The 115343-nt window shown below is 71.1% G+C and carries 82 protein-coding genes and 15 tRNA genes (2 of these 97 only partly in view); 51 read left to right on the top strand and 46 right to left on the bottom strand.

From position 1 onward, the window contains the following. Positions 1-442: the 5' portion of a hypothetical protein gene (locus tag WMF22_RS30640; RefSeq protein WP_437293545.1), read on the bottom strand. It extends 158 nt beyond the left edge of the window; 442 of the gene's 600 nt are visible here — the first part of the coding sequence; the start codon lies at positions 440-442; the stop codon falls past the left edge of the window. Between the two features lie 50 nt (positions 443-492). Between WMF22_RS30640 and WMF22_RS30635 the strand changes: the two genes are divergently transcribed. The 3 genes from WMF22_RS30635 (at position 493) to WMF22_RS30625 (ending at position 4414) form a co-directional block, all read left to right on the top strand. After that, positions 493-2154 (top strand): Ppx/GppA phosphatase family protein, encoded by a 1662-nt coding sequence (locus tag WMF22_RS30635; protein ID WP_437293544.1) that lies wholly within the window; start codon positions 493-495, stop codon positions 2152-2154. Between the two features lie 214 nt (positions 2155-2368). Further along, positions 2369-3847: a hypothetical protein gene (locus tag WMF22_RS30630; protein WP_438032078.1), complete on the top strand. Its 1479-nt coding sequence runs from the start codon at positions 2369-2371 to the stop codon at positions 3845-3847. Between the two features lie 153 nt (positions 3848-4000). After that, a complete protein-coding gene (locus WMF22_RS30625; RefSeq protein WP_437293542.1) occupies positions 4001-4414 on the top strand; it encodes a hypothetical protein in 414 nt (137 codons plus the stop codon). A gap of 49 nt (positions 4415-4463) precedes the next feature. Here WMF22_RS30625 and WMF22_RS30620 read toward each other — a convergent pair whose 3' ends face one another. After that, positions 4464-6182, bottom strand: a complete 1719-nt coding sequence (locus tag WMF22_RS30620) for an NAD-dependent malic enzyme (protein WP_438037295.1) — start codon at positions 6180-6182, stop codon at positions 4464-4466. Positions 6183-6397: 215 nt separating this feature from the next. Here WMF22_RS30620 and WMF22_RS30615 point away from each other — a divergent pair, with 215 nt between their 5' ends. The 21 genes from WMF22_RS30615 to WMF22_RS30515 all read left to right on the top strand — a co-directional run bounded on the left by WMF22_RS30615 (position 6398) and on the right by WMF22_RS30515 (position 16787). After that, positions 6398-7465, top strand: a complete 1068-nt coding sequence (locus WMF22_RS30615) for a protoporphyrinogen/coproporphyrinogen oxidase (protein WP_437293541.1) — start codon at positions 6398-6400, stop codon at positions 7463-7465. Between the two features lie 149 nt (positions 7466-7614). Beyond that, the gene (locus WMF22_RS30610; protein WP_438032077.1) at positions 7615-8856 is read left to right on the top strand and encodes a tetratricopeptide repeat protein; all 1242 of its coding nucleotides are present in this window, start codon (positions 7615-7617) and stop codon (positions 8854-8856) included. A gap of 133 nt (positions 8857-8989) precedes the next feature. Beyond that, positions 8990-9397: a hypothetical protein gene (locus WMF22_RS30605; RefSeq protein ID WP_438032076.1), complete on the top strand. Its 408-nt coding sequence runs from the start codon at positions 8990-8992 to the stop codon at positions 9395-9397. Positions 9398-9839: 442 nt separating this feature from the next. Further along, a tRNA-Lys gene (locus WMF22_RS30600) sits at positions 9840-9913 on the top strand. 100 nt (positions 9914-10013) lie between these two features. After that, positions 10014-10085, top strand: a tRNA-Asn gene (locus WMF22_RS30595). Between the two features lie 98 nt (positions 10086-10183). Then, positions 10184-10256, top strand: a tRNA-Pro gene (locus WMF22_RS30590). A gap of 12 nt (positions 10257-10268) precedes the next feature. Next, positions 10269-10343, top strand: a tRNA-His gene (locus tag WMF22_RS30585). A 99-nt stretch (positions 10344-10442) separates the two neighbouring features. Continuing rightward, entirely contained in the window at positions 10443-12122 is a 1680-nt protein-coding gene (locus WMF22_RS30580; protein WP_437293537.1) for a TROVE domain-containing protein, read from the top strand. Between the two features lie 184 nt (positions 12123-12306). After that, a tRNA-Arg gene (locus tag WMF22_RS30575) sits at positions 12307-12378 on the top strand. A 75-nt stretch (positions 12379-12453) separates the two neighbouring features. Continuing rightward, positions 12454-12577 (top strand) — tRNA-OTHER (locus tag WMF22_RS30570). A gap of 7 nt (positions 12578-12584) precedes the next feature. Then, positions 12585-12656: transfer RNA gene (locus WMF22_RS30565), tRNA-Asp, on the top strand. 4 nt (positions 12657-12660) lie between these two features. Then, positions 12661-12730 (top strand) — tRNA-Trp (locus WMF22_RS30560). A 134-nt stretch (positions 12731-12864) separates the two neighbouring features. Then, positions 12865-12936 (top strand) — tRNA-Ala (locus tag WMF22_RS30555). Between the two features lie 182 nt (positions 12937-13118). Then, positions 13119-13189 (top strand) — tRNA-Gly (locus tag WMF22_RS30550). 99 nt (positions 13190-13288) lie between these two features. Continuing rightward, positions 13289-13362: transfer RNA gene (locus WMF22_RS30545), tRNA-Glu, on the top strand. Positions 13363-13448: 86 nt separating this feature from the next. After that, positions 13449-13522 (top strand) — tRNA-Pro (locus WMF22_RS30540). Positions 13523-13567: 45 nt separating this feature from the next. Further along, positions 13568-13641: transfer RNA gene (locus tag WMF22_RS30535), tRNA-Pro, on the top strand. Positions 13642-13656: 15 nt separating this feature from the next. Then, positions 13657-13738, top strand: a tRNA-Leu gene (locus WMF22_RS30530). Positions 13739-13742: 4 nt separating this feature from the next. Beyond that, positions 13743-13815, top strand: a tRNA-Leu gene (locus WMF22_RS30525). A 93-nt stretch (positions 13816-13908) separates the two neighbouring features. Further along, positions 13909-14394 (top strand): HNH endonuclease, encoded by a 486-nt coding sequence (locus WMF22_RS30520; protein WP_437989825.1) that lies wholly within the window; start codon positions 13909-13911, stop codon positions 14392-14394. A gap of 113 nt (positions 14395-14507) precedes the next feature. Then, a complete protein-coding gene (locus tag WMF22_RS30515) occupies positions 14508-16787 on the top strand; it encodes a protein kinase domain-containing protein (RefSeq protein WP_438032075.1) in 2280 nt (759 codons plus the stop codon). A 69-nt stretch (positions 16788-16856) separates the two neighbouring features. Here the strand turns inward: WMF22_RS30515 and WMF22_RS30510 are convergent, their stop codons facing one another. The 4 genes from WMF22_RS30510 to WMF22_RS30495 all read right to left on the bottom strand — a co-directional run bounded on the left by WMF22_RS30510 (position 16857) and on the right by WMF22_RS30495 (position 22438). Further along, the gene (locus WMF22_RS30510) at positions 16857-17432 is read right to left on the bottom strand and encodes an HPF/RaiA family ribosome-associated protein (protein ID WP_437293535.1); all 576 of its coding nucleotides are present in this window, start codon (positions 17430-17432) and stop codon (positions 16857-16859) included. 736 nt (positions 17433-18168) lie between these two features. Next, on the bottom strand, positions 18169-19227 hold the full coding sequence (locus WMF22_RS30505) for a hypothetical protein (protein WP_438032074.1): 1059 nt from the start codon (positions 19225-19227) through the stop codon (positions 18169-18171). A gap of 54 nt (positions 19228-19281) precedes the next feature. Continuing rightward, positions 19282-20895, bottom strand: coding sequence for a DUF4215 domain-containing protein (locus tag WMF22_RS30500; protein WP_438032073.1), 1614 nt, complete (start codon positions 20893-20895; stop codon positions 19282-19284). Positions 20896-21217: 322 nt separating this feature from the next. Further along, the gene (locus tag WMF22_RS30495; RefSeq protein ID WP_438032072.1) at positions 21218-22438 is read right to left on the bottom strand and encodes a formylglycine-generating enzyme family protein; all 1221 of its coding nucleotides are present in this window, start codon (positions 22436-22438) and stop codon (positions 21218-21220) included. A gap of 77 nt (positions 22439-22515) precedes the next feature. Here WMF22_RS30495 and WMF22_RS30490 point away from each other — a divergent pair, with 77 nt between their 5' ends. Beyond that, positions 22516-22710: a hypothetical protein gene (locus WMF22_RS30490; RefSeq protein WP_438032071.1), complete on the top strand. Its 195-nt coding sequence runs from the start codon at positions 22516-22518 to the stop codon at positions 22708-22710. A gap of 191 nt (positions 22711-22901) precedes the next feature. On the opposite strand, the gene WMF22_RS30485 is transcribed toward WMF22_RS30490, so the two are convergent. From WMF22_RS30485 to WMF22_RS30475, 3 genes are all read right to left on the bottom strand, one after another. Beyond that, entirely contained in the window at positions 22902-23966 is a 1065-nt protein-coding gene (locus WMF22_RS30485) for a hypothetical protein (protein ID WP_438032070.1), read from the bottom strand. 230 nt (positions 23967-24196) lie between these two features. Then, positions 24197-25795 carry a protein kinase domain-containing protein gene (locus WMF22_RS30480; protein ID WP_437293530.1) on the bottom strand — a complete coding sequence of 533 codons (1599 nt, stop codon included), beginning with the start codon at positions 25793-25795 and terminating at the stop codon, positions 24197-24199. 269 nt (positions 25796-26064) lie between these two features. Continuing rightward, positions 26065-27381 (bottom strand): formylglycine-generating enzyme family protein, encoded by a 1317-nt coding sequence (locus WMF22_RS30475; RefSeq protein ID WP_438032069.1) that lies wholly within the window; start codon positions 27379-27381, stop codon positions 26065-26067. Positions 27382-27504: 123 nt separating this feature from the next. On the opposite strand from WMF22_RS30475, the gene WMF22_RS30470 reads away from it, so the two are divergent. Beyond that, a complete protein-coding gene (locus WMF22_RS30470) occupies positions 27505-27960 on the top strand; it encodes a DUF4351 domain-containing protein (RefSeq protein WP_438032068.1) in 456 nt (151 codons plus the stop codon). 288 nt (positions 27961-28248) lie between these two features. Here WMF22_RS30470 and WMF22_RS30465 read toward each other — a convergent pair whose 3' ends face one another. The 7 genes from WMF22_RS30465 to urtA all read right to left on the bottom strand — a co-directional run bounded on the left by WMF22_RS30465 (position 28249) and on the right by urtA (position 36846). Next, positions 28249-29424, bottom strand: coding sequence for a formylglycine-generating enzyme family protein (locus WMF22_RS30465; RefSeq protein WP_438032067.1), 1176 nt, complete (start codon positions 29422-29424; stop codon positions 28249-28251). 814 nt (positions 29425-30238) lie between these two features. Then, the gene (locus WMF22_RS30460; RefSeq protein ID WP_438032066.1) at positions 30239-31540 is read right to left on the bottom strand and encodes a formylglycine-generating enzyme family protein; all 1302 of its coding nucleotides are present in this window, start codon (positions 31538-31540) and stop codon (positions 30239-30241) included. A gap of 217 nt (positions 31541-31757) precedes the next feature. Then, positions 31758-32459 (bottom strand): urea ABC transporter ATP-binding subunit UrtE, encoded by a 702-nt coding sequence (urtE, locus tag WMF22_RS30455; RefSeq protein ID WP_438032065.1) that lies wholly within the window; start codon positions 32457-32459, stop codon positions 31758-31760. Positions 32460-32463: 4 nt separating this feature from the next. After that, complete coding sequence (gene urtD, locus WMF22_RS30450) at positions 32464-33291, bottom strand: urea ABC transporter ATP-binding protein UrtD (protein ID WP_438032064.1); 828 nt, start codon at positions 33289-33291, stop codon at positions 32464-32466. A gap of 81 nt (positions 33292-33372) precedes the next feature. Next, the gene (gene urtC / locus WMF22_RS30445) at positions 33373-34506 is read right to left on the bottom strand and encodes an urea ABC transporter permease subunit UrtC (protein ID WP_438032063.1); all 1134 of its coding nucleotides are present in this window, start codon (positions 34504-34506) and stop codon (positions 33373-33375) included. Between the two features lie 14 nt (positions 34507-34520). Next, the gene (gene urtB / locus WMF22_RS30440) at positions 34521-35417 is read right to left on the bottom strand and encodes an urea ABC transporter permease subunit UrtB (protein WP_438032062.1); all 897 of its coding nucleotides are present in this window, start codon (positions 35415-35417) and stop codon (positions 34521-34523) included. 127 nt (positions 35418-35544) lie between these two features. After that, a complete protein-coding gene (urtA, locus tag WMF22_RS30435) occupies positions 35545-36846 on the bottom strand; it encodes an urea ABC transporter substrate-binding protein (RefSeq protein WP_438032061.1) in 1302 nt (433 codons plus the stop codon). 677 nt (positions 36847-37523) lie between these two features. Here urtA and WMF22_RS30430 point away from each other — a divergent pair. Together WMF22_RS30430 and WMF22_RS30425 are read left to right on the top strand one after the other, a co-directional pair. Beyond that, positions 37524-38294: a hypothetical protein gene (locus tag WMF22_RS30430; protein ID WP_438032060.1), complete on the top strand. Its 771-nt coding sequence runs from the start codon at positions 37524-37526 to the stop codon at positions 38292-38294. Positions 38295-38786: 492 nt separating this feature from the next. Then, positions 38787-39323, top strand: a complete 537-nt coding sequence (locus tag WMF22_RS30425; RefSeq protein ID WP_438032059.1) for a hypothetical protein — start codon at positions 38787-38789, stop codon at positions 39321-39323. 205 nt (positions 39324-39528) lie between these two features. Here WMF22_RS30425 and WMF22_RS30420 read toward each other — a convergent pair whose 3' ends face one another. From WMF22_RS30420 to WMF22_RS30410, 3 genes are read right to left on the bottom strand one after another with little or no spacing between them, the layout of a single operon-like run. Further along, positions 39529-41334 carry a hypothetical protein gene (locus tag WMF22_RS30420; RefSeq protein WP_438032058.1) on the bottom strand — a complete coding sequence of 602 codons (1806 nt, stop codon included), beginning with the start codon at positions 41332-41334 and terminating at the stop codon, positions 39529-39531. A 1-nt stretch (position 41335) separates the two neighbouring features. Then, on the bottom strand, positions 41336-42622 hold the full coding sequence (locus tag WMF22_RS30415; RefSeq protein WP_438032057.1) for a tetratricopeptide repeat protein: 1287 nt from the start codon (positions 42620-42622) through the stop codon (positions 41336-41338). 5 nt (positions 42623-42627) lie between these two features. Beyond that, positions 42628-44277 (bottom strand): protein kinase domain-containing protein, encoded by a 1650-nt coding sequence (locus WMF22_RS30410; protein ID WP_438032056.1) that lies wholly within the window; start codon positions 44275-44277, stop codon positions 42628-42630. Positions 44278-44604: 327 nt separating this feature from the next. Here WMF22_RS30410 and WMF22_RS30405 point away from each other — a divergent pair, with 327 nt between their 5' ends. The 6 genes from WMF22_RS30405 (at position 44605) to WMF22_RS30380 (ending at position 55524) form a co-directional block, all read left to right on the top strand. Next, a complete protein-coding gene (locus WMF22_RS30405) occupies positions 44605-45540 on the top strand; it encodes an ATP-binding cassette domain-containing protein (protein ID WP_438032055.1) in 936 nt (311 codons plus the stop codon). Beyond that, complete coding sequence (locus WMF22_RS30400; RefSeq protein ID WP_437293513.1) at positions 45540-46598, top strand: ABC transporter permease; 1059 nt, start codon at positions 45540-45542, stop codon at positions 46596-46598. Before WMF22_RS30405 ends, WMF22_RS30400 begins: the two co-directional genes overlap by 1 nt. Positions 46599-46828: 230 nt before the next feature. Beyond that, entirely contained in the window at positions 46829-49696 is a 2868-nt protein-coding gene (locus tag WMF22_RS30395) for an ATP-binding protein (RefSeq protein WP_438032054.1), read from the top strand. Positions 49697-49786: 90 nt separating this feature from the next. Continuing rightward, entirely contained in the window at positions 49787-50854 is a 1068-nt protein-coding gene (locus tag WMF22_RS30390; RefSeq protein WP_438032053.1) for a response regulator, read from the top strand. 254 nt (positions 50855-51108) lie between these two features. Further along, positions 51109-53874 (top strand): beta-propeller fold lactonase family protein, encoded by a 2766-nt coding sequence (locus tag WMF22_RS30385; RefSeq protein ID WP_438032052.1) that lies wholly within the window; start codon positions 51109-51111, stop codon positions 53872-53874. Between the two features lie 291 nt (positions 53875-54165). Next, a complete protein-coding gene (locus tag WMF22_RS30380; protein WP_438032051.1) occupies positions 54166-55524 on the top strand; it encodes an LLM class flavin-dependent oxidoreductase in 1359 nt (452 codons plus the stop codon). A 51-nt stretch (positions 55525-55575) separates the two neighbouring features. Here WMF22_RS30380 and WMF22_RS30375 read toward each other — a convergent pair whose 3' ends face one another. The 3 genes from WMF22_RS30375 to istA all read right to left on the bottom strand — a co-directional run bounded on the left by WMF22_RS30375 (position 55576) and on the right by istA (position 59399). Beyond that, the gene (locus tag WMF22_RS30375) at positions 55576-55746 is read right to left on the bottom strand and encodes a hypothetical protein (RefSeq protein ID WP_437293508.1); all 171 of its coding nucleotides are present in this window, start codon (positions 55744-55746) and stop codon (positions 55576-55578) included. Between the two features lie 1245 nt (positions 55747-56991). Beyond that, a complete protein-coding gene (locus tag WMF22_RS30370) occupies positions 56992-57813 on the bottom strand; it encodes an ATP-binding protein (RefSeq protein WP_437296943.1) in 822 nt (273 codons plus the stop codon). Beyond that, positions 57813-59399, bottom strand: a complete 1587-nt coding sequence (gene istA / locus WMF22_RS30365) for an IS21 family transposase (RefSeq protein ID WP_438032050.1) — start codon at positions 59397-59399, stop codon at positions 57813-57815. The genes WMF22_RS30370 and istA overlap by 1 nt, the downstream gene beginning before the upstream one ends. Before the next feature lie 218 nt (positions 59400-59617). On the opposite strand from istA, the gene WMF22_RS30360 reads away from it, so the two are divergent. Continuing rightward, entirely contained in the window at positions 59618-61156 is a 1539-nt protein-coding gene (locus tag WMF22_RS30360; RefSeq protein ID WP_438032049.1) for a hypothetical protein, read from the top strand. Positions 61157-61396: 240 nt separating this feature from the next. Here the strand turns inward: WMF22_RS30360 and WMF22_RS30355 are convergent, their stop codons facing one another. Further along, a complete protein-coding gene (locus tag WMF22_RS30355) occupies positions 61397-62056 on the bottom strand; it encodes a TetR family transcriptional regulator (protein WP_438032048.1) in 660 nt (219 codons plus the stop codon). 47 nt (positions 62057-62103) lie between these two features. On the opposite strand from WMF22_RS30355, the gene WMF22_RS30350 reads away from it, so the two are divergent. Together WMF22_RS30350 and WMF22_RS30345 are read left to right on the top strand one after the other, a co-directional pair. Then, on the top strand, positions 62104-62985 hold the full coding sequence (locus tag WMF22_RS30350; protein ID WP_438032047.1) for a CPBP family intramembrane glutamic endopeptidase: 882 nt from the start codon (positions 62104-62106) through the stop codon (positions 62983-62985). Positions 62986-63124: 139 nt separating this feature from the next. Beyond that, positions 63125-64828 carry an AAA family ATPase gene (locus tag WMF22_RS30345; RefSeq protein WP_438032046.1) on the top strand — a complete coding sequence of 568 codons (1704 nt, stop codon included), beginning with the start codon at positions 63125-63127 and terminating at the stop codon, positions 64826-64828. 54 nt (positions 64829-64882) lie between these two features. Here WMF22_RS30345 and lysA read toward each other — a convergent pair whose 3' ends face one another. The 4 genes from lysA to WMF22_RS30325 all read right to left on the bottom strand — a co-directional run bounded on the left by lysA (position 64883) and on the right by WMF22_RS30325 (position 69002). After that, positions 64883-66187 (bottom strand): diaminopimelate decarboxylase, encoded by a 1305-nt coding sequence (gene lysA / locus WMF22_RS30340; protein WP_438032045.1) that lies wholly within the window; start codon positions 66185-66187, stop codon positions 64883-64885. Between the two features lie 206 nt (positions 66188-66393). Continuing rightward, a complete protein-coding gene (locus WMF22_RS30335; protein WP_438032044.1) occupies positions 66394-67950 on the bottom strand; it encodes a phospholipase D-like domain-containing protein in 1557 nt (518 codons plus the stop codon). Between the two features lie 13 nt (positions 67951-67963). Next, positions 67964-68185, bottom strand: a complete 222-nt coding sequence (locus WMF22_RS30330; RefSeq protein WP_012238184.1) for a hypothetical protein — start codon at positions 68183-68185, stop codon at positions 67964-67966. 274 nt (positions 68186-68459) lie between these two features. Beyond that, positions 68460-69002, bottom strand: coding sequence for a hypothetical protein (locus WMF22_RS30325; RefSeq protein WP_438032043.1), 543 nt, complete (start codon positions 69000-69002; stop codon positions 68460-68462). 127 nt (positions 69003-69129) lie between these two features. Here WMF22_RS30325 and WMF22_RS30320 point away from each other — a divergent pair, with 127 nt between their 5' ends. Further along, the gene (locus WMF22_RS30320) at positions 69130-69507 is read left to right on the top strand and encodes a hypothetical protein (RefSeq protein ID WP_438032042.1); all 378 of its coding nucleotides are present in this window, start codon (positions 69130-69132) and stop codon (positions 69505-69507) included. Between the two features lie 271 nt (positions 69508-69778). Here WMF22_RS30320 and WMF22_RS30315 read toward each other — a convergent pair whose 3' ends face one another. Next, entirely contained in the window at positions 69779-70561 is a 783-nt protein-coding gene (locus WMF22_RS30315; RefSeq protein WP_438032041.1) for a hypothetical protein, read from the bottom strand. A gap of 388 nt (positions 70562-70949) precedes the next feature. Between WMF22_RS30315 and WMF22_RS30310 the strand changes: the two genes are divergently transcribed. Further along, complete coding sequence (locus WMF22_RS30310) at positions 70950-71222, top strand: hypothetical protein (protein WP_438032040.1); 273 nt, start codon at positions 70950-70952, stop codon at positions 71220-71222. Here WMF22_RS30310 and WMF22_RS30305 read toward each other — a convergent pair. Both WMF22_RS30305 and WMF22_RS30300 read right to left on the bottom strand, forming a co-directional pair. Further along, positions 71180-72376 (bottom strand): glycoside hydrolase family 11 protein, encoded by a 1197-nt coding sequence (locus WMF22_RS30305; RefSeq protein WP_438032039.1) that lies wholly within the window; start codon positions 72374-72376, stop codon positions 71180-71182. The two genes, WMF22_RS30310 and WMF22_RS30305, sit on opposite strands and share 43 nt — an antisense overlap. A gap of 859 nt (positions 72377-73235) precedes the next feature. After that, positions 73236-74603: a sigma-54 interaction domain-containing protein gene (locus tag WMF22_RS30300; protein WP_438032038.1), complete on the bottom strand. Its 1368-nt coding sequence runs from the start codon at positions 74601-74603 to the stop codon at positions 73236-73238. 187 nt (positions 74604-74790) lie between these two features. On the opposite strand from WMF22_RS30300, the gene WMF22_RS30295 reads away from it, so the two are divergent. After that, positions 74791-75132 carry a 4Fe-4S dicluster domain-containing protein gene (locus WMF22_RS30295; RefSeq protein ID WP_437293495.1) on the top strand — a complete coding sequence of 114 codons (342 nt, stop codon included), beginning with the start codon at positions 74791-74793 and terminating at the stop codon, positions 75130-75132. Positions 75133-75202: 70 nt separating this feature from the next. Then, positions 75203-75883, top strand: a complete 681-nt coding sequence (locus WMF22_RS30290; RefSeq protein WP_437293494.1) for a hypothetical protein — start codon at positions 75203-75205, stop codon at positions 75881-75883. Here WMF22_RS30290 and WMF22_RS30285 read toward each other — a convergent pair. Continuing rightward, on the bottom strand, positions 75880-76356 hold the full coding sequence (locus WMF22_RS30285) for a helix-turn-helix domain-containing protein (protein ID WP_437293493.1): 477 nt from the start codon (positions 76354-76356) through the stop codon (positions 75880-75882). The two genes, WMF22_RS30290 and WMF22_RS30285, sit on opposite strands and share 4 nt — an antisense overlap. Positions 76357-76751: 395 nt before the next feature. On the opposite strand from WMF22_RS30285, the gene WMF22_RS30280 reads away from it, so the two are divergent. Beyond that, positions 76752-79007, top strand: coding sequence for a DUF2169 domain-containing protein (locus WMF22_RS30280; RefSeq protein ID WP_438032037.1), 2256 nt, complete (start codon positions 76752-76754; stop codon positions 79005-79007). Positions 79008-79077: 70 nt separating this feature from the next. Here the strand turns inward: WMF22_RS30280 and WMF22_RS30275 are convergent, their stop codons facing one another. Continuing rightward, complete coding sequence (locus tag WMF22_RS30275) at positions 79078-79785, bottom strand: hypothetical protein (RefSeq protein ID WP_438032036.1); 708 nt, start codon at positions 79783-79785, stop codon at positions 79078-79080. 70 nt (positions 79786-79855) lie between these two features. On the opposite strand from WMF22_RS30275, the gene WMF22_RS30270 reads away from it, so the two are divergent. Continuing rightward, complete coding sequence (locus tag WMF22_RS30270) at positions 79856-81043, top strand: DUF2169 domain-containing protein (RefSeq protein ID WP_438032035.1); 1188 nt, start codon at positions 79856-79858, stop codon at positions 81041-81043. A 27-nt stretch (positions 81044-81070) separates the two neighbouring features. Here the strand turns inward: WMF22_RS30270 and WMF22_RS30265 are convergent, their stop codons facing one another. The 4 genes from WMF22_RS30265 to WMF22_RS30250 are packed head-to-tail and all read right to left on the bottom strand — an operon-like array spanning position 81071 to position 89116. After that, positions 81071-81385 (bottom strand): hypothetical protein, encoded by a 315-nt coding sequence (locus tag WMF22_RS30265; RefSeq protein WP_437293489.1) that lies wholly within the window; start codon positions 81383-81385, stop codon positions 81071-81073. 2 nt (positions 81386-81387) lie between these two features. Further along, complete coding sequence (locus WMF22_RS30260; protein ID WP_438032034.1) at positions 81388-85551, bottom strand: DUF6531 domain-containing protein; 4164 nt, start codon at positions 85549-85551, stop codon at positions 81388-81390. A gap of 13 nt (positions 85552-85564) precedes the next feature. Next, positions 85565-86563, bottom strand: a complete 999-nt coding sequence (locus WMF22_RS30255; RefSeq protein WP_438032033.1) for a DUF2169 domain-containing protein — start codon at positions 86561-86563, stop codon at positions 85565-85567. Between the two features lie 6 nt (positions 86564-86569). Further along, complete coding sequence (locus WMF22_RS30250) at positions 86570-89116, bottom strand: type VI secretion system Vgr family protein (protein ID WP_438032032.1); 2547 nt, start codon at positions 89114-89116, stop codon at positions 86570-86572. 784 nt (positions 89117-89900) lie between these two features. Between WMF22_RS30250 and WMF22_RS30245 the strand changes: the two genes are divergently transcribed. Further along, positions 89901-90575: an FMN-binding negative transcriptional regulator gene (locus WMF22_RS30245; RefSeq protein ID WP_438032031.1), complete on the top strand. Its 675-nt coding sequence runs from the start codon at positions 89901-89903 to the stop codon at positions 90573-90575. Positions 90576-90628: 53 nt separating this feature from the next. Beyond that, positions 90629-90934 (top strand): hypothetical protein, encoded by a 306-nt coding sequence (locus WMF22_RS30240; protein WP_438032030.1) that lies wholly within the window; start codon positions 90629-90631, stop codon positions 90932-90934. 264 nt (positions 90935-91198) lie between these two features. On the opposite strand, the gene WMF22_RS30235 is transcribed toward WMF22_RS30240, so the two are convergent. The 4 genes from WMF22_RS30235 to WMF22_RS30220 form a co-directional block, all read right to left on the bottom strand. After that, positions 91199-92380: a DUF3556 domain-containing protein gene (locus WMF22_RS30235; RefSeq protein ID WP_438032029.1), complete on the bottom strand. Its 1182-nt coding sequence runs from the start codon at positions 92378-92380 to the stop codon at positions 91199-91201. A 184-nt stretch (positions 92381-92564) separates the two neighbouring features. Continuing rightward, positions 92565-92732, bottom strand: coding sequence for a hypothetical protein (locus tag WMF22_RS30230; protein ID WP_437293482.1), 168 nt, complete (start codon positions 92730-92732; stop codon positions 92565-92567). Positions 92733-92939: 207 nt separating this feature from the next. Next, complete coding sequence (locus WMF22_RS30225) at positions 92940-93104, bottom strand: hypothetical protein (RefSeq protein WP_437293481.1); 165 nt, start codon at positions 93102-93104, stop codon at positions 92940-92942. A 78-nt stretch (positions 93105-93182) separates the two neighbouring features. Next, on the bottom strand, positions 93183-94673 hold the full coding sequence (locus WMF22_RS30220; protein WP_437293480.1) for a serine/threonine-protein kinase: 1491 nt from the start codon (positions 94671-94673) through the stop codon (positions 93183-93185). A gap of 137 nt (positions 94674-94810) precedes the next feature. On the opposite strand from WMF22_RS30220, the gene WMF22_RS30215 reads away from it, so the two are divergent. From WMF22_RS30215 to WMF22_RS30200, 4 genes are all read left to right on the top strand, one after another. Next, entirely contained in the window at positions 94811-98806 is a 3996-nt protein-coding gene (locus WMF22_RS30215) for a serine/threonine-protein kinase (RefSeq protein WP_438032028.1), read from the top strand. Positions 98807-99000: 194 nt separating this feature from the next. Then, positions 99001-99876, top strand: coding sequence for a hypothetical protein (locus tag WMF22_RS30210; RefSeq protein WP_438032027.1), 876 nt, complete (start codon positions 99001-99003; stop codon positions 99874-99876). A 219-nt stretch (positions 99877-100095) separates the two neighbouring features. Next, a complete protein-coding gene (locus tag WMF22_RS30205) occupies positions 100096-101682 on the top strand; it encodes an SNF2-related protein (RefSeq protein WP_437293477.1) in 1587 nt (528 codons plus the stop codon). A 245-nt stretch (positions 101683-101927) separates the two neighbouring features. Then, positions 101928-102842, top strand: a complete 915-nt coding sequence (locus WMF22_RS30200; RefSeq protein WP_438032026.1) for a hypothetical protein — start codon at positions 101928-101930, stop codon at positions 102840-102842. A gap of 129 nt (positions 102843-102971) precedes the next feature. On the opposite strand, the gene WMF22_RS30195 is transcribed toward WMF22_RS30200, so the two are convergent. The 3 genes from WMF22_RS30195 to WMF22_RS30185 form a co-directional block, all read right to left on the bottom strand. Continuing rightward, entirely contained in the window at positions 102972-104351 is a 1380-nt protein-coding gene (locus WMF22_RS30195; RefSeq protein ID WP_437293475.1) for a cytochrome P450, read from the bottom strand. A 67-nt stretch (positions 104352-104418) separates the two neighbouring features. Then, positions 104419-105885 carry a hypothetical protein gene (locus WMF22_RS30190; RefSeq protein ID WP_438032025.1) on the bottom strand — a complete coding sequence of 489 codons (1467 nt, stop codon included), beginning with the start codon at positions 105883-105885 and terminating at the stop codon, positions 104419-104421. Positions 105886-106110: 225 nt separating this feature from the next. After that, complete coding sequence (locus WMF22_RS30185; protein ID WP_437293473.1) at positions 106111-106677, bottom strand: hypothetical protein; 567 nt, start codon at positions 106675-106677, stop codon at positions 106111-106113. Between the two features lie 281 nt (positions 106678-106958). On the opposite strand from WMF22_RS30185, the gene WMF22_RS30180 reads away from it, so the two are divergent. Then, on the top strand, positions 106959-107606 hold the full coding sequence (locus WMF22_RS30180) for a hypothetical protein (protein WP_438032024.1): 648 nt from the start codon (positions 106959-106961) through the stop codon (positions 107604-107606). Between the two features lie 267 nt (positions 107607-107873). After that, entirely contained in the window at positions 107874-111956 is a 4083-nt protein-coding gene (locus tag WMF22_RS30175) for a protein kinase domain-containing protein (RefSeq protein ID WP_438032023.1), read from the top strand. Between the two features lie 18 nt (positions 111957-111974). Here WMF22_RS30175 and WMF22_RS30170 read toward each other — a convergent pair whose 3' ends face one another. From WMF22_RS30170 to WMF22_RS30160, 3 genes are all read right to left on the bottom strand, one after another. Next, positions 111975-113405, bottom strand: a complete 1431-nt coding sequence (locus WMF22_RS30170; protein WP_438032022.1) for a B12-binding domain-containing radical SAM protein — start codon at positions 113403-113405, stop codon at positions 111975-111977. 231 nt (positions 113406-113636) lie between these two features. After that, positions 113637-114959 (bottom strand): restriction endonuclease subunit S, encoded by a 1323-nt coding sequence (locus WMF22_RS30165; protein ID WP_438032021.1) that lies wholly within the window; start codon positions 114957-114959, stop codon positions 113637-113639. Then, positions 114956-115343, bottom strand: the final stretch of a protein-coding gene (locus WMF22_RS30160) for an N-6 DNA methylase (protein WP_437293469.1). The gene runs 1076 nt beyond the window's last position; only the last 388 of its 1464 coding nucleotides appear in the window; its start codon lies off the right edge, out of view; its stop codon occupies positions 114956-114958. The genes WMF22_RS30165 and WMF22_RS30160 overlap by 4 nt, the downstream gene beginning before the upstream one ends.

Raw genomic sequence — 115343 nt, 5'->3', positions numbered from 1 at the left:
CCGGCCCGCCGCGGACGATGCGCAGCTTCTCGTCCCGGCCGTTCGGCGGCGGGATCGCGGCGCCGAGCGCCTGGGCGTCCTCCTCGGTCACGTAGACGACGCCGTACGCGCGGCTCTGCACGCCGACATCGACGCGCACCTTCTGCCCGCTGGTCAGCTCGACCTCGCGCCCGCGCGCCGGCTGCGCGCCCTCGTGCGCCATCGCCCGGCGGATCACCTCGATCGCCCTGCGCTCGTCGAGGGCGCGCAGCGGGTTCGGCGCGCGCGCCTCGCCGCCGCTGCACGCCGAAAGCGCGAGCGCCGCGGTCGCGATCCCCAGCGCGAGGCCGACGAGACGGCGCGCGTCCCGAGCCTGCCCGGGCGCGAGCGCGCGCGCTGAAGGCCGATGCTGAAGGGGGCCGAGATGGGGAGCCCCCGAGCCTGGATGAAGCTTCCTCGACATGAGCGGCATGAGAGTAGCCAACCGCCCGGAGCTTCGCTACTTCTCCCGACATGGCGCGGCTCGCGGCGATCGACATCGGATCCAACGCCATCCGGCTTCGCATCGTCGACGTCGATCCTCCGGCGCTCGGGGCGTTCGGGGCCGGCCGGGATCCGGCGCTCGCCGGGGCCGCGACCGGCGCGCCCGACGCGCCGCGCTTCCACCCGTTCCGCGATGTCCATGCGGATCGCGCGTCGGTGCGTCTCGGGCACGACGTGTTCACGAAGGGCCGGCTCGAGTCGGGGGTCATCGGCGCCGCCTGCGAGGCGCTCCGGCGCTTCCGCACGGCGATGGATGCGGCCAAGGTCGACCGCTACCGCGCCGTGGCGACGAGCGCCGCGCGCGAGGCCCAGAACGGCGACCTCTTCGTCGAGCGCGCCGCGCGCGAGGCCGGCGTCCACATCGAGGTCATCGAGGGGATCGAGGAGGCGCGCCTCGTCCAGCTCGCCGTCCGCGAGCGCGTCGCGCTCGGCGAGCGGACAGCGCTCCTCGTCGACATCGGCGGCGGCTCCACCGAGCTCACGCTGCTCCGCGGCCGCGGGGCCGTCTTCTCGCGCTCGCTCCCCGTGGGGACGGTGCGCATGGTCGAGGCCTTCCTCGAGGATCGCCGCCCGGTCGACGCGGGGCACCGGCGGCTCGTCGAGGAGTACGTCGATCGCGTCATGGTCGAGGCCACGCGCGAGATCGTGGAGCTGCTCGGCGAGGGGTCGGGCTCGGGGGTCGATCTGCTCGTCGGCACGGGCGGCAACATCGAGACGCTCGCGGAGCTCTGCCCCGCGCCGGCCGGGTCCGCGGAGGGGCGGGCGATCGACGTCGGCGCGATGTCCCGCCTGCTCGACGAGATGGCGTCGAAGACGCCCGAGGAGCGCGCGCAGATCTACGGCCTGCGCCCGGACCGCGCCGACACCATCGTCCCCGCGGCGACGATCCTGGGCCGCGTCGCCCGGGCGTTCGCGCAGCGGGTCATCGTCGCTCCCGGGGTCGGGCTCAAGGAGGGCGTGCTCGTCGATCTCGCCCACGCCCACTTCCTCGGCCCCGACTTCCGCGGAGAGGCCGCCGCGGTCAGCGACGCCTGCGTCCGCCTCGGCCGCCGCTACCACTTCGACGAGAAGCACGGCGCGCTCGTGGCCCGCTTCGCCGAGCGGCTGTTCGACGACCTCGCGCCGCGCCATCGCCTCGGCCAGCGCGACCGGATCCTCCTGCGCGCGGCGGCCCTGCTCCACGACATCGGCGACTTCGTCCGCTACGAGGGGCACCACAAGCACAGCTATTACGTGATCGTCCACAGCGACCTCATGGGCCTGACCCCGGAGGAGCGCGCGATCGTCGCGAACATCGCGCGCTACCACAGGAAGTCGCCGCCCAGCATGGACCACGACAACTTCCGCGCGCTCTCGCGCGACGCGCGCGCCAAGGTGAAGTCCATGGCGTCGATCCTCCGCGTCGCCGACGCGCTCGATCGCGAGCACCGGGCCAAGGTCGCGGAGGTGAGCGGCCGCATCGAGGGCGACACGCTGGTGATCGAGGTGCAGGGCGCGGAGGACCGGGCGCTCGAGGAGTGGACGGTCGTCGCGAAGGCGGGGATGCTGCGCGACGCGCTCGGCCTCGATGTGCGGATGGTCGACGCCACGCCGAGATCGCGCCCGCCTCCGGCCGCGAGCGCGGGCGGATGACGCGAGGCACCGCCGCGCTTGCGCCGGCTGACGCGAGGCGCCGCCGCGAGCGCGGGCAGGGTCGACGCCTGAAAAAGGCGCCCTGGCCTTTGCGTGGAGCCCTGCGGGCCACCATGAAGCTCTGCACGGGGGAGGTCCTGCCCCCGTGGACGAGCGCGGCGATGCCGTACCGACGGGCGCGGCTGCGCCGCCGCGGAACAGGGGCGAGCGACCGTTGACGCTGAAATCTCCGAAGCTGATGGAGGCCCGCCGCGCCGCCGGCATCCTGAGGTCCGCACTGCGCGGGCACACGGGCGATCTGACGCTCGCCGACGCGTCGGCGAAGAGCGGCCTGCCGCTGCGCTACGCGGAGAGCGGCCTGCACCTGCTCGTCAGCGAGCACCGCGGGCACCTCAAGGCGACGTCCGAAGGTGAGCTGCTCTTCCGCTTCCCGTACGGCTTCACCAAGCCGTGGGAGACCCGCACGCGCCTCACGCGCGCGCTCCAGGCCGTCCTCCGGGCCGCCGCCGGCGTGGCTCGCTTCCTCGTGCGGGCGTGGATCGCGATCGTGCTGATCGCGTACGTCGTGATCTTCGTCGGGATCCTGATCGCCCAGCTGTTCGCCCGCTCGAGCAGCGGCTCGCGCGACCACGACGGCGTCCCCGGATCGTTCGCCGGCTACTTCCTCTTTCGGCTGGTCCTCGACGCGATCTTCTGGACGTTCCACCCGTTCTCGCCGTTCGTGTGGACGTCCGAGCCGGCGTGGTCCTCGTCGCACGGCCGCCGCGGGGCGCTCGGGCAGCGGCGCGACGAGACGCCCTTCTACGAGAAGGTGAACCGGTTCTTCTTCGGCCCGACGCCGGAGCCTCGCGATCCGCTCGAGACCGAGAAGCTCATCCTGGCCGAAATTCGCGCGCAGCGGGGCCGGATCGGGCTCGCCGACGTGATGCGCGTGACGGGGCTCTCGCGCGACGAGGCGGATCCGCGGATGGCGCGGCTGATGCTCGACTACGACGGCACGGTCGACGTGTCGGAGGAGGGGGGCATCGTCTACCGATTCGAGGCGATCCGGCGGACGGCGGCGGAGGCGCCGGCGCGGGCGCCCGCGCCGGTCTGGGCGAAGCGCGAGGAGCTGCCTCCGCTGACGGGGAACGGGCCGGGGATGAACGCGCTCATCGTGGCGCTCAACGGGTTCAACCTGCTGATGAGCCTCTACGCGCTCGGGGCCCACCTTACGCTGGACAACCTCGGGCTCCTGGCGCGGGGCGTCCCGATGGCGGAGCTGCCCGCCACGGGGACGGCGGTCGCGCTAGGGGTGGTGCCGCTCGTCTTCTCGCTCGCGCTCTTCGCGCTGCCGCTCGGCCGGGCGCTCCTGCGCCCGCTGAAGCAGCGGAGGCTCGCCCGGCGGAACGGCCGGCGGGCCGTGCTTCGGGCGATCCTTACCCGCGTCGGCGCGCGGCAGGGCCGGGAGCCGATCACGGAGGCGGTGCTCCAGCGGGCGTGGCAGGAGGCGGCGGGGGAGCCGCCGCGTTCAGAGGAGATCACCCGCGAGGTGGTCGCCCTCGGGGGCGACGTCGACCTCGAGGCGGGCGAGGGGATCCGGTACCGCTTTCCCGATCTGGAGACCGAGGCGAAGGCCCTCGAGGCCGATCGGGAGGCGGCCTCCGAGGAAGAGGCGCGCGCCGGGAAGGTGATCTTCTCGTCCGACGCATGAGCGCCGTCGCAGACGGTTTTTTCTGTGGTGCTTGATGAGGGCGCTGACAAAAACCGTCGATGACGTGTGCATGCGCACGGAGCTGCACCGCACGGAACCGCCGTTCATTGACGCGCTCTGGTCTGGACGTCTACGTTAGGGTGAATTTCGCTCATGTACTCCGTTGACAACAGGGCCGGTCGTCTCATCGAGGTGAGGCTCGCATCACCGCTCCCGACTGGCGAGGTCGACGCGTGCATCGCCCGGATCCAGGGCGTCGTGACCCAGAACCGGCATGGCGCTGTTGTGTGCATCGAGCTGCTCCAGGTCGACGTGCTCGCGCCCGAGAGCGCGGAGAAGTTCCTGGAGATGATGCGGGTCCAGAACGCCACGGTGCACCGGACGGCCTACCTGCTGCCGGTGTCGAACGCGATCCTGGGGCTCCAGGTCGAGCGCCTCATCCGTGACGCGCACAACTCGAGCCGAAAGGCGTTTCGCGACACCACCTCGCTCGAGGCCTGGCTCGTCCCGGTGATGACGATGGTGGAGGCGCAGCAGCTCCGGAAGTTCCTGTCCCAGCTCGGCTGAGGTGGCGCCGCCCGCGGCGCGCGCCGCGGGCGCCCCGCCGCGCCAGGCGCTAGCCGCGGACGAACGGCAGGTACTTCGGCTGCCAGAACCGCGCCTTCACGTAGGCCTCGACGTTCCCGGGGTCGACCTTCTTGCTCCTCGCGACGCCGTCCTCGAACGCCGCGCGGATGACCGCGATGGCGACGCGCGTGGAGACCTCCTGGAGCTCCTCCACGGGCGGGTAGATGAGCCCCTTGTCGAGGTGCTTCTCCGCCGTGTAGTCGACGAGCGCATACGCCGCCGCGAGCACCATGCCGTCCGTGATCTCGCGCGCGTCGGACAGGATGGAGCCGAACCCGAGCCCCGGGAAGATGAAGGCGTTGTTCCCCTGGCCGATGGGGATGGTCTTGCCGTCGAGCTCCACGGGCGGGAACGGGCTGCCTGTCGCGACGAGCGCGCGGCCCTCGGTCAGGGCGAGGATCTCCTCGGGGAGCGCCTCGCAGGCGCTCGTCGGGTTGGAGAGGGCGAAGATGACCGGCCGCGGGGTGTTGGCGGCCATGGCCTCGATCACGGGCTCGCTGAACGAGCGCGGCTGCCCGGACAGCCCGAGGAGCACGGTCGCGCGCGTGTTCTCGAGGGTCTCGAGCAGCGTCGGCACGGCTCCGGCCTTCTTCCATGCGGCGATCTTCGCCGGATCCTGCGCGAACTTGCGCTTGTACTCCTCCATCGGGCGGTCCTTCGCGAGGAGGCCCTTGGAGTCGAGGACGAAGATGCGGGCGAGCGCCTCGTCCTCGGTGAGCCCCTCGCGGAGCATCCCCTGGCAGATGGCCCAGGCGACGCCGACGCCGCCGGCGCCCGCGCCGTGGATGACCACCGATTGGTCCCTGAGCCGCTCGCCGCGCAGCCGGCACGCGGCGACGACGCCCGCGAGGGTGACCGCCCCTGTCCCCTGGATATCGTCGTTGAAGGAGGGGATCACCTTCCGGTACCGATCCAGCACGGAGAAGGCGGCCTCCTTGGAGAGGTCCTCCCACTGGATGACGGCGCGGGGGCAGCTGCTCTTCACGGCGTCGACGAACCTGTCGAAGAAGTCGAAGTAGGCGTCGCCGCGCAGGCGGCGCTGGCGAACACCGAGGTAGAACGGGTCCTCGATGAGATCGGTCCGGTCGGTCCCCACGTCGAGGACCACGGGCATCGTGTGGAACGGGCTCACGCCGCCGCCCGCGGTGTAGAGCGCGAGCTTGCCGATCGGGATGGCGAGCCCGCCGTAACCCTGGTCGCCGATGCCGAGGATCGCGGAGGAGTCGGTCGCCACGATCATGCGCACGTCCTCCCACGGGAAGCTCGCGAGCACGCGCTCGGCGCGATCGATGTTCACGGGGGAGAACGAGACGCCGCGCGCGCTCTGATAGAGGAAGTTGAACTGCTGCACGGCCTCGCCCACGGTCGGCGTGTAGACGATGGGCAGCATCTCGCCGAGGTGGCGATTGAGCAGCGCATAGTAGAGGATCTCGTTGCGCTCCTGGAGCGCCCGCAGATACTGATACTTGGCGATCGGCGTCGGCTCGCGGCGAAACCCGCCATAGACGCGGGCGAGCTGCTGATCCATGGTGTTGACCTGCGGCGGGAGCAGCCCGTCGAGCCCGAGGTTCACGCGCTCTTCCGGCGTGAAGGCCGTCCCCTTGTTGGTCATGACGAGCCTGAGGAGGGCGATTCCGTCGAAGTACACCTCCATGTACTCGCGGCCATAGGCGTCTCTCTTGACGTCGAAATACTTTGAGATCCTCACCATGGAGGCATTCTAAACCGACGCGCGCGCGCCGGCGAGCGATCCTTGAGCGCTGAGCGCGCGAGCGGGCGAACTCGGGTGGTTCCCGGTCGGTGACCCGGTCGGTGAATGGAGTGTTTCTGACAGGGGTATCGCCGGCGGGCGAACCCGGGCGGATCCTGCTCGCCGGATGCAGTGCTTCTCACATTGTTATCGCCCCGTGGTATAGAGGCGCGATGCGACGCATTGCCGTCATTGGAGGCGGTCTGGCCGGGTGCATCGTTGCGTTCCGGCGAGCGACGGCGGGCGACCAGGTGACGCTCGTCGAGGCGGCTCCGCGGGTCGGCGGGCAGCTCTGGACGGAGCGGGCCTCGGGCTTCGTCGTCGAGCTCGGCGCCGAGGGGTTCATCGCGCGGAGCGAGGCAGTCCCTGGGCTGGCGAGCGCGCTCGGCATCGCCGGCGATCTCGTCGGTCAGGAGACGCACCGGTCGTTCGGCTTCGACGGCGTCGCGCTGCGGGAGCTCGCGCCGGGCGAGGCGGCGGAGTTCCTCGGCTTCCAGGTGCCGCGCGACGAGCTCGGCAAGGGGATCCGGACCTTCCGCCTCGGGATGGCGCAGCTGACCGAGACGCTCGCGCTCGCGATCGCCGGGCGCGTCGAGCTGCGCACCTCCGCAGCGGTCGCCTCGCTCGCGAAGGGGGCCGGCGGCTTCCGCCTCGCGCTCGCCGGAGGGGCCGAGATCGACGCCGACGCGGTCGTCCTCGCCACCCACGCCGCCGGCGCGGCCGCGCTGCTCGGCGACGCGGGGCGGGCGCTCCGCGACGCCGAGACGCTCTCCAGCGTGACGGTCTCGCTTTCGTACCCGCGCGCCGCGATCGAGCACCCGCTCGACGGCACCGGCTTCGTCGTCGCCGCGGGGCACCAGGCGCACGGCTTCCGCGCGTGCACGTTCACGACCTCGAAGTTCGCCGAGCGCGCCCCCGCCGGCCACGTCACGCTTCGCCTCTTCTTCCGCCCGGATCCGGCGGACCTCGAGCAGATGGGCGACGACGCCTGGACGGCGCGCGCCGAGGCCTCGCTCGCGCGCGTGCTGCGCGTGCACGGGCCCTCCGAGCGCGCGTGGGTCTCGCGCTGGTCGAGCGCGCTCCCGGTCTCCACCCCCGCTCACGCGGCGCGGGTCCGGGAGGTCGAGCAGGCGCTCGCCGGCAGCGGCGTGCTCCTCGCCGGATCGGCGTTCCACGGCTCCGGGATCGACGCCGCCGTGCGCTCCGCCGAGGCGGCCGCGGAGCGCGTCGAGGCCCTGTAGAGCGCCGTCGCGCTCGGGTGCGACCGCGCACGAGAGGCGACCCGTCCTCCCGAATGCGCGCAGGCTGCGCCGACTCGGCGCGAGCAGCGCGGCCTGCCAGCGTCGATCTGCGGTGACAGGCTCGACCCGGGCGGGCGACGATGCGCACCATGACCACGGAAATCACCGGCCACCGCCGCGCGCGCGATGTCCACGGGCGCCTCGCGCTCGGCGTCATCGCGGCGTGTGTCGCCGCGGGCTGCCGTGACCAGCCGCCGCGGCCGACCGCCGAGAGCGCGCCGCCCGTCGCGGCGAGCTCACCTGCCGCCGTCGCGTCGGAGAGCAGCGCTGCGCCGCCCGCGTCGCCGGCGCCGCCGGCCCCGCCCGCGCCGAGCGCGCGCCCGCTCACCGAGAAGGAGAAGCAGGCCCTTGCCACGTACAAGGCCGCGCTGGCGAGAGGCCGGCTCGCGACCAAGAAGAAGGACTATGCGGCGGCCATCCAGGCGTTCTCCGAGGCGATCGCCGCGGACCCGAGCGACGCGCGGGCGCTCGCGGAGCGAGGCTTCGCGCACCTGACCGGGGGCGACAGCAACGCGGCGGACAGCGATTTCGACGCGGCGCTCGCGGGCGCTGGCGATCCCGAGCTCCGCTCCCAGATCTGGTACAACCTCGGGCTCCTGCGCGACAGGGCGGGTGACGCCGAGGGGGCCCGGGTCGCTTACGCCAACGCGCACCTGCTCAAGCCCTCGGCGGCGACGCGCGGCAAGCTCGCCGGCAGATCGACGTGCACCGTGGAGGTCCGCAAGGCCGACCTCGAGGGCGCCGAGCTCGTGAAGGGGTGGACCGAGCTCCTCGCGCGGATCGGCGCCGCCGAGCAGGCGCCCGGCGAGGCGACGAGCGAGGCCGCGGCGCGAGAGCGCCTGTGCAGGCCCGACTCGAGATGGGCGGACAGCCCGTGCGCCGGCGATCCGCCGTGGGTCTTCCCTCGCGACTACATGATGTACGTGCACCACACGAACCATGTGGTCTTCCCCCGCAAGCCGGACGGGTTCCTGGTCGTGAACGGCGGTCATTCGGGGGGCTGGCCCGCGCACTGCCATGGGACACGCAGCGTGAGCGGCTCGGTCGAGGGGGGGCTGCTCGTGCTGGAGAGCTCTTTCAACGGCGCTGGTGCGGTCTATGACGGAGAGGTCGATGACGAGATGCGCTGTCGGGACGGCGCGAGCTACCGCGAGCGGACGTTCTATGACGCGCGCACCGGCCGGGCGATCGTGGCGCTGCGCTGGCCGGATGGGGGCGAGGCCGTCGTGAAGGTGCAGGGCGGTCAGCTGGTCGTCTCTGGCGGCGGATGCGACGAGCGAGTCCGGCTCGATGCCAGCGTCAGCGTCGACGTCGACGCTGGCACGAAATAGGCCACGAGGTGCGCTGCGCGCGGTCGCCTGCTGCCGTCGCCCCTGGCTCAGGGGGCCTGAGCGCCGTCGCGGGTCGCGCCTGACGCCCGCGGCATATCAGGTCCAGGGCGGGCGCCGGCAAAGGGAAGATGGTGTGGCTCTTCGATTGCACCGACCGCGCTCGGACCGGCGAGCGCCGAGGGAGCGCGCCAATGTTGAAGGCGATGAAGGCGATGAAGGCGATGAAGGCGATGAAGGCGATGAAGGCGATGAAGGCGATGAAGGTGATGAAGGCGGCGAAAAAAGAATCGACTCGAGGAACTTTTCTGTTGCGCAGCCCGTCCAAGGGGAGTACTTAATCCGAACACGAGGATTCGCCATGTTCAGCCGCCGCGACAACCTGCAGATCGTTACCATCCTGTCCAAATCGGGAACGCCCGATGCGGCCATGGCATGGGACCGCCTGCTGGGCGGTGGTGGTGAACATTTGGCGCATAATCCAGGCTACCCTTGCGGCCTCCGTCCGTCGCGGAAGCTCGGTAACCCGGAGAATAGCGCCTAGAGGCAGCCAAGCACGCGTCGATCGACGACGTTCGCGAAGGCCGCCTCGGGAAACCCAGGCGGCCTTCGGCGTTCTGGGGGGCTTGTGGGCTGTCGGCTCGTTGCGGCTATCGGCCCGCTCGTGGGCTTTCGATCTGCCGTGGGATGTCGGCCTGCTGGAGGGCTGGAGATCTGTTGTGGGCTTTCGGCCTGCTGTGGATCGTCGGCTGCCGTCGAGTCGAGTAGATGAGTTGTCTTGCGCGCAGCGCGCGACGTCGTCGCGCGCTGCGGTGGGGGAGTTGCGCCCGGAGAAAGGAGGCGCGGCAGAGAATGCGTTGGGAGCATTCGATTCGAGGATGAGCGCCGCGGCGCGCGTTCACGGCGCCGGGTAATGCTTTCGTGGAATGGTCGACGTGGTTTGGCTTGCTGACACGGCAGGCCATGCGGAGGTGTGCCCTCCGCGCGGACCCGTAGCTCAGCTGGATAGAGCAGCCGCCTCTTAAGCGGACGGTTGGAGGTTCGATTCCTCTCGGGTCCACCTGTCCTCGTCCCCGCCGGCGCAGCCGCGCCGGCGGTGGGGACACCTGATCTGTGACAATCCAGGATGATGTAGATGGAGGCGCGCTGCGCCTCCATGTTCCGGTGTAGCTCAATGGTAGAGCGCCCGCCTGTTAAGCGGGTGGTTGGAGGTTCGATTCCTCCCGCCGGAGCCGCGCCCCCATTGCGGGAGGCAGGCCCGCCTCGTTCACGCGAGGCGCCGGCTCGCCGCCGGCCGGGGCGCGTCGGCGCCTCGTTCGAGCGGGCGCTGCGGGATGTAGCCTAGTGGAAAGGCGCCTCATCTGGGGTGAGGAGATCCGCCGGTTCGATTCCGGCCATCCCGACGATGGTTTGCGTGGGTGTTTCTCTTCTGGTGAAGAGGGCAGGTTGTGACCCTGCGGAGGCGGGTTCGATCCCCGTACACCCACCCAGGACGGGTCGAACGTGCTCGGTTATCTTTGGGAGATCAACCCGAGCGCGCTCTTTTATCCGTCCTCTTTTGCCCGGAGGCCCGGGCCGGAGGTGGTGTGATGGCCGATTATCTGAAGCACTTCGCCGCGCTGGTCACCCCGCAGCGGCAGAAGGCCCGCGCCGATCAGGCGAAGAACAGCGCCGGCGGCTTCGCCTTCGCCCTCGACGAGTGGGCGAGGCTCGACCGCTGGCTGATCCTCGGCGCCGAGGGGGGGACCTACTACGCGACCGAGCGGAAGCTCACGGTGGAGAACGCCCGCGCCGTCGAGGCGTGCCTCGCCGCGGACGGGCCCCGCGCCGTGCAGCGCATCGTCGACATCAGCGGCTCGGGGCGAGCGCCGAAGAACGCGCCCGCGATCTTCGCGCTCGCGATCGCCGCCGCCGACGCGAAGATCGAGACCCGGCAGGCCGCGCTCGCGGCCTTGCCCGAGGTGTGCCGCACGGGGACGGATCTCTTCCACTTCGTCCGCGATGTGCGGGGGTTCCGCAAGTGGGGGCGCGGGCTCCGGTCCGCCGTCGCCGCCTGGTACAACCACAAGCCCGTCGACAGGGTCGCGTACCAGGCGATGAAGTACCAGCAGCGCGACGGCTTCAGCCACCGCGATCTTTTGCGGCTCGCGCACCCTGTCGCGCCGACCCCGCAGCACGACGCCCTTTACCGCTGGATCGTCGGCGGCATCGAGGCGCTCGGCAAGGAGTCGGCGCGCGGCAAGGCGCTGCCCATGACCGATCTGCCGGACGCGGTGCGCGCGTTCGAGTCGCTCCGCGCGGCGACGAACCGCAAGCAGGTCACCGCGCTGATCAGGCAGCATCGCTTCACGCACGAGATGCTCCTGACCGAGTGGAAGAACGACCCCGCGGTCTGGGAGGCGCTGCTCGAGCACATGCCTCAGACAGCGCTCCTCCGGAACCTGGGGAAGATGACCGCGATCGGCCTGCTCTCGCCGATGAGCGACGCGTCCCGCAGGGTGGCGCGACAGCTCACCGACGCTGGGCGCCTGCGCGCGGCCCGGGTCCACCCCATCGCCGTGCTCTCGGCCCTCAAGGTCTATGAGCAGGGCCACGGCGAGCGCGCTCGCCGGCGCGCCAACGCGCTCTCGTGGACCCCGGTCCGCGAGGTCGTCGACGCGCTGAACGAGGCGTTTTACCTCGCGTTCCGGGCGGTCGAGCCGACGGGGAAGAAGCACCTTTTGGCGCTCGACATCTCCGGATCCATGACCAGCGGCTCCATCGCCGGCGTCCCCGGCTTGACGCCGCGCGTGGCGAGCGCAGCGATGGCCATGGCGACGGCGAGGATCGAGCGCGAGTACGGCGTCGTCGGCTTCTCGGCGGCGTCGGGCGGTTACGGCGGCAAGTGGGGTGGGGGCGTCTCCGGCCTCATGCCGCTGTCGATATCGCCGGAGCAGCGCCTCGACGACGTGCTGCGCGCGGTGAATGGCCTGCCCTTCGGCGGCACTGACTGCGCGTTGCCGATGATCTGGGCGAAGCGGAACCGGGTAGAGGTCGATGCGTTCGTCATCTACACGGACAACGAGACCTGGGCGGGCGGCGTTCACCCGTTCCAGGCGCTCAGGGAATACAGGCAGGCGATGGGCCGACCGGCCCGGCTGATCGTCGTCGGCATGACGTCGACCGGCTTCTCGATCGCCGATCCCACGGACCCCGGCATGCTCGATGTCGTGGGGTTCGACGGGGCGGCCCCCCAGGTGATGGCGGATTTCACCCGGGGTGTCTCGTGACAGGCAGCGTGACGGACGGGCTCCGCCGGCCCGTCCGTCAGGCGAGGGCGCCTCACGAGCGCCCTCCTCTTGCGGGACGCCGCCATGATGGATGGCACCTGTCCTTCACCCTTTGCCCGGGATCTCCCGGGCCTCAGAGGGACAGTTCTCGTGGTTCGACTCCAGCGTCCCGCTCTCAGCAACAGCCCCCGAGCCCGAATGGATAGGGGCCGGCCTACGAAGCCGGTCGATGCGGGTTCGAGTCCCGCCGGGGGCGCCGGGATCCCCTCTCCGTCGCCCGCTCTCTCGCCCGATCCGGGCCGAAGGACGACGGTTCTCGGATCCCGACCATGCCGCCGTAGCTCAGCCTGGTAGAGCACCTGACATTCCGCTCTCCACCATTTGCCCGATCCGGGCCGAAGGAGGACGGTTACCCGTTAATCTGGATGACGCGGGTTCGAATCCCGTCGGCGGCGCTGGTTTGCCCTCGTATGCATCTGGTGAGGCAGCCTGATTGTCGATCAGGTGAGGGGAGTTCGATCCTCCTCGGGGGCGCCTCGGGGTGTGCGTCATGGAGACGGCGGAGCCTCCAAAACTCCTGCGAGAAGGTTCGATTCCTTCACGCCCCGCCGCAAAAAAAAGGAGCGCGATGAACCCAATAAAAACGATGAGTGATCGTCCAACGGGCGAGGAGGTAAAGGACGTGGGGAGACAAGGAGATGGATGTTCGATGATGAAGATCTGACGCCAGAACACCTGGCTCGGGGTGATAGTTCAACCGGGAGAACACTGCCTTCGCACGGCAGGGATCGAGGTTCGACCCCTCGTCGCTCCACCGGACGGGCCAATGTTCGTGGGTTACCATGCCGCTTGGCTGTTCCCCCTTGGGGCCTCCCCACGGCGCCCTTTGCGCGTTCGTTCGTCTCGTTGCCGAGGCGGGCCGCCGTCCGGCGGCCGCACGCGATGTGCGGGCGCGCGGCGCCCGGCGGCCCGCCTCCTTTTTCTTTCGATGAACCCGCGGTGGTAGCTCAACGGTAGAGCGCGAGCGTGCCAGGCTCGCGACGGGAGTTCGATTCTCCTCCACCGCTCCTGTCAGGGGCCGCCCCTCGCGGCGCTCTGCGCCAGCGACATCGCGGCGCCGGGGCCGCAGGTCGGCGCTCCTGAACATGTGCTTATCGTGTGTCCCTGTCCCCATCTCGCTAGAGGCTCAGGCGGCCGGATTTTCGCTCCGGAGGCGCGGGTTCGAATCCCGCTGGGGACACCGGGCCGCTCCGCTCGCCAGCGTGCTCCTTTGGGCGCCCGCGCCCGAGCGGGCGAGCCTGCCAATTCCATCTTGATGAGAACTTTCTGGGTGTGGCTCAACCTGGTAGAGCACCGGCTTCGGGAGCCGGGGACTGGGGGTTCGAATCCCCCCACCCAGACCGCGGAGGGGCGACTGCTCCGCCGCGACGCGCGACGAAGACCCTCTGGGTGTGGCTCAACCTGGTAGAGCACCGGCTCGGGGAGCCGGGGGCTGGGGGTTCGAATCCCCCCACCCAGACCGCGTCGCGCGGACGTCACCGTGACGGAACGGCATACGTGGCAGGCTGAGATCCTGCGCCCTTCGGGGTATGTGGGTTCGAGTCCCACCGGTGACACCCTGCCCGGGTGGCGAAACGGCAAACGCTGCTGGCTTAGACCCAGCCATCTGGGGGTTCGACTCCCTCCCCGGGCACCGATTGCGTCTAACCTGGAGTGACGTCATGAAGAGAAAGAGACGATAGAGAGGTGGGCCATGACCGCGCAGACGCTGCTTTTGACGCCATGGATGGTGCCCCATAAGGTCATCCCCTGGCAGACCGCCGTCACGATGAGCTTCCTGGGCAAGGTGGAGGTCATCGAGGTGTACGACGACGTCATCCGGTCGCCGTCGCTCTCCATCAAGGCGCCCGCGGTGGTGCGGCTGAAGCGGCCGACGCTGGGGATGAAGCGCGGCGTGAAGTTCTCGCGGCTCAACGTCCTCCTGCGCGACGGCTTCCGCTGCCAGTACTGCGGCGTGCAGAAGGTGGCCCGTGAGCTCAACTACGATCACGTCATCCCGCGTGTGCAGGGTGGCAAGACCGTCTGGGACAACATCGTCGCTTCCTGCTACGCGTGCAACTCGGCGAAGCGGGGGCGTACCCCGGAGCAGGCCGGCATGAAGCTGCTCCGCGCCCCCGTGAAGCCGAAGTGGCTGCCGCCTGCGCCCGTCATGGGCCTGAGCGAGCGGCGCATCCCGGAGGTGTGGGCAGGCTACTGCGCGAGCTCGGGGTGAGCCGAGCCCCTCGCGCCGGCGCGCCCGCGGCCCGTCGTGCAGACGGCGGGTCGGGCGCGCCGGCGCGCGTCGGGGCTTCCGCCGGCGGCCGCGCGGGTGCAGGATGTCCAGGCATGGAGACGCGTCAGGCCGAAGGCCGCGCGGAGGACGAGGACGCGCCGTTCCCCGCGATCCTGCGGGGCTGGCTCATCGAGGGAGAGCTCGGCCGCGGCGGGATGGGGCGCGTCTTCCGGGCGCGGCACCCGAAGACGCGGGCGCGGGCGGCGATCAAGGTGCTGCTCGGCGACTACGCCCGCCGGCCGGACGTCGTGGCGCGCTTCCGGCAGGAGGCGATCGCCGTCAACATCATCAACCACCCCGGCATCGTCCGTGTCTTCGACTCCGGTGAGCTCGAGGACGGCTCGCCCTACATCGTGATGGAGTACCTGGACGGGCGGGGGCTGCGCGACTGGGTGCAGGCCGTGCCGGCCGCGGATCGGCCGCGGCAGGTCGTGCGGCTCGGCTACCAGATCGCGTCGGCCATGGCCGCGGCCCACGCGTCCAAGGTCGTCCACCGCGATCTGAAGCCGGAGAACATCATGGTGATCGACGACGAGCTCGCCCCCGGGGGCAGCCGCGTCAAGATCCTCGATTTCGGCATCGCGAAGGTCCTCTGGGGCGGCCTCCCCGAGGTGCTGGAGCTGGACGCGAGGGGCTCCCTCGCGCCCGCGTCCGTGCCCACGCTCCGCACGGAGCTCTCCGCGCCGACGGCGCCGACGGTGGGGATGGCGCCCGACCCCGAGAGCGCCGCCGGGTGGGCGGGGATCGCGAGCGGCCCTGCGAGCGACGCGCGCACGACGGCGGAGAGCGAAGAGAGCACGACGGCGGAGAGCGAAGAGAGCACGACGGCGGAGAGCGAAGAGAGCACGACGGCGGAGAGCGAAGAGAGCACGACGGCGGAGAGCGACCCGCGCGAGGACGACGCGCTCCGGAGCCTTCCTCGGGTGAGCCTCGAGAGGCCTGCGATCCAGTTCCTCCCCGCGCCGGTCGAGATCCCGCCCGGGGTGGTCTCTTCTGCTGCGGGGCGCGTGTCCATCGAGCCCGCGTCGAGCGGCGGGGGCGCGGGACAGCCCACGATGCCGTTCACGCAGGAAGGCGCGTGGGGCCTCGGGACGAGGAGCTACATGGCGCCGGAGCAGGAGCGCCACTCCGGGAGCGTCGACGTCAAGGCGGACGTCTACTCCCTCGGCGTCATCCTTTACGAGCTGCTCGAGGGGCAGACGCCCGACGCGCCGCGCGGCGCGTGGCCGCCCCCGATGAGCGCCGCCACGCCGCCCGATCTCGTCGCCCTCGTCCACCGGGTGCTGTCGTTCGACCCCGACGCGCGGCCGCGCATGGCGGAGGTGGCGACGGCGCTGCACCGGCTCGGCCGGGCGAAGAAGGAGCTCGACGAGGCGCTCTCGAGGTGGGTCGCGAGCGGCAGGGCGCCGAGGCTCCTGCCGCGCGGCAAGGCGCTGCACGAGCTGTCCGCGTGGGCCCGGGACATCGACGACCTCTCGGGCCTGGAGCGCAGCTTCCTCGACGCGGCCCTCGGCGCGGAGGCGCGCCGCGAGCGGCTCACGCGGGTGCTCCTTGCGCTCGGCGTGGTCTTCCTGATGGGCATGGTCGCGACGACCACGGTGTTCTGGGTGCACGCGACGCGGGCGCGAGCGACGGCCGAGGCCGCCGAACGCGCCGCGCGGGAGCACAGCCGCCTCGAGGCGGCCGCGAACTCCTCCGCGCAGGAGGCCCTCGCGAAGATGACCGAGGCGCAGCGCGCCACCGAGGAGGCGCTCGCGCTCGCGATGAAGGCGAGCGACGACGCGAAGAGCGCCAACTCCGCCAGGGACTCGATGACCGAGGCGAAGCGCCTGGCCGAGGGCGCCGAGCTTCGGGCGAGGCGCGCGGCGCAGGCCGCGGCCGCCGCGAAGGCGGAGGCCGACGAGCGCTACGAGCAATCGAGGAGCGCCTTGGAGCGCGAGATCGCCGGGCTCGAGGGCGACCGCGAGCGCCTGTCGGCGCGGCTCGGACAGGCCGAGGACGAGCGCGAGAGGGTGAGGGACGCGCTCCGCTCGAGAGAGCACGAGCTCAGGGCGACCCTGTCGGAGCTGAGGCGCGAGTCCACGCGCGTGGGCTTGCTCGAGCGCAGGCTCGACGAGGCCTCCGCGCAGATCGACGCGCTGGAGAGGCAGAACGAGGAGTGCGCCCTGCGGCAGCGCAGGGCGCAGCCGCAGCCAGAGCCTCCCCCGGACGGGGACATGCCCCCTGCGAAGGAAGAGAGAGAAGAGATCGCGACGCCGCCGGCCGAGCCTCCGGCGGACCCGAGGCCTCGGCCGGCGCCCCGCTGGCGGTGGCGACGCGATACGACGATATAGCCTCGGCGGACAGCGGGGAGGCGGGGCTCGCGCCGCGCGCCCGTGCCCCGCGCGCCCCGCGTGTTCGTGCTAGCTGAGCGTAGGTATCTCCTCGCGGCCACGGTTGCCGCCGCGCGCGTCCACGACGCGCACGCTGCTCGCCTGAGGCCCCTCGTCGCCGTCCTCCTCGGTGTAGGCGACGCCCATGCCGACCCTCAGATCGGAGAACGGCGCCGATACGATGCTTCGCTCGTGGAAATAGATCTCCCGACCATCGATCGTCGTGATGAACCCGTAGTCGTTGAACAGCTTCGCGATGACGCCGGCCGTGTCCTGCGCCGGGTGTGCCTTCACCTCGCTCCGCTGCTCGTCCGCGAGCTTCTTGAGCTGGCGACCGGCGCGCTGGAACACGTCGCGCACCGCCGCCGGCAGCAGGTTCCTCGCGGCCCGCTCCTCGCTCACGATCTCGTGCTTGCCGGCCACGTGGAGGTCGACGCGCACGCGGTACTCTCCGCCCGTGCCCATGCTCGCGTGGTCGCGCTCGACCACCACCGCGCAGCTGTTGATGTGGTCGTTGAAGCGCTCGATCTTGTTCGCTTGCTCCCGGATCAGCTCCTCGAGCGAGGGGCTTTTGCCGATGTGTCGGAAGGTGAGCTCCACTTGCATGCTCTCTCCTTTCATCCTGCGTCGCTGGGACGCCTCACTGCAGTCATGCGTCTGCTTCGCCGGAGGCGCAGGCTCGGAGGGATTGGCCTGCGATCGTGAACACCTCGCGTGTGCTCGGCGTGATCAGGTTGCAAGTTCGCTGCCACGGCCGCACAACCGCGCAACAGCCGCGCGGCGCGCTCCTCCACGGTCGAGCGCGCCAGGCGCGCGCGCGGAGGCGCAGGCTCTGCGCGGAGGGAGCCAGTTCTTGCGTCCCTCGTGGATCTCCAGGGTGGCGCGGCGGTGTGGCGCGAAGCGACGGGGCGCCCTCTCCTGGGGCAGTTTGCGACGTGCGGCGCGCTTCACGTCGTGTCATGGCGGCTCGTCGGCGCTCCACGCGTGTCGAGTCCGGGAGCGGCGCCGCCCGGTCCAGACGAGCTCTGCCATCAGGGGGCGCCGCGAGGAGCGGCGGCCACGACGGGCCCTCCCGGAGCGCGGAGCGACGCGAAGGCCCGCCCGCCGTGCCGATCGGGAGCACGTGCGCACGGCGCGTCGTCGTGTCGTCGTGCGGCGCAGGAGCAGCGACAGGACGGCGAGCACGAGGGCGAGCGCCCGCGCCGCGAACGTCGCCGCGCCGCCGGCTCGCGCTCCTCCGCTCGGCCTGCCCTCCGGCCTGCGCCGTGCGCCCGAGCTCGCCCTCGTGCTCGCCGTGTGGCCCCTGGATCGAGCTCGCTCCTCGGCGCGTCGGGGCGCCGCTTCAGCGGATCTCGAAGACGTAGTCCGTGTCGTAGGTGCGGACGAAGAGCTTGCCGTCCTTCTCGACGAGGAACTCGGGGCCGCTCTTCAGCGGCAGCTTCGAGACGACCTTGCCGGTGGCGCGCTCGAGGACATAGAGGAAATCCGGCTCCGCCGTGAAGCCGTATCCGCAGAGGAGGTGATCTCCATGCAAGACGAAGTTCTCGGCGTTGCAGACGAGCGGCGCGCTCTGCCAGAGCAGCTGTCCCGAGGCGAGCTCGATGGCCGACAGGTAGGCGTTTTTGCCCTTCGACGAGGCCGCATACGTCCTGTGCCCCGACGAGACATAAAGGACGCCGTCCTCGACCGCGGCCCAGCCGATGCTGCCCTTCACGAAGCCGGCTTCCTTGGGCTCGAACTCAGGCGGCATGAGGAAGCTCTCGAAGTCGAAGAAGGCGACGATCGTGTGCGCCGCGTCGAGGATCGCGACGAAGCGCGCCTCGGCGAAGCTCGGGCCGTAGAGCAGCGCGCTGTGGTCCCCGTGGCCGATCGCCTTGACGAGCGCTTGATCGCGGTAGCGCTCGGGAGCGAAGGAGGGGAGGGTGTCGCTCGCCCCGCCGGCGTCCGCGCCAGGCGCCGGCGTGATCATCGGCAGCGCGAGGCCGTTCGTGGTGAACCATGCCGCCTCGTCCGTGATCTGGTTCTTCTTCTCGCTGACCTTCACGAGGCGCGGCGCGGCGGAGCTTCCGGCTGGCGCGCGCCGGAAGAGCGCCGCGCCGAACGGCGGCGGCGGGAGCCTCACCAGCGACCGGCTATCGAGCGCCGCGCCGTCGCCCGCGGCCACCAGCGCCGGCTGCCCGTTGCCGCCGCGGGGGGGCGGCGCGGGCCGCGGCGGCGGGGCGCCGTCGTGAGGCGCGGGCGCCGCTGCGCTGGCGCTGGCCGCGCCGGGGGGCGCCGCGGCGTCCTGGGAGGCGCGGGCGGGGGGCGCCGAGGCCGGCTGACACGCGCCTACGGCGAGCAACGCGGCGGCGAGCCAGCGCGCGGGGCGAGGTGGCTGAGGCGGAGGCGGGGCGGCGAGCACGCGCGCAGCGTACCGCATCCGCCCCGGCGAGAGGGCGCTCCCAGGCGCGGGAGCTCAGCGGGCGGGCGTGAAGGAGAGGTTGAGCGTGTAGGGGCCGGCGTCCTGCGCGTTGTACGGCTCGACGAAGATGAACAGCGGCACGCCGCCGTCGACAGGGATATCGGTCCTCTCGTCGTGGCCTTTGATCTGCTCCTCGATGCACGCCAGCTGGCGGCCCGTGCAGCCGGCCCGCACGTAGAAGCCCTGGTCGGTCTCGGAGGACAGCACCACCCTGAGGCTGCCAGCGCTCGGCGGCGTGACCGCGTGGATCCCCTCCCGCATCCCGGCACGGGTGCAGGTGCCGTCGAACACCATCGTCCCGCTCGTCGTGTCGCCCCGGTTCTCGCCCAGGACGGCCACGGGCGCGTCCGCGCAGAGGTCGTCGAGCTCCCAGGTGCACGCGGCGGAGCAGCCGTCGTTGTTGACGGTGTTGCCGTCGTCGCACTCCTCGGGCCGGCTGACGGTGCCGTCCCCGCAGGTGGCCGGAGAGAACGAGAGCTCCAGCGTGTACGGCCCTGCGCCAGCGGACGTGACGGCGTCGACGAAGATCGGCACCTGCTGGTCCTTGCCCACGACGATCGCGATTTCAGGGCCGGCGCCCGGGGGGGCGGTCTTGTCCTGGCAGGCGAGCTCGGTGGAGCCGTCCGCGCACGCCGTGCGGGCGTAGAGGACGTGATCCCCCGTCCCCGACTGGAGCACGACGCGGAGCGTGCCGGATTGCCCAGCGGGAGGCGTGAACAGGTGGACGTCCTCGGGCCCCACGCCCCCGCAGGTGCCTTCGAACACGCGCGTGCCCAGCGACGTATCGCCCTCGATCGTCGCGGCCGTCACCGGCGCCGCGTCCGCGCAGGCTGCGTCGACGAGCGGGCGGCAGGTCGCGGCGCAGTCGCTGTCCGCGCAGTCGACGCGCTCGTCGCCCTCGTCGTCCTCGCCGTCGGAGCAGTCCGTCTCGCCGAGCTTGCAGAGGCCGTCGAACGTGTCGCACACGCCGAGCGTCCGGCACTGCGAGTTCTCGGTGCACCCAGGGATGCACGCGGTGCGCTCGCCCCTGACCTCGCTGCACCGGTAGCCGTCGCGGCAATCGTCCGGCCCGCTGCACAGAAGGAGGCACAACCCCAGGCCCTCGCCGAAATCTTCACAGATGCCGCCGTTGGGACAGTCTCCCACGGCGGGATCGCATTGGCCCGCGCAGGCTCCGGACGGCCATCCCCACTCGCGCTCGGTGATGCAGTAGTCCTCGGGGCAGGCCGCATCGCTGGTGCACGCCGCTCCATAGGGCGCGGGGCTCGCTCCGCCGGAGCCGCCGGTGCCCGTGGGCTCGGCGCCACCCGCGCCGCCGGTGCCCGTGGGCTCGGCGCCACCCGAGCCGCCGGTACCCGTGGGCTCGGCGCCGCCGGAACCGCCGGTGCCCGCGGGCTGGGCGCCGCCGGTGCCCGCGGGCTCGGCGCCACCGCTGCCGCCCGTGCCGGTCGCGCCCGACGCACCGGCGCCGCTGCCCGTCGGCTGGGCGCCGCCGGACCCGCCGGAGCCACCGGCGCCGCCTTCGCCACGTTCGCCGTCATCGCCGCCGCACCCAGCGGTCGTCGAGAGCGCGAGCACAAAGAGACCTGCAACGAGTCGTACGTTCATCCACCCGCTCCACCAAAGAGAGATCGTCGAGACGCGGGGTGAACTCCACCCCACGGCGCAGCACTGCACCATCTTCAGTGCAACGGCTTCGCCTGCCAACCCCTGGTTCTGGTTCACGGCATCCGTGCTCGTTGGCGCGCCGCGTTTGCCGCGCGCTCGTCATGCGCGATCCGCGCCGGACAGCGGGCTGTTCCGCGGAAAGAGGGCGCACGGAGGCGGCGCGCGTAGCATGCGAGCCTACGGTGCGGACGGGCGCGGCGGCGGCGCCGCGCGCGAACGGGGCGCCGGGACGGCGTTCGACTTTTTCGGCTGAGCGCGGCCGCTACGGCGTCCTCGCGCACCGCACGCCGAGGCTGTAGTAGGGCGCCGACGGCGCGACGCTGACCCGCTCGGACGTCAGCAGATAGCTCGGCGTGCCGAAGCTGCTCCCGCCGCGGACCACCCGGTTCGAGGTGTCCGTCAGGTTGGCGCAGTCGACGCATTCCGCCGGATAGGTCCCGTACCCATCCAGCGCCCACTCCCGCATGCTCCCGCCGAGATCCGCCTGCGTCCACCGCCCGTCGCCCTTCGGCGAGCGGGACCCGACGTGCGCGATGTCGCTGAAGTCGCTCTGGAATGTGCAGCCCGGCGCCGTGCTCTCCCTGCAATCGTAGGAGGCGTAGCTCGCGTCGATGATCGTCGACGCCGGCGGGTTCGACCACGGATACTGCCGCTGCTCGTCCCCGCCGGCCGCCGCGTAGTTCCACTCGGCTTCTGTCGGGAGCCGGCCCCCGTCCCACGCGCAGAACGCGAAGGCGACAACCCAGCTCACGCAGTTCATCGGCAGGTGCTCCTGGGCGCCCGCCTCCTCCGTCCACGTCCGCATGTCCGCGTTGTCCGGAGTGCACATCACCGCTGCTCGCAGCGCCGCCGCGTCCGGGGGCAGCTCGCTGTTCCAGGCCGGGTTCCACCCGCTCCCCTGGATGCCCGGGTGCGCCCCCGCGTCGGCCGCGGGCTGGCTGCCGGGGTATGCCTCGAAGAACTTCCGGAACCTCCCCACCGTCACCTCGAAGCGATCCAGCCGGAAGTCGCTCACCGTCGCTGGATATGCAGCATCGTTGCCGCGGTCGAATGTTCCCCCGGGCACCACCGCGCTCGCGCAGCAGCTCTCGTTTTCGCCCGGCCCGCACGTCGATGGCAGCCCTTCGCAGCTCGGGGGCGTCGTGCACGCCCCTCCGCTGCACACGGGCGCCTCCGCAGGACACGGCTCCGGGGCGTCCCACTGATCGCGGTCGTTGCACCGCTCTAGCCGGTTGTCCGAGCACCGCGCGTCGCCGCGCGTGCACTCGCCGGCGCCGCCGCCGCCGCCGCTGCCGTTGCCGGCGCCGCTGCCATTGCCGGCGCCGCCGCGGCCCGAGCTTGCGTCGCCTCCGCCGGAGACGGCGTCGCCGCCTGCGCCTTCGAACGGGTGATAGTCCTTGTCCAGCCCCAGTATCGCCGTGCAACCGCTCGCCATGAAGGCCGATGCCGCCCACCACCACCGACGCGTGCGCTTGCTCTTCATATCTCCTCTTGGGCTGCTCTCCCCGCGCTGTCCACCGCGGCGCGCGCCCGCGATCTTACAAGTCGCGCCAATCTGCAATGGATGGGCGGCGCCGCGGCGGGCGCGGGTGCAGGCGAGGCTTCGGGCGCAGCGGCCGGCGGCGCGGGGGCGACCTGGGGCTGGGGCGCGGAGGCGCCGCGCTCGGCGGAGACGGCCGGGAAGCGCTCCGCGGCGGCGGGGTCGTCCCGCTCCAGGTAGCGGCCGAGGTGGAGGAGCTCGACGTGACGACGTAAAACGACGTAAAACGACGTAAAACGACGTAAAACGACGTAAAACGACGTAAGCAGAGAGCCAGTGCGCTGGACGCCGCGTGGGCCCGCGGGAGACCACGCCATTCCACCGCGTGCGCCCGTCCGGCTGGCCTGTGGACGACGAGGCCGTCCCGTCCCCAGGAGCTGCTCTTACGCAGGCGCTGTCGCCGGCGTCAGAAGCGCCCTCGCGCGCCGAACACGGCACCCTCTGGCCCTGCCTCCAGCACGCCCGCGCTGATCCACCTCGGGCTCGCGCTGGCCGCCCGTGCCGCGGTCTTCGGCTCGGTGAGATAAAGGACGAGCGCCGTCCCGGCCCCGGCCAGGCCCACCGCGAACCCGATGGTGCTCACCGTGGCCAGCGTGTTCGCGCTATCCCCTGCGTCGCGCCCTGTCGTGTCGCAGGCCTTCGGGTCCGCGGCCTGGATCCCGCGGCCGCAGTGGTCGTCGATGGTGGCCTTCTTGCCGAGCACGAGCGCGCCGGTGATGCCGCCCAGCGCGAGCCCCGCCGCGCCGAGCCCGCCCGCTAGGTAGAGGGCCGTTCGACGGCCCGCGGGCGCCTCCGGCGCATCCGGCGGGGCCGGCGCAGGAGCCGGCACGATCGCGGGCGTCGGGGACGCCGGATGCGGCGCGGGGGCTCGGGCGGCCGGCGCGTCCTTCAGCGCCAGCGTGAGCTCTTTCGTCTCGCCCGCCGCGATCGTGACGTGTTGTTCCCGGACGGGCTCTCCCGGCGCCTGGATCGACACCCGGTGATCTCCCGGGTCGACCGGCAGCGCGACGCCCAGCGCGGCCTCGCCCAGCACGGAGCCGTCGCGCTGGACCACGGTGCCCGCCGGCGCTCCCGGCGGCAAGGAGAGCGCGAGCCTCGGGATCCGGGGCGAGAGCCGATCGCGCTCCTGCCTCGCGAGCTTCGGCCGCTCGCCCTGGCGGGCCTGCTCGGCCGGCGTCATCCGATCGAAACGCGCCAGGTAGTCCTTGAAGCGCGCGACCGCCGTGGCGATGCGGCCCCACTGGGCCTCGCAGGACGCCAGCGTGAAGAGCGTGCCGGGCTGAGGGTCGATGCGCTCGCTCTCGGCGAGGGCCTTGCAGCCCGTCTCGTAACGGCCTGCCTGCATGTCGGCGAGCCCCCGTTCGAAGAGCGCCTCGGCGGCGGCGATGTCCTGCGCCGCCGCAGGAGCCGAGAGGGAGAGCACGCCGAGGGCGGCGAGGAGAGGGGCGGAGCGGCGGAGACAAGAGGGCATGCGCTGGCACTCGGCAGGTGAGGAGAAAGCGGGAGACGCGGTCACTGGCGCGGTGGGCGGGCGGATTGGAGCACGAAGACGGCGAGGTGGGAAGGCGGGGAAGGGGAGGAAGGGGAGGGGAACGGGGCGCCGTGCCGTGCTCTTCACGACGGCGCTCGAACCACTCGGGGCCAAGAGGAGGTGGAGCTCGGCGCGCAGGGCGCGAGCCGGCGCTGCCGCGGAGGTGCAGCTCAATACCGGCCGTACGGGGAGGTCGATGTAGTTTGCGGCAGCGCGGATGGCTTCTTGTCGCTCGAGGGCGGCCTGGGGCCCGACAGCGATGGCTTGGCGGCGGGGGCCCGCGACGGCGCACCCGGGCGGAGCGTTGTCGACGTGGGTGCCGTGGAGGCTCGCACTGCCGCTGTGGACGGCGCGCGTGGCGCCGTCGTCGAGGCGGGAGGAGGCGGCGCCGCGGCGGACGGTTCCGCTGCCGCGGGAGCCGACGCGGGCGCCGGCACGAGGGTTGGTTCGGGCGTCGACGCGGGCGCCGGTACGAGGGTCGGCTCGGGCGTCGACGCGGGCGCCGGTACGAGGGTCGGCTCGGGCGCTGCCGCCGTCGTGACGTCAGCCGCCGCCGGCTCACCGCCGCGGCTGGCGCGCAGCGCGAGCCAGCCGCCGCCCAGCAGCACGAGGAGCCCGAGCCCCGAAAGCCCCGCGGCGAGGGAGGCGCGGCTCGGTCTCGACGGCCTGGACAGCATCGCGGCGCCGGTCGAGCTCCCCACGAGCGCCGGACCGGACGAGCGCGCGTCGCGCTCCGGGCCCGCGCTCATCGCCGCCGCCGGGGCCGGCTCGGTCATGACGAGGGCGGGGGACACCGCCGCCGCGGCGGGGGCCACCGCCGCCGCCGCGGGGGCCGTTCCGGGCCAGGACGGCGCGGTCGGGAACGCCGCCTGGCCGCCGGCGACGGGGATGCCGAGCACCTCGCCGAGGGCCCGCACCGCGTCCGTGGCCCGCTGGAACCGCGCCGCGGGATCGACCGCCGTGGCCCGGGCGAACCACGCGTCGAAGGCCGGCGGCAGCGTCACGCCCATCGAGCGCGCCCGCTGCACCGGCGGCTCCTGCGGGCCGCCGACGGCGATCATCGCGAACGCGAACACGCCGTCGACGGTGCTCGCCTCGGGATCCCAGTACGAGGCGCCCACGAGCAGCGTATAGGCCATCATGCCGAGCGCGAAGATGTCCGCGGCGCCGGTGAGCCTCGTGCGGCCGTGGAACTGCTCCGGGGGCATGTAGATCGGCGTGCCGAGGCTGCTCGTGGCGCCCGCGGCGGTGGAGCCCTCGGCGACGAGCTTGGCGATGCCGAAGTCGAGGATCTTCACGCGGACCGAGCCGTCCTCGCGCTGCGACAGGAAGATGTTCGCGGGCTTGAGGTCGCGGTGCACGATGCTCGCCGCGTGGGTCCGGTCGAGGGCCAGCGCGGTCTGGTAGAGGTAGGTGACGGCCTCGGCGGGCGGCAGGCGGCCGGCGCGCTCGACCCGCTCGCCGAGCTCCTCGCCGCGCAGGAGCTCCATGACCAGGAACGGCATTCCGGTCGCCTCGTCGACGCCCGCGTCGAAGACGTCGACGATGTGCTCGCTCTCGACCCTGGCCCCGATGCGCGCCTCTCGCTTGAAGCGCTCGCGCATCTCCTCGCTCTGGAAGAGGTGCGCGTGCATGACCTTGAGCGCGCGGCGGCGCTCGGTCTCGAGGTGAATCACCTCGTGCACGGCCCCCATCGCGCCGGCGGCGATGAGGCGCACGACGCGGTAGCGGCGCGCGAAGACCGTCCCCTCCGCAAGGATGACCGACACAAGCCGAGGCTCACGCGCCGGGTGGGCGGCGTCAAGGGGACGGGAGGGCCACTGTCCGCCGGTGACGACCCCGGGAGGCAGCGCGCCGCGTGGGACGCGGGGGGAGGCGGTGCGGTCGCGCCTGCACCCGCGCCGGCTCGGCCCCAGGGGAGCCCGCGGCGGGCGCCGCGGGCGCTCCTCGCACCCCGAGGGGCGCGGCGACGCGAGGGTGGAGGGTTCAAGGATCAAGCTTCAAGGGAAGCGATGCGTTGAGCGAAGTTGATGCCATGTTACCGCGGTGTCCTCGCGCACCGGGCCCCGACGTCGATGGTGCGGACCGACGAGTCGTCGTAGTTGCGGCCGGAAGAGAGCAGGGTCGACGCAACGTCGTTCCAGCCCCCGCCCCGGATCACCCGATACGAGGCCATGGCCATGTTGGCGCAATCTTTGCAGTCGCCTGATGGGTACGTCTCCGCGTACCAGTCCAGAACCCACTCCCGCAGGTTCCCGGCCAGGTCCGCCTGTCCCCACCTCCCATCTCCCGGCGACCTCGACCCGACGGCCTGGATGTCGCTGGGGGCGCACGAGGCGTCAGGCCCGCAGCCATACACCGCGTGATCGGCATCGATCGCCGTCGAGTCTGCCGGTTTCGACCATGGATACACGCGCTGCCCGTCCGCGCCTCCTCCTCCCGCCGCCGCGTAGTTCCACTCCGCCTCCGTCGCCAGACGGCCCCCATCCCACGCGCAGAAAGCGAACGCCACGTACCAGCTCAGGCAGTTCATCGGCAGGCGCTCGTGATCACCCGCTGCATCCGTCCACGTCTGGTATTCTGATTCGCACATCACCGCCGCCTTCAGCGCCGCTGCGTCCACAGGCAGCTTGCTCGCCCAGTCCGCATTCCACCCGCTACCCGCGATCTTCGGGTGCGCACCTGCTCCCGCCGCCGGCTTGCTCCCGGGATACGCCTCCACGAACTTCCGGAATCGACCCACCGTCACCTCGAACCGATCCAGCAAGAACCCGCTCACCGTCGCTGGATACGCTGCGTCGTTGCCCCGGTTGAACGTGCCCCCGGACACCGCCTCCCCCGTCGCGCAGCAGCTCTCGTTGCTGTCAGGGCCGCACGTCTCGGCCAGCCCGACACAGCTCCGTGGCACGCACTTCCCTGCGTCGCATGCGGGCGTCGTCGCACCACACGGGTCCGCGTCCTCCCACGACCCGCGCTCTCCGCACCGCTGCGGGCGATTGTCATCCGAGCAGCGCACGTCCTCCGGACCACACTCCCCAGTGCACTTCCCGTCGACGCACGTCTGACCGACGCACCGCTGTCCGGCCAGCGCACACTCGTCCTCGCCGCCAGCTCCCCCGGCGCTTCCCACCCCGCTGCCAGCTCCCCCGGCGCCTGCCATTCCGCTGCCAGCTCCCCCGGCGCCTCCTCTTCCGCTGCCAGCTCCCCCGGCGCCGGCTTCGGCTCCGGTTCCGCTCCCGCCACTGCCTTCTTTCTGCACGTAATAACCGTCCTCCAGCCCCGCCGCCAGCGCACATCCGCCTGTCGTCACCGCCCACGCCGCCCACAGCCACCTCGCGCCCTTCGGCTTCTCCATGCCCAGTCCTACTGCCGCTCGGCTCCCGCTGTCCACCGACGCGCGTCCTCCCACGCGTTCCCTGCTGCGCCGCCGCACGCTCGACATGCGCCCGCCCGTGCTGGGCAGCAGGCGGTGCCAAGCGTGACAGACACCGCCGAGGCGGCCCGACGCCCCGAGCGCGCCATCCTCTCCGCCCTCACGCATGGCGCTGGCGAGCAGGGCGCGAACATCGCCGCCGCCGTCCTGCCCGCCATCCGCGAGCTCGATGAGGACAGGGCCAGGTTCTACGGCGATCTCGTGCTAAATTCCCTGGACGATACGGCCCGGCGGGCCCTGGAGTCGATGGTGAAGGGCTACGAATACCAGAGCGATTTCGCCAAGAAGCACGTCGCGCAGGGGCGCGACCAGGGCCGCCGAGAAGGGCGCCTCGAAGGAGAGCGTGCCGCGCTCCTGCGGCAGCTCCGCGCTCGCTTCGGCGAGCTGCCGGATGCCGCCGTGGCCCGCATCGAGGCGGCCGAAAGCGCCGCGCTCGAGCAGTGGGCCGAGCGGGTGCTCAGCGCAAACTCCCTCGCTGACGTGCTCGACATGCCGAGCTGAGCTGCCGAGCTCGTCGCGCTTGCGGGCGAAGTCGAGGTGCTGGGCCTCGGAGACGCAGCGGAGGGTGCGGGCGAGCCGCATGAGCACGCATCGCCCGACATCGGCGGGGATCCGTGCTCGAACAAGGGGTCAAGGATCATGTTTCAATGGAAGTGATACATTAATCAATATTTGTGTCTCCGATCCATATCGTCTCCTATTGCAGCCCGCTGCCTCGGTCCATCGCCGTGCGGGATCCGATGCGGGGGACAGTGATGTAAAACTCGCTGCGATCGCCGTGCCGGTCCGCTATGGCGTCCTCGCGCACCGGACCCCGACGCCGTTGCCGTAATCCGATGGGACGCCGTAGCTGCGACCGGACGACAGCAGGGACGGCGCACCGAGGCTGAAGCCGCCGCCGCGGAACGCACGGTACATCGTGGGGGTCGTCGTGGCGCAATCGTCGCACTCTTCTGGGTAGTCTCCGTACCCATCCAGGACCCACTCCCACAGGCTCCCTGCCTGGTCCGCCTGTCCCCACTTTCCATCTCCTGCTGGCGACCTCGATCCGACCGGCAGGATGTCGCTGAACGCACACGATCCCGGAGCAGACTCATCCCCGGTGCAGTCATGCACCGCGTGACTGACATCGATTGCCGTCGAGCCCGCCGGATTCGACCACGGATACTCCCGCTGCTCGTCTCCCCCCGCCGCCGCGTAGTTCCACTCCGCCTCCGTCGGGAGCCGGCCCTTGTCCCACGCGCAGAACGCGAACGCCACGTACCAGCTCAGGCAGTTCATCGGCAGGTGCTCGGTCCCCTCGTCCGTGTCCCGCCACGTCTGGTACTCGTCGTGGCACTTCACGGCCGCCGTCAGCTCCGCCGCAGTCTCGGGCAGGTTGCTCGCCCAGTCCGCGTTCCACCCGCTCCCCTCGATCCGCGGGTGCGCCCCCGCGCCCGGCGTGGGCTTGCTCCCGGGATACGCTCCCACGAACCTGCGGAACCGCCCCACCGTCACCTCGAACCGATCCAACAGGAAGCCGCTCACCGTCGCTGGATAGCTCGTATCGTTGCTCCGGTAGAACCTCCCCGCGGGCACCGCCTCCGCGGTCGAGCAGCAGCTCTCGTCGCCGTTCGGCCCGCACGTCTCGGCCAGTCCGGTGCAGCTCGGGAGCACAACACACGTCCCCTCGACGCACGTTCCCTCGACGCACTCGTCCCCGCCGGGCGTGCACTCCTCGCCGCCACCGGCTCCCCCGCTGCCGCCGGTGCCCGCGACACCTGCCATCCCACCATCAGCTCCCCCGCTGCCGCCGGTGCCCGCGACACCTCCCGTCCCGCCGCCTGTCGCCTCGCCGGCCCCAGCTCCGCCGCTGCCCTCTTCGAGCACGTAATAGCCGTCCTCGAGCCCCGCCAGCTCCGCACACCCGCCCGCAGTGAAAGCCCACGCCGCCCACAGCCATCTCGCGCGCTTCCTCTTCGCCATATCTTCTCCTACAGCCGCTGCATAGCCGCTGTCCACCGCGACCGCGATGCGCGACCGGTCGCGCCCTGCTGCGCGCTCCCCGCGGTCCGCGTAGATGCCCGGGTGAGGCCTGTCACGCTGCTCCGCGCGCTCTGTTGCTCTGTTAAACCCCATTACACCCCATTGCACCCATCGCGTCGGACCGCCGCTCGCGACCACGACGAGGTGCTCATCGAGATCAAGATGGCCGGCGACCACGTCGGCATCGGGGAGATCAAGCGTGCGACGCTGCGCAGGTTGGCGCGCGCGATCGAACGCATCGAGGAGCGCGAGCCACCCTGGATGGGTGAGGAGCCGCTCTGGGTCGTCGCTCCCCACCTGCCGTCGTGGCTGCACTCCGTCCGCACGCTGGGGCGGTTCGCCCCTGGCTGTTACCGCGTCGGGCCCTCGCCGTTTCAGTTCCTCTGGATCGCGGCCAACGAGCTGCCGCTGCGCGACGAGCTGGTGCCGTTCCTGGTCGCTCGCTCAGGAAGGGCCCTCGACGAGCTCGCCCGGTGGGTGGCATCGCGGCGGGATGTGGAATGGGGGATCTCTATGCTAGAATACTTGCCGATGCCACAGTACACCCGCGAGGACTTGCTGCGGCGGTTCGCTCGCTCCGACGACCCGGAGATCGATCCCGCCGGCGTCCAGGGGCGCGGCCGCGTCGCGGAGCCCACACACGCCGGATGCAGACCCATCCCTGGCGCAGTCATGCGCTGCACGCTGGCCATCGGTCTTCCTTCTGGCGCTGGCCGACTGAAGTGTCACGCACTGCGATCGTCAGACCGGCTGGCTACAGTGTCCTCGCGCACCGGACCCCGACGTGAGAGCGGTACCACGGGGTGCCGTCGTAGCGGCGGTAAGAGAGCAGGCCCGACGCGTCGTAGAACCAGCCCCCGCCCCGGATCGCACGGAGAGAGGGGTTCGTCAACTTAGCACAATCATTGCATTCGGACGGGTGGTCTACGTACGAGTCCAGAACCCACTCCCAGATGTTCCCGGCCAGGTCCGCCTGCCCCCACCTCCCATCGCCCTTCGGCGATCGCGACCCGACGGCCTGGATATCGTTGACCCCACAGTCGTCGGATGCATCCCCATTCCCCATGCAGCCATACACGGCATAACTGTCATCGATCGTGGTCGAGCTCGCCGGATTCGACCAAGGATATTCGCGCTGCTCGTCTCCACCGGCCGCCGCGTAGTTCCACTCGGTTTCTGTCGGCAACCGGCCCCCGTCCCACGCGCAGAACGCGAACGCCTCATACCAGGTCAGGCAGGTCATCGGCAGGTGCTCCCGGTCACCGGCCTCGACCGTCCACGTCCTATAGCCTGAGCTGCATATCACCGCATCCTTGAGCGCCTCTGCGTCCATGGGCAGCTCGTACGTCCAGTTCTCATTCCACCCGCTCCCCGCGATCAGCGGGTGCGCCCCCGCTCCCGGCGCGGGCTTGCTCTCTGGATACGCCTTCACGAACTGCCGGAACCGCCCTACCGTCACCTCGAACCGATCCAGCACGAACCCGCTCACCGTCGCTGGATACGCTGGATCGTTGTCCCGGTCGAACGTGCCGCCGGGTATCACCTCCCTGCGCGCGCAGCAGCTTTCGTCGCCGCTCGGCCCGCATGTCTCGGCCAGTCCGTCACAGCTCGGCTGCATCATGCAAGTCCCTTCACGGCACACGGGCGCTGCCGCAGGGCACGGCTCCGCGTCCTCCCACGCGCCGCGCGCATCGCACCGCTGCGGGCGGTTCCCCGAGCAGCGTACGTCCTCCGGGCTGCACTCCCCAGTGCACTTCCCCTCGACGCAGGTCTGCCCGACGCACTCTCTCCCGCCGGGCGTGCACTCCTCCCCACCTCCAGTTCCCCCGCTCCCGCCGGTGCCCGCAACATCGCCGGTCCCGCCGCCTGCCTCCCCTCCGGCAGCGGCATGCCCTCCGCCGCCTGCTTCGCCTCCGGTGCCCGTCTCCGCTCCGGTCCCGCCCCCGCCATGGCTGCCTGCCACGACGTCGTTCTCCGGCCGTGCCAGCGTCGCACACCCGCCCGCCGCGAGAGCCCACGCCGCCCACAGCCACGTCGCGCGCTTCCTCTTCGCCATGTGTTCACCTACCGCCGTCGCTCCGCGGCCGTCCACCGCGGCGCATGAGCGGGAACGTGCTCTGCCGCGCGAGCCAGGCGTGTGCTCTCCGCGCGGTCCCCGGGCCCGGTAGGGGCGACGCCCGGCGCGCAGCCTCGTGGCCGGCTCGACGGCGCCCCCGCACAGCGCCACGCCCCGAACACCCTCTCCCAGGGCCGGGCAGCCCGGCATCACCCCCTCACACTGCCAAAAAATCCCTCGCGATCTCGTCGTCGAACTCCGCCACGCTCCCCCGCCGCACGATCCCGCCGTTATCCATGATGAAGTACTCGCTCGCCGTCGAGAGCGCGAAATCCAGGAACTGCTCGACGAGCAATATCGCCATATCCCCCTTCTGGCCGAGCCCCTTGATCACCTCCCCGATCTCCTGCATGATCGACGGCTGGATCCCCTCCGTCGGCTCGTCGAGCAAGAGCAGCTTCGGCTTCCTCAGCAGCACGCGCGCGAGCGAGAGCTGCTGTTGCTGCCCGCCGCTCAGCGTCCCTGCCGCCCGCGCGTGAAACTTCTTCAGGATGGGGAACATCTCCATCATCTCGTCCAGCGCCGCCGGGCTCGGCGTCGGGTCGCTCTTCGCCTCGAAGCCCATGAGCAGGTTCTCTCGCACCGTCAGGTACGGGAAGATGCCTCGCCCCTGCGGCACATAACCTATCCCCGCGCGCGCCCTGTCGCTCGGCGACCTCGCCGTGAGGTCCGCCCCGTCGAGCGTCACCTTGCCGCGCCGCGGCTTCAGCACGCCCATGATCGCCTTGAGCAGCGTCGTCTTGCCGACCCCGTTGCGGCCCAGCAGGCACGACACCCGCCCTGGCGCCACGTCCAGGCTGACCTGCGACAGGATGCAGCTCTCCTCGTAATAGACCGCGAGATCCTCGACAACCAGCATGCTGCTACCGCTCCTCCGCCTGAGCCTCGGCCGCCGCCTTGGCCCCGCCCCGCGCGCGCCCAGCGTCGTGCGCCCGCCCGAGGTAGACCTCGATCACCTGCGCGTTGCCCTGGACCTCCTCGACGGGCCCCTCGCACAGCCGCCTGCCGGCGTGCAGCACCGTCACCGTGCTCGCGTAGCGCCGCACGAACTCCATGTCGTGCTCCACCACCAGCACCGACCGCTGCTTCGCGATCTCCTGGACGAGCTCCCCCGTGCGGTCGCGCTCGCGCCGGGTCATCCCCGCCACCGGCTCGTCGAGCAGCAGCAGCTTCGGCTGCTGCACGAGCAGCATGCCGATCTCCAGCCATTGCCGCTCCCCGTGCGCGAGCACCGCGGCCCGCACGTCCGCGCGCCGCCGGAGCCCGACGCGATCGAGCGTCTCGGAGATCTCCCTCTCCTGCGGCGCCGACAGCCCGCGGAGCAGCCCCGGCGCGCTCTCCCGGAAGCCCATCGCCGCCTCCAGGTTCTCGAGCACCGTGAGGCTCCCGAACACCGCCGGCGTCTGGAACTTCCGCCCGATCCCGAGCCGCACGAGGGCGTGCTCCGGCAGGCGATTCACCTCCACGGCCTCCTGTCCGGACTCCCCACCTCCGTGGAACACAACACGTCCGCTCGACGGCTTCGTCTTGCCGGTCAGGATGTCGAGCAGCGTCGTCTTCCCCGCGCCGTTCGGCCCGATCAAAAACCGGAGCTCCCCGCGCTGGATGGAAAAGTCGAGCTCGTCCAGCACCTTGAAGCCGTCGAAGCTCACCGTCACCCGCTGGACCTCGACGATGTTGCCGCGGCTCATCGCGCTGCTCCTCTCCTCGTCTCCGCGTTCGTTCCCGTGCGCGCTTCCGTGCTTGCTTCCGCTCATCTCCGCGCCTCCCCCTCAGCGGCCGGTCGTCGCCGGCGCCTCTGGGCCCGCCGCCGGGTCGACCTCATCCCCGCCCGCCGGCCCCGCCGCGCCGCCCGTGTTGCGGCGCGAGAGCTTCGCGGCGTGCCGCTGCAGGAAGCCCGAGACGCCCTTCGGGAGCAGCATGACCGACGCCGCGAAGAGCGCGCCGAAGCCGAGCTGCCACACCTCGGGGTACGACTCGCTCAGCGCGCTCTTGCCCAGGCTGACCAGGATCGCCCCGACGACCGCGCCGATCAGCGTGCCGCGCCCGCCGACAGCCACCCAGGTCACCATCTCGACCGACGGGATCACGCCCATCGAGGAGGGCGAGATGAGGCCGACCTGGCAGACGAACAGCGCGCCCGCGATGCCCGCCATGCCCGCCGACAGCGCGAACACAAGCGTCTTCAGCGTGACCGGGTTGTAGCCGAGGAAGCGCACCCGGTTCTCGTCGTCCCGCATCGCCACGAGCAGGCGCCCGAAGCGTGACTGGGTGAGCTTCCGGCACAGGAGATAGAGCGACCCGAGGCAGAAGAGCGTCACGAAATAGAGCACCGTCTGCGTCCCGGTCGCCCCCCGCGCGAAGCCGAAGATCGTCTTCAGGTTCGTGATCCCGTTCGTGCCGCCCGTCACCGCCTGCTGGCCGATGAAGAGGATCGACGCGATCAGCGTGAGGCCCTGGGTGATCAGCGAGAAATAGACCCCCTGGACGCGGCTCCGGAAGACGAGATAACCCACCGCGGACGCGACCGCCATCGGCAGGAGGACGACGGCGCAGAGGGCCACGACCGGCGAGCGGAACGGCTCCCAGAAGAGCGGCAGCGCCTCGAGGCCGCTCCAGCTCATGAAATCGGGCAGGCGCGAGCCGGACGTCTCCAGCTTCAGGTACATCGCCATCGCGTAGCCGCCGAGGCCGAAGAAGAGCCCCTGCCCGAGGCTCAGCATCCCGCCGTAGCCCCAGATGAGATCGAGCCCCAGGGCGACGATGGCGTACGTGAGGAACTTGCCGAGCAGGTTCAGGCGGAAATCGGAGAGCACGAGCGGCGCGACGAGGAGCGGCAGCGCGACGGCGAGCGGCGCTCCCCAGGTCCAGACGAAGGTGCGAAGGGCAGAGTCTCGAGGGGCCATGTCCGTGTCCTCTCCTATCGTGTGCGCAGGGCGAGCAGGCCTGTCGGACGCCACTGCAAGAAGGCGATCACCAGCGCGAACACGAGCGCCTTGCCGAGCGACGCCGTCGTCGAGAGCTCGAGCAGCGTGTTCGCGACGCCGATCACGAGCGCGGCCACCACCGTGCCAGGCAGCCGCCCGAGGCCCCCGAGGATGACCACCATGAAGGCGTCGACGATGTAGTTCGTCCCGAGCGACGGCCCGATCGAGCCGAGCTGCGTCAGCGCGCACCCCGCGATCCCGGCGAGCCCGGCGCCGAGCGCGAACGTGGCGGCGTCGACCCGGCGCGCGCGGACGCCGAGGCACGAGGCCATCTCGCGGTTCTGCATGACGGCCCGCAGCCGCCTGCCGCCCGCGGAGCGGTGCAGGTACGTGTAGACCGCGACGATGCACGCGATCACGAGCGCGATGAGGAAGACCCGCTTGTAAGGCAGCTGCACGCCGCCCGACAGCGCCACGCCGCCGCTCAGCCACGAGGGGCTCGAGACCTGCACGTTGGACGCGCCGAACAGGCTCCGCGCGGCCTGCTGCAGCACGAGCCCGACCCCCCACGTGGCGAGCAGCGTGTCGAGCGGCCTGCCGTAGAGGAAGCGGACCATCGTGAGCTCGAGCACGAGCCCGAGCACGCCGGCCACGAGGAACGAGGCCGGCAGCGCGAGCAGGAACCAGAGCCCGGCCTCGGTCCCCCCGACGAGCGGCGCGACGTGGTGCCCGATGACGTACGTCGTGTAGGCCCCCGCCATGATGAACTCGCCGTGGGCCATGTTGATCACGTTCATGAGCCCGAAGGAGAACGCGAGGCCCATCGAGATGAGCAGGAGGATCGAGCCCAGGCTCAGGCCGTTGAAGGCGTGGAGGAGAACTTCGTTCATTCTAGAGCACCCAACCGATCGAGACGCCGCGCACAGTGAGGTTCGGGCCGCGGAGGCGCGGAGGGCATCCCGACGAGGCCCCGCGCCCGCCGCGGCTCCGTGATCCGGGCTTCGCGCTCGCGCCGCTCTACTTGGCGGCCAGCTCCTTCGCCCAGGGGTACGCGCTCAGGTACGGATCCGGCTGGACCGGCTTGCCCGAGCTCCACACCTCGTCGATGAGGCCGTCCTTCCGGACCGCGCCGATGCGGACCGTCTTCCAGGTGTGCTGGTTCTTGCCGTCGAGCCGGACCAGGCCCTCGGGCGCGTTGTACTCGATGCCTCCCGCCTTCACGGCCTCCTTCACCTTGGCGACCTCGGTCGACTTCGCCTTCTCGACGGCCATCTTCCACAGGTAGACCCCGAAGTAGCCCGCCTCGATGGGGTCGTCCGTGACGCGCGCGGCGCCGTACTTGGCCTTGTACGCGTCGACGAACTTCTTGTTCTCGGGGGTGTCCGTGGTCTGGTAGTAGTTCCACGAGACGAGGTGTCCGGCGATGTTGTCGGCGCCGATGCCGCGCACCTCCTCCTCGGCGACGCTCACCGAGAGGACCGGCAGCTTGTCGGCGGTGTAGCCGGCGTCCTTGAACTGCTTGAAGAACGCCACGTTGCTGTCGCCGTTCAGCGTGTTGAAGATCGCGTCGGGCTTTGCCGCGCTGATCTTCGTGATGATCGTGCTGACCTCCGTCCCGCCGAGCGGCAGGTACTCCTCGCCGGCGAGCTCACCGCCCTTCGCCGCGAGCTGAGCCTTGATGATCTTGTTGGCCGTGCGCGGAAAGACGTAGTCGGAGCCGAGCAGGTAAATGCGCTTCTTGCCCTTCTCGAGCAGGTAGTCGACCGCGGGGACGATCTGCTGGCTCGGCTCGGCGCCGGTGTAGAAGATGTTGGGCGACTGCTCCAGCCCCTCGTACTGGACCGGGTAGAAGAGCAGGCCGTTCAGCTCCTCGAACGAGGGCAGCATCGCCTTGCGGCTGGCGCTGGTCCAGCCGCCGAACACGACCGCCACGGCGTCCTGCTGCACGAGCTTCCTGGCCTTCTCGTTGAACGTGGGCCAGTCGCTGGCGCCGTCCTCGACCACGGGCACGAGCTGCTTGCCGAGCACGCCGCCGGCCTTGTTGATCTCCTCGATGGCGAGCAGCGTCGCGTCCTTCACGGCCACCTCGCTGATCGACATGGTGCCGCTCAGCGAGTGGAGCACGCCGACCTTGATGGAGCCGCTGTCCGAGGCGGGCGCCACGGGCGTCGTCCCGGGCGCCGGAGCCTCGTCGTTCGCCTTGCCGCAGGCAGAGAGCACGGCCGCGCCGGCGAGCGCCGCCATCGCGACGCAGAGCGCCCGACGCCGAGAGGTGCCCGCAGCCGGCCGATCCTCAACGTCCAACCCAGACGTGTACATATTCAACGCATCCTCCTTGGGTGCCGAGGGCGCGTCCAATGCCCTGCATCGACGCGGCGCGGCGATTCGACTGCACAAGAGCCGTTGGGAGTTCGGGAGCCGGCCAGTGGAGACTCCCGGCTGGACACACCCGATGGACGCCCTGCACAGCAGAACGCGGTCCCCGGACAAGGGCCAGCCACACGACGTCGTGGTGAAAGGCCTTATGCCGAGTGCCATGTTTCGTCGAGGTTTCGTCGACGTGAAATGTCGCCCGGCCGGCAGGCGCCGTGCGTTTTCCGCAGGCCGTTTGGATTTCTGACCACAAAGCGCGTCGAGCGGATCCATCGTTGTTCTCGTTTCGCTCGAGTTTTCGCCCCGGTTGCGGCTCCGGTGTGATGCACCGCACGCGACGGCGAGGGCGACGCGCGGGGCCGCTGGGCGCGCACGCGCGGCCTCGCCCGGGGTCTTCACGCCCGATGTCGCTTGAGCCGACACGGTGTGGGGCGCTCTGGCCGCTGCGCGCACGAGCGCTGCGAGCTCCGGCGCTCTTGCGAGCTGTGGCGAACAGTTACGACCAGGTGCGCTCTCCAGTGCAGTAAAAAACTTGTATCAAGAGCGGCAAATGGCGAGTACACTGATAGATGCTGTCTGCGCCCTGTGCTCGGTCGAGACGGAGGGCAGGCGGGGTGGAGCGTATGAGAAGCACGAATCACTTGCCGGGCGAGACGGATGGTCGATCCACGAGCGGCGGAGCGGCGCCGGACGGCGTCGCAGCCGGGCCGCGGGACGAGAACTCGGTGGTGATCTCCCTGAGCGCGCTGCTCGCGGTGGAGAAGGACGCCTCCGCCAGGAGCGGCGCGCGGGCCGATCACGGCGCGAGGGGCTCCGGGATGGCGGATAGCCACGGGGCCGCCGCAGGCGACGGAGAGCGCAGCAGCTACCTGGAGATCTTTCCGTTCGGCGTGCCTTCCGAGCTGCCGGCGTTCAGGCCGCCGGATCTCACGCCCGTGCCCTCCGAGGTCCCGATCGACCTGCGCCCGCCGCGCGCGCGGCGGGCGGCGGGCGTGCGGTACGGAATCGCGGGCGCCCTCGGGGCGGCGGTCATCGCCAGCGCGGTGTGGCTCGGCGCCCCGCGCGAGACGCTCCAGGCGGCCGCGCAGCCCGGCGTGCGGCACGCGGCGAGCGCGGCGCTGGCGCAGCTGCCGAAGGTGGAGGCAAAGGCCGCGGCCGCGCCCGCCGAGGCGCCTCCGGCCAAGAAGAAGGGCGACAAGACGCGCGAGCGCGGGGCGAAGGCCCCACCCGCCGCCCCCGCTGCCGGGGGCAAGGCGTCGGCGAAGCGCGCCACGCAGAGCAGTGGACCGGCTGCCGCCGCGCCGCCGGCGAGCCCGGGCGGCGCGCGTGCAGCGGGCGACCCCTGCAAAGGCGACCTCGACTGCGCCATGCGGCGCGCCGCGGGCGGCTCGTAACACCGCCCGCGCAGGCAAAAGGGCCGAGAGCTCGCCGCCGCCTCCATCGAGATCTCGATCGTTCGGAGCGCGACAGGCCACCAGCGAGCTCTGGTGGGCGCCTCCTGTCTCACAGTTGCCGCTGAGGTCGCCCGCATGCCCAGCGCGTTCCCCTGGAGCAAGTTATTCACGCGGAGCCGCTTGATCTCCCGCACCGGCCCTGTGCTAGGGTCTGCTCCTGTTGCAGAAAACTGCTGACAACCGATCTGTCCCGGTGGATTGCGCGCACATTGTGCAGAGACATGCGTGCTCCTCGCGCGGCCGCTCGGGGCGCAGCGGCGCAGCTGTAGGCACGAAGCAGATACCATCACGTAAAATTCTGGTGTAGGAACAGCGCCCGGCGCCGACGGTGGCGTTGAAGTGCACAGGAAGCGTGGCCCGGCGACGTCGCTCGACGTGTAGTGCCGAGTTACGAGCCGCGCGGCGCGACCCTACTCGTCTGGAGGTGGATTCATGAAAGCTCTTGGTTTCGCAGCGATCCTGATCAGCGTGGGTATGATGGCGGCCTGTACGGTCACGAGCGGTAATGGCGACACGAGCGGCGACGGCGGCGCGGGCGGCTCGGGCTCGACCACCGCCACGTCGTCGGCCACCACGGGCGAGGGCGGATCAGGCGGGACGGGCGAGGGCGGCGCGGGCACGGGCGGGGGCGAGGTGTGCGCCGACGCCGGGTCCGAAGACGAGTGCTTGGACTGCTGTGATGAGACGTACGCGGACGAGCTGGAGGCCCTCGCGATTCACGGGTTCCAGCAGTGTGGTTGCGCGGCTGACGCCGCGTGCGCCAGCGTGTGCGATACCACCGATGCCACGAGCGACGTCTGCAACGATGACGGCACCATCAACCTGGACGCGAACAACGCCGACTGCCTGTCGTGCCTGAATGACCTCCTCGAGGCCGCGGAGGATGCCTGCATCGAGGCCCTCGCGGCCGCCTGCGAAGACGATGCGGCGTGCAGCCCGTACCTCGAGTGCCAGAACACCTGCCCGTGATGGCTCTCAGGCGCCGTGCCGGCGTCGTGCGCCATCGATCCTGAGGTGATCCGAGCCGGCCGGGCAGGACAGGCGATCTCGTCGAGATCGCCTGTCCTGTTTTGTCGCGTACCGTCCTGCCAGCGACCCTCGAGGGGCGCGCGCCGAGCGCCCCCTGCGATGAGCGGTCCTGCCGGACGCGAGCCTGCCAGGGATCGCCGGCGCCCTACGGCGAGAGCCGCACCATCAGGATGTCGGACCAGGTCGACCGCGCCGTGGCGCCGTCGAGGTCCACGCTGCCCTCCACGGTCCCGGCGAGCAGGACGTGGCCGCGGTCCACGAACGACACGACCCCCGCCGCGGACCGGCGCCCGCGGCTGCTCCCGGCGCCCGGGCCGAGCCGCTTGCTCCAGACGTGGCGCCCCCCGGCGTCGAACCGCGCCACGACGATGTCGCTGCCGCCGCCGTCGAGCGGCCCCCCGCCGAGGTGGGTCGGGCCATCGACGTCGCCCGCCAGGACGAGCCCGCCGTCCGCCTCGAGCGCGAGGCGCGGCGGCCGCTCCGCGGGGTAAGCCAGGCTGAAGCGGTGCTGTCGCGCGGGCCCGAGCTCGGCCACGAACGCCGACATCCCCTCCGAGAACAGCTCGCCGCCGCCCAGATCGAGGATCCCCGCGAAGGTCCCGCTCAGCGCGATCGCGCCGTCCGGCCCGATCTCGATGTCGCCGCCGCGCTGCTGGCGGCCGTCTCCGAAGGCCAGCGACGCGATGTGCTCGCCGCGCTCGTCGAGCTTGGCAAGGAACACGTCGCTCATCCCCCTGGACAGGAGCCGGGGCGCGCTGTCGCCGAGCTGGAGCTCGCCGTCGAAGGTCCCTGTCATGACCACATCCCCGCGCGGGTCCACCGCCACACCCGTCGGCTCCTGGTTCCCCGCGCCGCGGAACTCCCGCCTCCAGAGCAGCTCGCCCGACGTGTCGAGCTCGGCCACCGCCACGTCGGTCCCGCCGGGGTCCATCAGCGTCGACACCACGACGAACTCGCCCCGCGCCGAGGCCGCGATGTCCTGCGGGCTGCCGGGGAGCACCGCGCTCCACTGGGGCTCGCCCAAGGCGTTCAGCTTGATCACGAACCCCAGCGGCGCGTCGGCCGTGAGCCCCACGTCGTTCATCTTCCCCACGAGCTCGCCCGTGATCGCGACATTGCCCTCGGGATCCACCGCGAGCGCCTGCAGCGAGCCTCGCCCCTCGGTGACGAGCCGACGCATCCACGCCACGTTGCCGCCCGGATCGAGCCGCGCGACGAAGATGTCCTGCTCGGCGAAGGTTGGGATCTGCCCCGCGCCGAGATCGAGGGAGCCCGCGAACTCGCCGCCCAGGATCGCGGAGCCGCCGAGGCCCGCCGCGAGCGCGCGCGCCCGCTCCTGGCCCGCGCCGCCGAGGAGGGCGCCGAGCGGTCCGCCGGGGAGCACCGCGCCGCAGTCCCATCCGCCGTTGCAGTCCTCGTCGACCGGCGTCGTGCAGTCCTCGACCCGCGGCGTGACCTCGCCGGCGCAGGCGCCCCACCGGCTGTCGAGCCCGCACGTCCGCCGGCCGGCGCGGCACGCGCCGATGCCCACCGTGCCCGGCGGCCCTCCGTACGGGCACGGCTCGAAGGTTCCGGGGGCGCAGGCGCAGACGGCGCTGCCGCCGTCGGCCGCGGGATCCTCGGGCCGGCCGCCGTCGCCGTCCGCCTCGTCGATCGCGCCGTCGCAGTCGTCGTCGGCCGCGTTGCCGCAGCGCTCCGGCGCAGGCGTGACCTCGCCCTCGCAGGGGCCGTAGCCGTCGCCGGCGGCGTTGCACCGCATGAGGCCGGTCTGGCAGGCGCCGACCCCCTCGGTCGCCGGCGGCCCGCTGTAGCAGGCGATGGTCGAGAGCGGCGGGCAGCCCTCGTCCACGAGGATGCCGTCCTCGAGCCCGAGCAGCGCGTTGCAGCCGGCGCAGCCGAGCGCCACGAGGGTGAACCGCGGGCCGAACCCGGCCGAGCCGCGCGCGCCCACGTCAATAACTCCCGCCCACGACGAGGGAGAACCCGCCGGGGCCGGCGGCGGCCGCCGCCGTGGCGCGGCGCGAGGGCGGGCCGGCGGCGCTGGGCGGGGCCGTCCAGAGGAGCAGGCCGGCCGCGAGCAGCGCGGCGGTGCCGGTCGAGAAGGCGATCGTCGAGGCGGTGCCGGCCTCCTGCGCGTCCTCGCGCAGCGAGACCCCGACGGCGTCGCAGCGGCTCCGCGCGTCGCAGTGGCCGCTGTTCGAGGCGTCCCTGCGGGCGATCGCCTCGACGCCGAACACCGCGCCAAGGCCGAGCCCGACGAGGCCGGCGCCGCCGGTCACGAGCGCGATCACGCGCTGCGCGCGCCCTGCGCCGGCGCCGCCTCCGCGGTCGTCGAGCGGCAGGGCGGGAGGCGCCTGCGTCCTCTGGCCTTTCGGCGCGGCGGCGAGCGCGCGCGGGGGCGGCTCTTGCGCCAGGAGGAGGGGCACGTCGATGACGACGCCCGCGCCGTCGGGCGGGACGACGCGCTCGACCGACCAGCGCTTCCTGCCAGGCGCCTGCGCCTCGATCGTGTGCGTCCCCGGGTCGACCGGGAGCGCCTGGCCCCACTGGGAGGGCAGGAGCAGCACGCCGTTGCGTCGGATCTCGAGCCCCGGCGCGGCGCTCCCGGGGGGCACGGCGATCGCCATCCGCGAGAGCCGCGGCTCGAGCGCCGCCGCGAGCGCGGCCGCGCGCGCGGCGCGGGGGTCTCCCGCGCTCTTCGCGATGGCCGCGGTCTCGCTGAAGACGTTCCAGGCGCCCGCGGTCCTGCCTGTGCGCGCGAGGCACTCGCCGAGCCGCAGGAGGAGGTTGAGGGCGGTCGGATCGAGCGTCCGGCCCTGCTCGAGCATGGCGCACGCCTCGGCGATGCGGCCCGCCTCGAGCAGGCGCGTCGCGGCCTGATAGAGCGCGAGCACCTGCTCCTTGTGTCCGCCCGGCTGTCCCGGGTTGGGTCTGGGCTGCTCCAGGGGGGGCTGTCCCAGGTTGGGTTGTCCCGGGTTGGGGATGGCCTGTCCCGGGTTGAGCCGTCCCGGGTTGGGGATGGCCTGTCCCGGGTTGAGCCGTCCCGGGTTGGGGATGGCCTGTCCCGGGTTGGGCTGTGCCAGGTTGGGGCTCGTCTGTGCCGTGTCGGACTGCGCCGGACCGGGCTCGCCGGCCTGGCCGCCCGCAGGCGCGAGCCACAGCGACAGGGCCGCGAGGGCGGACGTGAGCCCGCGCGGGCGCGAGCAGCAGGGGATCTTCGGCAGGGCTCCTCGGGGCATGGCGATCACCACGGGCTGTCCGGCGCGCCCGGCGGCGTCGCCGCTTCAGCGCCGCTGCCGGGCGCTGTCACGAGGGACGGCGCGCCTGCCGCCGCGCCCCGGACGGGCGCCGGCGTATTCGCCGCCGTCCGCACCGCGGCGCCAGCGGCGGGCGCCGGTGAGGACCCGGACGCGTGCACCCCGCGCGCCGGCGCGCGCTGCGGACTCCCCGCGTTCGCCCGCGCGGGCGGCGCGGTCCTCGTGGACAGGACGGCGCCGGCCCCGCTGCGCGCGGCCGGGCGCGCGCCTCTGGCGTCGGCCTGGGGCGCTTCGCACGCGCTGGCTGCGCCGTCGTGCGGCGCACCTTCGGCCGCGTCATCGGGCCCCTGGAACGACCTGGATGCCACCGCGTTCCCCTTCGGCTCCGCGGCGAGCCCCTGCGGCACGCCCGCGAGGTGCTGCGCGCCGGCGCCGTCGGCCCAGGTCGACCCCGCCGCCCGCGGCCACCCGGGCGACAGGAGGATCGCGGCCAGCGTGGCGCTCGCGGAGACCGCGCCGGCCGTGGCCGCCAGCCAGGTTCGCCTGGGGCGGCGGCCCTCGCGCCTCGTCTCGGCCGGCCCGGAGGCCGTCGTGGGCGGCCGAACGGAGGCCGCGGCCGGCCGAGCGGACGCCGTGGGCGGCCGCGCGGCGGTCGTGGGCGGCCCGTCGTCCAGCCACGTGAACGTCGGCTGGGTACGGTGCACCCCCGTGGGCAGCGTCGCGTCGGGCGCTCCGCGCAGCGCGAACGGCGCGAGCGCGGCGGCGAGCTCGCGGGCCGAGGCCGGGCGGCGCGTCCGGTCCTTCTCGAGGCAGCGCATCACGATCTCCTCGAACCCCTCGGGCAGATCGGCGCACGCGCTCCGGAGCGGCCGGGGCGCCTTCTCCGACACGACCAGCACGAACTGCTCCAGCGTCTCCGCGCCGAACGGCAGCGTGCCGCTCACGAGCTGGTACAGCACGACCCCGAGCGCCCACAGATCCGCGCGCAGATCGATGTCCTTGGGCGTCAGCATCTGCTCCGGCGCCATGTAGCGGCGGGAGCCCATGACCGACCGCGCCGTCGTCATCTCGAGCCCGTCGTGCTCCGGCTTCGCGCTCATGAACTTCGCGACGCCGAAGTCGAGCACCTTGAGCAGCGGCGTGCCGTCGGTCCGGTACGTCAGGAACAGGTTCGCGGGCTTGAGGTCCCGGTGCACCATCCCGAGCGCGTGCGCCTCGGTCAGGGCAACGCAGGCCTGACGGACGTACTCCGCCGCCTCGTCGACCGGCAGCCGCCCGCGGCGCTCCAGGATCGAGCGGAGATCGTTGCCCGACAGGTGCTCCATCACGATGTACGGCACCGGCAGCGCGATCCCCGGCCTCGGGGCGAGCGCGCCCAGGTCGTAGATCCGCGGCACGTGCTCCGTCTTCATCCGGAACATCCCGCGCGCCTCGCGCTGGAACCGCCTCAGCAGCGCCGCGTTGCCGCAGTGCTCCGGCCGCATGAATTTGACGGCCACCAGCTCGCCCAGCGACAGGTGCCGCGCCGCGACGACGGCCCCCATCCCCCCGATGCCGAGAGGCCGCTCGACCCGGTAGCGGTCTGCGATGACCTCACCGCAGTGCACGGGCACCACTCCCTCTTCATCGCTCACCACGCGCCCCCCACTCCGTCGCTCTGAGCTTGCAGACCGGCGAGCCACGATTCCGGACCGGATGGTTCCTTGCAGGGCCGCGCTCGACGCGCTCGCCGCAGGTGTCTGGTAGATTCGATTCTCCGGAGAGGCGATACGTCGCGTCGTCTGTCGAATTTTCCGGCGCTCCTGTGGGCGCGTGGAGGTGTGCTTCATCTGCTGAGGGCGATCCGACGGCGCCTCCGCCCTGCACGCGTCGTCGCGCCGGAGGCCGTGATGGGTCGCGCGAAGGCCGCGTTGGATTGAAGTGTCCCGGTTCCTTTCTGCCGTCCTCTGCGATACAGACGTGCCGTGTCTGCCTCTCCCGCCCTGGTCTGCCGCGGCCTGGTCAAGCGTTATGGGGACGTCGTGGCCGTGAACGGGCTCGACCTCGAGGTGCGGCGCGGCGAGTGCTTCGGCCTGCTCGGCCCGAACGGCGCGGGCAAGACGACCACGGTGGAGATCCTCGAGGGGCTGACCCGCCCCGACGCCGGCGAGGTCGAGGTGCTGGGCGAGCGCTGGGTGGGGGACGGCATCGCGCTGCGCGCCCGGCTCGGCATCCAGCTCCAGGAGACGCGCTTCCCGGACAAGCTCCGGGTCGGCGAGGTGATCGCGCTGTTCCGCAGCTTCTACCCGCGCGGCATCGAGCCGGAGCAGGCGCTGCGCTGGGTGGCCTTGCAGGAAAAATCCAGCGCCTTCGTGCGCACGCTGTCGGGCGGGCAGAAGCAGCGGCTGTCGCTCGCGTGCGCGCTCGCGGGTGATCCGGAGGTGCTGTTCCTCGACGAGCCGAGCACGGGCCTCGACCCCTCGTCGCGCCGTCAGATTTGGGCCATCGTCGAGGATCTGAAGGCCCGCGGCCGCACGATCCTCCTGACCACGCACTACATGGAGGAGGCCGCGCGCCTCTGCGACCGCGTGGGGATCGTCGATCGCGGGCGGCTGCTCTCGCTCGGCACGCCGGCGGCGCTCGTCGCCTCGCTCGGCGCCGAGCACGTCGTGGAGGTCGAGGTGGACGCGGAGATCGCCGAGGAGGAGCTCACGGGGCTGCCGGGCGTGGAGGCCGTGCGCTCCGCGCAGGGGGCGCTCCGGCTGACGGTGCGCGACGTCGCGCGCGTGCTCCCGCCGCTGCTCGCGCTCTGCGCGGCGCGCGGGGCCGCGCCGAAGCGGCTCGCGACGCACCACGCGAGCCTGGAGGACGTGTTCATGGCGCTCGCCGGGCGGACGCTCGCGGACGACGAGGCCGCGTGATGGCCCGGTGGCTCCGCTCCCTGCGCGCCTCGTCGCTCGCGCTCCTCATCCGGGCGCGGGTCGCGGAGTTCCTGCGCGAGCCCGAGGCGCTCTTCTGGGTGTTCGTGTTCCCGATCGTGCTCTCGGCGGCGCTGGCCGTCGCGTTCAGGGACCAGCCCGCGGAGCCCGTGCGGGTGAGCGTCGAGGAGGGCGCCGGGGCCGAGCCGCGGCGCGCGGCGCTCGAGGCGTCGGGGCAGGTCGTCCCGCGGGTGGTCCCGCGCGCGCAGGCGCAGCAGGAGCTCCGGACGGGCAAGGTCGCGCTGGTCGTGCTCGCCACCGATCCGCCCACGTACTGGTTCGATCCGGCGCGGCCGGAGAGCCGCCTCGCTCGGCTCGAGGTCGACCAGGCGCTCCAGCGCGCCGCGGGGCGCGCCGACGCCTTCCGCCCGGCCGCGCTCGAGGTGACCGAGGCCGAGCGGGGCTCCCGCTACGTCGATTTCCTGGTGCCCGGGCTGCTCGGCATGAACGTGATGCTGACCGGGATCTGGGGGATCGGGGTCGCGATCGTGCAGCAGCGCATCGGCAAGCTCCTGAAGCTGTTCGTCGCGGCGCCCATGCCGCGGTGGCAGCTGCTCGCGTCGCACCTCGGCGCGCGGCTCGTGTTCCTGGCGCTCGAGGTCGTGGCCCTGCTCCTGTTCGCCGTCCTCGTGCTGGGCGTGCCGATCGCCGGCTCGCTCGCGGCGCTCGCGCTCGTCGCCGTGGTCGGCGCGCTGGCGTTCGCCGGGGTCGGCCTGCTCATCGCGGCGCGGCCGCGGACCCTCGAGGGCATCTCGGGCCTGGGCAACCTCGTCACGTTCCCGATGTGGATCTGCTCCGGCGTCTTCTTCTCGGCCGATCGCTTCCCCGACGCGATCCAGCCGTTCGTCCAGGCCTTGCCCCTCACCGCGCTGAACGACGCGCTCCGCGGCGTGATGCTCGAGGGGGCGCCGCTCGCCGTGATCGCGCCCGAGCTCGCGCTGCTCGCCGTCTGGGGCGTCGCGACCTTCGCGCTCGCCCTCAAGCTCTTCCGCTGGGAGTAGCCGCCGCGCCGCGGCCAGCGCGCCACCGAGCCGCGGCCACGGTGCGTGAGCTCACCGGCGCACGCTGTGCGCCAATCGATCCTCGCTCCGCGAGCATGTCAGTCAACCTGCGTCGAGGTGGCGGCGCAGTCCTCGTGAGGCACGCATGGTCCTACCATGTGTCCATATTTTCTGTTCCGGACATTGACCTTCCAAAGCGGCGCGGTCCTGTATTCGTGTACGATGACCGCATGAATGAACGGGGGGAGCGGAGCGGCCAACGCCCTCGCACGGCGCCGAGTCTGTCCTTCTGGGTCGCGGGGCCGCTGGCCGTCGCGCTGCTCGTGTTCGTGGGTCCGGGGCTGTGGATCGCGGCGTGGGCCATCGAGGGCGCGATCCTGAAGAACGAGCTGGGCGTCCTCGCGCGGACGCATGACGAGTGGACCCGCCGCATGAACGACCGCCTGATCCAGGCGGAGGCGAGCGTCGCGCGGTACGGCCGCATGCTCACCTCGGCGCTACATGAAGTCGAGGGAGAGACCCCGCAGAAGTTCGACGCCCTCGTCGGGCCGTCGCGGGACGGCGGCATGGTGTCGCGCAACGCGGGCTTCGAGCCCAGGCGAGACGCCATCGTCTGGCTGCCCGCTGGCTACCCGCTCGACGACCGGGAGAAGGTCTTTCTCCTGGAGCTGAAGCGCATGACCGAGCTGTACTCGGCGGGGGCGCCGGGGGAGCCCATCAACACGTGGCTCATCCCCAGGCGGAACGGGCTCGTGATGTACTGGCCCAGCCACACGAACTACATCGATCAGGTCGACACGACCGTCGATTTCGTCAACTCCGAGTGGACGACGCTCGTGCTCCCGGCGAACAACCCGGAAGGAAAGCCGCGCTGGACGCCGACGAGCTACGACCCGGGGGCGCGCGAGTGGATGGTGAGCGTCGTGGTGCCGTTCTTCCGCGACGGCGCGTTCGCGGGGAGCGCCGGGCACGATGTCACGGTCAACGCGGTGATGGACAGCTTCCGGGAGCTCTCGCTGTATCCGGGGACGGAGCACGCCCTCGTGAGGGGTGATGGGACGGTGCTCGTCTCGAGCGTGCACCAGGACAAGATCCACGGGAGCAAAGGCACGCTGACGGTCGAGTCCATCGGCGACGACGATCTCAGGCGCGCGTTCGAGGCGGCGAAGCGCGACGACGCCGCGGAGGCGCACGTGGTCGGCGGCACGGATCAGCGCGTGATCGTGGCGGCGCGCATCGCGGCGCCGGACTGGGTCCTGCTCACCGACGTCCCTCGCGCGGCGCTGCTCTCGTCGGTGAAGGGGCTGTACTGGGACTACTGGCTGATCGCGGCGTTCTCGATCCTGGCGCTCGTCGCGCTGCCCGTCCTCGTGATCATGCGCGTGACCTTGCCGTCGGTGCGGCAGCTCGTCACGGCGGCCGAGCGGATCCGGGGCGGTGACCTCGAGCAGCGCTTCGAGGCGTCAGGAACCCGGGAGTTCGTGCACATCGGCGACGCGCTGAACGGCATGGCCCAGCAGCTCCGCGAGACGTTCGCCGCCCTGGCGAAGACGAACGAGGAGCTCGAGCAGCGCGTCGAGCAGCGCACCGCCGAGCTCAAGGAGGCCACGGTCGCCGCGGACGCGGCCAACAGGGCGAAGAGCGACTTCCTCGCCAACATGAGCCACGAGCTGCGGACACCGCTCAACGGCATCCTCGGGTACGCCCAGATCCTGAAGCGCTCCAGGAGCCTGGGCGAGCAGGATCTGCGCGGCGTCGAGGTCATCGCCGAGTCCGGCTCTCATCTGTTGACCCTCATCAACGACGTCCTCGATCTGGCGAAGATCGAGTCGCGGACGATGGAGATTCACCCCAACGATTTCCATCTCCCGTCGTTCTTGAACGCGACGGCCGAGATCTGCCGGATCCGCGCGGAGCAGAAGGGGATCGCGTTCGTGTTCAAGCCCGGCCCCGCGCTGCCCGAGGGGGTGCGCGCCGACCAGCGGCGCCTGCGTCAGATCCTGCTCAATCTGCTCGGCAACGCCATCAAGTTCACCGAGAACGGCAGCGTCACCTTCACGGTCGCGGAGGCGCCCGGCGGGCCACGGGGCGCGCGCAAGGATCTCCCGGAGGACGGCGCGAGCCCCGAATCGCGGACCAAGACGCGCAGGATACGCTTCGAGATCGAGGACACGGGGACCGGCATCGGCGCCGAGCACCTGGACCAGATATTCCTGCCCTTCAAGCAGGTCGGAGACAAGAGTCGCCACCGCGAGGGCACCGGGCTCGGGCTGGCGATCAGCCAGCGCATCGTCACGCTGATGGGCAGCTCCATCCAGGTCAGGAGCGAGCTCGGCAAGGGCAGCGTCTTCTGGATGGACCTGACGCTCGCCGAGGCGCCCGACTGGACGGACACCGTGAGGCGCACGGCGCAGGGGCAGATCGTCGGCTACAAGGGCCCGCGACGGAGGCTCCTCGTGGTGGACGACAAGCCGGAGAACCGCGCCGTGGTCATCAGCATGCTCGCGACCCTCGGGTTCGAGCTGGCGGAGGCGAACGACGGCCAGGAGGGCCTCGACAGGACGGCGCGCGAGAGGTTCGATCTGATCATCACCGATCTCGCGATGCCCGTGCTCGACGGCTGGGAGATGATGCGCCGCATGCGAAGGGCGCCGGAGCTCGCAGGGACGGTGATCATCGCGTCCTCCGCCAGCGCGTTCATCACCGACCAGGACAAGAGCCTGGAAGCGGGCGCGGACGATTTCCTTGCCAAGCCGCTGCAGATGGATGAGCTGCTCGAGAAGCTCCAGCGACACCTCAAGCTGGAGTGGATCTACGAGCGGCAGGACGGCGCCAGCGAGGAGACGGAGCCGAGCCCCAGCTCGGGTGTGACAAGCACCCGCGATGTCGTCCTGCCCCCGGACGAGGACCTCAAGGCCTTGCGCGATCTCGCGCGCAAGGGGCTCGTCAATCACATCCAGAAATACGCGGACAAGCTCGAGCTGGGCGACCCTCGGCTCGCGCCCTTCGCCAAGCACCTGCGCGAGCTCTCCGAGGACTTCCGGCTGGAGTCGATAGAAGAGCTCGTCGGCGGGCGCATCGACGGTCGCGCCCGATGAGGGCGTCGGGTTGAGATTTGCTGTGAGCGCAGTCATCCTCGTGCAGCGTCGCTGGCGCGAACAGTGAGGCTGTCTGCTGGAGAGGGCAGTGTGACGAACGTGAGTGATACCGGGACGGTCCTGATCGTCGACGACGAGCCGCGAAACCTGAGGTTGCTCCGCGACAATCTCTCGGGCTGGGGGTTCGAGATCGCGGCCGCGACGAACGGCCTGCGAGCCATCCAGCTCGCGAAGGACGTGGCGCCGGATCTCATCTTGCTGGACGTGAAGATGGAAGGGATCGACGGCTTCGAGACGTGCCGGCGGCTCAAGACGGATCCGGCCACGAGCGACATCCCTGTCATCTTCATGACGGCGAGCACGGAGATGAGCGCGGACAAGGTGAAGGGGCTGAACCTCGGCGCCGTGGATTTCCTCCTCAAGCCGTTCCAGAGCGAGGAGCTGCTCGCGCGCGTCCGGGTGCAGACGAAGCTCAGGCAGCTGATGAAGAGCCTCGCGGCGCAGGTCGAGGAGCGCGTCGCCGCCGAGGCGGCGCTGCAGACGCTCACGCACGAGCTGGAGCGACGCGTGGCGGCGCGGACGGCCGAGCTCGAGCGGGCCCTTTCGGAGCTCACGCAGGCGCAAGCCGCCCTCCGCGGGTCGAACGAGCAGCTGGAGACCGAGGTCGCGCGCCAGACCGAGGAGCTCCGCAGGACGAACGAGCGGCTGACGCTGGAGCTCACCGAGCGCGAGCGCGCGGAGCTGGCGCGCGCGGCGCTGCAGGAGGAGATCATCCGGGCGCAGAAGGAGCGGCTGGCGGAGCTCTCCACGCCGCTCATTCCGATCACCGAGCGGATCATGGTCATGCCGCTGATCGGGACGATCGACGCCAGCCGGGCGCAGCAGGCGCTCGAAGCGGCGCTGAGCTGCGTGCACACGAACCGGACGGACGTCGTGATCATCGACGTCACGGGCGTGAGGCTCATCGACTCCGCGGTCGCGACCACGCTGATGGGCACGGCGGCGGCGCTCCGGCTGCTCGGCGCGACGACGGTGATCACCGGCCTGCGCCCCGAGCTGGCGCAAACGCTCGTCTCGCTCGAGATCGATCTCAGCACCGTGGTCACCCGGGGGACGCTCCGGAGCGGCATCGACTACGCGCTGCGACAGGTCCGCTGACATCGTCTTGCCAGCGCGCCCGCTGGGCCGCGCCGGTGAGGCGGGACACCGTGGCACGCGGAGAATCGATATCATGACAGTCACGCTGTGCGACCACGTAGCCCAGAACACAGCCAGCGCGTTGGCCATGGATGACGGAGAGATCGCTCGTCCGCTTTTTTGTTGTTAAACATATTTGTTTTACATAGCTTGAAAGCATGCTGCCATCATGCTGTCTGCGCCGTTTCCTGGCTGTCAGCGTAGGTGCTACGGCCATGTCCCTCGCCGCCGCTCTCCCCGCGGCGGCCGCCACGCCGTTCACGACATTCGAATCGGGCCAGGTCCGCCCCCTGGCCCTGTCGTCGAACGGCAAGCTGCTCTTCGCGGTGAACACGCCCGACAACCGGCTGGAGATCTTCCGCGTCGAAGCCCATCGTCTGCAGCTCAAGGCGTCTGTGCCCGTGGGGCTCGAGCCGGTCGCCGTGGCTGCCCGGGGCGACGATGAAGCCTGGGTGGTGAACCACCTGTCCGACAGCGTGAGCGTCGTCGATGTTCGAGACCCCGCCAAAGCGCGCGTCGTCCGCACGCTGCTCGTGGGGGACGAGCCGCGCGACATCGTGTTCGCCGGGCCGCAGCGCTCGCGGGCCTTCATCACCACGGCCCACCGCGGGCAGAACGCCCCCTTCGATCCGCAGCTCTTGACGCCCGGCGTGGGGCGCGCGGACGTCTGGGTGTTCGACGCGAGGCGGCCCGGGACGTCGCTCGGCGGCGCGCCGCTCTCCATCGTGACGCTCTTCAGCGACACGCCGCGCGCGCTCGCGGTGACGCCGGACGGCAAGCGGGTCTACGCCGCCGCCTTCCACTCGGGCAACCGCACGACCGTCATCGACGAGAGCCTCGTGCCGGACGGCGGCGAGGCCGCGGGCGGACTGCCCGGGCCCGACACCAACTTCGAGGGAGTCCCCCGGCCGGAGGTCGGGCTCATTCTCAAGTTCGACGGGGCCCACTGGGTCGACGAGCTGGGGCGCCCCTTCGACGACGCGGTGCGCCTCTCGCTGCCCGACAAGGACGTCTTCGTCATCGACGCGCTCGCCAACCCGCCGCGCCAGGTGGACGGGCCAGGCGGCTTCTTCACGGGCGTGGGGACCATCCTGTTCAACATGGTCGTGAACCCGGTGAACGGGAAGGTCTATGTGTCCAACACCGACGCCCGGAACGAAGAGCGCTTCGAGGGGCCGGGCATCTTCGCCGGCCACAGCGTGCGCGGCCACCTGCACGAGAGCAGGATCACCGTGCTCGGCCCGGGCGGCGTCGCCCCGAGGCACCTCAACAAGCACATCGATTACAGCAGCTGCTGCGCGCCGGTGCCGAACGTCGAGAGCGAGAAGAGCCTGGCGCAACCGACGCAGATGGCCGTCACGCGCAACGGCGCGACCCTGTATGTCGCGGCGCTCGGCTCGGACAAGATCGGCGTCTTCGACACAGCGAAGCTCGAGAACGACACGTTCGTGCCCAGCGCCGCGAGCCAGATCCGCGTCCCTGGAGGCGGGCCGACGGGCCTCGTCCTCGATGAAGACAGGCACCGGCTCTACGTGCTCGCGCGCTTCGACAACGCGATCTCGGTCATCGACACCCGGACCCGCCGCGAGGTCGCGCACGTGCCGATGCACAACCCGGAGCCTCCGAGCGTCGTCCGCGGGCGCCGCGTCCTCTACGACGCGTCGCGGAGCTCGAGCCACGGCGACTCGTCCTGCGCGAGCTGCCATATCTTCGGCGACTTCGACAGCCTCTCGTGGGACCTCGGGAACCCGGACGGCACCGCGCTGGAGAACCCGGGACCGTTCTGCACCGATCTCTTCGGCCAGGATACGAGCTTGCACCCGATGAAGGGGCCGATGACGACCCAGAGCCTGCGCGGCATGGCGAACCACGGGCCGATGCACTGGCGCGGCGACCGCACGGGCGGCCACGATGCGCCCACGTCCCAGCCGGACAGCGGGGTGTTCGACGAGCGGGCGGCGTTCAAGAAATTCAGCGCATCGTTCGTCGATCTGCTCGGGCGACACGAGGCGATCTCGGAGGAGGAGATGGACGATTTCACGGACTTCATCCTCCAGGTCACGTATCCACCCAACCCCATCCGCGCGCTCGACGACTCGCTCACGCCCGATCAGAGCGCGGGGCGCGACTTCTTCGGGGGGCCCGTGTCGAGCATCCTCGGCGCCTCGTGCATCGGGTGCCACGCCGTCGATCCCGACGCCAACCCCGACGACTTCGCGCCGGGCTTCTTCGGCAGCGACGGCGGATCGGCCAACGCCAACGAGACCCAGCTCTTCAAGGTCCCGCACCTGCGCAATCAGTACCAGAAGGTCGGGATGTTCGGCATGGCGGAGTCGTTCGTGTTCCCGTTCGGCGGCTCCAACGCGCACATGGGCGATCAGGTCCGCGGCTTTGGCTTCCTCCACGACGGCGCCGTCGATACGCTCGTCCGTTTCAACGCGTTCTCCGATTTCGTCCAGACGCCGGACAACCCCGGCGGCTTCCCCGTCGACCCCGAGGGGGAGCTCCTGAAGCGCCAGGTGGCGGAGTACATGCTGGCGCTGGAGTCGAACCTGAAGCCCATCGTGGGCCAGCAGATCACGCTCACGCCGTCGAACGCGGCGGTGGCCGGCCCGCGCGTCGATCTGCTCATGGCGCGCGCCGACGCCGGCGACTGCGATCTCGTGGTCAAGGGCTGGTCCCATGGGGACGAGCTGGGCTTTCTGTACACCGGCAATGGCCGTTTCGACGCCGACCGCGAGCGCTCGCCGCGGCGGTGGGACGGCGAGCTCCGCTGGCTGGCCACGAGAGGCGGGAGCGAGCTGACGTATACCTGCGTGCCGCTCGGGTCGGGCGAGCGCATCGGCGTCGACCGCGACGGCGATGGCTTTCTCGACGGTGACGAGCGGGACGCCGGAAGCGACCCGGCCGACCCGGAGAGCGTTCCGCGGCGGGGACCGCACGGGCCGCACCCGCGGCCGCACCCGCACCCGCATCACTGAGCGGAACGATCGCGCCTGCGCGCTCACCCGCCCATCGACGGGTGAGCTGCCGCGGACGGGTGCTTCCCTGACAGCAAGGCTTCCGCAGCGCTGGTGATCCGCTGCTGCCCTCGCAGCACGTCGCGGGGGCAGGGGAGGGGCGGCGCTTCGATCTCCGCCGCTGCGCCCGTGGCTCCGGCGCCGGGCACGGCCTTTGCGCTCTGGCGTGGTGAGCGCGCGGTGATCGCGTGCGGCGGTCGCGCGGCGATGTGCCCGCGCGCGCACGTGAAGGACCGAGACCGAGGACACCCCATGAGCGACAATCAGCGGAAGATCCGTTTGGGCGCCTTTTTGCCTGGCGCAGGCCACCACGTGGCGGCCTGGCGGCACCCGCAGGCGCAGGCGGACGGAGGCATCAACTTCGCGCATTACAAGCGCATTGCGCAGGCGGCGGAGCGGGCCAAGTTCGACGCCGTGTTCCTGGCGGACGGGCTCGCCTTGCAGAACCGGCCCGGAGCGCAGGGCCGCACCGCTTATGGGGCCAGCTTCGAGCCGGTCACCTTGTTCTCCGCGCTCGCGGTCGTCACCGAGCGCATCGGCTTCATCGCCACCGCGTCCACCACGTACGAGGAGCCTTACCTGCTGGCCCGCAAGTTCGCCTCGCTGGACCATATCAGCCAGGGGCGGGCAGGCTGGAACGTGGTCACCACCGGCGGGGGCGAGGCGGCGGGGAACTTTGGGCTCGACGCCCACCCCGACCACGCGCAGCGCTACGTCCGGGCGCGCGAGTTCGTCGATGTGGTCACCGGCCTCTGGGACAGCTGGGAGGACGACGCCTTCCTCCGCGACAAGGCGTCCGGGGCTTACTACGATCCGGCGAAGCTGCACAGGCTCGATCACAAGGGGAAGTTCTTCTCCGTTCGAGGGCCGCTCAACATCCCGCGCCCGCCCCAGGGACACCCGGTGATCGTGCAGGCGGGATCGTCGGAGGCGGGCAGGGAGCTCGCGGCCGAGACCGCCGAGGTGATCTTCACCGCGCAGCAGACGCTGGAGGACGCGCAGGCCTTCTACGCCGACGTCAAAGGCCGGATGGCCAAGTACGGGCGGCACCCCGACCAGCTGAAGATCATGCCGGGCGTGTTCCCCGTCGTCGCCAGGACGGAGTCGGAGGCCAGGGCGAAGTACCAGGAGCTGCAGGATCTCATCTTGCCGGAGGTCGGGCTGTCGCTGCTCTCGGGCCTGTCGGGCGGGGTCGATCTGTCCGCGTATCCGGTGGACGGGCCGCTCCCCGAGCTGCCCGAGACCAACAACAACAAGAGCCGGCAAGCGCTGATGTTCGACATCGCGCGCAAGCGCAACCTGTCCATCCGTGAGCTCTACCTCTGGGTGGCTGGAGCGCGCGGGCACTGGACGATCGTGGGCTCGGTGGAGCAGATCGCGGATCAGCTGGAGGCGTGGTTCACGCAGGGCGGCGCCGACGGGTTCAACGTGATGCCGCCGTGGCTCCCGGGCGGGCTGGACGACTTCATCGAGCTGGTGATCCCGGAGCTGCGGCGACGCGGGTTGTTCCGAACGGAGTACGAGGGCCGCACGCTGCGGGAGAACCTCGGTCTGGCGCGGCCGGCGAACCGCCACGCGGCCGGCGCGAAGCCGAGGGCCTCGGCGGCCTGAGGGCGCATTTTTCGTGCAAGGGGCGCCCTGCCGAGAGCCAGGGCCAGTCCCTCACTTCGCAGCCACGTAGCCAGCAGAAGGTGCGGCAAGCGCAACGAAGGCGGCGCGCTTGCAGGGCGCCTTCTTGTTGCGCATGGCGAAGCGGCGGAAACCCTCGAGCAGGTTGAACGTGCACTCGACGGCGAAGCGCTCCTTGTACCCGTGGCGGTCGTAGGGGAGCACGGGGATACGGCCAGAGTTGGGGGGATGACGACGACCGAGCCCACCGCCTCGATTTGGGTGCGGATGGAATTCGAGTCGTAGGTCTTATCGGCGATGAGGTATCCCGGCGCGGAACCCTCAATGAGCATGCGGGCTGGGGGTTGTGGCGTTGCCCCTCGGTGAGTTCGAACTCGAGGGGGCAAGCCCAGGGCGTCGACGAGCCGACGGATCTTGGTGGAGAAACCGCCTCGGGATCGACCCATGCCTTGCCGCAGCGGTCCCCCTTTAGCGCCGGCAGCGTGCAGCTGGGTGGGGGGGTGAAGGACCCTCTCGATGGAATGCGGTTGAGAACCCGGACGGCAGCCTCGCGTCGCGGCCTCGTGCGAACTGGGGACCGGCTTCCCTCGCCGGAGGCTTCCTCGGCGCCAGGCGAACCTTCCTCGACCGCGCTCGCCAGACGCGAAGATCGGCCTTACGCCACAGACCCCTGTAGTATCGTCCACATGCTGGCTGCTCAAGGGGCAGGGGGGCGACAGGCTGGCGGCGCTGTAGGCAGACCAGCGCCAGCAGAGCTGGACGGGGATGCCCTTCGGGGAACTCGGCATGGCCCGGGCGAACGAGTTCGGTCGGGCCATGCTTTGCGCGTTGGGCGGGTTGAGATGAACACGAAAGCTCTTACGATAGGCACTCCACGATGAAAACGCTCAAAGTTCTGCTGCTTGCGGCAAACCCCTCCGGCACGACCAAACTTGCCCTGGACGAGGAGGCCCGATCAATTGCTGAGAAGGTGCGTCTAGCGGAGTATCGCGATTCGATTGAGCTAGTGCCTGGCATGGCGACAAGGCCAGACGACTTGCTTCAACTTCTGAACGTTCACCGACCGCACATCGTTCACTTCAGCGGTCATGGTGGCTCCGGAGGGATCTGCCACGTCGCAGGATCATGGGGCCACCCCGTCGCAGGGTCATGGGGCCAGGGGGGAGACGCCGTGATCGGTCTCGACCATGCCCGAGACCGCGAAGCGTGTCGAGGTCCCCGGAGCCGGGCGCGCAGCGACCGGCGACGTCTCTCTTTTCGCAGGGTCATGGGGCCACCCAGGCCCCCGGCAGATCCCGGCAGGGTCCGCGACGCTCAGGAGCAGGCAGGTTCACCCCGCCCCCAGCGACACCCGCGCTCCCGTCGACGAGGGTGGGCGAGGCACGCCGATCGGAGCGAGGGGTCAGAGGCGCGGCCCCGGGCTCGACGTCCTCGCCGAGGCCGCAGCGGTCATCGCCGCCTGCCGCGTGGGTGGGTTGGCGGCTTGCTGCGCGCGGGCACCGGCGCGGCCGTGGTGCTCTCGTCGAGCTTCGGCTTGAGCCGCGGTCTGTACGACTCGCCGTCGATGATGAAGTCGAACGCCGCGTTCTTGAACCGATCGACGGCGCTCTGCGCGAGCAGTACGTCGTCGAACATCGCGAGCCACTCGGCCGTGTCGCGATTGCTCGTGACGATCATCGAAGCGTTGCCTGTACGTTCGAGGAAGAGCTGGTACACGTCGCGGCTCTCTTCCTTGTTCATCGCCTCGAGCGCGAAGTCGTCGAGGATGAGCAGGTCGACGGTCGTGAGCGCGACCATCTCGGCGTCGCGTGAGTTGTCGAGTCTGCTCTGGCGCAGCCTGCGCAGCATCGCGTCCGCGCGCAAGAAGCGTACGCTGTAGCCGTGCTGGCACGCGAGGTGTCCGAGCGCGTTCGCGAGGTAGGTCTTGCCCACGCCGACAGAGCCGAGGATGACGATGTGCTTGTGCTCTTCGAGGAAGCGTAGGCTCGTGAACCCGCCGAGCAGACGCTTGTCGAAGCTGACCTTCGCGGTCTTGTCCCAGAGCTCCAGGCGCATGGCCGGGTCGAGCCCGGCGTCGCGTACGCGGCTCTCCGTCGCGCTGGCCTCGCGACGCGCGATCTCGTCGGTGAGCAGCATGAGCAACAGCTCCTCGTGTCCCATCGACTGCTTCTCGGCGACCAGGAGACGCTCGCGCAGCGTCGCCGCGATCCGGCCGAGACGAAGGCGCTTGAGCGCCGTGATGAGCGCAGGGTCGACTTCGCTCGCGCTCATCACGAGTCCTCCTTGGTCGCGGCAGCCGCCGGCATGCGCGTCGCGAAGTGCTCCGTGCTGCGCGCGAACCGCGGCGTGGGCAGCGCAACGACCGTGCGCTGACCCGTGGACGGTGACGCCGGCGTCTTCGCCGTCTCGAGCATGCGCGCCACGCGCTGCACGTCGACGACATCAAACGCGAGCGCGCTCTGGCAGATCGCCTCGACACGCCCGTTACCGAACTTCTTGCACAGACGCAGCAGCGCGTAGACCAGCCGCATGCGCGTCCAGGGCAATGGCACCGCGAGCAGTCGCTCAGCGTAGACGCCGACGTGCACTCCGCACTTCTTCGCGCTCGCGATGAGCGAGGCGACGTCGCGCACCGCCGCGACGTCCTTGCCCATGGGGTAGTCGCTCGGATCGGTGGAACGCTTGCCCGGCGCGACGCGCGCGTGCACTTTCACGAGCTCCGTGCCGGCGTAGATCCTCACCGACGCGCTGTCGGCGCGGACGCGCACCGTGCTGCCGACGTGGCGGGTGGGCACGCTGTAGAGCGACCGGAGCACCTGCACGTGATGATCGGGGTGGACCTTCGCGTCGGTCCAGTGCGGCACGTCGAACGGCGCTGCCGGCGCCGGCTTCATGGCGCTCCTCTCGCGCGCCTCGAACACCTCGCGCGGTACCTCGCGCGTCGTGCCGTGGACGCGCGCGCCGGCGACGTCGCGGCACCACCGCTCAGCCGACGCGCGCGCGTCGTCGAGGCTCGTGAACGATTCGCCGTCGAACCAGCTCTCCCGCACGTAGGCGACCTGATTCTCGACACGTGCCTTGTCTCTCGGCGACCTGACACGCGCGGCATCCACGAACAGCCCGCGCGTCTGAGCGTAGTCGAGGAAGGCCGGCGCGAGCACGGGGGCGACCTCGTCGGCGCGCAGCACGATGGCTTTCATGTTGTCCGGAATGATCACGCGCGCCATCGCATCGAAGAAGCGCCACGCCGCATCCAGGCCCGCGCACACCGCCACGGTGGTCTGCTCGAACGACGGCCACACGAACTGGTAGCGGCTGTACGCGAGCGTCACCACGAGCACCCACAGGTTGCGAACTCGCTGCGTCGCAGGATCGAACAGCCTGCCCATGAGGCCGAAGTCGACCTGCGCGACCTCGCCGGGCTCGGTATCCGCGACACGAACCGTCGGCGTCTTCTTGCGCCACGCGAGCTCCTCCTTGGCGAAGCGCCAGAGCGTGTCGTAGCTCGCCGTGACGCCGTGGTCGCGCTGGAGCAGCGTGTGGATTTTCCGCAGCTTCAGCGGGCGAGATTGAGCGAGCCAGGCCTCGATACGCACGCGATGCGCGTCGATCTGCTTCCTCTCGTCGCTCGCGTCGGGCACCGGGCGCGCCTGCACGCGTTGGGCGATCGCATGGACCTCCTCGTCCGTCGGCTCGCGGTCGAGCGGCAGTGGCAGCGTCGCCGCGGCCTCGAAGTACCTGCCGACCGTCTTGCGATCGAACCCCGTCTCGCGCGCCACCTGACGCGCGCTCTGCCCCGCCGCACGACGGCGGAGCATTTCCTTGATGTCAACCATGATCAGCTCTCGGTAGGGCATCGGGCTCCTTCCGACGGCGACCCGCGCCGTCGTCGGAAGGAGCCCGTCTCAGATCCCGACCGCGGCGTCCCGAGCTGGCCCCATGAGGCTGCGAAAAACCTCGAAAGCTGGCCCCATGACCCTGCGAAAAACTGGGTCACGCCCCCGCGCGGGTGGCCCCATCCTCCTGCGATTGGGGTGGCCCCATGACCCTGCGAAAAACGCCGTCAGGTGGCCCCATGACCCTGCGAACTGGCAGGATCTTCTTGGTCGGTGACAGCGGTCAAGCCCAGTTGGTGTCTACTGCAGCTCTGAGGGCGCTCTTTCAAGCGCTCAAAGGTAATGTCCGTGTTGTGCTTCTGAGCTCATGCTATTCGGAGGCTCAGGCGAAGGCCATTACGGACTGTATTGATGTGTGTATCGGCATGAGTAGCTCGGTTGATGACAGGACTGCGATCGCCTTTGCTGCATCATTCTACCGAGGACTGGCATTTGGTGAGTCCATTGACAATGCATTTGATCAGGGTCGCGTTGCCATCATGTTGGCTGGTCTTCCTGAGCCAGATGCGCCCAAGCTCGCCACCAAATCCGGTGTAATTCCGAGTAGCATTGTTCTGGTCCAAGCCCCTGTCGCCTCCAAGTCTCACACCAGTTCGATCCCACATAGCGTACCGGCAGCGTCGCTTGCTCAAGAGATTCCGCGCGCTCCCGAGAGGCCGCGCCACAACGATTCGGGGTCTGAGGCCGGCGAAGCGCCAGGATCCACGGCGGTTGACGATGAGAACTGGCGCTACGAGGTTGTTCCATCGGCCGCACTCCGTCTCTATCGGCTGAGCTGGCAGCTCGAAGTGTGGCTTCGCACGCTTGTGTACGTCGAATTGCGTGCGGCAAGACTAGAATGGGGCGAGTTGCTGAAGCCACATGTTCAGGAGTGGCCACCCCAACCACAAGCGGGCGAGGCCGGCGTTTCTCACGTGGCCGCATCAGATCTCTGGGCGCTCTCTTCTCTCTCTTTTCACGACCTAGCCAGAGTCATCCTGGGCCCGAGCAATTGGCCTCTCTTTTCGCCATACTTCCCACCAAGGCGAAACACCGAGGTGAAGATGGAGGAGATTGGAACCGTCCGGGATCGTGTAGTGCAGTTCCGCGAACCGCAGGCACAGGATGAATCCCGCCTGAAGCTATTTCTCCAGGAATGGGATCCTGGACTCCAGCGCTTCTGTTCAAGGTACACAACGGGCAAGGTTCCACGAGGTCCGATAGACGATCCTGTGACAGAGTACCTATCAGCGAAGTGGAGCCGAGTGGGCTACGGAATCGAGCTCAATCGGCCAGATCTCGATTGGCTCTATGCGCCGCCGCCATACCGGGGAAGACCAATGTTTCATGCGAGCCTGAGGCTCCTGACGCACGAGAGGTACACCGCCGGTTCAGCGGTAGGCGTTATCTATCGTTTGATCTGTCATCCGATGAGCGCCGGAAGGATGAATCTGGCTGACTTTCTTGACAGTACGCGTGCGTTGCACAAGCATATCATTCACATTGTGGTCTCGCCAGTGGATGACGAAGTCGCGGTCACGGTGCCCGCGGTGCATGGCGTCGAAGGAACTGGAGACATCCTGGGCGCCTTTCTCAACGCGGCCAGAGATTGCAGCAGATCGCACGTCGTTTCCAAGCTCACCAGTAAGCTCGATTGGCCGCAGTACGTCGTGTGGCCGAGTGACTTCTTGGCGCCTTTTGTTGGCGGCTACTCAGGCCCCGTCTTCGACTACGAATGAGTCGGAAATCGCCCAGCCAGAGATCGGATCTGGTGGTCGGCCTTTGTTCGCCTGAAGCTCAATTCGCACTAGGTGGAACCGCGTTGAAGAAGTGACTGGGCTATCGAATGATGTTGAGCAGACGCAGTGCCGGGAGAGTGCGTGAGCGAATAGAATTTGGGGGGATTCGGAGAGTGTGACCCCTCGTACTATGCAGGCGCGCGCTGGGACCCCGATAATCCGTGAACCCGCCTCACCGCGTCACGCGCTCTCCCCTGTCCGGACCGCCGGCTCGATGTACGGCGCGAGGTAGCGGCAGACCGCCTTCTTCGCCTCCTCGACGTAGAGCGCGCCCTGCTGCTCGTCCTGCTGTGCGGCGAGGGCGAGCAGCGTCGAGGCCATGTACAGCGTGCTCTGCGCGACGATGCGCCGCCCGGCGGGCGCGAGCGCCGGCGTCAGCGGCGTGAGGATCGCCTCGACCCGCGCCGAGAACTCGTCCCCCCACGCCGCCGCCGTCGAGAGCAGCGCGCCGGACAGCTGCACGCCAAACCATAGCTCTCGGTAGCCAGGCTCCGTCCGGTAGAACGCCGCGAGCGCGTCGATCCAGCGCTCGGTGAGCTCCCGCCACGAGCCCGTCGGCGCCTCCGCGAGCGCCGCCTCGGTCCGCGTCCGCAGCCGCTCCAGGTAACGCCCCGTCAGGGCGTGGAGCACGGCCTCCTTGTTCGGGAAGAACTCGTAGACCGAGCCGATGGACGTCCGCGCCCGCGCCGCGATGGCGTTCGTGGTGACCGCGTCGAGCCCGCGCGACGCGAGCAGCGCCGCCGTCGAGTCAAGGATCCGCTCCTTGCGCCGCTGGCTCCTCGCCTGCAGCGGCACCCGGCGGGGTGCGGTCGACGGCGGCTTCTTGCGCTTCATGGCCATGCGCCGAGCGTATTTGACAAACTGAGCAAAAGCTCGACTATATCCGAGTGAAAGCTCAACTTCTGGAGCGGCTCGGACAGGTGAAGCAGATCGAGCCGTCTGGCGCAGCGCCGACCGGCGCCACGCCGGTCGGCGAGGCCACCGGGCGGGTGGGGGCGCCCCGCCTTGGCTGGCCGGGGCTCTGCGCTGTCTCTGCCGCGACGCTCGCCTACGCCGCGTACCCGTCTGCCGCGGCGGATCGCGCCCTCGGCCTGGCCTGCTTCGGCGTCGCGCTCGCCTCCCTGCTCGCCGTGGCGCGTGCGCCGGACCGGACGGCGCTCCACGCGCCTCTCCTGGCGGTGCTCACGCTCGCGCCCGTCGCGGTGGGGCTCGCCGCGCCCTGGCCGCTCTCCCTGGCCGCGCCGCTCGTCGTGTTCGCGCTGCTCGCGCGCGCCGTGCCGGCGCTGCGGTCGTCGATGCCGCCGCTGCGGCGCGGGGCGTTCGGGCCCGTGGTCCTCGGCTGGATCGCGGCGATCGTCCTCGTCTCCGCGCTCGCGCTCGTGCTCTGGGTCCAGCTGATGCGGCCCGATCTGTCGCAGATGCGGGCCCTGCTGCCGCCCGTCTCGCTGCCGCTGTTGCTCCTCGGCGGCCTGGGGTTCGCGCTCTTCAACGCGCTCCTCGAGGAGGCGGTCTTTCGCCTGGTGTTCCTCGGATCGCTGGACGCCGTGACGACCTCCGGCTGGACCGCGGTGCTCGTCCAGGCGGCCGCCTTCGGGCTCCTCCACCTGAGCGGCTTCCCGAGCGGGACCGTCGGCGTCGGCCTGGCGGCCATCTACGCCGTGATGCTCGGCGTGCTCCGGCGCCGCGCGGGCGGCCTGCTCGCGCCGTACGTGGCGCACGTCGCCGCCGATCTCACCATCTTCGCGCTGCTGCTGACCTGGACGCGGTGACCCGCGGCTCCGTCGCTTCGCCGGCGGGCTCTGCGGAGGAGCAGGACGCCTGGCTGCGTGCGCAGGCCGCTCGGAGCCCTTGCCGCTGACGGGCGGCGGAGTAGCGTCCGAGAGGGCACGCCGCCCCGCCCGAGGCACCATGAGCATCCAGGTCCCCATCGGCATCGACGACTTCCGCCGGCTCCGCGAGCTGGGGCTCGAATATGTCGACAAGTCGCACCTGATCCAGGAGCTCGTCGACAGGCCGGGCACCGAGGTCGTCCTGCTCCCGCGCCCGCGGCGCTTCGGCAAGACGCTCAACCTATCGATGCTGCGCTGTTTCTTCGAGCGGCGCGCACAGGATCTCTCCCCGCTGTTCCGTGATCTTCGGATCTGGCAGGCCGGCGAGCAGTACCGCGCGCACTTCCAGCGCTATCCGGTGCTCCACCTGACCTTCAAGGGCGTGAAGGCCGAGAGCTTCGATGCGTTCTGGGAGGGCGTGCAGGACAGGATCGCGCGCCTCTTCGACGAGCACCGTGACCTGCTCGCCAGCGGCGCGCTGAGCGAGCGGGAGGCCCGGCGGTACCGCGAAGTCCTCGACGGCACGGCCGGCAGGATCGTGTACGAGACAGCGCTGCTCGATCTGTCGAGCTATCTCCACCGCTCCCACGGTGAGCGCGTGGTCATCCTCCTCGACGAGTATGACGAGCCTCTCCACGCCGGATATCTCCACGGCTACGCCGCGCAGGTCATCGGCTTCTTCCGTGCGTTCCTCACCGAGGGCCTCAAGGGCAATCCGCACCTGTTCAAGGCGGTGCTCACGGGCGTCCTGCGCGTGGCCCGGGAGAGCATCTTTTCAGGTCTCAACAACGTGGCTGTCTACTCGCTGCTCGCGCCGGAGTTCGACACCTGCTTCGGGTTCACCGAGCCGGAGGTCGAGTCGCTCCTCGCGAGGTTCGGCCGGCCCGAGCGGCTCCCGTCCCTGCGCGCCTGGTACAACGGGTACCTCTTCGGCGACACCGTCGTCTACAACCCGTGGAGCGTCCTGAACTTCCTCTCACGCGAGGACGGCGCGCCCCAGCCTTACTGGGTGAACACGAGCTCGAACGATCTGGTGCGCGAGCAGCTCGAGCGGCGCGCGCTCGCGCTCGAGCCGGCGTTCGCGACGCTGCTCGACGGCGGCAGCGTCGAGCGCGTGCTCGACGAGAGCGTGCCGCTCGGGGAGCTCGACCGGAGCGACGAGGTGCTGTGGAGCCTCCTCGTCTTCACGGGGTACCTCAGGGCCGAGAAGCGCTCGCGCGGACCGATGGAGCAGCCTTCGCACCTGCTCTCGATCCCGAACCGCGAGGTCCGGGGCGTGTACACGACAACGTTCCGGCGATGGCTCGGCGCGCGCCTCGAGCGGCAGAGCGGGGGGCTCGACCGGCTCCTCGACGCCCTCCTCGCGGGCGACGCGGCGCGCTTCGAGGCGCAGCTCCAAGCGTTCGCGACCGACGTGCTGTCGTATCACGACACGGGCCGTCCCGATCCAGAGCAGGTGATCCAGGGCTTCGTGCTGGGGCTCCTCGCGGCGCTGGAGCCGGAGTACCAGGTGCGCTCGAACCGCGAGTCGGGGCGCGGGCGGCCGGACGTGATCATCCGGCCGGCGCAGCCGGGGAGGCCGGGCGTGGTGCTCGAGCTGAAGGTGGCGCGAGCGGGCAAGGCGCTGGAGCAGGCGCTCGACGAGGGGATCGAGCAGATCCGGCGGAACGACTACACGGCGGAGCTGCGGGCGGCGGGGGCGTCGCCGGTCCTCGCGCTGGCGGTCGCGTTCGATGGGAAGGTGGTGCGGGCGGCGAGCGTCCCTGTAGCGGTCTCGCGGTGAAGCTCAGGTGTGATGGAATGGAGCGCAGACTCGTGCGCTCCAGGGATGTTCAGCTCACCCGCAGCCGGGCGAGCTCGGCTGTTCTCCCGCCGCGCGCAGGCGCTCCTTGATCTCGTCGGACAGGCACATCCGCGAGACCATGTCCTCGAACGTGTCGCGCCGCCGGATCAGCCGGCTCTTCCCGCCGTCGATGAGCACCTCGGCCGGCCGCAGCCGGCCGTTGTAGTCGTAGCTCATCACGTGGCCATACGCGCCCGCGTCCATCAGGACGACAACGTCCCCCTCGGCGACGTCCGCGGGGAACTCGCGCTCCGGGATCCACATGTCCGTGTTCTCACAGACCTGGCCCGTCATCGCCATCGGGGCCGTCTGGCCGCGGCGGCCGTTGATCCGGACCTCGTGGTAAGCGCCGTACATCACCGGGCGCGCCATCGTGTTCATCGAGATGTCCGTGCCGATGATCGTCTTGTATCCCTGCTTGATCGAGATCACCCGCCCGAGCACGTAGCCCGCGTCCCCGACGAAGTAGCGCCCCGGTTCCATGACGAGGCGCGGCTCCTTCAGGCCGTGCTCCGCGCACTTCTTCCGGACCATCGCGGCGATCCCGCGGGCGACGGCCTCCACGTCGAGCGGCGGCTGCTCCCGCCGGTAGGGGATGCCGAGCCCGCCGCCGATGTCCACGAAGGCGAGGTCGAAGCCGAGCTTCCGGGCCACCGGGCCGATCAGGTCGAGCAGCTTGCCCGTGACGTGCGCGAAGTTCTCCGGCTTGTGCGCCTGCGAGTGAGGCATCATGTGCACCCCGAGCCGCTCGACCCCGTTCTCGAGCGCGGTGCGATAGGCCTCCTCCACGTGGCGCGGGTGGATCCCGAACTTCGCGGACGGGCCCGCGAACGGCTTCAGATCCGGGGTCGCGATGTCCTCGCCGCTCGGGTTGATCCGGAACGACATGCAGCGCGGCTTCCCGAGCGAGAACAGGCGCTTCAGGATGCCGTGATCATCCACGTTGAAGTTCACCCCGGCGCGCAGCCCCGCGGCCAGGTCCTCGTCCGAGAGGCTGTTGCCCGTGTAGATGATCCGCTCGCCCGACAGCCCGAGCGCCTGCGCCAGGCGGATCTCGTTCGGGCTCGCGGCGTCCACGCCCGAGCCCTCGTCGACCAGGAGCTTCGCTATCTCCAGGTTGTTGCACGCCTTGATGGCATAGAAGACGGACACCTCCGGGTAGTTGCCGCGCAGCGCCCGCGTGAGTCGACGGAAGTTCTCCCGGATGCGCTCGGCATCGTAGGCATAGAGCGGTGTTCCGTAGTGCTCCGCGAGGTCGCGGACCGAAATGCCCCCGATCTTGATCTCTGCCTCTTGCATACTCCTCGTGGCGTCAACGCTTCAACTTTGAGAGACAACCTGAAGAAACCGTTCGCAATTCCGCGGCACAGCCTACCATGCGCCCCTCTCGGCCGGAAGGGGCGCGCCCTGCCTCGGGGTCCAGGAAGGCCGCCGGTCCCGGCGACCGCGCGTCCCACCGCGCCGGCGCCTCCCGGGCGCGCTCGCCCGGAGCGCCTCGCGCGCGGCTACTTCGCGGGGTCCCGGCTGGTGAACAGGTGCCGCCAGAGCGCGCCCAGCCCGCCCACGAAGAGCGAGCCCTGGCGCTGGTCGATGTCCTCGACCGCGGCGGGGTCGAACGGCAGCTGCTGCGGGTCGATCACCGCGAGCAGGGCGCGCTCGTCCGCCGTGGGCGAGGGGTGGAGCCGGAGCCGGCACGAGCTCCCGGGCGTGCGCGGCCCGGTCGCCGGGCTCGCCAGCCCGTCGAGGCTGGCGACGAGGTCGTCCACCCGATCGAAGTCGGCGTCCCCCAGGTGCTCGCCGATGAGCGACGCGCGCGCCGCGCGGATCGAGCGGCCCAGCGCGTCGTCGGGGTCGTCGGTCTCGACCGAGGCGTTGATCTCCGTGTCGATCGAGAGGCTGCGGTTCGTCAGGTTGGCGGAGCCCACGGTGAGGAAGCGGTCGTCGACGATCATCACCTTCGAGTGGATGTACGTGGCGCGCTCGGCGGTCTCGTCCTCGCCGCACGCCGGCAGGGTGTAGTAGACGCCGAGGCGATGGCCTGTCTCGGCCGCCACGTCGCGCAGCCCGCCGAGCACCTTGGCCTGGGAGAGGCCGACGGCGATCTGCTCCTTCATCGTCTCGGCCTCCATGTTGAGCACGAGCACCACGTCGAGGAGCGGCCGGCCCTCCGCGCGCATCCGCCGCGCGAGCCCCTCGGCGATGACGTGAGAGCTGAAGTACTGGGTCTCGATGTAGATGAAGCGCTCCGCGGCGTCGATGGCGTCGAGGAAGAGGTCGCGTATCTCCGTGCGGTGCGGGGCGCCGGTGGGCGCGCCGTGCGGATCGGTGCGGCTCAGCGTGACGCGCGCCGCCGCGAGCGGGATGCCGCCCTCGGGCCGGTAGTCGGGGAACGTCGGATCGGCCTCGTCGAGGTCCGGCAGCGTCATGTCCGCGCCGCCCGCGCGCCGCCAGCGATCCGTGAAGATCTCGGTCAGCGCCCGCGCCACCGCGCGGCCGCGCAGGTACGCCTGCACGTCGTGAAACGGCTTGTGCGGCTCTCCTCGGCTGACGCGGAGCGGGTTCTTGTTCGCGTGGCTGCGGTCGTCCCAGCGGTGATCGCAGAGGTCGAGGCCGCCGAGGAACGAGAGCTCGCCGTCCACCACCACGAACTTCTGGTGGTGCGAGGCGCGCTCGACGTGGGTGGCGTCGAAGAGGAAGCGCAGGCGATGGTTCGTCCACTCGAAGACGAGCTGCTGGAGCCACTCGCGCTCGAGCGCGAACACGAGGTGGAAGTCCCACGCGAGGATGAAGATCTGGAGATCGGGGCTCTGCTCGCAGAGGTGGTTCAGGAACTTGAGCAGCGTGATCGGGCTCGACACCTGCTCCTCCCTCCCGCCCCGGAGCAAGGCGACGTCGCTGTCGAACTGCCAGCCGGCGAGGAGCAGGTACCGCCGCGCCCTGGACGCGACCCGGTAGAACTCGGGGTAATACTCGTCGGCGTCGACAAGCAGGCCGATGTCGTCCACCGGGGTGTCGCACCACGTGTGGCGACGCGGATCGATGATCGTCCGTGCGCTCGTCATCGCGATCGCGCGCCTACGGCTTCAGGTGCTCCTCGATGAGCCGCTTCAGGCCCGCGACGTCGGGCCGGCTCCCGCTCGCCTCGCCGATGACGGCGAGCCGCTCCGCCTCGTCGCGCGAGAGATCGGGGCATATCCACTCCAGCAACGCTGCCCAGTCCGGCGCGCCGTCGCAGCTATAGCAGTCATCGGGGATGGGCGTATTGTCGGGGAAATTCCGGAAAACCAGGTACGGCATCACATCTACCTTCGTGCCGGGATCGCGGTCGCGTCGTCCTTGCATCGTCACCGCGGCGCGCGCTCGCGCGCGTCCGCCGAGCGCTCGCCACCCCGGCTATGGCGCCGGCGGAGCCAGGGAGCAAGCGTGCCCGGGGCCGCTCCGCCGGCGGGGCCGTGCCCGGAGTGGGGGCCGGCGCGTGTTCAGGGGAGGCGCAGGAAGGAGGCCGCGCGGCGCGCGCGATGGCGGTCAGGTCATCGCGCCGGCGCAACCCACGCGCCGGCGCTCGGCCGTGTCAGGGGGCGCAGCCGATCCGCTCCGGCGCGACCGCCACATCGTCATACCACATCGTCCGCGCCGGGCCGTGGAAGCCGAGGTAGCCGAAGCTGAACGACTTGTAGTCGAGCATCTTCCAGCCGGCCTTGTCGATGATCTTGGCGCCGTCGGCATAGACCTGGACGTCGCCCTTGGCCCCGTCGAAGTAGGCCTCCATGCAGTGCCACTGGTCCTTCGGGAGCTTCACTCCGCCGCTCCCGCACTGGGTCTGGCCGCCCGTGGACAGGACGACCTCGTCGTGGTGGTTCAGCACGATCTGGCAGTACTGCTCGGAGACCTCCATGTTGTGGCCCTCGTTCGGCTCGCCGCTGCCCGTCATGGCCTGGAAGTAGCTGTTGTGCCCGGACTGGCCGATATCGACGCTGCTGCGCACGTAGAGGCGGACCCAGAATGTCGGCCCGGGCGCCGGGACGGAGAGCATCCTCCAGTCGTAGCCGCTGCCGCCGGGGTTCACGCGCAGCGCGCGCGTGCCGGCGTAGAACACCGAGGAGTCGATCGCCATGTTCTTCAGCGCATCTTGCGCCTGGTACGACGGGCGGTAGGTCGCGCCCGCGGGCAGCCCTTCGCCCTCGAAGTCGGCGCAGAACGTAGCGCTCGCCGGGCACCCGCCGGTCGGCGTCCCGCTGCCGGTGCTCGACGTTGCGCTCGTCTCGGGCGTCCCGGTGCTCGTGGTGCTGGTGCTGCTGCTGGCGTCGCCGCCGCCGCCGCTGCTGGTGCTGCTGGTGGTGCTGCCGTTGCTGGTGGTGCTGCCGTTGCTGGTGCTGCCGTTGCTGGTGGTGCTGGTGCCGCTGCTGCTGCTGCCGGCGACGGGGCTGCCCGCGCCCGAACTCACGCTCGAGGCGCCGCCGGTCCCCGCGCCGCTGCCGCCCGCGCCCCCGGTTTCCGAGGCGTCGATTGCGCTGCCTGAGCAGCCCGCTGCCGCGGCGTACAGGGCCAGACAGGAGATCCCAACCCACGTGAAGCGTGCGATTTCGCGATGGAAAGTCATGTTGATGCCCGAAGGGTGAGCGGCCGTTCGCCGGGGCTGCGCGCTGCCGCAGCGCGGCACGTCCGCTGGTGATCTTTAAGGAACTGCTGCTGCGCCGGGGCGCGACCAGCGCCCGACGTGGCTCACAGCTCTAGCAGAATTCACCGCACCTCGGGAGGCGTTCTTCCGGGTCCAGAGAGGCCGTAAACTTCTGGCAGCGGTTCCGGCGACGTGGATGCGCGGAGCAGGGCCGCGGCGGGGGCGCGCTGCCTCGTCGAGCGCGGCACGGCCCCGCAAGGCGCCGCGGCCCGTCACAGCATGCGGGACCTCAGGTGCACGGAGCGCACCAGATGATCGGCGTCGCCGTGCATCTGAACGACCACGGCCCCGACCGCGGCCTTGACCACGTAAGCTGTGCTGTGGACGTTGCCCATGCCACCGGGGACATTCACGTCGACGTTGCTCACCTTCCACGCTTCGATCGTCTGGCACAGCGGCTCGATCCGGTAAACCAGGGTGTCGACCCAGATGTTCATCCCGACCATGACCTGGCCCGCAGGGCAGATCACGCTGGCCGGCGATCCGCCGTTGCCGCCGGCGGTCACGGTCTGGAAGGCTGTGCCCAAGGTGCCGTCGCTGGCGAGCGGCGCGCAGATCAGGCCGATTTGATCGAGCGAGCCGCCGCTCCGGCCGTGGACGCCGACAGCCACGTTGCCGTTCCCACAGGCGATGTCGTAAGCGATGTCGCTGCCCGCGCCGCCCATGCCGCCAGCGCCGCCCATGCCGCCAGCGCCGCCGATGCCGCCAGCGCCGCCCATGCCGCCAGCGCCGCCGATGCCGCCAGCGCCGCCGGTACCGCCAGCGCCGCCGGTACCGCCAGCGCCGCCCATGCCGCCGCCGCCCGCGTCACCGCCGGCCGAACCGCCGCCGGTGCCGCCAGCGCCGCCGCCCGTCGCGCCGGCGGAGCCCGAGAAGTCGAGATCGTCGACCCCGGAGATCGCGTTGCATGCCGCGCTCCAGCACACGAGGGCGAGCGCCGCGGCCATGACCGTCGCGAGAGGCGTCGTCGTCCGGACTGCTGCGTGTTCTCTCATCGGAAGCTCCCGTGGCGGATGAGCTGGCCGGGCCGGAAGCTCGCCTGGAGGGCTGACGAGGCCGGGGGACCGAGGCGCGGGGTGGGATCAACCAGGGGGGGTCGGGTTGGCGGCATGAGGTCTGCCCTTCGGGGATCGAGGTCTCGGTGCGGGCGATGGTCTGCTTCGCCGAGGTCAGGCTGACCCGGAGGGTGCGGTCGTCGTGGCGGGCGGTCAACGACGAGGGCAGCCAGGACGTCCGGCGTGACCATACCTGCGAGAATGGCCGGAAGGAACCTGAACCTCGCCCCGAAGGCCTTCGCGAAAGCGTTGCCGGCGAGCGGCAGGCCTTTGCCGGGGAGGCAAGGACCGGGGCGTGCGCGGGCGATGCCCCTCTCGCCGCAGATGCATGGCGATGCCGTGGCGGAGCTGCGACGCCGCGGGGAGCGGCGGGATCAGAGCGGCGAAGGGCCGGCTCCGAGGTGGGAGCGCCGAGCGCGCCCGCGCGCTGCTCGAGCGTGCGCCGCGTGTCTGTCAGATGGGTGGGGAGTCGTGCCCGGGGCTGAAGAAGCCCGGGCGCGTGGCGCGCGGGATGGCCATCCCGCGCGCGTTCATCCTGCGATGCTCAAGGCCGAGCGCTCACTTCATCGACACGTTCACGCTGGCGCTCCCGCTGCTCTGATAGCCCTCCACGACCATCGAGACCTCGTACAGGTTCCCGAGCTTCATCCCCAGGCGATCCCAGGCGTTGAAGTGGTTGGCGACGCTGATGGTCCCGCTCGTGCGCTTCTGCTGCCGGACGCTCCAGAACTGATAGAAGGTCTTGGTGCCTTCGATGGACGGCTGGTTGACCCGCTCGGTCCGATAGATGTCATAGGTGCCTCCGTCGCTGGTGACGGTGCCCATGAACCCCTGGCCGCCCGGCGGACGCCAGGTGCCCCAGCTGTCGATGATGTAATACTCGATGAGCGGGCCCTTCGTCCACCCGTAGACGCCCAGGTACGAGTTGCCGTTCGGCCGGTAGTCGGCCGAGTAGGTCACGACCTGGTTCTTCGACCCGGGCCTCAGGCCTTTACGGCCCAGCAGGTTGTTGATGTTGTTCCACTCGACGTTGAAGCCATTCGCCGTGTTGGTCTGGCATCCGTTCCCGTTGTCCTTCCAGTACTCGAAGGTGTAGCCGCAGTGGGTGCCCGTCTGATTGGCGCAGACCTGCTGGTTGGGCGACGTGCACGTGCTGCCGCCGCCGCCGGAGCCGCCCGACCCGCCGGAGCCGCCCGACCCGCCGGAGCCGCCGGCACCTCCCCCGCCCGAGCTGCTGCTCGACGCGCTCGAGCTGCTGGACGAGCTGGAGCTGCTAGACGAGCTGGAGCTGCTGCTCGACGATGAGGCCGAGTTCGAGCCGGTGATCGTGCCGCCGGAGCCGGTGACCGAGGCGATCGTGGGCCGCCCGCTGCCGTTCGCGCAGAAGCCCCACTGCGTCGAGGAGCCAAGGCCGACCGCGCCGTTGAAATCCACGTTCGTGGCGCTGAACTGGCCGTTCGACTCCGTGAACTTCACGTTCCACGGGGTGGGCTTCGTCGAGCCGTTGAGCGCGACGACGACGTTCCAGCCGGTGGTCGCCTGGCTGCGGGAGTTGTTCTTCACCGTCACGTTCGCGCAGTAGCCGCTTCCCCAGTCCGAGGTGACGGCGACGCTCGCCGACATCGAGCGGTCCGCGCTGTCCAGCGCGCCCTCCTGAGCCTCGATGTCCTCGTCGACGATGTTCTCGACGCTGCACGCCAGCAGGCCGCACGCGATCGAAGCGGATAGGTAGCCAAGTAAGGGAACGATGCGCATTTAAGATTCTCCATGATCGGTCCGGCGGAGTCGCGGGCCTCTGCTCGAGATGGATGGATGAACCATCGAGACAGACGCGAGCCCTCCGAGCCCTTGGTTAAAGTTCAACATTTCCGGCCAACGTGCTCGTGATCCGGAGATCACGGATGCGCCCGCGGGCCTGCGCCGACCACATGCCTGGCAATCACGATGTTTGTCGGACAGATGCTCACATGCAAACACCCCGTGTGACGGGGCCGGGCATCAACTCGGAAAAAGCAAGAACAACTCGAACGCGTAGCTGCAAGAAGCAAGTAGCCCCGGCAGATTCACCCGGAGTAGGCCCCTGTACGATCCTGCAACCGACTGCGGCCCCCGGCCGAGAGCGGTCCGGATCGTCAAGGGACGATTGGCATCTTCACACAAACAGGAGGGCAAAGTCAAGACTCTTTTCTAAGTCGAGTTTGCTTTTGCGTTGTTTGCCTGGCTGCCCGGCTGCGCGGCTGCCGGGCAGCGCCTTGGCGTGCTGCGGTTGTCCCGTGAGCGCGAGATCCAGCCACGTTGCGCGCATGGGTCCGAAGATGGAAACCAGATTTGTTCACTCTCCTGGAAAAGCGACGATCACTCGGAAAAAATACGGCATTCGGCCGATCCGGTTCATCCGATCTCGTCTCGCGGTGAAACTCCACGAGGAACAGGGCCTGACCGTCGTGGTCGAACTGATGCAGCACCTCTGGCACGACCCTCCTGGGGCGCTCCGGATCCAGCGGCGACTCTCGACAGCCGGGCCCGTCGGTGCGAGAGCGGAGCCGCCTGGAGACCATGTGGAACACAGTCCCACATCGGGTCTTGTCGCATGCTTTGACGAGCCTCTCGGCCGTCAGCCCTTCTCTCCGTCCTTCCGGATCCCGAGCTTCCGCATCTTGCTTTGCAGCGTCGTCGGCTTCAGCCCCAGCGCGGCCGCGGCCCCGTCGTCTCCGTAGATCTTCCCGCCCGCGGCCCGCAGCGCGTCCTCGATGCAGCGCTGAGCCGCCTCTCGGTACGTCATCACGCGCCCTGTCGCGCCGGGCGCCGCGGAGAGCGGCGCTGACAGGATGAGCTCGTCTCCTGTCGACATCACCATCGACCGCTCGATCACGTTCTCCAGCTCCCGCACGTTGCCCGGCCAGCCGTGCGCCCGCAGCCGCGCCATCGACTCCGCGCTCACCCGCGGCGGCGTCCGGCCGAAGCTCGCCGCCACCTTCTCCACGATGACGCGCGTGAGCGGCTCCAGGTCCTCTGGCCGGTCCCGCAGCGGGGGGACGATGATCGGGAATACCTGCAGCCGATAATAGAGGTCCTCGCGGAACCCCCCGCTCGCCACCATGTCCTCGAGCGGCCGGTGCGTCGCGGCGATCACGCGCACCGAGACGCGCACCGCGCCCTCGCCGCCGACGCGCTCGATCTCGCCCTCCTGGAGCACGCGCAGGAGCTTCGCTTGCGCCGCCCTGGGCAGCTCGCCGACCTCGTCGAGCAGCAGCGTCCCGGCGCTCGCGCGCTCGAACAGCCCGTGGTGCCGCGCCGCGGCGCCCGTGAACGCGCCGCGCTCGTGGCCGAACAGGGCGCTCTCGACGAGCCCCTCGGGCAGCGCTCCGCAGTTGACCGCGAGGAACGGCCGCTCCGCGCGGCGCGACAGCGCGTGGATGCGGCGCGCGATCACCTCCTTGCCCGTGCCGGTCTCGCCGCGCACCAGCACGGTCGTGTCCTGCCGCGCGACGAGCGGCACCATCTGCTGGAAGATCGCCCGCATCGCCGGGCCCACCGCGACCACCTCCCTCGGCAGGGCGACGCGCTCGAGCTCCTCCTTGAGCGTCCGCTTCTCCCCCTGCGCGCGGCGCGCGATGGCCGCGACGCGCCCGAGGACCTGCACCTGCCGCAGCGCCACGGCGAGCAGGCGGCCGATCGCCTCGAGCAGGGCGGGCGAGACGTCGAGCGCCGCGCCGCCGCCGAGCGCCATCGTGGCGCAGCCGACGGCGCCCTCCGCGTCGCGGAGCGCGAAGACGGCGATCGCCTCGCCGCCCGCGCCGCGCCGGACCTCCGGCGCGCCCGGCGCGGCCGCGCCGCGGCGCAGATCGAGCCGCCGCAGCGGGAGATGGCGGGAGAGCGCGGCGCTCACCGCGGGGACGAGCGTCGCCTCGGTGTGCGCGCGGGCCGAGGCCTCGCCGAGGTCGGCGAGCAGGAGAAGGGCGTGATCGGCGGAGGCGGTCATCGTGCGCGGAGCGAGGCCGACGAAATGGCGTTGCGCGGCACCGTAGGGGCGTTGCGTGGACCGCACAAGGCCGGCGAAAGCCCGGGAAAAGCCGCTCGGGCCGCGGGCACGCGCCCTGCTCCCTGCCCGAGGAGGGAGAGGAGAGCGCGCGGGTGACCGCGCGCCACGGAGAAGGAAAGGAACCCTCATGGCCTACGTCATCGCCGAGCCCTGCGTCGCCACGTGTGATACCGCCTGTGTCCCTGTCTGCCCCGTGGACTGCATCCACGGCCCGCTCGCGGCGGACGAGATCTCGCGCATCCCCGAGGGAGAGCGGAAGACGCGCCTCGCCGGTCTCCAGCTCTACATCGATCCCGAGTCGTGCATCGGCTGCGGCGCCTGCGAGAACGAGTGCCCGGTGGGCGCCATCTTCGATGAAGACGAGCTGCCGGCCGAGTGGCAGCGCTACCGGGAGATCAACGCCCGCTTCTTCGACGATCGCGCGAAGGAGCGCGCTCCGGAGGAAGCGGGGCAGCGCGCCGGCGGGTAGCGCGCTGCAGGTCGTGGGATCGCGGCCGCGACGCGGTAGTAGGATGGCGCGCGATCACGAGGAGGCATCCATGAAGGCCGCGGCCGCGCTGGTGAAGGACATTCGAGAAGAGCTCCGGAGCATCGACGATCAGCTGAGGGCTCACCCCTATCCGGACGCCATCGAACGGGGAGAGGTCACCGTCGAGGGATTGAGGGCCTTCCCGGGCCACCAGCACCACGTGGTGCTCAGCGACCTGCGCTCGATGGCGATGATGCTCCAGCGCTTCGGGGACACGCCCTGGCGCGATTTCTGGAGCGGCGTCCTCCAGGGCGAGCTCGTGGCGCCGGACGGGATCGCCGCCATGGGCCGGAAGCTCGGCATGACGAAGGACGACCTGGATCGGTACGAGGTCACCGCGGAGGGGTTCGCGTATGCCGTTCAGATGGCCTGGGCGGCGGCCAACGCCTCGGCGGCCGAGATCGCGTGCGCCCTGCTCATCAACTTCCCAGCCTGGGGGTTCAACTGCGGCAGGATGGGGAAGGCGCTCCGCGACCGGTACGGCTTCGGCCCGGAGCACACCGCCTTTCTGGACGCGTTCGCGGCCCTGCCATCGTTCGAGGACACCGCGGTCGCCATCGTGCAGGACGGGCTCGACCGCGGCGTGGAGCCCCGGGCGATCCGCCGCACGACCCGGCTATTTCAGGCGTATGAGAAGATGTTCTGGGACGCGATGATGGCGCTGGGAGCACAGAAGCGCGCGGCTAGCTAGCGCCGCCCTTCCTCGCGTTCACACCCGTACTTCTCGCGGATCTCCACCGCCATCCGGTGAATCACCGCGCCGGCGTCGGCGCGCACGTGCAGCTCCAGCCCCGGCATCAGCTCCACGCGCCGCCACGCCCGGCCGAGCTCCGTGGCGTCCGCGCGCTCCCCGGCGCCGGGCGCTGCGCTCTCGGGCGGCTCCGGCGGCAGCACCTCCTTCGCCAGCTCCTCGAGCGGGATCGCGGCGAGCTTCCGCTTGATCTCCGGGAGCAGCAGGTTGTGCTCGCGCAGCTTCTTGATCGCGAGCGCCCGCACGAGGTGCTCGCGGCCGTACGTCGTGCGGCGGCCGTGGAACGCGGGCTTGTCCATCAGACCCTCCGCGAACCAGTGCTTGATCGTGCCGGTGCTGACACCGGCGGCGCGCGCCAGCTCGACGGCGCTGTAGCCGCGCGGGGCGACAGGGGGCGTGGGGACCAGGGGCATCGAGACATCCTAGCCAAAGAACAAGACAAATGTCGACAGAATCTAGGCAATAGTTTCTGGTTTCTAGGTGGATAAGGGCTAAATAGAGAGTTTTTTCGGTTGAATCTGGATAAATTCGGGCTGGATCCAGAAAATTGATTCAAAAAATGAGGTCCGATCACCCTGAATCTAGAAAAACAGCTCAGAAATCGAGCAAGTCGAACCGCTCTTCGTGCCCGCTGGACGAGGAACATGGCCCGGCTCGACTTCCGGATGCCGGCCTCTCGACGCGCTGCTGCCGTTGCCGAGTCGCGCGCCGAGCTCGGGCCGTCCGCGAGGATTTCCGCAGGTATCCTCTCGTCCTCGCCCGAAATCCCAGGCGCTCTCTCGGGGATAGGTCCTAAGCTCTCCGGCCGATGGATGTCGTCTCCGACGCTCCCCTGCGTGTCGCCTCCATTCTCTGGCAGCCCCAGCCAGGCGCGTTCGCGCTGACCGTCGTCTGCAAGGCGACGTTCTCGCTCCGGCCCGTCGCATCGCCGCTTGCGCTCGAGCAGGACGAGACGCAGGAGGCCGACGCGTTCTGGGGCGACGACGCGCGGCGCAGCCTGCGCGCGGCGAGCGATCTCGCGCCGTTCAAGCGGCGAGCGGACGTGCTGCTGGTCGGCCATGCCCGCGCGCCGTCGGGCAAGCCGGCGCGCTCGCTCGTGGTCGGGCTTCACGTCGGCGAGGTGCGCAAGGTCGTCGAAGTCCATGCCGATCGGGCCTGGACCGCCGACGGGCAGCTCCGGACCGGGGCGCCCTTCGTGCAGATGCCGCTGCGCTGGGAGCGAGCGGCGGGCGGGCCGGGGACGCCGAACCCCGTCGGGGTGGCCGCGGATACGCCGCGCGACGGCCGAGGGCTCCGGGCGCTGCCGAACCTCCAGCCGGCGGGCGTGGTGATCGCGAGCCCGAAGGACAGCATCGCGCCGGTCGGGTTCGGACCGATCGCGGCCGAGTGGCCGTGGCGCGTGGGCAAGCTCTACCGCCACGCCGCCGCGTGGGATCACCGCGCGTGGAACCTGAGGCCGCTGCCGCCGGACATCGACGCGGCGTACTTCAACGCGGCGCCGCCCGATCAGCAGGTGGAGCAGCTGCGGGGGGACGAGCGGATCGTGCTGGTGCACCTGCGCGCGGATCACGCCCGGCTGGAGACGCAGCTCGAGCGGGTGCTCCCGCGCGCCGTGGTCCAGCGGAGCACGGGCGCGGCCGGCGAGATCCGGCTGCGGTGCGATACGCTCTGCATCGACGCGGATCGCGGGACCTGCGCGCTGACATGGCGGGGCGTGGTGCCGCTGCAGCACCCGGCGGAGCGGGGGTGGGTGCGGATCTCCCTGGAGGGGGCGAAGGCGCCGCGGCTGCAGGGCGCTGCGCCTCCGCAGACAGCGGACACGCGGGCGCTGCCGGCTACGACGCACCAGCTGGCAGACGAGGAGGATGCGGATACACGGACGCTGCCGGTCACGGCGCGCGTGCTGTCGGATGGGGAGGGAGCGGTCCGCGAGGCGCCAGCGGGGCTGCCCTTCGTTCCCGGGGCATCGGCGCTCTGGCCGTTTCCGGATGCGGAGCGTGCCGCGAAGTCTTTTGCGGCGGCGACGCCGGAGCCTACCGACGAGGACGAGGGCACAGGTACTATCACCGGGCCGGTCGTGCGTGGGAACAGCGCGCTCCTTCCCTTCTTGCCGGCGCCGCGGCCGCTCGACATTGCCTCCGGTGGAACAGGGCTTGAGGGTGCGCGAGACGAAGCCGCCGGGCCCCGCGCAGCGCCGACCCCGGAGCAGCAGGACGAGGACGAGGCGGATGCCGGAATCTCCACCGTCCTGCTGCCACAGCTGTCTGCTGCGGCGCTTCAGGCTTTTCTGGCGCCGTTTCCCCTGCAGGCGCCGAGCGCCTCGGCCCCGGAGATCGCGGAGCCCGTGGACGACCCGCGTGTCGAGCGCGGCGCTGACCCGCGCGTCGAGCGCGACGCTGACCTCCGCGTTGGGCTCGACGCTCCGCGTCGGCGCCCCACCCCGCCGCCTCCGCCGCTGCTCGGGATGCCCCTTCTTCAGCAGCCCGCGCGCGACGAGCCCCAGGTGGCGCAGCCCGCGCCGGCACCGGATCTCGCGGCGGCGGCTGCAGCCGCAGAAGACACCGCGCCTGCGCTCGCGCCGCCGCCCTCGCCTTCACCAGGGGGGCGCTCGCAGCCAGGGCCGCCCCAGCCCTCCGTGAATCCGGCCGAGATCCCGGTCGAGCGCTTCGCGTCCCTCACCGCCGAGATCGCCGAAGGCCGAGCGCCGCGCGCCGAGGTGCTGCGTACCCATGACCTGAGCGAGCACGCGTGGACCGCCGTCGAGCGTCACTGGCGGGCGGCGCTCGATCAGGATCTCGCGCGCGGCGGCGGCCGCCTCAGCGGTGCCTACGACCTCGCCTACGTGGCTGCGGTCGAGCGCTTCCGCGGGCCCATCGCGGCGCCGGAGTACGTGCGGCTCGCCGTGGCCCAGGAGCGGGGGCAGGCAGGTGAAGCGCTCGACGCGCTCAGGATCCAGCGGCCTGCGCTGATGCCCATCCTTCGGCTCTGGACGAAGAAGGTGGCGCGCGATGGGAAGCTCGTCCGGGAGGTCACGGCGATGCTGGCGGCGCTGCGGGCAGAGTAGGACAGCAGGGCGGAACGTGCAGGGCGAGGCCGAGCAGGGCGCGCTCGATTCGCCGGGGCGTGCAGGGTCCTCAAGAGTCCGTGGCCTCGCCTGCCGCACCCCCGGGCTCGTCGGAGGCGTTCCGGGGCTTTTCTTCCGGGCCCCCGAGCGACGGCAGCGCGCCCCCTCCTCCGGTGTCCGGCCCCGCCCAGGCGAGCTGCGGCCGGGTCGCCGCGGCGGCGCGCCGTGCGCGGTGCTCCTCCCAGGAGAGCGGCATCGGCGGATCGTCGGAGTTGAGCCGGACGCGCTCGCCGGTGATGGCCACGTCGTCGTTCGCCTGGATCACGACGCCGCCCGGGGAAGCGTCGACCTGGACCTCCTGGGCCGAGATGCGAGCCGACCTCCCCGCGTCGCGCGCCACGCTGCCGCGGACCCGCTCGCGCAGGCTCCCGCCCACCTCGATGTCCGCGTCCTGCGCGGCCTGGATCCGGAGCGTGTCGCACGACAGCGCGAGCGCCTTCGTCGCAGCGATCTCCAGCGACGCCCCCGAGAGCGAGAGGACGGGCCCCTCGTCGGTGAGCCGGATGGAGAGGAGGATCTGACCCTCGGCGGAGCGGATCTGGACGCGCTCGGCGGCCTCGTCCTCGGCGATCTCCAGCGACCGCCCCGAGGCGAGCGGCACGATGCGGGCGGGGCTGGCGAGCGTGGTGGCCCCCGGGCCGAGCGCTGGCGGCGCGACGCCCGGCTCGGCCGCGGTGCCAGGTGCCGGGGACAGGGGGGAATCGGGCGTGTCGCGCATGGCGGCATCCTATCCCAGAAGACCACGCTGGCGCTTGCGCCCGCCCGTCCCCTGCGGATACCGATCAGGTATGGGGACGCCGAGGGACGCCACGAGCGAAGCCGAGCCCACGCCGCGCCTGACCGAGACCGTGCGCTGCATGAAGAGCGCCGACGGCAAGCTGTGGATGGTCTGCGTGGCCAAGCGGACGTACTCCTTCGCGGGCGGCCGGGTGACGCTCGCGGACGAGCAGGCGCCGCTCGTGATCGAGCCCGACATCGAGACGGACGAGCACGATCGCTATCGGACGCTGCGGGACGACACGGACCTGTTCCCGCCGAAGATCGCGACCGACGTCGTGGTGACGGGCCGCGCGCACGCGCCGGGCAAGGCGCGCGAGCTGACGGTCGGCGTCGCGTTGGGCCGGAGCGCGCGCGTGCTCAAGGTGCTCGGCGAGCGGCGCGCGGAGGTGTCGATCGAGGGGCGGGTGCGGTTCCCTGAGCCGGCGCCGTTCGAGAGCGTGCCGCTCGCGTGGGAGCTGGCCTATGGGGGCTACGACGCGTACGCGCACGACGAGCTCGATCCTCCCGAGCGGCGGAACGGGCGGCGGATCGAGCCTTCGCCGCGCGAGGAGGGGGTGTTCGCGTACCCGCGGAACAAGGTGGGCCGGGGCTACTTCCTCGACGTGGACCGCGACCGGGCGGACGGGGAGCTGTTGCCGCAGATCGAGGATCCGGGGGATCCGCTGACGCCCTCGCGGTTCTTCGTGCGCTCGCCCCTCGCGTGGATCGACGCGCCGGCGTCCGGTGGCTTCGGCTGGGTGGCGCACACCTGGTATCCGCGGATCATGCGGGAGCTCGGGGCGTTCCTGGAGCACGATCCGCCGGCGAAGCCGATCCGGGAAATGGCGTTTGCGGACGGGGAGGACCTCGCGGGGCCGTTTCGCAAGAACGAGGTGCTGCCGCGGCTCACGCAGGGGGCGGCGCCGGGGCTCGCCGTCGAGCGGCTGCGGGGGGATGAGCTGGCGATCTTGCAGAACCTGGTGCGGGGGCAGAAGGAGACGCAGGTCGCGCTGCCGGGGGAGCGGCCGGTGATGTCGGTGCGGCCGCCGGGATCGCCGAAGGCGTTTGCGCCGGAGGCGGCGCTGCAGACGGTGCGGATCGATGGGGAGAAGAGGACCGTGGCGCTGACGTGGTGCGGGGCGGTGAGGTTGATGGCGCCGATGGGGGAGGAGCAGCTCGCGGAGACGGTGCTCGGGGTGCAGTGGCGGCGGTGGTGATCCTGCGAAGGCGCGCAACCAGACCCCTTATTGCGTGCCTGTTTTGTACGAGATCCGGTTGTCTCGCGTGATCTGAAGATCGGTGATCGGCGTGCGCACGCCGGAGCCCTCCTCCAGCACACCGAGCCCGACAGCGTCAAGCTCGAGCTCAATTCTATCGAGGGCAGCAAAGACCTGGTTCTCGACAAGATCCTGATATTCGTCGCACAGCGCTCTGAGCTCGCTCGGAAAATCTTGCGGCTCGAATCTTCCCACGCGCAAATTGCCGTGTGAATGCTCGATCGTGATCTTCCCGAGTGCTCGCATGCTCTTATCGATTAGCAGCAACGCTTCGGTGCTCATGTCTAGTGACCCCCCGTCGTGGTGAACGCCTTCGAGAGAGCATCCAAATTTTTCGGCGTGAAACCGGCAGAACCCTCTGGATGGATGACGCGTGCATGATTCGGGAATTTTCGCGTCGGATCCGACATCACGTCGAACCCCGCCGCGCGGATGTCTCCCACCGTGGCAGTTCCGACTGTCCTCGAAGCTTCATGCAACCCGGTCGCGTTGGGAAATGCCTGTCTCATCGCCAGCGCAGCGTCGTCCGCCGTGCCTCCTGTGAGCACAGAGAATCCTGGCGGATTCAACTTCAGCTCCGCGGGCTTAAGTGTGAGGTTGCTCGCGTCGCCGCCACCAATACGATGGACGATGACGTCATCCGCGAACTCGCACTGTAGTCCGAGCGGGTCCACGACGACCCCAGGACTTCCGTTGAATCCGTAGATGTTTATGCCGCCCGCGATGCCCAGCGGATCCGGACTGCACCACCTCCCCACGTCCGCGTCGAAGTACCGGAACCGCGTGTAACAGAGCCTCGTCTCCTCATCCGCATACTGGCCCAGCAGCCGGAACGGCGACGTCACCGCAGGTTCGGGGCGTCCCTCTCGCTCCGGATCGACGACCACGTCCGTCACGTCCCCCCACGCCGAGTGAGCCGCCGACCAGGCGACCTTCCCCTTGCGGTCGATCAGCTCCTTCGGCACCCCTACGTGGTCGCAGACGTAGCTGAACACCTCCCCATGCTCCGCCTGGAGCAGCGGCGTGAACGTCCCCGGCGCGTGAACAAAGCACCGCGCCCCCTGCCGGCTGTCGATGTCCGCCGCCAGCACGTTCCCATCCCAGATGAACTCCACCGCGCGGCGTCGCGCGTTATCTTCATCGAAATTCTCCTTGCGCACGCGCCGCCCGAAGGCGTCGTACGCAAAGGCGACGCTCTTCCCGGACGGGAGCTTCACCTCCCGCAGCCGATCTCGTGCATCCCAGACGTACTCCGTCCGCTGCGCCTCCGGCCCTTCCCCTCCCACCAACTTCAGGACCCGCCGCCCCCGCGCGTCATAGGCGTACTTCTCCCGCTCCGTGCGCAGGAGCAGGTTGCCTTTCCCGATCTCCCACGGCTCCTGCTCTGCCGCTTGCTCCGGGCCGGCATCGAGCCCCTCCAGCATCTTCTGGAGCGAACCGGCCGCGTCGTAGGCGAACACCTCCCGCCGCCCGCCCCGACGCGCCTCGATGAGCCCCCCGATCGCGTCATGGCGGTAGCTGGTCGCTCCCCACCGCCGATCCTCGACCAGCTTCACTCGCCCCAGCGGGTCGTATTGCCAGAGCCGTTGCACCACGCAGTCAGGCACACCCCCGCCCGGCGCGCGCACATCGACCTGCTGCTCGATGACGCGGTCCATCGAGTCGTATTCGCTCCGGATCGAGAAGCGCCCTGCGGCATCCCCGCGCGAGATCTCTCGCCCAAGCTTGTCGCGCTCGAGGACGAGCTGGAAGCCGTCGTGCTCCACGCGCGTCAGATCGTTGAGCGCGTCGTACGCATACCGGGTCGTCGCCCCGTCCGGCATCACCCGCTCCGTGCGCTGGCCGCGCGCATCGTAGCGGTAGCGGAGCGTCCGGTCGCCCTGGGTCTCAGCGACCACTCGCCCGAGGGCGTCCCGCTCGAAGCGCGTGACGATGCGCTCTCCCCCGTGATCGACCTCGGCGCGGAGCAACCGGCCTGTCCGGTCCCGGTGGAAGCGGATCGGTCCATCGGAGGAGAGCTCCTCGAGGACATTGCCGAGCGGATCGTGCGCGAAGGCGCGAAAGCTCCGATCCGGATAGTCGATGCGGGCCAGGCGCCCGCTCGGCGCGTAGCGGTACTCGAGCACGCGCCCATCGAAGGTGGCCTCCGTGGTGACACGCCCCGCGGTGTCATAGGCGAACTCGTACGCCTCGCCCCGCGGGTTCTCGATGCGGCGGAGCTTCTCGCCCGCCGTGTACTTGAAGCGCCATTGCCGTCCATCCGGCTGTTTCGACGCCGCCAGTGTGCCGGTCCCGGCATACTCCATCTCGGTCGTCTGACCGAGCGCGTCGATGATCCGGATCGGGTTGCCGAGCGCGTCGTACTCGGAGTGCGTCACGGTTCCATCGGGTCGCTGGACAAGGAGCGGCTGCCCGAGGCGGTCGTACTGCACGGAAGTACGCCGTTCGAGCGCGTCTGTTCGCGATGTGGGGCGTCCCAGCAGATCATAGCCGTACGAGGTCCTCGCGCCACGCGCGTCCACCTCTTCGACGACGTTGTGCTGCGCGTCGACCGTGAACGACGCCAGGAGCCCCTCTTCTCCCTGGATCGCCCGCAAGCGACCGCGCTCGTCATAGGTCAGGTTGTAGTGCAGCTTCGACGGGTAGGTCACTCCGACCAGCGAGCCTCGACGGTCATGCTCGTACCGCGTGACGAGGCCGTCTGGCCTCACGTGGAGAACCAGCAGATCCTCCTCGTACTCCCACTGCATAACGTTGCCCGCCGGATCGACCTCCCTGATCTTGTTCCCCCGCGCGTCGTACTCGTACCGCGTCGCCTCGCCCGCGCCGTTCGCCTCGGCGATCAGGTATTGATCCTCATCGTACTCGCACGTCTTGAGCAGGATCCCGTCCAGGGTCTCCTCCCGGACGACGAGCCCATCCTCGTTCCAGTGCAGGATCCGCGGCTCGTCGTTGCCCGTCAGCCAGGTGATCCGCTGCTCGAGATCCACCCGGAGCTCGCCCGTGTGCAGCCCGCCGTCACCCCAGCTCCGCTTGCACCATCCGGTCTCGGGATCGTACTCGTAGTAGAAGCTGACGCCGTTCTTCAGCGTTTTCTTCACCATCCGATGGTCGTCGTCGTACGCATACTGCTGGGCGTGCCCGAGCGCATCGGTCGCGCTCATCAGCTCACCCATCTTCGTGTAGACGTGGTCGACCCACTGTTCAAGGCTGTCTCCGGCCCAGACCTCGAGACGAGCGATCCGCCCGCCGTGCGTCATCTTCACGCGAACTTCGCGTCCTGCCGTGTCGATCACCCGGTGAAGCCGCTCCCCGGTGTACTCGAGGGTGATCGCGTTGCCGTGCGCGTCCCGGATCGCTCGCAAGAGCGCCCTGCCTCCGGCCACCGCGGGCGCGAAGTGGCGCGTGAGCCGGGTCTCGTGGCCATACACCGTGAAGCCGCCGTCCTGGAGCGCGGTGAGCGTGAGCCGGTCCGGCCGATGGAAGCAGCGCTCGCCCGGCTGGAGCGCCGGGAAATAGAGGTCGCGCCCCTCCTCGTCGCGGAGCGTGAGCCCCTCCTCGTCCCGCTCGATCCACTGCTCGAAGCTGTGGGTCCACCCGCCGCGGCCGAGCGACGTCCGCTCCAGCGCGCGGCCGGAGGAGTAACTCCGTTGCCAGACGAGCGGGATCACGCCGGGGAGCGAGAGATCGACCTCATCATCGATCACCCGGCCCGCGGTCAGATCGACGGGCTCTAGGCCGACGGCGCACCTTATGCTTCTCAACGCCGACATCGCACGCCGGCCGAGCGACCGCGCCCCCCGCGCCAGCGACCGCCCCGCGCGCCTCAACCCGCGAACGGCTGCCCGAAGCCCCCTCGCGACGAGCGCCCTCACCCGCCTGAACAACGGCATCAGCAGCCTGCGGCCCAAGGCCCTGAGAAACCTGCCAGCGAGCCTGAACAATCCCTCGAAGAGGAGATCGATGACCAGGTCGATCGCCAGCGTCACGGCCCCCATCAGGACATCACCGAACGAGGGCGTCGTCTGCACCGTGCCCGGGTTGAGCACCATCGATGACGGCCACTTGCCGAGATCCCAGCAGTCGGCGTTCACCGAGCTCGACCCGAAGATCACGCAGCACGTCGCCTTCTCGCCGCAGATCTCGACCGAGCCCCGTGGCAGCCAGCACTTCTGCGTGCCGAAGGCAACGTGGAGCGGGGTCAGCAGATCGAGCGGATCGGGGATGATCCCGAGGTGAGGCCAGAGGTACGTCGGCTCGTGCTGGTGCGTGACCGAGGGCACCCCGTTGAAAAGGACGTTGGCCTTCTGCTTGTCCCCCATCGTGAAGGGGTGGAGCAGCGTGATCTTCCAGAACTTCATCGGCACGAGCGGGAAGACGTGGAGGCCCTGGTGCATCTCGATGCCGAAGAGCAACCACCCGTTGATGTCGTGGAAGTTGTGCGGCAAGGCGTTCCTCCGCTCACGCAGGGGGGAAATCGTCGGTCGGGACGAGCCGCGCCCGGCGAAGATCGTGCTGGATCAGGCCGTAGGTGACCGTGGCCCGCCAGAGCAGGCGGACCTCGGCGGCATCGGCGTCGATGTCGACCGCATCGAGCGCCGGCAGGCTCCGCTCCGACGCGCGGCCCACGGCGATCTCGACCGCGACAGGGGCCCGCGGCGCCTCGAAGACGAGCGCCGCGCCCCCGGGCCGCATGCCGGCAAGGGCGATGCGGGTGCCCGGCGGGAGGGCATCGACGGTGGTCCGGGGGGCGGCGCGGCTCGCGAGCTTGCCGGCGCCGGCCAGGTCGAGCTTCTGGTCGTGCCACACGTGCACGGCGCGCAGGCCGCCCCACAAGGGATAGGGGGCGAAGCAGACGGGCTCGGGGTGGTCGTCCCAGCGGCGGATGCGCTGGTCGGGGTGCTCGAGCTGAGGCAGGGGCCGGTCCAGGGCCTGCCCCGGATCGGTGTAAAAGCCCTTGCCGTCGAAGTTCATCGGATAGCCGCTCTCGTGCTCGGGGACGAACGCCTCCTCGCCGTCGAGCTCGACGACGCGCGCGGGCTCGTCGTTCGTGCCGCCATAAGCGTTCTGCCAGGTCATGGCGACGCGATCGAACGGCAGCGGGCTGCTCGGCGTCAGGCCGCCCCCGATCCCGCGCTGCCAGACGCGCGGGCCGACCGCGACGATCGTCGCGTCGCGGTCGCCCACGCGCAGCGTGGCCGTCGCCTCGCGTGACTGACCTTGCGCCGGGTAGACGAAGCCGGTCGCACAGACCGAGGCGGCGGTCTTGAGGAACATGCCATCGTGCGGGTAAGGCAGGTTCGGATCGAGCAGCAGGGGGCGCTGGGCAGGAGCGACGGTCAGGCCGCCCGCGGCGACGCGGTAGGTGACGGCGCAGAGGAAGAGCGCCGTGATGCGGTCGTCCTCGTCGCCGTTCGGGATCATCGCCGCAGGCAGCGGGGTCTCGTTGGCGAAGCGCATGGGCCGTCAGTTCAGCTTGATCAGGCCGGCGGTCACGCTGACGTTGGCGCCGCCGTCCATCTCGATGGGCGATCCGTTCACCGTGACCTTTCCACCGCGGATGTTGATCTCGCCATCCTCGACGGTGACCTGACCGCCCTTGATCAGGATCTGGCCACCCTTGAGCTCGATTCGCGATCCGTTCACCTCGAATGTGGGCGTGTCCACCTTCATCTCGCTGCTGGCGTCCACGGCCAGGCGCGTCGATTTTAGCGTTTGCGTGCCGCCCGCCTTGATCTCCTGTTCTGGTGCCTCCATCTTCTGGCTCACCGTCGACGTCAGCGCCTGGGCTCCTATCGCCTCGAAGGTCTGCGTGCCGCCAGCGTGGATCTTCTCGTTGCCAGTCACGTTCACATCATGCGTGGCCAGGTAGGTGGTCGTCTGCGCGCGCGTGACGGTGATGGTCTGCGTACCGGTGACGGACTCCTCGTCGTTGCTGATGACCGTGATCTTGCGGTTGCCGGCCACGCACTCGGACTGATCCGCGCCGACGATGAGCGTCTGGTTCGTGGCGATCGAGGCCGTCTGGCTGGCGCCGATGAACACGTTCTGGTTGGCGCCCACGATGACCGACTCGTTGCCGCCGATCAGCTCGGAATTGTTCCCGCCGACCATCGTGCTCCGGTCCGCACCGGTGGACTCGTTCCGGTTGCTGCCGACCGTGGAGCTGGAATTCACGCTCACCTGCTCGCTCCGGTCGTTGCCGACCTCGCTGTTCCAGTCATGCGGCGTGTGCAGGAGGATCTGCTGCGCTCCTGCCGTGTCGTCGAACCGCAGCTCGTTGTGGCTGCCGCCGCCGGGGCTCGTCATGCTCTTCAGGGTGCTGACCGTCGGCGCGCCGCCCGGCGGCCGGTTCTTGCCGTTGTAGACGCGCCCGACGACGATCGGACGGTCGGGGTCGCCCTCTTCGAAGTCGACGATCACCTCGACGCCCACGCGCGGGTGCCACACTCCCCCTTCACCCGCGCCCGCAGAGACCTGGCTGACCCGCACCCAGCACGAGGTCGGCTCCTTGGCGTGGCGCTCCGTCTCCTTGTCCCAGTGGAACTTTACGCGCACGCAGCCGATCTCGGCGCCTGGCGGGCCGCCGACGTTGATCTCGGCGCCCTGCGCGCCGGGATCGGCCGTGACGAACGCGGTCTGCGTCCCCTGGACGCGCGGCTTCGGCGTGACGCGCGCGGGGCGAAAGCGTGAGTCTGCCACGGCGCCCTCCTTGCCACGGCGGGCGCACTCGAACGTGACCGCATAGGGTCTGTCGAGCGCGGCTGTCGACAAGGTCGCGGCGAGCGCGCCTGGCGGCAGCGCGCCGTCCTGGCGGGCGCGCACGTCGAGCTGCGTGACGAGGTACTCGCCGTCGTGGCGCGGCCTGAAATTCTCGAGCGCGAAGATGGAGCCAGCCGAGAGCAGCCGGCAGGACCCTTCGCCGACCGCGTAGCTCGCCTCGACGCCGAGCCTGTCCAGGCGCGCGGCGGCCAGCGGCTGGCCCTGGTCGGGCTTGTCCGGGTAGCGCCCCGGGTACTCGTGGTCGACGAGCTCGGCCGGGCTGGGGCGCGCTGGGGCGGCGACGGACAGGTCGAGCCCGGGGTTCTTCCAGTTGTAGTCGACGAGCGAGACTTTCCTGGGGCGCAGGCGCGCGCCGAGCTTCATGCCGCTCACAGCGCGGCCGAGGACGTTGGGGCCGAGGGGCGTGGCGGGGTCGAGCGGCGCCCGACCTTGGTCCGTGTCGGCGAGGACGAGGAGACAGGCGCCGTCACCGTGCTCGAAGTGGTAGGCGATCCCCTCCTCCTCGAGGAGGCGCGCGATGAAGGCGAGGTCGCTCTCGTTGTACTGGACGCAATAGGGCCGCGCTGCGACCTGGTCGATCCGCGACGTATCCGCGACGCGCCACGCGAAGAACTCGCGGGCCGGCGTGAAGAGGGGATCGACATCGGCGGCCGGCGCGGTGGCGTCGTCCTGGCGGCGGAGCTCGGGGTCGCCCTGGAGGACGGCGTCGATGATCTGCCGGGTGGTCTTCTGGAGGAAGATACGGCAGCGCGTGCGGTGCAGGGCGCGCGCGAGCGGCGGGACGAGGGCGACGCGGTAGACGGTCCCGCCCTGGACCCAGCCGAGCTCCTCGGCCTCGGCGATGATGCCGTGAACGAGGCGGACGCTGGGCGTGTCGTGCGTGACGATGCGCAGGGTGGCCCGCGCCTGGATGAGCTCCTCGGGGTCCACCTCGGGCGAGGGGTCGCGCGCGACGAGGACGATCTCATAGCGGTAGAGGCGTGAGAGCGCCTCTGTGCCTCGAATCTCGACGACCCGAAGGTGATTCCAGGGCCCGATCTCCTCGGGGGCGCCCTCCCACGCGAACGCGAAGTCGTCGGCGCGGAGCGGGTCGAGGGCACCTCGGATCAGACCGCCGGCGGCCTGGGCAGCGGCCGGGGCGCTCTCGAGGGCGCGGCGGGCGACGGAACCGCCCTGATCGAGGAGCTGTGAAGGCTCGCGGCTACCGAGGGCGGCAGCGGCTCCACGCACAGCGAGACCGGCGAGCTGAAGAGGGTTAACGTCGTCTCCCCTCATCAACCCGACAATGTCGCCGCTGGCGGCGAGCGCCGTGCTCAGGTCAGGGGTGGAGAAGGATTGAATGTCTTGACGCGCCACGAGGTGGTCGCCCGGAACCGGTCGTTGGGGGGGCTCTATTCCGCGTCGGGCGGTGACCAGCTCGCTCGGAGCTGGGATTCTGGGGGATTCCCGGTCGCTCGCTGCAACCTGGTCAAGCTCCTCGGGCTGCCCGGGTGATTTGGGAAAGGAAGTCATCCTGGAATCCTCGAGCGAACGGCAGGAGACAACCCCAAGACGCGATGTTCCTCGCCGAGACGCCCGCGGATCAGCGCGCCGGTGTTCTCCGTTGAGAGTGACTTGTTACAGAAAACACAGACGACAGTGGGCCGTCAAGAGCCCTCAGACGGCCGGTCCTAAAATAACCGGGGTGGCGCCTGGAGCTCGCCGCAAGCGTCCACATCGTTCAATGTAGACGGTATTCTGTCATCAAGTCTGGTGCATCCACGGCCGTACCGGTGGGCATCTCGATGGAGGACCAGAGCAACTCTCGCTCGCGCCCTGTCCTCTGCGCCGGGGGCTGGGCACGTCTTCGAAATCTGGGCCAGATGTTTCATGCGGCAGCAAGGTTGGATCGCCCATTCAATCCGTTAATCCGTGGGGCACAGGGCGAGGCGTACGGGATTCACAAGGATAGCACAGCTGTCGTCCCGGCCGGGAACGAGGAGAGCTTCGAGCTCCTTCGCCGTCGGCGCGGGCGGTGGTACACCCTGCCGTCATGACGACGACGGGCGCGCCGCGATCCATCTACCTCCCCAGAGCCTTCGAGGCACCCGACCTCACCGACCTCCACGATCTCATCGACGCGCACTCCTTCGGCATGCTCATCGCGCCCGGGGAGGACGGCGTGCCCATGATCGCGCACCTGCCGTTCCTTCTGGAGCGCGACAGCGGCCCTCACGGCACCTTGCTCGCGCACGTCGCGCGGGCCAACCCCATCCGGCGCGCGCTCGACGGGAGCACGCCGGTCCTGGCCGTCTTCCGCGGGCCGCACGGGTACATCTCGCCCGGGTGGTACGCCTCGCGCGACGACGTGCCGACCTGGAACTACGCCGTCGTCCACGCGCACGGCGCGCCGCGGGCCATCGAGGACAAGGGCGCGCTCCTTGCGCTGCTCGCGCGCCTCTCCGACGTGAACGAGCGCGGGCAGCCCGAGCCCTGGAGCGTCGCGGAGCTCTCGCCGGAGAAGCGATCCGCGCTGCTCCCCGCGATCGTGGGCTTCTCGATGGAGATCACGCGGATCGAGGGCAAGCTCAAGCTGTCGCAGAACCGCCGCCCCGAGGATCGCGACGGCGCCATCGCCGGGCTGCGCGCGCGGGGCACGCCCGACGACCGCGCGCTCGCGGAGGCGATGGCGCGCGCCCGCCCCCGCTGAGCCTCAGGCTTCACGCGCTGGCGAGCTCCACGATCCGCGCGACCGGACAGGAAATGACGAAGCAGTACGTCAATGCGGTGATCCAAGGGGACTTTCAGGATGCCCAGCGCATCTTCGAGCGGCTCCCGCACAAGGGGCGCCTGCGCTCGTTCGATCCCGGACAGATCCTCGTCGAGCGCAGGGCCGCCTATCCCGATCGTGTACTTACCTGGCTTGGCGTCGAGGGAATGAAAGGCGCTTGGCGTGCTGCAGTGAATGGGAGGTGGGTCCTCTACGGTTTCGATGATGCTATCGTCTTGAGCCCATTCGCGTCCGCCGATGACCAGCAGGCCCTGGCGCGCCACGGGTTTGTGGATTGACCGGGCAAGGAACAATTCCCCGTGTGGGCGCCAGTAAACAGCAACCGTACCCCCCTACGCCCCGCGCCTCGAGGAGTTGACGAACACCGAGAATGGCTCGAGGAGAGGGCTCCCCTTCGCCCTCGGCGGCGGTCCGGTATGGGCGGACCGCCTCGGGCTGCGCGTGAGCAGTCGCAGCCTCTTGGCCAGATAGGGGTGAAAGCTGGTCGAGCCCATAGGATCGCAATCCGCTGCGCGGACCGACGACGGCGGCGTCCACGTCGGTCACGGGCCCGCCCACGGCTGGCGCCCGCGCAGCTCGCGCACGTCGAGCTCGCCGGCGTCGAGCAGGCCGGAGGCAGCGTCGTGGATCTGATACGCCATCTTCGCGCCGCCGAGCGGCTGGCTTTCGACGAATATGCAGCGCAGCTCGCCTGGGGCGAAGCCGCACTGGTCCTGGATCGCGCGCAGCAAGCCATCGCGGTGCAGGTGGCCGTCGCCGAAGTTCCAGCCGAGCGCGAGGCCGCCGACGAGCTCGCCGTCGAGGTACTCGTACTCGTGGAGCGGGCCCTCGATCGCCTTCGGCAGCAGGACCGGCAGCGCGCGGCCCTGGAGGTGCATGAGGCGGAACGCGAGCACCTTGCCGACGAGGCCGACCGACGTGGCGCGGTCGTAGAACCGGCCGAGCTGGTCGTAGATCCACGGCGCGGCCTTCACGAGCCGGTCGAGCTTGCGATAGCTGTCGCCGCGGAACAGCCAGACGCTATAGGGCCAGTTTCCGGCGTAGTACCGCATCGCGAGCAGGAACGAGATCCGCCCTGGAGCGATGTTGCCGAGGAGCGGAACAGCGACAAGCATGATCGCGAGGAGCGCGCCGAGCTGAGGCGGGCCGACGTCGAACGGGTACGCGCCGGGGTGGGCCCAGAACAGCGCGAACACGCCGTAGACCACCATCAGGTTCCACTCGATCGGCGCGCCCATCGGCACATTGCTCGTGATGAAGGCGTGGAGCGCGAGCGCCATCGCGATGCCGACGGCGATCGCCGTCTCGCCGGTGGAGCACGCGAGCACGACGGGCACGACGAGCTCGAGCGCGGTGCCGGCGTGGCTCATCGCGATCGCGAGCCGCGACGGGCGCAGGTCGTCCGGATAGCGGACGTACATGCGCCGCCGCAGCCATGCGAAGCGGGCGAGCGGGCTATTGCTCGTCATCACGCACACGACGGTCGGGAAGTGGTGGTTGAGCTTCGAGACGCCGGCCCAGAGCCAGAGCGCGAGCTGGACCGCCTTTGCGCCGCCGATCCAGTCGGCGGTGGCCGCGAACACGACGACGGTGGTCCAGTAGTGTTCGGCGCGTAGCGCGAGGAAGATGGTGCGATCGGCGACGGCGAGGACCGGCACGAGCGCGGCGATCGGCACGAGGTGCGTGGCGCCGAGCGCGGGGGCGAGCGGACGCAGCAGGGCCACGGCCGCGATGCTAGCCGAACGCGTCCCCCGGCTCACGAAATCGCCGCGCGGCGGGCCTGCCATTCGTCGCGGGAGAGCTTGCGTTCCGGCGAGCCCCTTTTGTGGCTCGCCTGCGCTCCATCCTGCGAGCCCCTTTTGTGGCTCGCAGGAACGCAAGCCCCTCCGGTGAGCACCCCGCCGCCGGTTACTCGACCAGTTCGGCAGAGACGACAGCCGCCTCGCTGCAGAAGTGCGCCGGGTTGCCTCCGGCCGCCTTGGTAACGCAGTATCCTTTGCGGACCTTCTGGCCCTCGATCGATAGATAGGAGCGATCAAGATACGCTAACAGCGCTTCGCCAGAACGGCGGATCACGCCTGTATCCTTCGCCTCGCCGTACATTCTCCACATGTCTGCATGATGGCACCCTGGCCCGTCTCCGGGGGGCTCCTGGCATCCGTCGATCTCTCTCATGGGTCTTTTGTCCAAGTCCCGGGCCAATAGGATCTCTGCGGCTTTAAGATTTCGTCCGTGTCCACCTCATCGTCGCAGAGATCTTGGCGGGATTTCTGACGCGTGGAATCAGTCTCTCGGCTCCCACGACATCGCGAGGTCGCCGATGGCGAGCTCCACCACGCCGTCGAGGTCGATGATCCAGGTCGGGGTCGAGTGATCCACGAAGCTCCCCATCCCGAGCTGCCCCGCCTCGGCGCTGCCCCAGCAGGCGACGTGACCGTGAATGCCCACGACGCAGGTGTTGTCGCCGCCACGGGGAGCGCCGTGTCGGGTCCGCCTCGGCGCGGGCGCCGAAGGGTACGCCCGCTGCTAAGGGTCCAGCACCCGGAGCAGCGCGCTCGACCCCGGCGAGGTGGGCGCGGGGTGCGCGGCGACGCCGAGCCCGTCGAGCAGGGCGGGCGACGCGAAGAGCCCCTCCGCCGCTCCCTCGGGCACCCACCCCGAGAGCTCCAGCAAGTCGCCGCCCGTCAGCGCGCCTTCGCCGCTCGCCTGGAGCTCGCCGACGTGCACGCAGAGGCGGACGTGCACCCGCCGGTCGCGCCCCGCGCGCGCCCCGAGCCGCCGCCTCAGCGAGAGCGCCGCGCCGAGCGCATCGCGGCGCGCGGCCTCGTCGCCCGCCGGATCGAGGGGCCGGTCGGCCGTCACCAGCGCGGTCGTGCCCGTCTCGACCGCGGTCGAGAACCCCGCCTTCGCGAGCTCGGACAGCGCGAAGGGCAGGACGGACTCGAGGTCGTCGAGCAGCTCCGGCGTCGGCTCGTCGAGCGCGCCCGGGTCGGCCTGCACCTCCACGTGGATGCCGATGGCCGATCGCCGCGGCGCCGCGGCCGCCCCCGCCGCCCGCGGCGCCGCGACGGCCGCGCGCAGCTCGGTGAGCAGCTGCCCCGCCGACGGCTGGCGCTCCGCCGGGTCCTTGCTGAGCGCCCGCAGCACCACGTCGTCGAGCGACGGGCTCACGCGCGCCTGCGCGCTCGGGCGGGGCGGGCTCGCGAAGAGGTGGAGCTGGCGCAGCACCGGAAACGACGCGCCGGCGAACGGCGGCTCCCCCGTGAGCATCGCGTACGCCAGCGCGCCGAGCGCGTAGACGTCCGTCCGCGCGTCCACGGGGCGGCCCGTGAGCTGCTCGGGCGACATGCTGGAGGGCGAGCCCAGGACGTGCCGCGACGTGGTCAGCGCGGGCCCCGGCGCGTCGAGCAGCTTCGCCACGCCGAAATCGAGCAGGACCACGCGGGGGCCGCGTCTCTGCATGTCGCCCGAGCACAGGAAGACGTTGGACGGCTTCACGTCGCGGTGCACGATCGCCTGCGCATGGGCCGCGTCGAGCGCGCTGCAGAGCGGCTCCAGGACGGCGAGCGCCTCCTCCAGCGGGAGCCGGCCGCGGGCCTCGAGGTGCCTCTCCAGGCTGACGCCGTCGAGCAGCTCCATGACGAAGTAGGGGCGGCCATCCTCGAGCCTGCCGACGTCGAGCACCTCGACCACGTTCGGGTGCCGCACCCGCTGCATCACCACGACCTCGCGCTCGAAGCGGAGGCACACGTCAGGGTGCAGCGCGAGCTCGGCGTGCAGGACCTTGATCGCCGCCTTCGTGCCGCGCGTCGCGTGCTCGCCGCGGTAGACGACGCCGAAGCCGCCCTCGCCGAGGACGCTCTGGAGCACATAGTCTCCGGCGGGCGAGGGCACCTCGGCGCTGCGCCGGCCACGCGCGGTGGGTTCCTCCCCGGCCGAGAGGGTGACCGTCTCGTCGGTGGGGCTCACCACCCCGCGCGGCGCGCTTGGGATGGTGTCGTCATCGACGTGTACCATGCTGGCCCCCCGACGATAGCATAGGCGTGGTGCGCGCTCGCGCTCGCGCGCGCGCCTTGCGTTAGCGCGCCCGTGCGCCTGCGTCAGAGAGAGGCCGAGTGCATCGCTGCCCTTTGTGTCACCGGCGTCGCGAGGGCGTGGCGCCGTGCCCCTTCGACGGATGGACGCCGCCGCCCAGCGAGCCGTCCGCGCCCGCTCCGCCGCGCGTCCCCGGTGTCTCGCTCGGCGAGCGCCTGGGGCAGGGCGGCTTCGCCATCGTGTGGGCGGGGGTCTCGGACGAGGACGGCGCCCCGGTCGCCGTCAAGGTCGGCATGTCCACCACGCCGATGCTGGAAGAGCGCTTCCGCCGGGAGGCCGACGCGCTCGAGCGCATCGGTCCGCCGCACGTGGCGCGGCTCCACGGGTGCGGCCGGCTCGACGATGGTCGCCCCTACCTCGTGATGGAGCGGCTCTTCGGCCGCACCCTCGCCTCGGAGCTCGCCGCCCTCGCCGCCCCGCCCCATCCGGGCTGGGTCGCGGCGCGGGCCGACGCCGTGCTCGCCGCGCTCGAGGCCGCTCACGACAAGGGCGCGATCCACAGGGATCTGAAGCCGGAGAACCTCTTCATCGAGCGCCGCTCCGCGGCGGCGGACGAGCGCGTCGTGCTGCTCGACTTCGGGCTCACGAAGCGCGCCGAGCGCACGCCCGGCGATGCGGCGCGCGAGGAGCTGCTCACCCGCAGCGGCGTGGTCCTGGGGACGCCCGAGTACATGGCGCCGGAGCAGTTCCGCGGCGAGGCGGTCGACGCGCGCGCCGACGTCTACGCGTTCGGCGTCATCCTCTTCGAGCTGCTCACCCTGCGGCTGCCCTTCGCGGGCGACGGCGCCTCGCTCGAGCATGGGCACCTCACGCTGCGCCCGGAGCGCCCGGGTAAGCTCGCGCCGGTGCCCGCCGCGCTCGAGGAGCTCACGCTGGCGTGCCTCGCCAAGGATCGCGAGCGCCGCCCGGCGGACGCGCCCTCGCTGCGGCGCGCGCTCGCCGCGGCGCGCGCCACCTTCGCGCCGGCCGAGCCGGGCGCGCCGGTCGAGCCGGGCGCGCCGCGCAACCGCGCCGCGACGCCGGCCGAGCCGGCCGAGCCGCCCGCGCGCGCCGCGGCGCCGGCGGACTCGACGGGCGCCAGGCTGATCGCCGGGGGGCGGAGCTCGGTCGTGCTGCTCGTCGCCGACACGACGGCCGCGGCGTCGCCCGTCATCGCCTCGGTGACCGGCCGCAAGGGGTTCGTCACACGGCAGCGCGGCAGCCGCTACGTGGCCGTCTTCTCCGGCAAGGACGCCGAGCACCCGGCGCAGGCCGCGCTCGCCGCCGCGCGTGAGCTCGCCGGGAAGCACGGCGCGCGCGCGGCGCTGCACCTCGCGTCGGTCACCCTCCGCCGCAGGGCGCGGGGCGCCGTCTCGGCGTACGGCGCCGCCGTCGAGCGACCCGAGACATGGCTGCCGCCGGAGCCGTGGTCGGGCGTCGCCCTCTCCGCCGAGATCGAGCGTGTCCTGCCGGCGCGCGAGGACAGCGACGGCCGGCCCGCCTCGGCCGAGGCCGAGCCTTCCGTCGAGATCGAGGTCCCGCTCGCGGGCCGCGACGACGTCCTCGCGGCGATCGCGGAGAGCGCGCGCGCGGCCTTCGACGGCACGTGCCCGGGGCTGTTCACGCTGATCGGCGATACCGGGCTCGGGAAGAGCCGCCTCGCGGCGGAGGCCGCCTCGGCGGCGCTCCGCTGCGACGCCGGGGCGCTCGTTGTCTCGCTCCGCGCGGCGCAGCCGCTGCTCGGCGACGCGGCGCGCGACGCGGCCGAGCTCCTCGGCCGTGTCCTCGACGCGCCCGCGGAGGCGCCGCCGGACGTCGCCGCGTTCTGCCGCGAGCGGCTCGGCGCCGCGCTCGGCGAGGCGACGTGGCCGTCGGTCGCGTCGGCGCTCGGCTGGTCGCCGCTGCCCGCGCGCGGCGCGCCCGCTTCGCTCCACCACGGCGTGGTCCAGGCGCTCGGCGAGGCGCTGCGCCGGCGCGCCCAGCGCGGGCCGGTGGCGGTGATCGTCGACGACGCGCACTGGGCCGACGACGCGCTGGTCGACGCGCTCGAGTACGCCACGCTCGACGGCTCCGGCGTCGCGCTGTGGGTGCTCGTCGCCGCGCACCCCCGCTTCGAGCAGGTGCGCCGCGCCTGGGGCGCGCGCACCCAGCGCCACGACCGCGCGGCGCTCGCGCCGCTCGACGACGCGGCGGCGATGGCGCTCGCCGCCGAGCTGCTGCGGCCGGCGGAGTACCCCCCTGCCGAGACGCTGCGCCGGCTCGCGCGCTGGGCGGGCAACAACCCGGCGTGCCTCGTGGAGCTCGTGCGCTCGCTCAAGCGGGCCGGCCTCGTGAAGCGCCGCGTGAACGCCGGCAGCCACTACGTCGCCACGGCCGAGCTCGACAGCCTCCCCCCGTCGCCCGCGTGGCAATGGCTCGCGGAGCGGCGGCTCGACGCGCTCTCGCCGGAGCTCGCGGCGTGCGTCCGGCTCTGCGCGGTGCTCGGCGACGCGTTCGCCCGCGCGGAGCTCGAGCAGATCCTGGACTCGATCGCCCGGGTGGGGGAAGCCGGCACGCCCATCGACGCGGGCTACGGCCTGAGCGCCCTCGTCGAGCACAGGATCCTGGAGCGCGGCGCGGGCGAGCGATACTCGTTCCAGAGCGCCGTCTTCCAGGACGCGGTGGTCGAGCTGCTCGATCCGGCGGAGCGCGCGCAGATCCACCGGCGCGCGCTCGCGTATTTCACGGCCAGGGCGGAGGCGGAGGGGCCTCGCCCGGAGCTCCTCGCGCCGCTCGCGCGGCACGCCGGCGGGTGCGGGGCGCGGGAGGCGGCGGCGGACGCGTGCCTCACGCTCGCCGATCTCGCGTTCGCGCGGCACCGCCACGTCGAGGCGGACCGGCACTACACGGCGGCGCTCTCGTTCGCGGCGGCGGACGACGCCCGCCGGCGGGCGCGCGCGCTGGCGGGGCGGGGCAAGAGCCGCTACCGCGTCGACCGGACGCGCGAGGCCACGGACGACCTCGCGGCCGCGCGGGCGCTGGCCGCGGAGCTCGGCGACGGCGCCTCCCTCGCGGACGTGCTGCTCGAGGAGGCGGCCGCGCTCGACTGGGCGGGCGAGTTCGATCGCTCGGCCGAGCGCGTCGGCTCGGCGCGCGCGCTCGTCGATCGGCTCGGCGCGCGCTCTCTCGAGGGCCGCGCGCTCGTCGCCGAGGGGCGCACCTGCTTCCGGCGCGGCCGGGTCGCCGAGGCCGTCGAGCTGCTCACGCGAGGCGCCGCCAGCGCGGAGGCCGAGGGCGACTACGGGACCAGGATCGTCGCGCTCCTCCTGCTGTCGCCCGCCTTGATGTGGCTGGGAGAGCTCGATCTCTCGAACGCCCGCTTCGACGAGACGTTCGCCCTGGCGTCGTCCGCCGAGGACTGGCCTCACCTCTGCGCCGCCTGCGCGTGCCGCATCCCGCTGAGGGCGATGCGGCGCGAGCTCGACCTCGCCATGGCGGACATGCGCCACGCCATCGCGCTGGCGCGCGAGCTAGGAAACCCTGTCCTGGAGCGCCACGTGACGCTGAACGCGGCGGAGCTGCTCCACGCCAGCGACCACGGGGAGGAGGCGCTGGAGCTGGCCCGCCGCGCGCACGTGCTCGAGCGGCGGTTCTTCGAGCACGCCGCGCCCGAGTGCTCCCTGCTCCTCGCGCGCATCCTCGTCTCGAGGCGCTGCCACGACGAGGCGAGCCGCCACCTCTCGTGGATCGAGCGGAGCTGCCCGCCCGACCCCTCGGCGCCCTCGCTGTGGGCGTTCTACCGCGCGCTCCACCTGGTGCTCTGCGAGCAGGGCCTCCGCGCGCGCGAGCCGTCCGCGAGCGCCGATCCGTGGGAGGACGTGCTGTCGCGGTGCCGGGGCGGGCTCCTGGCCATCGAGCTCGTCGAGCTGCTCTCGATGCGCGCCGAGCTGGCGATCGCCGGCGGGCGGCCACGGGAGGCGGCCTGCGCTCTCCAGGAAGCGGCGGCGCAGCTCGACGACGCGCCGGGCTTCCGCGCCCGCCTGGCGCGGCTCGCGGCCCAGCTGGATCGGATGGCGGCTCCGGGCATCGGCGGGTGAGGGGCAGCGCCTCCACCCGATGCCCCGGGGCGCCCGCCCTCGCGCCGGAGTCAGTTTGTAAATAGTCGATATAACTGTGGATTCTTCATGAAAGGGCGCGCCGGCGTCCCGTGCGGGAGGGGGTCGACCGCCTGGCACGAAACCTGGAATTAGCCGGTCAGAACGCGCCGCACGGCGTCGCTCAGGAGAAAATCATGTCGAGCTTTGGAGCCCCGGTGACAGCGCTGCTCGGTACGTGCCTGTTCGCAATTGGATGCGTGGTGACGCCGGCGGCGGATCACGACAGCGAGGAGGACCTCGCGGCCGAGGGCGATGTGGCGTCGGTCGAGCAGGCCTATGTCTTTCCCAACGGCGACGATCCGGAGTTCTTCTGGGAGCCGCGGACGATACAGATGCTCCAGCGGCTCGCCATGGCCCCGCTCGCGGACGGCGCTGGCAAGCTCGCGAGCACGCCGCTCCTGGAGACAGCGCAGGGCCGCAAGCTCCTCCACTATGTCGTGGGCTGCGCGCTCCGCCCGGACATGACGGTGACGGGCGTGGTGGGCGCGTCCTCCTACGTGTACAAGGGGGCGCTCGGCCTCGCGGCGCCGTGGCGGAGTCAGGCGCTGTCCTTCACGTCCCCGCAGCGCTGGGTGACGGCGTGTCTCCTCCAGACCTTGAACGGCTTCCTGGAGGAGGTGCCGATCCGCATGGTGGGCAAGCACCCGGGCCTCGCGGACGCGCCGTGGATGAGCCCGGCGCAGTACACGTTCCCGGACGCGACCATGTTCGGCAACATCTTCGTCCCGGGCCAGGAAGTCGCTTATGCCTGCGCGGATGAGGGCGCGCAGCTCGCGTGCGGCGATGTGTGGAGCCAGTTCGCGAAGCTGCGCATCTGCGACTCGTCGCCGACGTGCAAGCTCACCCTCCTCGGACCGTGCAAGGGCTCGCTCCCGAACGAGACGGACTGCACAACGAACGCCGCTGGTCATCCGACGTGCCACGCGGACGGTGTGTCGTACCTGGAGTCGATCTCGTCGAAGCTCGACGCGGAGGGTGTCTTCAACCTCTACCCGAGCTGCCCGCAATGAGGCGCGGCGGCCCTCCACGCCCTCGGACACGCCGCTCCAGATCCTGCACCTCGGCGCCGCCATGCGCGGCGTCTTCTAGCGCGGGCGCGCGTCCGCGCTGGTATCAGGGTCGTCATGACGACGATGCGTGCCAAGCGAACGGTGTCGGCCCCGCGTAGAGCTTCCGGAGCGGCCCCTCCAGCGGCCCCCGCTCCGCGTGCGGCGCCGGAGCGAGCCCATGTGCTCGACGTCCCGTTCGCGATGCGCGCGGTCGCGTCCGCGAGCGGCGCGCGCTGGGACGCGGAGCACGGCGTGTTCGTCGTTCGCGCAGAGACGCTCCCGCCGGCCCTCGCGCCGTTCCGCGCCGCGCCGTACTCGTGGGAGCGACGCATCGAGCACGAGCTCAACGACGACCCCGCGCCCGCGCCGGCCGCCCCCGCCGGGGCGGTGATCCTCCGCCCGCACCAGCTGGACGGCGTGCGGGCCATCGCCGCCGCGAAGGCCGCCAGGCGCGCCGGGTTCCTCCTCGCCGACGACGTCGGCCTCGGCAAGACGATCACCGCCTGGGCAGCGGTCCTCCAGATGCCGGACGTCACGACGGTGCTGATCGTCTGTCCGCTCGCCGTCGTCGCGCACTGGCGCCGCACGGTCCAGGCCATGGGCGACGCAGGCAAAGAGATCGTGATCATCAACTATGATCGGCTGGGCAAGCTCTTCGAGGTGACCCCGGAGGCGCGGCGGAGGATCCGATCGAAGAAGGGCCTCGCGCGCGCCGGCAGCGCCGCGGAGTTCGACGTGGTGATCTGGGACGAGAGCCATCGCTGCAAGAACCCGGCGGCGGCGCGCTCCAAGCTCGCGGTCAAGCTCAACGCACGCGCACGGTTCGTGCTGTGGCTCTCGGCCACCGCGGGGCAGAACCCGCTGGAGCTGTCGTATCTCGCGCCGCTCCTGGCGAGCGCGACCGGGAGCCGCTCCGCGGATCTGAAGGACTTCGAGCAGTGGTGCGAAGGCCAGGGGCTCGGGGTTGCGCGCGGCGCGTTCGGCAGGTGGGACTGGCGCGGCGATCCGGCGGACTGCGAGAAGGTGCGTGCCCTCCTGTTCGACGGCCGTCCGGCGGTCGGGATGCGGCGCCGGCCGGAGGACGTGGCCGGCTGGCCCGAGATCAACCGCATCCTCACCCCGCTCGAGCTCGACGCCTCCGCGCGCGAGCTCTACGCGCAGGCGTGGACCGCGTTCCGCCGGGAGATGGATCTCCTGCCAAAGGGCGCGAACCCGAGGTCGGCGCTCGCCGCGATGCTGCGCCTGCGACAGAAGAGCTCGCTCATCCGCGTGGCCGGCACCGTGGAGCTGGTGCGTGAGCTGCTCGACAACGGGCATCAGGTCGCGGTCTCCGTCGCCTTCATGGAGACGCTCGAGGCCGTGGAGGCCGCGCTGGCCCGGGAGCGCGTCCCGTGCGCGCTGATCCACGGCGCGCTGCCGGCCGGCGAGAAGGAGGCCGAGCGCCTCCGCTTCCAGCGCGGCGAGCCGCGCGTCGTGCTCTTCACCGTGGAAGAGGGGATCTCGCTCCACCAGGGCGAGCACAACGAGGTGCCGCGCTCGGCGGTGATCCACGATCTGCGGTGGTCGGCGATCCAGATGGCGCAGATCGAGGGCCGCTGCCACCGCGATGGACGCTTTGCGCAGGTCTACTGGGCGTATGCCGATGATACCGTTGAAGACAAGATCGCTGCGATCGTGTGCCGCAGGATCCGGTCGATGAAGGCGATGGTCGGCGATGACGTCGAGACGATGCACGAGATCGAGCGGTTGCTCGCCGGAGCCGAGTGAGAGACGCGCCACGTACCGTGGCCATGGTCGTCGCCTGCGAGCGAGAGACGAACACTTCGTGCTTGCCCTGCACGCTGCGCGCACCCACGCGCGGCAGAAGACCAAGTCGTTGGGCCGGGCTGCCATGGAGGGATGCGTCGTGGCCGCCTCCATCCGCCATGGCGCCGCCACCCCCTGAGGTGGATCTCTCCTCGCGTTTTCCCGTTGTTTCGTGTCGGCACGGGGTGTGCTCGAGGCCGAGCGTCATGCCGACGCTCGAGCACAACGCCCTCGTCGAGATGTTCCGTGAGCACCCCGAGCTCGCGCCCCACTGGCTCGCGACGCTCTTCCGCCTCGAGGTGCCGCCACACACCTCGGTCGGGGTCGTCGAATCGTCGCTCGACCAGCTCCTCCCGGTGGAGTTTCGCGCTGATCTGGTGCTCGAGCTTCGAGACGCGAGCGGCGCGCTGGTGCTTGCGATCGTCATCGAGGTCCAGCGCGACATGGATCCGGACAAGAAGTTCTCGTGGCCGACGTACGTCACGGTCGTGCGTGCCAGGAAGCGCTGCGGCACGGTCGTCCTCGTGATCGCGCCGGACGCCGGGGTGGCCGCCTGGGCGGCGGAGAACATCGACCTCGGCCTGGGCCTCGGCCACGTCGAGCCGCTGGTGCTCGGTCCGGCCGTCGTCCCCGAGATCACCGACCCAGCCGACGCGGAGAAGGACGCCGAGCTGGCCGTGCTCTCGGCGGTGGCGCACGGCAATGGGCCGAGCGGGCTCACCGTGGTCAAGGCCGCGCTCGTTGCGCTTGGGCGGCTCGACCAGGAGCACGCGATGGTCTACTTTCAGGTCATCTGGAGCGGGTTGCGTGAGCCCATGCGGCGGGCTCCGGAGGCGTTGGTCATGGAACGGCAGATCGAAGACGAGGCGAGGTTTCCGTTCGTGCGGGAGCTGATGGATCGCATCAAGCTCGCGAGCCTACGTGAGGGCGAGCTCAAGGGTCTACGTGAGGGCAAGCTCGAGGGCAAGAGGGACACGCTGCTGCGGCTGCTGGCGCGTGCAGACATCGCGCTCACCGAGAGCGAGAGCGCTCGCATCCAGGCGTGTACGGACATTGCGACCCTCGACCGCTGGATCGATAACGTCCTTGCGGCGAAGAACGCCGCCGAAGTGCTCTCCTGATGGTCAACAGATGCGGCCCGACAAGGCGATGAATCAGATGGGCTTTGCCAGCTGATCATCGCGGCCTGTACGATCGCGCCATCAACCGCGCAACGGACCGCTTGTCATGGTGTCGCTGGACGCGGCGCTTCAGCCGTCGAATCGGACGCGCGTGCCCCCCGACGGGCGGAGCACCGGGAGGTAGCGCGAGGCGGGGAATCCGCCCTGGAGCCTGGGGCCAGAGGCCGGGAGCTCCCGCCCGAGCGCGACGAGGAACTGGACGATCTCCATCCAGGCGAGGTGATAGCCGAGGCAGAAGTGCGCGCCGCCGCCGAACTGGGCGATCTCGAGCGGCGAGAGCGCCTCCTTGCGGCCGAGCCAGCGCTCGGGGCGGTAGCTGTCCGGATCCGGGTAGAGCTCGGGATCGCGCGAGAGCAGGATCAGCGGGATCGCCACGTGGGTCCCTGCGGGGACGGCGCGGCCGTCGAGCTCGAAATCGGCGACGGCGCGGCGGGCGTCGTGCGGCACCGGCGGGTGGAGGCGGAGCGCCTCGCGGAACACGGCCTCGGCATAGGGGAAGCGGCGGAGATCCGCGGGGGAGCGCGGGAGATCCGGCGCGCTCGACGCCTCCTCGCGGAGCGCGCGCCAGACCGCGGGGCTCTCGGCGAGGTGGGCGACGCACCAGGCCATGACCGAGGCCGAGGTCTCGTGGCCGGCGAGGAGGAGCAGCCGGAGGTTGCCCACGAGATCCTGCTCCGAGAGCGGCTCGCCCTGCTCGTCGCGGGCCGTGAGCAGCGCCGGCAGGAGGCCCTTCGCGTCGCCGCGGGCGCGCACGCCGGCGAGGATCCGGCCGATGCGCTCGTCGAGCCAGGCGCGGGCGCGGAGGCCGCGGCGCCGCGGCGAGCCCGGCACGTCGAAGGGCAGGCTGAGGATCACGAGCATCAGATCCTCGTAATAGTGGCGCCACTCGGGCAGCTCGTCGTCCTCGACACCGGTGATCTTGAACATCACCTCCAGGGCCAGCTCGCGGGTCTCGCGCAGCAGCTGGACGTCGCGCCGGCCGAGCCACGAGCGGACCTTGCGCTCGACGCTGGTCGCGACGATCGCGCCGACCTCCGCGGCGTCGAGGCCCTTCGGCGAGAACGGCCCGTTCATCGCGGTGCGGAGGCGGCGGTGCGAGGCGCCGTCGTGGGCCATCAGCGTCTGACCGAAGAGGTGGCCGACGCCGCCCTCGGTCAGATACGAGGAGTCGACGGCCTTGCTCTTGAAGAGCGAGAAGGCCTCGTTCGATGCGTAGATGAGCTGCCAGGCGTCGACGCCAGGAGCCCAGAAGAAGAGGGAGCCGAAGCGGCGCTGGCCCTCGCGGAGCAGGCCGAGCTCGTCGACGGCGATCGCCGGCATGTGGCCCACGACCGGGAAGCGGCCGGGGAGGATGGGGAATCCATGCCGCGTCTCGATGCGGCGGGCGAGGGGGTTGCGGCCCTGAAGGAGCGGGAGATCGGCGAAGGAGGCGGGGAGGGCGGTGGTCATGGCGCGTGGGACCTCCACGTGTATCATCACGCCGGCGCGGCCTGGGCGCCCGGAGAGGGGCGCGCCGTCATCTCCGGATCTCGGACACGAGGACGAGCCTCCCGCCGTCGTATCGGGCGCACACATGGTAGTCGGGGTCGGTCCCGGGGCCCTGCTCGAGCACACGTGCGATCACGCCGAGCAGGTTCAGCCATGGGCCGCCGGCGGCGATCAGATAGGCAGACCAGCCTGCCTCCTCGAACGCGGTGACGACCTTCTTCGGGTCGTCGAAGCCCTTCCCCGGATCGCCGACCGCCGCGCGGAGCGCCGGCAAGAGCTCCTTGACCGCCGCGTCGCCGGCGGCGCATCGCTCGGCGGCGAACGCCCTCTCGACGCCGGCGTGCGAGGCGTCCGTCAGGGCCCACGACGCGACGAAGCGGCTCCGCTTGCCCTGCACGGCGATCCCGAGGGTGCCGTCGCTGGCGAGGCTGCGCGCCGGCGCGGCGAGCCGGAGGTTCTGCCGGGCCTCGGCGAAGCCCTGGGCGGCGATCGTCGGGATCACCCTTGGATCGACGTGGCCTCCGGAGAGCGCCCTCGCGATCTTGCCGTAGCCGTCGGTCGCGCCCAGCTCGCCCATCCGCTCGGGATCGAGGCACACCGACACCACGGGGCTCGCGTCGAACCTGGAGCACCTGCCCTCCGGGCCCCCGACCTCTTCGCCGAACGCGACGAGCTCCTTCAGGGCGGCCGGATCGCCGCCGGACCCGAAGAGCGACATCACGACGTCGAGCCGGAGGTCGGCGCCGTCCGCGTGGATCGCGACGGCGGCGATCCCGCCCTGCGCCACGCCGAGCGGCGCCCTGGCGCCGAAGCCGGCGCAGCGCGCGGCGCCCGGGCACGCCTCCAGCGGGGCGCCGCCGGCGAGGACGTCCACCACGCCCGAAAGGGCGCGCCGCGGGTCCGCCCCGCTCACGAGCGGAACGAGGAGCCGCACCCGCGTCACGTCCGCCGCGTGCTCGCGGACGACCTTCTCGAGCGCCTTGCCCGAGGCCCCCCTGGCCATGGCGTCGACGACCGCGCGCGCGCTCTTCTCGGACGCGGGCACCACGGCGCCCAGGATCGGCCTTCGCGGATCGACGCCGGCCTTCGCGAGCGTCACGTCCGGCGGATCCTGGCTGCCGAGCGCGCGGTTCGCCTCGATCAGGACCTCGGCGATCTGGGGCACGTACTGGACGGCGACGTCGAGGGCGCTGTTGCGAAGCGAGGCGTAGATCGCGGCGCCCGGCGGGAGGCGCGCGATCTGCTCGGCCGACGGGGGCGGCGGCTCAGGCGTCGCTCCCCCGGGCGCGGCCGGGTCGCTCGCCGCCGGTTGCGCCGGCGCCGCCGCGGGCGCGCTCGCCGGTGCGCTCGGTTGCGCCGGTTGCGCCGGTTGCGCGGCGGCGCTCGACGAGCTCGCGCCGGTCGAGCCTTGTCGCGCGGCGCAGGCCGCGCTCCCCGCCCCGAGCGCGATCCCTGCGCCGAGGAGGACGATGGGGAGGAGCTCTCGAAGGGGCATGAGCGGGCTTCATGTACTGGAGGAGCGGGGACCACCTGACAGTCCCGCCGCCCCGTCCAGGTTTGCAAGGTCTCGTACTGGACCGGCGTCGGCTCGGATACCCAGGTGAACGTGCAGTGCTACGACCATCTCGGCAACCCGGTCGACAGCCAGTTCTCGAGTACGTATCTCGGCGCGGAGATGTTCACGCCCTGCTGAGCGAGCGCTGATACAGGGAGGCCGAGATCACTCGCCCGTGTCGAACTCGCACGCGGCGACCTCCGGCGCACACTCGCCCTCCACCTCGGCGGCCGCAGAGGCGAGGCAGTCGTTGCACTCGGCGCTCCGCGCCTCGCCGGCGCCGCACGCGCCATAGCAGGGCAATTCCTCCACCAGGCCGCAGGCAAAGCAGAGACAGTCCATGAGCGCCTCGTAAATTTCGGCCGAGGCCTCGCACATGTCCGCCGGATCGTCGGTGTCGTACGGGGGCAACGAGCAGGTCGCGCACTCGGCGCCGCCACCGGCGCCGACCTCGCCGCCCGCGCCAGCGCCCGCCTCGCCTCCCGTCGAGCTGCTGGCCGCGCTGCCGCCGGCCTCGCCACCCGCCGAGCTGCTGGCCGCGCCGCCGCCGGTCCCGCCTCCCGTCGAGCTGCTGGCCGCGCTGCCGCCGGTCCCGCCTCCCGTCGGGCCGCCGCCTCCGCCCACCAGATGGTAGCTCTCGTCCAGCCCCGCCAGCGCGGTACACCCGCCTGCCGCCGCAAGCCCGAGCAGCGCCATCGCCAGGGACGCGTTCACACGCTTCGAGCCCGCCATGGCGCCGGAGCATCACTCGCTTACGCCTCCGGCGTCAAGTGACCGTACGGCTGGTTCGACCTGGGGCCGTGGCTCGATGCACGCACGACACGCGTGCTCGTCAAGTCTGTTACAATCGTAGTAATCGCATGTCCATGGACGACGGCACGCATGACCGCCGCCCCCGAACTCGGCCTGATCACCTTGCCGTGCGCTGCAACGTCGTGGCCCGCCATGGCACAGAAAACCAGCGGGTTTCTCTCGTGCCGGAGCAGGCATGTCCCGTGCTCGACGCGGCGGCCATGACACACAAGTGCTTTCTCTGGTTGGCTCGTGGTTCCTTCATTGCGTGGGCGACGCTGGGCGGCGCGGCGTGCGGCGAAGATGACCATGGACATGCGAGCGCGGAATCCACCAGCACCAGCGGCGCGGGCGCGGGCGCGGGCGCGGGCGCGGGCGCGAGCGGCAGCGCCGGCGCTGGCGGCTCCGGAGGCGGCGGCGGAAGCGCCGCGAGCGGCGGAGCCGGCGGCTCCGGGGGCGGGGGCGGCAGCGCCGCGAGCGCCGGCGCTGGCGGCTCCGGGGGCGGGGGCGGCAGCGCCGCGAGCGGCGGGGCTGGCGGCTCCGGGGGCGGGAGCAGCCATGGCCTGGCGTGCCGCGACTCGAGCTTTCCGGCGTTCAGCAAGGCCTGCGAACAGGCGAGCGACTGCATCGTGTTGCCGCACGTCACGACCTGCTGCGGAGATGTCCTGTTCGTCGGCGTGGACGCGGACGAACAGGACGCGTTCGAGGCCGCCGAGGCGGCGTGCCTCGCAGGCTGGCCGCTGTGCGATTGCGCGCCGCGTCCGTCGCTCGCGGAGGACGGCCGGCGGCTCGAGAGGGAGAGCGAGCAGGCGGTCGCGGCGCGCTGCGACGAGGGCTCGTGCACGTCGGAGATCAGAGATTTGCCCTAGCTCGACCTTCGTTCGCGGGGACACGGTGTCAGAGACAGGCCTCATGGACCATGGCCCGGCCGGCAGGACCGACGGCCCGGTCGCGCGCCGAAGGGGCGGCCCCTGAAACTCGCGCTCTCCGCCAGGAACGCGGCGCAGATCCCCCCGCGCTCCGCTCGCGTTCTCGGCGATCGCCTGGAGTCAGCTCGAATCGAGGGCGATCGCCCCCCACCCATCGGCCCATATCCCAGGCGCGGCCATGATACGCTCGGCGCCGGGAGCCGTGGAGTGAGCGTGCGCGCCGGGGAGATCGTCGATGGCCGGTTCGAGATCGACCGCGTGCTCGGCGCGGGCGGCATGGGCCGAGTCTACCTGGCGCGCGACCTGACGAGCGGCGAGCCGGTCGCGGTGAAGGTGCTCCTCGGCGCGAGCGCGAGCGATCTCTCACGCTTCGACCGCGAGGCGGAGGTGCTGGCGTCCCTCCAGATCCCGGGTGTCGTGCGGTACATCGCGAACGGCGCGACCGCCGCGGGGTGCCCCTACCTCGCGATGGAGTGGCTCGACGGCGAGACGCTTGCCGACCGGCTCGAGCGCGGGCCGCTCGGCATCGCCGAGAGCGTGACGCTCGCGCGGCGCGTCGCCGATGCCCTCGCCGCCGTCCATCGGCGCGGCGTCGTGCACCGCGACCTCAAGCCGGGCAACCTGCTGCTCGTCGGCGGCGAGGTCCTGCGCGTGACGCTGCTCGACTTCGGGGTCGCGCGCGCCGCGGGGCTCGCGCCGAGGCAGCTGACGATCACCGGGGCGATCGTCGGAACCCCCGCGTACATGGCGCCGGAGCAGGCGCGCGGGCTGCGGTCGATCGACGCGCGCGCCGACGTCTTCGCGCTGGGGTGCGTGCTCTACGAGTGCATCGCGGGCCGCCCGGCGTTCTTCGCCACCGACGTGCTCTCGCTGCTGATGAAGGTCCTCCTTGAAGAGCCGCCTCGGCTCCAGGAGGTCCGTGCCGGGGTTCCGGGCTGGATCGACGGCCTCGTCTCCCATCTGCTCGCGAAGGAGCCCGACGAGCGCCCGCCGGATGCAGGCGCCGTCGCCGCGGCGCTCGCAGCGCAGGACGATCTCGCGCTCTCGCGAAGCCTGAGGGGTGCGGGGATGCCGGCGATGGCCGCTACGGCGCCCGGGAGCGCCACGCTCACGATGGACACCGGCCCGCCGGGCGCTCGGGCTCGGTCGCGCCGATCCACGATTCCTGTCCCGGAGAACGCCACGCTCGCGCTGGACACGGGCTCCGCGGCGCCCGGACACGGTCCCGACTCGCGCGTCGGTGCCGACGTGCACCTCACAGGCAGCGAGCGAGCTGTCCTGTGCCTCATCGTCGCAGAGGTGAACGGCTCGGACGAGGTCACCGCCGCCCGAGCCGATGAGGCGCACAGGGCGCGCGCGCTCCGCGAGGTGGCGGCGCGGCACGGCGCGGCGCTCGATGTCCTGCAGGGCCGCTGGCTGCTCGTCGAGCTCTCCGGCGCCGCGGCGCCGACCGAGCAGGCCGTGCGCGCGGCCCACTGCGCGCTCGCCATGCGGGGGCTCCTCGTCGGGTCGCCCATCGCGATCGCCACCGGGCGCGCCGTGGCGGGAGCGCCGCTCCGCGCCGGCGAGCTCATCGCGCGCGCGGTCCACCTGCTCGCGGCCGGCCGCGCGCAGGCCGATGGCGCTGCGCTCCCCATCGACGACGTGACCGCGCCGCTGCTGGAGCAGCGGTTCGACGTCCTGCGGGACGCCGCAGGCCATTGGCTCGTCGGCACCCGGGACGATCTGAGCCCCATGCGACGCCTCCTCGGCAAGCCCACCGCGTTCGTCGGGCGCGACAGGGAGCTCGCGATGCTCCTGGAGGAGATCCGCTGCTGCCTCGACGAGGGGACGGCGAGCGCCCTGCTCATCACGGGTCCGGCGGGCTCAGGCAAGTCGCGCTTGCGCCACGAGCTCCTGAGCCGCCTCCAGGCGAGCGACGAAGGCGTGGCGGTCTGGACCGGGCACGCCGATCCGATGAGCGCCGGCTCGGCGTTCGCGCTGCTGGGGAGCGCGCTCCGGCGCGTGCTCGACCTCCGCGAGGGCGAGCCCGTCGAGGTGCGCCGTCGCAAGGTGCTCGCTCGGGTGGAGCGCCACCGGGATCTCGACGGGCCGCGCGTCGCGGCGTTCCTGGGCGAGCTCATCGGCGTCCCGTTCCCGGACGACGGCGTGAAGCTCCGGGCAGCGCGGCGCGATCCGATCCTGATGGGCGATCAGCTGCGGCTGGCCTGGGAGGAGTTCCTCCGAGCGGAATGCGCTGTGCGGCCGATCCTGCTCGTGCTGGAGGACCTGCACTGGGGGGACTTGCCGACCGTCGATTTCATCGACGCCGCGCTCCGGCAGCCGAGGGAGCTGCCCTTCATCGCGCTGGCGCTGGCCAGGCCCGAGGTGCACGAGGTCTTCCCCGGGTTGTGGAAGAGCCGACGCGGCCAGGAGCTGCGGCTCAACCCGTTGCCGCGCAAGGCCGGCGAGCGGATCGTGCGGCAGGTCCTCGGCGACGCCGCGAGCGACGCGCTGGTCACGAAGCTGGTCGAGCGGGCCGAGGGCAACGCCTTTTTCCTGGAGGAGCTCATCCGCGCCGCCCTCCTCGACCAGGGCGCCGCGTTTCCCGAGACGGTGCTCGCGACCGTCCAGGCCCGGCTCGCCACGCTGGAGCCCGATGCGCGGCGGACGTTGCGCGCGGCGAGCATCTTCGGCCAGTCCTTCTCGCCCCATGGGGTGGCGGCGCTCGTCGGCGCCACCGACATCGCCGCGCGGCTCGCCGAGCTGGAAGGTCGCGAGATCCTCACCCGGCGGATCATGGGGGATCCGACGGGAGATGTGGAGTACAGGTTCCAGCACGCGCTGCTGCGCGAGGCCGCCTATGGCATGTTGACCGAGCGCGATCGGCGAACGGGGCACGCGCTCGCGGGGCTGTTCCTGGAGCAGATCGGCGACGCCGACCCCATGGCGACGGCGGAGCACTTCCACCTCGGCGGCGACCCCGCGCGGGCCGCGCGGGCCTATTTGCGGGCCGCCGAGCAGGCGCTCCGCGGCAACGACCTCGCCACGGCCGTCGAGCGCGCGGAGCGCGGCATGGTGTGCGAGCCGGAGCCGGCCGTGGCGGGCGCCCTGCGGCTCGTCCAGGTCGAGGCGCACCTCTGGCGCGGAGAGATCGCGGTCGCGGAGGAGCGCGGAGGCGAAGCCGTCGCGCTCCTGCAGCCCGGCTCCGCGCGCTGGTTCGCCGCGATCGACCAGGTCGTCCTCGCGGCGTTCAAGGCAGGCGGCCTCGAGCGCGTGGAGCGGTGGAGTGAAATGGCGCGCGACGCCGATGTGCTCCCGGGCGCGCGGGACGAATGGATCCAGTGCCTCGGCACGTGCGCTGTCACGCTCGTCTTCGGGGGCCGCTACGCGCTGGCCGATTCGCTGATCGAGATCATCGGGCGCGACCTGCGCGCGTCCGGCGCGACCGACCCCGAGGTGCTGGCGCGGTACCACCAGGCGCGCGCGCTCCGCTCCTTGTTGACGGGGGACTCCGAGTCTTCGCTGCGAAGCATCGAGGCTGCCCTCGCGGCGTTCGAGCGGGCCGGCGACCGGCGCAACGCCTGCTCGACGCGCAACGACCTGGCGCTCCTGCGTCGAGAGCTGGGGGACTTCGCCGGGGCGGAGGCGCAGCTGCGGATCGCGCTCAGCGCGGCGGAGCAGATGGAGCTGCACGACGCGGTCGCGACGACGCTGCAGAACATCGGCTATGTGCTCGCCTGCGTCGGCAAGCTCGACGAGGCGAAGGCGGCCCAGCGAGCCTCCCTGGAGTCCTTTCAGCGGATGGGCTTGCGTCGAATGGTGGGGGCTGCGTGGCTCTACCTGGCCAGGAGCGAGCTGCTCGACGGCGATCCCGCGGCGGCCGAGCTCGCCGCCCGCGCCGCCGCGGAGGCGCTGGAGGTCGGGCCGCCGCTCCGTCCCTTCGCGCTCGCCGTGCTGGCGCAGGCGCTGCTCGGCCAGGGCCGCGCCGGCGAGGCGCTCGCGGCCGCCCGCGAGGCCCATGCCGCCCTGGAGGCGCTCGGCGGGGTCGAGGAAGGCGAGTCGATCATCCGCCTCACCTTCGCCGAGGCGCTCGCCGCGGCCGGCCACGAGGCCGAGGCCGCCCAGGCCATCGCGGCTGCCGAGGCGGCGCTCCTCGCCCGCGCCGACAAGGTCCGCGACCCGCGGTGGCGCGAGAGCTTCCTCAACAACGTCCCCGAGCACGCCCGCACCCGGGAGCTCGCGCGAGGGTGGTTGGGCGGCCGCGACTTCGTGTGTGCTCGCGACGGAGCTGCTGCCGTCGTCGAGTGAGCGTTCGCCCCGGCGTGGCTATGCCGTGCGTTCCACCGAGCTGTCGGCCGCGCTCGCGGATCGCTTCAGGCCGAGGCGCGAGAGCCGGGCCGGGGCGTCCCCGGGCGCGGGGTGCCGGATCGCCCCTTCCGGATCGAGCGGCGGCGCGGCCGGCTCGTTGCCGGTGATCTGCTTGAGGCCGTAAAAGCCGTTCATCGCCGCCGAAAGCATCATGGCGCCGCGGCTCAGCGACCGCGCGCCGCGCGCCAGGCGCTCGAGCACCGCCGCGGGGCCGAAGGCCCGATTCCACATCTGGCGGTGGGCGGCGAGGAGCTCTTCGGGGGACATGCGCGCCGGCCGGAAGGCGACGCCGTAGCCGCTGTAATGGGGCCAGTCACGCTCTTCCAGGATGCGCCCGTCTCGCCGGTGCTCGTCGTACAGCGGCGTGCCCCGGAACGGCGTGAGGATGCTCAGGAACGGGACGTCGACGCCGATCTCGTTCAGCCGATCGGCCGTGGAGGCGATGACCTCCGGCGTCTGATCGTCGAAGCCCGAGATGAAGCCCGCCATCACGCAGATCCCGCGATCGTGCAGCTTCCGGATGGCCTCGCGGTACTCGCGCGCGCGGTTCTGGCGCTTGTCGACGCTCTCGAGATCGGCCTCGTCGAGGCTCTCGATGCCGAGGAAGATGCCGATACAGCCGGACCGCTCCATCGCGTCGAGGAGCTCCCGGTCCTTGACGATATCGATGGATGCCTGCGTGAGCCACCAGCGATCGAGCCCGGCGAGCTCGCGCAGGAGCTCCTTGGCCCAGCGGCGCTGGACGAGCAGGTTGTCGTCCCAGAACCACGCGACCTTCTCCTGCCAGAAGCGAGGGAAATGCGTGGCGGCGATGTCGCGGATCACCTCGTCGACGGGGCGCACGCGGAAGCCGGGGTTGAGGTCGGGCACCGTGCAGAAGCTGCACGTGAACGGGCAGCCGCGCGTCGCCTGGAGCACGCGGGGGACCAGGAAGCGCTCTTCGAGCAGATCGTAGCGAGGCGTCGGCAGCCCCGCGAGCGACGCCGGTTCGCCGTGATAGACGCGGCGCTGCGTGCCTCGCGCGAGATCGCGCAGGACCGAGGGCCAGACCGCCTCGGCCTCCCCGGTGACCACCACGTCCACGTGCTGGAGCGCCTCCTCGATCCAGTACGAGACATGCGGACCGCCGGCGACGACGCGCACGCCGAGGGCGCGGTAGCGATCGGCGAGCGCGTAGGCGCGGCGCGCGAAGCCGGAGAAGAACGAGAGCGCGACGACGTCCGGCGAGGCGTCGACGGGGACGGGGCGCACCTGCTCGTGGAAGAGCTCGACCTCGTGCTCCGGCGGGGTGATCGCCGCGAGGTGGATCCCGGTGACCGGCGGGACGAAATGGAAGCGGTGGCCCCGGCGATAGCGGGGGACGTAACTCACGACGATCCTCACCTTCATCAGCGCCTCCTCGGGATCATGGGTCTCATCGGATCGGACCCGCGATGACGGCGTGGATCCGCGGGGGGAAAGGCGATCCGGCGAGACGTGCTGAGAATAACGGAAGGCGGGACGCGTCGATTCCAGAAGCGGGAGGAGCTACCGTGGAGGGACGGTGGCGGACGCGTGCGGGGGCCGAGGAAGCGAGAGGAACGATGAATATCGATGTCGATCAAACCGAGAGCTAGCCGCTCACCCCAGCCCCCGGACGCGGCGCAGCAGCGCCTCCGCCGGCTCGTAGCCCCGCCCCTCCGCGCGAGCCAGCGCCGCCTCGGTGGGGACGAGCTCTCCGGAGAACGCCCTCGCGAGGATCGTGTGCGGCAGCCTGTCGGCCCGGGCCGCGGCGCGGGCCACGCGCTCCTCCACCTCGCTGGCGAGCGCGAAGAGCGCCTCGGCGCGGCGGACGATCTCCGCCTGCTCCTCCGCCGGCGGTACCGGCACGGGGATGCCGTTGAGCGCCGCCTGCGTGAGCTTCGGCTGGGCCGAGCCGGTCACGTGGTGCTGCAGGTCGAGCGAGTTCAGGAGCAGCTCGAGGTACCCGAGGACCACGCCGGCCTTCGGCTGGACCACATGAGCATGGTTGTTCACCCAGAACCTCCCGCTCGCGGCGAACGCCACCCGGGTGTTCCTCGACAGGAGGTTCGCGCCGTCCTCGGCGATCAGCAGGTAATCGCCGTCGAACAGGTAGCCATCGATCGAGTCGATGACCCCCGACGCGCCGTAATACGGATACGGCCCCCGGCGCCTCGCTCGAACCGCGGAGCTCACGGGGACGCGTCGGCCATCGTGGTTGTCCACCAGGGCGCCGAACGGGCCGCGGACCCAGGACGGCGGCAGGGGACGCTCCGGACCGTCGCTGCGCGCGCCGGGCGCGGCCGGCGCCGGCGTCGAGCAGCGCGGCGGGGGCTCCGCCGGTCCCGCGGCCGGCGCGGCGGCGCCCGGCGCGCGCAGGTCCGCGGTGAGCCTCCCCGAGCACGCCGCCGCCAGCACGGCCTGCCGGAGCCGCCGGAGGAGCAGCGACGACCTCGCCAGCCGGGCCTTCGCCGCGTCCACCTCGCCGAGCAGGGCATCGGCCTTCGCGACGATGCGGCGCTGCTCGGGGAGGGGAGGCAGCGCGAACGGCCGCTCGAACGTCTCGCGCACCTTCACGAACGGCTGCGCGGAGCCGCCCTTCACCCAGAACCCCTCGTCGTTGAGGTGGAGGAACAGGTAGCCGACGTCGATGGCCCGCTCATCCGGCCAGACAACATGGGTGTTCGCGATCGCCGACCACCGCCCGCGCGCCTTGAACGCCTTCCCGCACCGCGTCCCCACGGCGGAGACGACGATCGCCTCGCCCTCGTGCTCCCAGCCGTCGCACCACACGTCGGGGCCGGCGGCGCTGAACCCCTGGTAGCGCCCTGGCCGCTGCTCGGCGTGGAGCTTCCCTTTGATGAGCTTCGAGCTCCCGCTCCGGTGCGAGCAGATCGACGCGAGCGTCGTCTCGGCCCACCCCTCGGGCAGCGGCCCGCTCACGCCTCCGCCGCCTTCGCCCCGCCCTCGAGCAGCGCGAGCACGCGGTTCAGCGCGGCGACCGCCTCCGTCAGCTCCTGGACGGCGTCGGTCGCCAGCTCCTCCGGCTCGGGCATCTCGCCGGCCTCGTCGAGCGACTCCTCCTTGAGCCACCTCAGCCCGTCGAGCTTGAACTCTCGCTCCTTCACCTCGCGGAGCTCGAAGCTGCGGAATCGCCCCTCGCTGGAGCTCGCCGCCTCGCGCGCGCCGCGCCCGTCGGGGTCGCCGCCGTAGCACCGCTCGAACTCCGCGAAGTGCGCCGGGGAGAGCGGCCGGCCCTTCTTGGTGATCGACGGGACGCCCGTCCGGGCGTCGTAGATCCAGACCCTCTCCGTCGCGCGGCCCTTC

It is taken from the genome of Sorangium sp. So ce204, assembly GCF_051526795.1.
In the GTDB taxonomy this organism is placed as follows: domain Bacteria; phylum Myxococcota_A; class Polyangia; order Polyangiales; family Polyangiaceae; genus Sorangium; species Sorangium cellulosum_B.
This window is presented reverse-complemented; position numbering and strand designations above follow the sequence as displayed.

Bases quoted from the DNA above. Each gene is read 5' to 3' on its own strand.
- WMF22_RS30635 (WP_437293544.1), top strand. From the start codon at position 493: ATGGCGCGGCTCGCGGCGATCGACATCGGATCCAACGCCATCCGGCTT.
- WMF22_RS30625 (WP_437293542.1), top strand. From the start codon at position 4,001: ATGTACTCCGTTGACAACAGGGCCGGTCGTCTCATCGAGGTGAGGCTC.
- WMF22_RS30615 (WP_437293541.1), top strand. From the start codon at position 6,398: ATGCGACGCATTGCCGTCATTGGAGGCGGTCTGGCCGGGTGCATCGTT.
- WMF22_RS30610 (WP_438032077.1), top strand. From the start codon at position 7,615: ATGACCACGGAAATCACCGGCCACCGCCGCGCGCGCGATGTCCACGGG.
- WMF22_RS30580 (WP_437293537.1), top strand. From the start codon at position 10,443: ATGGCCGATTATCTGAAGCACTTCGCCGCGCTGGTCACCCCGCAGCGG.
- WMF22_RS30520 (WP_437989825.1), top strand. From the start codon at position 13,909: ATGGTGCCCCATAAGGTCATCCCCTGGCAGACCGCCGTCACGATGAGC.
- WMF22_RS30515 (WP_438032075.1), top strand. From the start codon at position 14,508: ATGGAGACGCGTCAGGCCGAAGGCCGCGCGGAGGACGAGGACGCGCCG.
- WMF22_RS30510 (WP_437293535.1), bottom strand. From the start codon at position 17,432: ATGCAAGTGGAGCTCACCTTCCGACACATCGGCAAAAGCCCCTCGCTC.
- WMF22_RS30500 (WP_438032073.1), bottom strand. From the start codon at position 20,895: ATGAACGTACGACTCGTTGCAGGTCTCTTTGTGCTCGCGCTCTCGACG.
- WMF22_RS30495 (WP_438032072.1), bottom strand. From the start codon at position 22,438: ATGAAGAGCAAGCGCACGCGTCGGTGGTGGTGGGCGGCATCGGCCTTC.
- WMF22_RS30490 (WP_438032071.1), top strand. From the start codon at position 22,516: ATGGATGGGCGGCGCCGCGGCGGGCGCGGGTGCAGGCGAGGCTTCGGG.
- WMF22_RS30485 (WP_438032070.1), bottom strand. From the start codon at position 23,966: ATGCCCTCTTGTCTCCGCCGCTCCGCCCCTCTCCTCGCCGCCCTCGGC.
- WMF22_RS30475 (WP_438032069.1), bottom strand. From the start codon at position 27,381: ATGGAGAAGCCGAAGGGCGCGAGGTGGCTGTGGGCGGCGTGGGCGGTG.
- WMF22_RS30465 (WP_438032067.1), bottom strand. From the start codon at position 29,424: ATGGCGAAGAGGAAGCGCGCGAGATGGCTGTGGGCGGCGTGGGCTTTC.
- WMF22_RS30460 (WP_438032066.1), bottom strand. From the start codon at position 31,540: ATGGCGAAGAGGAAGCGCGCGACGTGGCTGTGGGCGGCGTGGGCTCTC.
- urtE (WP_438032065.1), bottom strand. From the start codon at position 32,459: ATGCTGGTTGTCGAGGATCTCGCGGTCTATTACGAGGAGAGCTGCATC.
- urtD (WP_438032064.1), bottom strand. From the start codon at position 33,291: ATGAGCCGCGGCAACATCGTCGAGGTCCAGCGGGTGACGGTGAGCTTC.
- urtC (WP_438032063.1), bottom strand. From the start codon at position 34,506: ATGGCCCCTCGAGACTCTGCCCTTCGCACCTTCGTCTGGACCTGGGGA.
- urtB (WP_438032062.1), bottom strand. From the start codon at position 35,417: ATGAACGAAGTTCTCCTCCACGCCTTCAACGGCCTGAGCCTGGGCTCG.
- urtA (WP_438032061.1), bottom strand. From the start codon at position 36,846: ATGTACACGTCTGGGTTGGACGTTGAGGATCGGCCGGCTGCGGGCACC.
- WMF22_RS30430 (WP_438032060.1), top strand. From the start codon at position 37,524: ATGAGAAGCACGAATCACTTGCCGGGCGAGACGGATGGTCGATCCACG.
- WMF22_RS30425 (WP_438032059.1), top strand. From the start codon at position 38,787: ATGAAAGCTCTTGGTTTCGCAGCGATCCTGATCAGCGTGGGTATGATG.
- WMF22_RS30415 (WP_438032057.1), bottom strand. From the start codon at position 42,622: ATGCCCCGAGGAGCCCTGCCGAAGATCCCCTGCTGCTCGCGCCCGCGC.
- WMF22_RS30400 (WP_437293513.1), top strand. From the start codon at position 45,540: ATGGCCCGGTGGCTCCGCTCCCTGCGCGCCTCGTCGCTCGCGCTCCTC.
- WMF22_RS30395 (WP_438032054.1), top strand. From the start codon at position 46,829: ATGAATGAACGGGGGGAGCGGAGCGGCCAACGCCCTCGCACGGCGCCG.
- WMF22_RS30385 (WP_438032052.1), top strand. From the start codon at position 51,109: ATGTCCCTCGCCGCCGCTCTCCCCGCGGCGGCCGCCACGCCGTTCACG.
- WMF22_RS30380 (WP_438032051.1), top strand. From the start codon at position 54,166: ATGAGCGACAATCAGCGGAAGATCCGTTTGGGCGCCTTTTTGCCTGGC.
- WMF22_RS30370 (WP_437296943.1), bottom strand. From the start codon at position 57,813: ATGAGCGCGAGCGAAGTCGACCCTGCGCTCATCACGGCGCTCAAGCGC.
- istA (WP_438032050.1), bottom strand. From the start codon at position 59,399: ATGCCCTACCGAGAGCTGATCATGGTTGACATCAAGGAAATGCTCCGC.
- WMF22_RS30360 (WP_438032049.1), top strand. From the start codon at position 59,618: ATGACCCTGCGAACTGGCAGGATCTTCTTGGTCGGTGACAGCGGTCAA.
- WMF22_RS30355 (WP_438032048.1), bottom strand. From the start codon at position 62,056: ATGGCCATGAAGCGCAAGAAGCCGCCGTCGACCGCACCCCGCCGGGTG.
- WMF22_RS30345 (WP_438032046.1), top strand. From the start codon at position 63,125: ATGAGCATCCAGGTCCCCATCGGCATCGACGACTTCCGCCGGCTCCGC.
- lysA (WP_438032045.1), bottom strand. From the start codon at position 66,187: ATGCAAGAGGCAGAGATCAAGATCGGGGGCATTTCGGTCCGCGACCTC.
- WMF22_RS30335 (WP_438032044.1), bottom strand. From the start codon at position 67,950: ATGACGAGCGCACGGACGATCATCGATCCGCGTCGCCACACGTGGTGC.
- WMF22_RS30330 (WP_012238184.1), bottom strand. From the start codon at position 68,185: ATGCCGTACCTGGTTTTCCGGAATTTCCCCGACAATACGCCCATCCCC.
- WMF22_RS30325 (WP_438032043.1), bottom strand. From the start codon at position 69,002: ATGGCGATCGACTCCTCGGTGTTCTACGCCGGCACGCGCGCGCTGCGC.
- WMF22_RS30315 (WP_438032041.1), bottom strand. From the start codon at position 70,561: ATGAGAGAACACGCAGCAGTCCGGACGACGACGCCTCTCGCGACGGTC.
- WMF22_RS30310 (WP_438032040.1), top strand. From the start codon at position 70,950: ATGGCGATGCCGTGGCGGAGCTGCGACGCCGCGGGGAGCGGCGGGATC.
- WMF22_RS30305 (WP_438032039.1), bottom strand. From the start codon at position 72,376: ATGCGCATCGTTCCCTTACTTGGCTACCTATCCGCTTCGATCGCGTGC.
- WMF22_RS30300 (WP_438032038.1), bottom strand. From the start codon at position 74,603: ATGACCGCCTCCGCCGATCACGCCCTTCTCCTGCTCGCCGACCTCGGC.
- WMF22_RS30295 (WP_437293495.1), top strand. From the start codon at position 74,791: ATGGCCTACGTCATCGCCGAGCCCTGCGTCGCCACGTGTGATACCGCC.
- WMF22_RS30290 (WP_437293494.1), top strand. From the start codon at position 75,203: ATGAAGGCCGCGGCCGCGCTGGTGAAGGACATTCGAGAAGAGCTCCGG.
- WMF22_RS30285 (WP_437293493.1), bottom strand. From the start codon at position 76,356: ATGCCCCTGGTCCCCACGCCCCCTGTCGCCCCGCGCGGCTACAGCGCC.
- WMF22_RS30280 (WP_438032037.1), top strand. From the start codon at position 76,752: ATGGATGTCGTCTCCGACGCTCCCCTGCGTGTCGCCTCCATTCTCTGG.
- WMF22_RS30275 (WP_438032036.1), bottom strand. From the start codon at position 79,785: ATGCGCGACACGCCCGATTCCCCCCTGTCCCCGGCACCTGGCACCGCG.
- WMF22_RS30270 (WP_438032035.1), top strand. From the start codon at position 79,856: ATGGGGACGCCGAGGGACGCCACGAGCGAAGCCGAGCCCACGCCGCGC.
- WMF22_RS30265 (WP_437293489.1), bottom strand. From the start codon at position 81,385: ATGAGCACCGAAGCGTTGCTGCTAATCGATAAGAGCATGCGAGCACTC.
- WMF22_RS30255 (WP_438032033.1), bottom strand. From the start codon at position 86,563: ATGCGCTTCGCCAACGAGACCCCGCTGCCTGCGGCGATGATCCCGAAC.
- WMF22_RS30240 (WP_438032030.1), top strand. From the start codon at position 90,629: ATGACGAAGCAGTACGTCAATGCGGTGATCCAAGGGGACTTTCAGGAT.
- WMF22_RS30220 (WP_437293480.1), bottom strand. From the start codon at position 94,673: ATGGTACACGTCGATGACGACACCATCCCAAGCGCGCCGCGCGGGGTG.
- WMF22_RS30210 (WP_438032027.1), top strand. From the start codon at position 99,001: ATGTCGAGCTTTGGAGCCCCGGTGACAGCGCTGCTCGGTACGTGCCTG.
- WMF22_RS30200 (WP_438032026.1), top strand. From the start codon at position 101,928: ATGCCGACGCTCGAGCACAACGCCCTCGTCGAGATGTTCCGTGAGCAC.
- WMF22_RS30195 (WP_437293475.1), bottom strand. From the start codon at position 104,351: ATGACCACCGCCCTCCCCGCCTCCTTCGCCGATCTCCCGCTCCTTCAG.
- WMF22_RS30190 (WP_438032025.1), bottom strand. From the start codon at position 105,885: ATGCCCCTTCGAGAGCTCCTCCCCATCGTCCTCCTCGGCGCAGGGATC.
- WMF22_RS30185 (WP_437293473.1), bottom strand. From the start codon at position 106,677: ATGGCGGGCTCGAAGCGTGTGAACGCGTCCCTGGCGATGGCGCTGCTC.
- WMF22_RS30180 (WP_438032024.1), top strand. From the start codon at position 106,959: ATGACACACAAGTGCTTTCTCTGGTTGGCTCGTGGTTCCTTCATTGCG.
- WMF22_RS30170 (WP_438032022.1), bottom strand. From the start codon at position 113,405: ATGAAGGTGAGGATCGTCGTGAGTTACGTCCCCCGCTATCGCCGGGGC.